The 114,096-nt window shown below is 69.9% G+C and carries 99 protein-coding genes, 11 tRNA genes, 1 other RNA gene, 1 pseudogene and 1 riboswitch (1 of these 113 only partly in view); of the genes and pseudogenes, 57 read left to right on the forward strand and 55 right to left on the reverse strand.

Annotation, left to right across the window (positions count from 1 at the left end; all coding sequences use genetic code 11):
- Positions 1-354: 354 nt before the first annotated feature.
- Positions 355-903: a MarR family transcriptional regulator gene (locus AB0O76_RS29485; RefSeq protein ID WP_365497129.1), complete on the reverse strand. Its 549-nt coding sequence runs from the start codon at positions 901-903 to the stop codon at positions 355-357.
- Between the two features lie 122 nt (positions 904-1,025).
- Between AB0O76_RS29485 and AB0O76_RS29490 the strand changes: the two genes are divergently transcribed.
- The gene (locus AB0O76_RS29490; protein WP_365497423.1) at positions 1,026-2,306 is read left to right on the forward strand and encodes an MFS transporter; all 1,281 of its coding nucleotides are present in this window, start codon (positions 1,026-1,028) and stop codon (positions 2,304-2,306) included.
- Positions 2,307-2,310: 4 nt separating this feature from the next.
- Here the strand turns inward: AB0O76_RS29490 and AB0O76_RS29495 are convergent, their stop codons facing one another.
- Positions 2,311-3,951, reverse strand: coding sequence for a SpoIIE family protein phosphatase (locus AB0O76_RS29495; protein ID WP_365497131.1), 1,641 nt, complete (start codon positions 3,949-3,951; stop codon positions 2,311-2,313).
- A 142-nt stretch (positions 3,952-4,093) separates the two neighbouring features.
- Positions 4,094-5,452 (reverse strand): NAD(P)/FAD-dependent oxidoreductase, encoded by a 1,359-nt coding sequence (locus tag AB0O76_RS29500; RefSeq protein ID WP_365497133.1) that lies wholly within the window; start codon positions 5,450-5,452, stop codon positions 4,094-4,096.
- Between the two features lie 374 nt (positions 5,453-5,826).
- On the opposite strand from AB0O76_RS29500, the gene AB0O76_RS29505 reads away from it, so the two are divergent.
- Both AB0O76_RS29505 and AB0O76_RS29510 read left to right on the forward strand, forming a co-directional pair.
- Positions 5,827-6,603 carry a helix-turn-helix domain-containing protein gene (locus tag AB0O76_RS29505; protein ID WP_365497135.1) on the forward strand — a complete coding sequence of 259 codons (777 nt, stop codon included), beginning with the start codon at positions 5,827-5,829 and terminating at the stop codon, positions 6,601-6,603.
- A gap of 214 nt (positions 6,604-6,817) precedes the next feature.
- On the forward strand, positions 6,818-8,716 hold the full coding sequence (locus tag AB0O76_RS29510; protein ID WP_365497137.1) for a sigma-70 family RNA polymerase sigma factor: 1,899 nt from the start codon (positions 6,818-6,820) through the stop codon (positions 8,714-8,716).
- 57 nt (positions 8,717-8,773) lie between these two features.
- Here the strand turns inward: AB0O76_RS29510 and AB0O76_RS29515 are convergent, their stop codons facing one another.
- Together AB0O76_RS29515 and AB0O76_RS29520 are read right to left on the reverse strand one after the other, a co-directional pair.
- Positions 8,774-11,974: a BTAD domain-containing putative transcriptional regulator gene (locus AB0O76_RS29515; RefSeq protein ID WP_365497139.1), complete on the reverse strand. Its 3,201-nt coding sequence runs from the start codon at positions 11,972-11,974 to the stop codon at positions 8,774-8,776.
- A 75-nt stretch (positions 11,975-12,049) separates the two neighbouring features.
- A complete protein-coding gene (locus tag AB0O76_RS29520; protein ID WP_365497141.1) occupies positions 12,050-14,143 on the reverse strand; it encodes an asparagine synthase-related protein in 2,094 nt (697 codons plus the stop codon).
- Between the two features lie 700 nt (positions 14,144-14,843).
- On the opposite strand from AB0O76_RS29520, the gene AB0O76_RS29525 reads away from it, so the two are divergent.
- The 4 genes from AB0O76_RS29525 (at position 14,844) to AB0O76_RS29540 (ending at position 19,980) form a co-directional block, all read left to right on the forward strand.
- Entirely contained in the window at positions 14,844-16,289 is a 1,446-nt protein-coding gene (locus AB0O76_RS29525) for an MFS transporter (RefSeq protein WP_365497143.1), read from the forward strand.
- Positions 16,290-16,463: 174 nt separating this feature from the next.
- A complete protein-coding gene (lhgO, locus tag AB0O76_RS29530; RefSeq protein ID WP_365497145.1) occupies positions 16,464-17,666 on the forward strand; it encodes an L-2-hydroxyglutarate oxidase in 1,203 nt (400 codons plus the stop codon).
- A 59-nt stretch (positions 17,667-17,725) separates the two neighbouring features.
- Positions 17,726-18,514, forward strand: a complete 789-nt coding sequence (gene trmB, locus AB0O76_RS29535) for a tRNA (guanosine(46)-N7)-methyltransferase TrmB (RefSeq protein WP_365497147.1) — start codon at positions 17,726-17,728, stop codon at positions 18,512-18,514.
- A 101-nt stretch (positions 18,515-18,615) separates the two neighbouring features.
- Positions 18,616-19,980 (forward strand): PrsW family intramembrane metalloprotease, encoded by a 1,365-nt coding sequence (locus AB0O76_RS29540; protein WP_365497425.1) that lies wholly within the window; start codon positions 18,616-18,618, stop codon positions 19,978-19,980.
- On the opposite strand, the gene AB0O76_RS29545 is transcribed toward AB0O76_RS29540, so the two are convergent.
- The 9 genes from AB0O76_RS29545 to AB0O76_RS29585 all read right to left on the reverse strand — a co-directional run bounded on the left by AB0O76_RS29545 (position 19,981) and on the right by AB0O76_RS29585 (position 29,546).
- The gene (locus AB0O76_RS29545; protein WP_365497149.1) at positions 19,981-20,925 is read right to left on the reverse strand and encodes an aldo/keto reductase; all 945 of its coding nucleotides are present in this window, start codon (positions 20,923-20,925) and stop codon (positions 19,981-19,983) included. It lies immediately after the preceding gene.
- A gap of 140 nt (positions 20,926-21,065) precedes the next feature.
- Positions 21,066-22,151, reverse strand: a complete 1,086-nt coding sequence (locus AB0O76_RS29550; protein WP_365497151.1) for a M23 family metallopeptidase — start codon at positions 22,149-22,151, stop codon at positions 21,066-21,068.
- Positions 22,152-22,162: 11 nt separating this feature from the next.
- Positions 22,163-22,309: riboswitch (cyclic di-AMP (ydaO/yuaA leader) on the reverse strand.
- A gap of 221 nt (positions 22,310-22,530) precedes the next feature.
- Positions 22,531-23,679, reverse strand: a complete 1,149-nt coding sequence (locus tag AB0O76_RS29555) for a PP2C family protein-serine/threonine phosphatase (RefSeq protein ID WP_365497153.1) — start codon at positions 23,677-23,679, stop codon at positions 22,531-22,533.
- 235 nt (positions 23,680-23,914) lie between these two features.
- A tRNA-Met gene (locus tag AB0O76_RS29560) sits at positions 23,915-23,988 on the reverse strand.
- 129 nt (positions 23,989-24,117) lie between these two features.
- Positions 24,118-24,193, reverse strand: a tRNA-Lys gene (locus AB0O76_RS29565).
- A gap of 110 nt (positions 24,194-24,303) precedes the next feature.
- Positions 24,304-25,854, reverse strand: a complete 1,551-nt coding sequence (locus AB0O76_RS29570; RefSeq protein ID WP_365497154.1) for an amino acid permease — start codon at positions 25,852-25,854, stop codon at positions 24,304-24,306.
- Positions 25,855-25,963: 109 nt separating this feature from the next.
- Positions 25,964-28,243: a DEAD/DEAH box helicase gene (locus AB0O76_RS29575; RefSeq protein WP_365497156.1), complete on the reverse strand. Its 2,280-nt coding sequence runs from the start codon at positions 28,241-28,243 to the stop codon at positions 25,964-25,966.
- Positions 28,244-28,534: 291 nt separating this feature from the next.
- Positions 28,535-29,107, reverse strand: a complete 573-nt coding sequence (locus tag AB0O76_RS29580) for a hypothetical protein (protein ID WP_365497158.1) — start codon at positions 29,105-29,107, stop codon at positions 28,535-28,537.
- 88 nt (positions 29,108-29,195) lie between these two features.
- Positions 29,196-29,546: a metallopeptidase family protein gene (locus AB0O76_RS29585; RefSeq protein ID WP_190082831.1), complete on the reverse strand. Its 351-nt coding sequence runs from the start codon at positions 29,544-29,546 to the stop codon at positions 29,196-29,198.
- 83 nt (positions 29,547-29,629) lie between these two features.
- On the opposite strand from AB0O76_RS29585, the gene AB0O76_RS29590 reads away from it, so the two are divergent.
- The 4 genes from AB0O76_RS29590 to AB0O76_RS29605 all read left to right on the forward strand — a co-directional run bounded on the left by AB0O76_RS29590 (position 29,630) and on the right by AB0O76_RS29605 (position 31,560).
- Entirely contained in the window at positions 29,630-31,198 is a 1,569-nt protein-coding gene (locus AB0O76_RS29590) for a metallophosphoesterase (RefSeq protein ID WP_365497160.1), read from the forward strand.
- 79 nt (positions 31,199-31,277) lie between these two features.
- A tRNA-Glu gene (locus AB0O76_RS29595) sits at positions 31,278-31,350 on the forward strand.
- Positions 31,351-31,389: 39 nt separating this feature from the next.
- Positions 31,390-31,464 (forward strand) — tRNA-Asp (locus tag AB0O76_RS29600).
- Between the two features lie 22 nt (positions 31,465-31,486).
- A tRNA-Phe gene (locus tag AB0O76_RS29605) sits at positions 31,487-31,560 on the forward strand.
- A gap of 79 nt (positions 31,561-31,639) precedes the next feature.
- Here AB0O76_RS29605 and AB0O76_RS29610 read toward each other — a convergent pair.
- The 3 genes from AB0O76_RS29610 to AB0O76_RS29620 are packed head-to-tail and all read right to left on the reverse strand — an operon-like array spanning position 31,640 to position 33,662.
- Positions 31,640-32,500 (reverse strand): cytochrome c biogenesis CcdA family protein, encoded by an 861-nt coding sequence (locus tag AB0O76_RS29610; RefSeq protein WP_365497162.1) that lies wholly within the window; start codon positions 32,498-32,500, stop codon positions 31,640-31,642.
- Positions 32,497-33,243 (reverse strand): DsbA family protein, encoded by a 747-nt coding sequence (locus tag AB0O76_RS29615; protein ID WP_365497164.1) that lies wholly within the window; start codon positions 33,241-33,243, stop codon positions 32,497-32,499. The genes AB0O76_RS29610 and AB0O76_RS29615 overlap by 4 nt, the downstream gene beginning before the upstream one ends.
- A gap of 56 nt (positions 33,244-33,299) precedes the next feature.
- The gene (locus AB0O76_RS29620; RefSeq protein ID WP_365497166.1) at positions 33,300-33,662 is read right to left on the reverse strand and encodes a hypothetical protein; all 363 of its coding nucleotides are present in this window, start codon (positions 33,660-33,662) and stop codon (positions 33,300-33,302) included.
- Positions 33,663-33,745: 83 nt separating this feature from the next.
- Here AB0O76_RS29620 and hrpA point away from each other — a divergent pair, with 83 nt between their 5' ends.
- The 3 genes from hrpA to AB0O76_RS29635 all read left to right on the forward strand — a co-directional run bounded on the left by hrpA (position 33,746) and on the right by AB0O76_RS29635 (position 38,234).
- Complete coding sequence (hrpA, locus tag AB0O76_RS29625; protein WP_365497168.1) at positions 33,746-37,723, forward strand: ATP-dependent RNA helicase HrpA; 3,978 nt, start codon at positions 33,746-33,748, stop codon at positions 37,721-37,723.
- Between the two features lie 111 nt (positions 37,724-37,834).
- A tRNA-Asp gene (locus tag AB0O76_RS29630) sits at positions 37,835-37,909 on the forward strand.
- A gap of 136 nt (positions 37,910-38,045) precedes the next feature.
- A complete protein-coding gene (locus AB0O76_RS29635; RefSeq protein WP_365497170.1) occupies positions 38,046-38,234 on the forward strand; it encodes a DUF6274 family protein in 189 nt (62 codons plus the stop codon).
- Between the two features lie 505 nt (positions 38,235-38,739).
- On the opposite strand, the gene bldC is transcribed toward AB0O76_RS29635, so the two are convergent.
- On the reverse strand, positions 38,740-38,946 hold the full coding sequence (gene bldC / locus AB0O76_RS29640; protein WP_003949541.1) for a developmental transcriptional regulator BldC: 207 nt from the start codon (positions 38,944-38,946) through the stop codon (positions 38,740-38,742).
- A gap of 508 nt (positions 38,947-39,454) precedes the next feature.
- Positions 39,455-40,297 carry a hypothetical protein gene (locus AB0O76_RS29645; protein WP_365497172.1) on the reverse strand — a complete coding sequence of 281 codons (843 nt, stop codon included), beginning with the start codon at positions 40,295-40,297 and terminating at the stop codon, positions 39,455-39,457.
- A gap of 210 nt (positions 40,298-40,507) precedes the next feature.
- Between AB0O76_RS29645 and AB0O76_RS29650 the strand changes: the two genes are divergently transcribed.
- Complete coding sequence (locus AB0O76_RS29650; RefSeq protein WP_365497174.1) at positions 40,508-41,590, forward strand: Glu/Leu/Phe/Val dehydrogenase dimerization domain-containing protein; 1,083 nt, start codon at positions 40,508-40,510, stop codon at positions 41,588-41,590.
- 290 nt (positions 41,591-41,880) lie between these two features.
- Positions 41,881-42,138: a DUF3073 domain-containing protein gene (locus AB0O76_RS29655; protein WP_135332081.1), complete on the forward strand. Its 258-nt coding sequence runs from the start codon at positions 41,881-41,883 to the stop codon at positions 42,136-42,138.
- 111 nt (positions 42,139-42,249) lie between these two features.
- Here AB0O76_RS29655 and purM read toward each other — a convergent pair whose 3' ends face one another.
- Positions 42,250-43,323, reverse strand: coding sequence for a phosphoribosylformylglycinamidine cyclo-ligase (gene purM / locus AB0O76_RS29660; RefSeq protein ID WP_365497176.1), 1,074 nt, complete (start codon positions 43,321-43,323; stop codon positions 42,250-42,252).
- Between the two features lie 37 nt (positions 43,324-43,360).
- Complete coding sequence (gene purF / locus AB0O76_RS29665) at positions 43,361-44,887, reverse strand: amidophosphoribosyltransferase (RefSeq protein ID WP_365497178.1); 1,527 nt, start codon at positions 44,885-44,887, stop codon at positions 43,361-43,363.
- Positions 44,888-45,048: 161 nt separating this feature from the next.
- Here purF and AB0O76_RS29670 point away from each other — a divergent pair, with 161 nt between their 5' ends.
- From AB0O76_RS29670 to AB0O76_RS29680, 3 genes are all read left to right on the forward strand, one after another.
- Entirely contained in the window at positions 45,049-45,153 is a 105-nt protein-coding gene (locus AB0O76_RS29670) for a putative leader peptide (RefSeq protein ID WP_365497180.1), read from the forward strand.
- A 61-nt stretch (positions 45,154-45,214) separates the two neighbouring features.
- Complete coding sequence (locus AB0O76_RS29675; RefSeq protein ID WP_365497182.1) at positions 45,215-46,612, forward strand: sulfatase-like hydrolase/transferase; 1,398 nt, start codon at positions 45,215-45,217, stop codon at positions 46,610-46,612.
- A 158-nt stretch (positions 46,613-46,770) separates the two neighbouring features.
- A complete protein-coding gene (locus AB0O76_RS29680; RefSeq protein WP_365497184.1) occupies positions 46,771-48,021 on the forward strand; it encodes an LPXTG cell wall anchor domain-containing protein in 1,251 nt (416 codons plus the stop codon).
- An 86-nt stretch (positions 48,022-48,107) separates the two neighbouring features.
- On the opposite strand, the gene AB0O76_RS29685 is transcribed toward AB0O76_RS29680, so the two are convergent.
- The 8 genes from AB0O76_RS29685 to purS all read right to left on the reverse strand — a co-directional run bounded on the left by AB0O76_RS29685 (position 48,108) and on the right by purS (position 55,122).
- A complete protein-coding gene (locus AB0O76_RS29685; RefSeq protein ID WP_365497186.1) occupies positions 48,108-48,923 on the reverse strand; it encodes an META domain-containing protein in 816 nt (271 codons plus the stop codon).
- A 59-nt stretch (positions 48,924-48,982) separates the two neighbouring features.
- On the reverse strand, positions 48,983-49,774 hold the full coding sequence (locus AB0O76_RS29690) for a sterol carrier family protein (RefSeq protein ID WP_365497188.1): 792 nt from the start codon (positions 49,772-49,774) through the stop codon (positions 48,983-48,985).
- A 10-nt stretch (positions 49,775-49,784) separates the two neighbouring features.
- Entirely contained in the window at positions 49,785-50,423 is a 639-nt protein-coding gene (locus tag AB0O76_RS29695) for a TetR/AcrR family transcriptional regulator (RefSeq protein ID WP_365497190.1), read from the reverse strand.
- Between the two features lie 5 nt (positions 50,424-50,428).
- Complete coding sequence (locus AB0O76_RS29700) at positions 50,429-51,268, reverse strand: M23 family metallopeptidase (protein WP_365497192.1); 840 nt, start codon at positions 51,266-51,268, stop codon at positions 50,429-50,431.
- A gap of 63 nt (positions 51,269-51,331) precedes the next feature.
- A complete protein-coding gene (locus AB0O76_RS29705; RefSeq protein WP_365497194.1) occupies positions 51,332-51,838 on the reverse strand; it encodes a helix-turn-helix domain-containing protein in 507 nt (168 codons plus the stop codon).
- A 106-nt stretch (positions 51,839-51,944) separates the two neighbouring features.
- The gene (gene purL / locus AB0O76_RS29710) at positions 51,945-54,194 is read right to left on the reverse strand and encodes a phosphoribosylformylglycinamidine synthase subunit PurL (RefSeq protein WP_365497196.1); all 2,250 of its coding nucleotides are present in this window, start codon (positions 54,192-54,194) and stop codon (positions 51,945-51,947) included.
- Positions 54,194-54,874 carry a phosphoribosylformylglycinamidine synthase subunit PurQ gene (purQ, locus tag AB0O76_RS29715; RefSeq protein ID WP_365497198.1) on the reverse strand — a complete coding sequence of 227 codons (681 nt, stop codon included), beginning with the start codon at positions 54,872-54,874 and terminating at the stop codon, positions 54,194-54,196. Before purQ ends, purL begins: the two co-directional genes overlap by 1 nt.
- Positions 54,871-55,122, reverse strand: coding sequence for a phosphoribosylformylglycinamidine synthase subunit PurS (gene purS / locus AB0O76_RS29720; RefSeq protein ID WP_135332092.1), 252 nt, complete (start codon positions 55,120-55,122; stop codon positions 54,871-54,873). The genes purQ and purS overlap by 4 nt, the downstream gene beginning before the upstream one ends.
- A gap of 344 nt (positions 55,123-55,466) precedes the next feature.
- Here purS and AB0O76_RS29725 point away from each other — a divergent pair, with 344 nt between their 5' ends.
- The 8 genes from AB0O76_RS29725 (at position 55,467) to AB0O76_RS29760 (ending at position 60,127) form a co-directional block, all read left to right on the forward strand.
- Positions 55,467-55,784 (forward strand): Lsr2 family protein, encoded by a 318-nt coding sequence (locus tag AB0O76_RS29725; protein ID WP_365497200.1) that lies wholly within the window; start codon positions 55,467-55,469, stop codon positions 55,782-55,784.
- 158 nt (positions 55,785-55,942) lie between these two features.
- Positions 55,943-56,014, forward strand: a tRNA-Gly gene (locus AB0O76_RS29730).
- Between the two features lie 79 nt (positions 56,015-56,093).
- A tRNA-Gly gene (locus AB0O76_RS29735) sits at positions 56,094-56,169 on the forward strand.
- A 150-nt stretch (positions 56,170-56,319) separates the two neighbouring features.
- Complete coding sequence (locus AB0O76_RS29740) at positions 56,320-57,297, forward strand: ABC transporter ATP-binding protein (RefSeq protein ID WP_365497202.1); 978 nt, start codon at positions 56,320-56,322, stop codon at positions 57,295-57,297.
- Complete coding sequence (locus AB0O76_RS29745; protein WP_365497204.1) at positions 57,294-58,088, forward strand: ABC transporter permease; 795 nt, start codon at positions 57,294-57,296, stop codon at positions 58,086-58,088. Before AB0O76_RS29740 ends, AB0O76_RS29745 begins: the two co-directional genes overlap by 4 nt.
- Positions 58,089-58,106: 18 nt before the next feature.
- Complete coding sequence (locus AB0O76_RS29750) at positions 58,107-59,423, forward strand: histidine kinase (protein WP_365497206.1); 1,317 nt, start codon at positions 58,107-58,109, stop codon at positions 59,421-59,423.
- The gene (locus AB0O76_RS29755; protein ID WP_365497208.1) at positions 59,420-60,028 is read left to right on the forward strand and encodes a response regulator transcription factor; all 609 of its coding nucleotides are present in this window, start codon (positions 59,420-59,422) and stop codon (positions 60,026-60,028) included. Before AB0O76_RS29750 ends, AB0O76_RS29755 begins: the two co-directional genes overlap by 4 nt.
- 23 nt (positions 60,029-60,051) lie before the next feature.
- Positions 60,052-60,127 (forward strand) — tRNA-Gly (locus tag AB0O76_RS29760).
- Between the two features lie 46 nt (positions 60,128-60,173).
- Here AB0O76_RS29760 and AB0O76_RS29765 read toward each other — a convergent pair.
- The 6 genes from AB0O76_RS29765 to ffs form a co-directional block, all read right to left on the reverse strand.
- Positions 60,174-61,070 (reverse strand): phosphoribosylaminoimidazolesuccinocarboxamide synthase, encoded by an 897-nt coding sequence (locus tag AB0O76_RS29765; RefSeq protein WP_365497210.1) that lies wholly within the window; start codon positions 61,068-61,070, stop codon positions 60,174-60,176.
- A 115-nt stretch (positions 61,071-61,185) separates the two neighbouring features.
- Positions 61,186-62,673, reverse strand: coding sequence for a N,N-dimethylformamidase beta subunit family domain-containing protein (locus tag AB0O76_RS29770; RefSeq protein WP_365497212.1), 1,488 nt, complete (start codon positions 62,671-62,673; stop codon positions 61,186-61,188).
- A gap of 211 nt (positions 62,674-62,884) precedes the next feature.
- A complete protein-coding gene (locus AB0O76_RS29775) occupies positions 62,885-64,735 on the reverse strand; it encodes a hypothetical protein (protein WP_365497214.1) in 1,851 nt (616 codons plus the stop codon).
- A 349-nt stretch (positions 64,736-65,084) separates the two neighbouring features.
- Positions 65,085-66,338, reverse strand: a complete 1,254-nt coding sequence (gene purD / locus AB0O76_RS29780; RefSeq protein WP_365497216.1) for a phosphoribosylamine--glycine ligase — start codon at positions 66,336-66,338, stop codon at positions 65,085-65,087.
- A gap of 377 nt (positions 66,339-66,715) precedes the next feature.
- Positions 66,716-68,941, reverse strand: a complete 2,226-nt coding sequence (locus AB0O76_RS29785) for a DNA polymerase III subunit gamma and tau (protein WP_365497218.1) — start codon at positions 68,939-68,941, stop codon at positions 66,716-66,718.
- Positions 68,942-68,986: 45 nt separating this feature from the next.
- An RNA gene (ffs, locus tag AB0O76_RS29790) (signal recognition particle sRNA small type) lies at positions 68,987-69,085 on the reverse strand.
- 130 nt (positions 69,086-69,215) lie between these two features.
- On the opposite strand from ffs, the gene AB0O76_RS29795 reads away from it, so the two are divergent.
- Positions 69,216-69,300 (forward strand) — tRNA-Ser (locus AB0O76_RS29795).
- Positions 69,301-69,597: 297 nt separating this feature from the next.
- On the opposite strand, the gene AB0O76_RS29800 is transcribed toward AB0O76_RS29795, so the two are convergent.
- Both AB0O76_RS29800 and AB0O76_RS29805 read right to left on the reverse strand, forming a co-directional pair.
- Positions 69,598-69,798 (reverse strand): hypothetical protein, encoded by a 201-nt coding sequence (locus AB0O76_RS29800; protein WP_365497220.1) that lies wholly within the window; start codon positions 69,796-69,798, stop codon positions 69,598-69,600.
- Between the two features lie 56 nt (positions 69,799-69,854).
- Positions 69,855-70,229: a hypothetical protein gene (locus tag AB0O76_RS29805; RefSeq protein ID WP_365497222.1), complete on the reverse strand. Its 375-nt coding sequence runs from the start codon at positions 70,227-70,229 to the stop codon at positions 69,855-69,857.
- A gap of 583 nt (positions 70,230-70,812) precedes the next feature.
- Here AB0O76_RS29805 and AB0O76_RS29810 point away from each other — a divergent pair.
- The 7 genes from AB0O76_RS29810 (at position 70,813) to AB0O76_RS29840 (ending at position 78,914) form a co-directional block, all read left to right on the forward strand.
- Entirely contained in the window at positions 70,813-71,091 is a 279-nt protein-coding gene (locus tag AB0O76_RS29810; protein ID WP_277741537.1) for a CopG family transcriptional regulator, read from the forward strand.
- A complete protein-coding gene (locus tag AB0O76_RS29815) occupies positions 71,088-71,513 on the forward strand; it encodes a PIN domain-containing protein (protein ID WP_365497224.1) in 426 nt (141 codons plus the stop codon). The genes AB0O76_RS29810 and AB0O76_RS29815 overlap by 4 nt, the downstream gene beginning before the upstream one ends.
- Positions 71,514-72,037: 524 nt before the next feature.
- Positions 72,038-72,691 carry a hypothetical protein gene (locus tag AB0O76_RS29820; protein WP_365497226.1) on the forward strand — a complete coding sequence of 218 codons (654 nt, stop codon included), beginning with the start codon at positions 72,038-72,040 and terminating at the stop codon, positions 72,689-72,691.
- 203 nt (positions 72,692-72,894) lie between these two features.
- Positions 72,895-73,767, forward strand: coding sequence for a hypothetical protein (locus tag AB0O76_RS29825; RefSeq protein ID WP_365497426.1), 873 nt, complete (start codon positions 72,895-72,897; stop codon positions 73,765-73,767).
- Between the two features lie 80 nt (positions 73,768-73,847).
- Positions 73,848-74,159: a hypothetical protein gene (locus tag AB0O76_RS29830; protein ID WP_365497228.1), complete on the forward strand. Its 312-nt coding sequence runs from the start codon at positions 73,848-73,850 to the stop codon at positions 74,157-74,159.
- Between the two features lie 7 nt (positions 74,160-74,166).
- Positions 74,167-78,528, forward strand: a complete 4,362-nt coding sequence (locus tag AB0O76_RS29835) for an RHS repeat-associated core domain-containing protein (protein WP_365497230.1) — start codon at positions 74,167-74,169, stop codon at positions 78,526-78,528.
- Positions 78,528-78,914: a hypothetical protein gene (locus tag AB0O76_RS29840; RefSeq protein WP_365497232.1), complete on the forward strand. Its 387-nt coding sequence runs from the start codon at positions 78,528-78,530 to the stop codon at positions 78,912-78,914. Before AB0O76_RS29835 ends, AB0O76_RS29840 begins: the two co-directional genes overlap by 1 nt.
- Positions 78,915-79,615: 701 nt before the next feature.
- Here the strand turns inward: AB0O76_RS29840 and AB0O76_RS29845 are convergent.
- The 3 genes from AB0O76_RS29845 to AB0O76_RS29855 form a co-directional block, all read right to left on the reverse strand.
- Entirely contained in the window at positions 79,616-79,876 is a 261-nt protein-coding gene (locus tag AB0O76_RS29845) for a hypothetical protein (RefSeq protein WP_365497234.1), read from the reverse strand.
- 475 nt (positions 79,877-80,351) lie between these two features.
- Positions 80,352-80,636, reverse strand: a complete 285-nt coding sequence (locus AB0O76_RS29850) for a hypothetical protein (protein ID WP_360777343.1) — start codon at positions 80,634-80,636, stop codon at positions 80,352-80,354.
- Positions 80,637-80,710: 74 nt separating this feature from the next.
- A complete protein-coding gene (locus AB0O76_RS29855) occupies positions 80,711-81,070 on the reverse strand; it encodes a hypothetical protein (RefSeq protein WP_365497236.1) in 360 nt (119 codons plus the stop codon).
- 823 nt (positions 81,071-81,893) lie between these two features.
- Here AB0O76_RS29855 and AB0O76_RS29860 point away from each other — a divergent pair.
- The 3 genes from AB0O76_RS29860 to AB0O76_RS29870 all read left to right on the forward strand — a co-directional run bounded on the left by AB0O76_RS29860 (position 81,894) and on the right by AB0O76_RS29870 (position 83,531).
- Positions 81,894-82,400 carry a hypothetical protein gene (locus AB0O76_RS29860; RefSeq protein WP_365497238.1) on the forward strand — a complete coding sequence of 169 codons (507 nt, stop codon included), beginning with the start codon at positions 81,894-81,896 and terminating at the stop codon, positions 82,398-82,400.
- 220 nt (positions 82,401-82,620) lie between these two features.
- The gene (locus AB0O76_RS29865) at positions 82,621-82,908 is read left to right on the forward strand and encodes a hypothetical protein (RefSeq protein WP_365497240.1); all 288 of its coding nucleotides are present in this window, start codon (positions 82,621-82,623) and stop codon (positions 82,906-82,908) included.
- Positions 82,909-83,234: 326 nt separating this feature from the next.
- Positions 83,235-83,531 carry a hypothetical protein gene (locus AB0O76_RS29870; protein ID WP_365497242.1) on the forward strand — a complete coding sequence of 99 codons (297 nt, stop codon included), beginning with the start codon at positions 83,235-83,237 and terminating at the stop codon, positions 83,529-83,531.
- A gap of 182 nt (positions 83,532-83,713) precedes the next feature.
- Here the strand turns inward: AB0O76_RS29870 and AB0O76_RS29875 are convergent, their stop codons facing one another.
- From AB0O76_RS29875 to AB0O76_RS29890, 4 genes are all read right to left on the reverse strand, one after another.
- The gene (locus AB0O76_RS29875) at positions 83,714-84,064 is read right to left on the reverse strand and encodes a hypothetical protein (protein ID WP_365497244.1); all 351 of its coding nucleotides are present in this window, start codon (positions 84,062-84,064) and stop codon (positions 83,714-83,716) included.
- Positions 84,065-84,522: 458 nt separating this feature from the next.
- Entirely contained in the window at positions 84,523-84,774 is a 252-nt protein-coding gene (locus tag AB0O76_RS29880; protein ID WP_365497246.1) for a hypothetical protein, read from the reverse strand.
- Between the two features lie 385 nt (positions 84,775-85,159).
- Positions 85,160-85,525 (reverse strand): hypothetical protein, encoded by a 366-nt coding sequence (locus AB0O76_RS29885; protein ID WP_365497248.1) that lies wholly within the window; start codon positions 85,523-85,525, stop codon positions 85,160-85,162.
- Between the two features lie 294 nt (positions 85,526-85,819).
- A complete protein-coding gene (locus AB0O76_RS29890; RefSeq protein WP_365497250.1) occupies positions 85,820-86,077 on the reverse strand; it encodes a hypothetical protein in 258 nt (85 codons plus the stop codon).
- 626 nt (positions 86,078-86,703) lie between these two features.
- Here AB0O76_RS29890 and AB0O76_RS29895 point away from each other — a divergent pair.
- Entirely contained in the window at positions 86,704-88,137 is a 1,434-nt protein-coding gene (locus tag AB0O76_RS29895) for a condensation domain-containing protein (protein ID WP_365497252.1), read from the forward strand.
- A 223-nt stretch (positions 88,138-88,360) separates the two neighbouring features.
- On the opposite strand, the gene AB0O76_RS29900 is transcribed toward AB0O76_RS29895, so the two are convergent.
- Entirely contained in the window at positions 88,361-89,740 is a 1,380-nt protein-coding gene (locus tag AB0O76_RS29900) for an FAD-binding oxidoreductase (RefSeq protein ID WP_365497254.1), read from the reverse strand.
- Between the two features lie 175 nt (positions 89,741-89,915).
- A pseudogene (locus AB0O76_RS29905) lies at positions 89,916-90,268 on the reverse strand (hypothetical protein).
- Between the two features lie 43 nt (positions 90,269-90,311).
- On the opposite strand from AB0O76_RS29905, the gene AB0O76_RS29910 reads away from it, so the two are divergent.
- Positions 90,312-91,139 (forward strand): LysR family transcriptional regulator, encoded by an 828-nt coding sequence (locus tag AB0O76_RS29910; protein WP_365497256.1) that lies wholly within the window; start codon positions 90,312-90,314, stop codon positions 91,137-91,139.
- Here the strand turns inward: AB0O76_RS29910 and AB0O76_RS29915 are convergent.
- The gene (locus AB0O76_RS29915) at positions 91,091-91,630 is read right to left on the reverse strand and encodes a GNAT family N-acetyltransferase (RefSeq protein ID WP_365497258.1); all 540 of its coding nucleotides are present in this window, start codon (positions 91,628-91,630) and stop codon (positions 91,091-91,093) included. The two genes, AB0O76_RS29910 and AB0O76_RS29915, sit on opposite strands and share 49 nt — an antisense overlap.
- Positions 91,631-91,724: 94 nt before the next feature.
- Here AB0O76_RS29915 and AB0O76_RS29920 point away from each other — a divergent pair, with 94 nt between their 5' ends.
- The 5 genes from AB0O76_RS29920 (at position 91,725) to AB0O76_RS29940 (ending at position 95,284) form a co-directional block, all read left to right on the forward strand.
- Positions 91,725-91,979: a hypothetical protein gene (locus AB0O76_RS29920; protein WP_365497428.1), complete on the forward strand. Its 255-nt coding sequence runs from the start codon at positions 91,725-91,727 to the stop codon at positions 91,977-91,979.
- Between the two features lie 13 nt (positions 91,980-91,992).
- Positions 91,993-93,192, forward strand: coding sequence for an SPFH domain-containing protein (locus AB0O76_RS29925; RefSeq protein ID WP_365497260.1), 1,200 nt, complete (start codon positions 91,993-91,995; stop codon positions 93,190-93,192).
- An 89-nt stretch (positions 93,193-93,281) separates the two neighbouring features.
- The gene (locus tag AB0O76_RS29930) at positions 93,282-93,866 is read left to right on the forward strand and encodes an HhH-GPD-type base excision DNA repair protein (protein WP_365497262.1); all 585 of its coding nucleotides are present in this window, start codon (positions 93,282-93,284) and stop codon (positions 93,864-93,866) included.
- A gap of 356 nt (positions 93,867-94,222) precedes the next feature.
- On the forward strand, positions 94,223-94,519 hold the full coding sequence (locus tag AB0O76_RS29935; RefSeq protein WP_003955420.1) for a type II toxin-antitoxin system VapB family antitoxin: 297 nt from the start codon (positions 94,223-94,225) through the stop codon (positions 94,517-94,519).
- 117 nt (positions 94,520-94,636) lie between these two features.
- Positions 94,637-95,284, forward strand: a complete 648-nt coding sequence (locus AB0O76_RS29940; RefSeq protein ID WP_365497265.1) for a LytR C-terminal domain-containing protein — start codon at positions 94,637-94,639, stop codon at positions 95,282-95,284.
- Between the two features lie 19 nt (positions 95,285-95,303).
- Here the strand turns inward: AB0O76_RS29940 and upp are convergent, their stop codons facing one another.
- Complete coding sequence (upp, locus tag AB0O76_RS29945) at positions 95,304-95,939, reverse strand: uracil phosphoribosyltransferase (RefSeq protein WP_160505979.1); 636 nt, start codon at positions 95,937-95,939, stop codon at positions 95,304-95,306.
- Positions 95,940-96,059: 120 nt separating this feature from the next.
- Between upp and AB0O76_RS29950 the strand changes: the two genes are divergently transcribed.
- From AB0O76_RS29950 to AB0O76_RS29990, 9 genes are all read left to right on the forward strand, one after another.
- Positions 96,060-96,272: a hypothetical protein gene (locus tag AB0O76_RS29950; RefSeq protein ID WP_365497267.1), complete on the forward strand. Its 213-nt coding sequence runs from the start codon at positions 96,060-96,062 to the stop codon at positions 96,270-96,272.
- Positions 96,273-96,475: 203 nt separating this feature from the next.
- Complete coding sequence (locus AB0O76_RS29955; protein WP_365497269.1) at positions 96,476-97,048, forward strand: hypothetical protein; 573 nt, start codon at positions 96,476-96,478, stop codon at positions 97,046-97,048.
- 75 nt (positions 97,049-97,123) lie between these two features.
- Positions 97,124-97,555 (forward strand): tRNA adenosine(34) deaminase TadA, encoded by a 432-nt coding sequence (tadA, locus tag AB0O76_RS29960; RefSeq protein WP_360777459.1) that lies wholly within the window; start codon positions 97,124-97,126, stop codon positions 97,553-97,555.
- 48 nt (positions 97,556-97,603) lie between these two features.
- Positions 97,604-97,688, forward strand: a tRNA-Ser gene (locus AB0O76_RS29965).
- Between the two features lie 412 nt (positions 97,689-98,100).
- Positions 98,101-98,280 (forward strand): hypothetical protein, encoded by a 180-nt coding sequence (locus AB0O76_RS29970; protein WP_135331551.1) that lies wholly within the window; start codon positions 98,101-98,103, stop codon positions 98,278-98,280.
- Positions 98,281-98,312: 32 nt separating this feature from the next.
- Positions 98,313-98,606 carry a Dabb family protein gene (locus AB0O76_RS29975; protein WP_266864697.1) on the forward strand — a complete coding sequence of 98 codons (294 nt, stop codon included), beginning with the start codon at positions 98,313-98,315 and terminating at the stop codon, positions 98,604-98,606.
- Between the two features lie 199 nt (positions 98,607-98,805).
- The gene (locus tag AB0O76_RS29980; RefSeq protein WP_365497271.1) at positions 98,806-99,651 is read left to right on the forward strand and encodes an RNA polymerase sigma factor SigF; all 846 of its coding nucleotides are present in this window, start codon (positions 98,806-98,808) and stop codon (positions 99,649-99,651) included.
- A gap of 244 nt (positions 99,652-99,895) precedes the next feature.
- Complete coding sequence (locus AB0O76_RS29985) at positions 99,896-100,756, forward strand: RNA polymerase sigma factor SigF (protein WP_365497273.1); 861 nt, start codon at positions 99,896-99,898, stop codon at positions 100,754-100,756.
- A gap of 620 nt (positions 100,757-101,376) precedes the next feature.
- On the forward strand, positions 101,377-101,619 hold the full coding sequence (locus tag AB0O76_RS29990) for a hypothetical protein (protein ID WP_365497275.1): 243 nt from the start codon (positions 101,377-101,379) through the stop codon (positions 101,617-101,619).
- 108 nt (positions 101,620-101,727) lie between these two features.
- On the opposite strand, the gene AB0O76_RS29995 is transcribed toward AB0O76_RS29990, so the two are convergent.
- On the reverse strand, positions 101,728-101,931 hold the full coding sequence (locus AB0O76_RS29995; RefSeq protein ID WP_365497277.1) for a hypothetical protein: 204 nt from the start codon (positions 101,929-101,931) through the stop codon (positions 101,728-101,730).
- Between the two features lie 173 nt (positions 101,932-102,104).
- Here AB0O76_RS29995 and AB0O76_RS30000 point away from each other — a divergent pair, with 173 nt between their 5' ends.
- The 3 genes from AB0O76_RS30000 (at position 102,105) to AB0O76_RS30010 (ending at position 106,065) form a co-directional block, all read left to right on the forward strand.
- The gene (locus AB0O76_RS30000) at positions 102,105-102,590 is read left to right on the forward strand and encodes a MarR family transcriptional regulator (protein ID WP_365497279.1); all 486 of its coding nucleotides are present in this window, start codon (positions 102,105-102,107) and stop codon (positions 102,588-102,590) included.
- Between the two features lie 14 nt (positions 102,591-102,604).
- A complete protein-coding gene (locus AB0O76_RS30005; RefSeq protein ID WP_365497280.1) occupies positions 102,605-105,076 on the forward strand; it encodes an MFS transporter in 2,472 nt (823 codons plus the stop codon).
- 164 nt (positions 105,077-105,240) lie between these two features.
- Positions 105,241-106,065: a YceI family protein gene (locus AB0O76_RS30010; protein WP_365497282.1), complete on the forward strand. Its 825-nt coding sequence runs from the start codon at positions 105,241-105,243 to the stop codon at positions 106,063-106,065.
- A 71-nt stretch (positions 106,066-106,136) separates the two neighbouring features.
- Here the strand turns inward: AB0O76_RS30010 and AB0O76_RS30015 are convergent, their stop codons facing one another.
- The 6 genes from AB0O76_RS30015 to AB0O76_RS30040 form a co-directional block, all read right to left on the reverse strand.
- Positions 106,137-106,907 carry a TetR/AcrR family transcriptional regulator gene (locus AB0O76_RS30015; protein ID WP_365497284.1) on the reverse strand — a complete coding sequence of 257 codons (771 nt, stop codon included), beginning with the start codon at positions 106,905-106,907 and terminating at the stop codon, positions 106,137-106,139.
- A gap of 93 nt (positions 106,908-107,000) precedes the next feature.
- On the reverse strand, positions 107,001-108,506 hold the full coding sequence (locus AB0O76_RS30020; RefSeq protein WP_365497286.1) for an MFS transporter: 1,506 nt from the start codon (positions 108,504-108,506) through the stop codon (positions 107,001-107,003).
- Positions 108,507-108,593: 87 nt separating this feature from the next.
- Complete coding sequence (locus AB0O76_RS30025) at positions 108,594-110,645, reverse strand: glycosyltransferase family 39 protein (RefSeq protein ID WP_365497288.1); 2,052 nt, start codon at positions 110,643-110,645, stop codon at positions 108,594-108,596.
- Entirely contained in the window at positions 110,642-111,952 is a 1,311-nt protein-coding gene (locus AB0O76_RS30030) for a bifunctional glycosyltransferase family 2/GtrA family protein (RefSeq protein ID WP_365497290.1), read from the reverse strand. Before AB0O76_RS30030 ends, AB0O76_RS30025 begins: the two co-directional genes overlap by 4 nt.
- Positions 111,953-111,978: 26 nt before the next feature.
- Positions 111,979-113,577, reverse strand: a complete 1,599-nt coding sequence (locus tag AB0O76_RS30035; protein ID WP_365497292.1) for a HAMP domain-containing sensor histidine kinase — start codon at positions 113,575-113,577, stop codon at positions 111,979-111,981.
- A 10-nt stretch (positions 113,578-113,587) separates the two neighbouring features.
- Positions 113,588-114,096, reverse strand: the 3' portion of a protein-coding gene (locus tag AB0O76_RS30040; RefSeq protein WP_365497294.1) for a response regulator transcription factor. Its footprint extends 253 nt past the window's final position; only the last 509 of its 762 coding nucleotides appear in the window; the start codon falls outside the window, past its right edge; its stop codon occupies positions 113,588-113,590.

The following is a 114,096-nucleotide window of genomic DNA, read 5'->3' on the forward strand; positions in this document are numbered from 1 at the left end:
CCTCGGTGCCTTTCAGGTTTCCGCTCCGGCCTCTCGGCCTTTCGCGTTTCCCTTTCCGGCGGTTCCGACTCTATCAGATCCTTTCGGGCCTGATTCCCAGTCAGCGGGGTTTGCCTTCCCGGCCGTTGGGCCGTTCCGACGTCTCAAACTCTAGCGGGTTTTCCCGGCGACTCATAATCGAGTCTTGGAATTGAATTCGGGCATGCCGAATTCGTTCCCGGTGGGATGTCGTGCAGGGTTTGGTTTGCCGCGTTTCAGCGGCGGAGGTGCTGTCGCAGAACCGTTACGGCTCCGTGGCAACCCGAAGAACCTTACGGATCGGCCTGGTGACTGTCAAACCCCGAGGTGGGGCGTTCAGTCCAGGTCGGTGAGGCGGCCGCCGGCATCCGGCTGGGCATCCTCGACCCGGCGCAGAAGGCGGGTCAACACCTCTCCCAGGGCGCCCCGTTCCCGAGGGGACAGGTCCTGGAGGAGGTCCTCCTCGAAGACCGTGGCAAGGCGCATCGCCTCCAGCCACTTCTCGCGGCCCTCCGCGGTGAGCTCCACGATCACGCGTACGCGGTTGGACTCGTCGCGATCCCGGGTGACCAGGCCCTCCGCCACCATCCGGTCGATCCGGTGGGTCATGGCGGCCGGAGTGAGGCCGAGGCGCTTGGCCAGTTCGCCGGGGCCCATTTGGTACGGGGCGCCGGAGAGGACGAGGGCCTTGAGGACCTCCCACTCGGCGTTGCTGATGCCGAGGGTCGCGGTCTGCCGCCCGTAGGCGACGTTCATACGGCGGTTGAGGCGGCCGAGCGCCGAGACGATCTCCTCGACCTGGGGGTCGAGGTCCTGAAACTCCCGCTGGTAGGCGGCGATCTGCTCTTCGAGAGTCGGCTCACTGGGGCCGGGAGTGTCACCCATGGCGGCAGTATCGCACGGCCTCGCTTGGCGTTGAAGTCCTTCTGTGTGTATTGTTTAGGTTCTAACTTTAGCTTCGAAGTCTTCACGTCTAACTCCTAAGGTGGGTGAAAGTGACCAGGGCGATGGGCGCAGCGATGCGTCGTATTCAGGCAGGCAGCGCGCTGAGCGCGTTCGGTGTCGGGTTCACGGTTCCGTTCCTCTACGTCTATGTGGCGCAGGTGCGGGATCTGGGGTCCGGTGCGGCGGGCATCGTGCTCGCCGCGTTCGCCATGGCCGCGCTGATCGTCCTGCCCATCACCGGCCGCGTGATCGACCGCCGCGGCCCCCTTCCCGTACTCATGGGAGCCGCGCTGACCGCGTCGGTGGGTGCTCTCGCCCTCGGGTTCGCCAGCAGCGAGGCGACCGCGATCGTCTCGGCTGCCCTCCTCGGCGCGGGCACCGCAGTGATGCAGCCCGCGCTCGCGACGATGATCGTCTGGTGCTCGACGCCCACCACGCGTACGCGTGCCTTCGCGATGCAGTTCTTCCTGCAGAACCTGGGGCTCGGTATTGGCGGCCTCATCGGCGGCCAGATCGTCGATGAGCACGACCCGGGCAGCTTCATCACTCTGTTCTCCATCGAAGCCGTGATGTTCCTGGTGCTCGCCGCGATCGTCGTCACCGTGCGGCTTCCGCACGCGCCGTCCATCCAGGACGCGATGCCCAAGGACGGGTCCGCGCCGCAGAGCGGTCTGCGGGCGCTCCTTCGGCACAAGGCGATGGTGCAGCTGTGCGTGCTGGGTTTCGTGCTGTTCTTCGCCTGCTACGGACAGTTCGAGTCGGGGCTTTCCGCGTACGGCGTGGAGGCGGCCGGGATCTCGCCGTCGACGCTCGGCATCGCGCTCGCCGCCAACACGGCCGTGATCGTCATCGCGCAGTTCGCCGTCCTGAAGTTCGTGGAGCGGCGCAAGCGGTCCCGGGTGATCGCCGCCGTCGGTCTCATCTGGGCCGTCGCGTGGATCGCGGCCGGGTACGCCGGGCTCGGGCACGGCAGCCAGGCCATGGCGACCGCCGCGTTCATCTCCACGTACGCACTCTTCGGACTCGGTGAGGCGATGCTGTCGCCGACCGTCGCGCCGCTGGTCGCCGATCTGGCGCCGGCCGGGATGGTCGGTCAGTACAACTCGGCCTTCGCCCTGGTGAAGCAGCTGGCGCTGGCCGTCGGTCCTGCCGTGGGCGGGCCGATGGGGGCCTCGCTGCACGGGCCGTACATCGTGACGTTCCTGCTGTTCTCGCTCGGCATCAGCGTGCTTGCGATCCGGCTCGGCCGACAGCTCACGCCGGTGCAGAACCAGCCGTCTCTTGCGAAGAGCCGGGTGGTCGCGCAGAGCGCCCCCGAGCCCGTACCGGCCACTTCTTCTTAAGAAGTCAGCGCGGCAAGGCGAATTCGCACCAGACCGCCTTGCCGCCGCCCGGTGTGCGCCGCGAGCCCCAGTTCGAGGCGATCGTCGCGACGATCGCGATGCCTCGGCCCGCCTCGTCCGCGGGCTCCGCGCGGCGGCGCCTGGGCAGGTGGTCGTCGCCGTCCGTGACCTCGATGATCAGGCGGCGGTCCGTGCGGCGCAGGCGAAGGCGCATGGGCGGTGTGCCGTGCTGGAGGGAGTTGGCGACCAGTTCACTGGCCGCGAGGACTCCCAGGTCGTGCAGTTCCGGCGGGAAGCGCCAGCTGGCGAGGACCCCGGTGGCGAAGGCACGCGCGCGTGGCGCCGCTTCCACGCCACCGAGCAGCTCCAGGGCGGCGTTGCGGAACTGCTCGGCGTCCAGGCCGGTGCGCGCGGGGTGCTGGAGGACCAGGACCGCCACGTCGTCGTCGTGGTCGGCCGTCACCCCCAGGGCGCGGATCAGGCGGTCGCAGACCACCTGGGGTGTGCCGGTGGCGCCCGCAAGTGCGCGCTCCAGGGCGGCGACTCCCTCGTCGATGTCCTCGCTGCGCCGCTCGACAAGGCCGTCCGTGTAGAGGACGGCGGTCGAGCCGGGGCCGAGCGGGACGGAGCCCGACGTGTGCAGCCAGCCGCCGGTGCCCAGCGGCGGGCCCGTGGGCTCCTCCGCGCGGTGGATCGTGCCCGCCTCGTCCCGTACGAGGATCGGCAGGTGCCCGGCGGACGCGTAGACGAGGCTGCCCTCGTTCGGGTCGTGCACGGCGTAGACCATCGTCGCGATCTGGCTGGCGTCGATCTCGGCGGCCAGGCCGTCCAGGAGCTGCAGGACCTCGTGCGGGGGCAGGTCCAGGCGGGCGTAGGCGCGCACGGCCGTGCGGAGCTGGCCCATGACGGCCGCCGCGCGGACACCGCGGCCCATGACGTCGCCGATGACCAGGGCGGTGCGGCCGCCGCCGAGGGTGATCACGTCGTACCAGTCGCCGCCGACCGCAGCCTCCGTGCCGCCCGGTTGGTACGTGGCGGCGATGCGCAGGTCGTCGGGCTGCTCCAACTCCTGGGGCAGGAGTGAGCGTTGGAGAGTGACCGCGGTCTCGCGCTGGGTGCGTTCGCTGGCGCGCAGCCGCTCGGCGGCCTCCGCGTGGTCGGTGACGTCTGCGGCGAAGACGAGGACGCCGCCGTCCTTCAGCGTGTCGACGGGCGTGCAGGTGAAGGTGTACGAGCGGCCGCCGGGCGCCTTGCGGGACTTCACGGTGCGTGGCTTGGAGCTGCGCAGGACCTGGTCGAGGAGGGGCAGCAGGCCGAGCTCCTCAAGCTCGGGCAGCGCCTCGCGGGCCGGTTCGCCGACGGGGCGGTCCCCGAACGCGGCGGCGTACGCGTCGTTGACGTACGCGATGCGGTGGTCGGGGCCGTGCACCAGGGCGACGAGGGCGGGGATGTGGTCGAGCACCTCGCGGGTCGGCAGTTCGTCGACGCCACCGGTGGGCGTGGGTCCCGTGCCGTCCGTGCGGCCCTCGGCGCGGGCCGCAGGGACGGAGCTTTCGCCTCGGGCCGGGGAGAGCCCCAGGTCGGTCCGCGCCGCGGCGCGGCGCTGCGTTCCGGGGAGCCGGGCGCTCCAGCGCGTGAAGTTCACTGCGGTAGGCCTCGTGATGTCGCTTCTGGATCGGGCGGGGATTTCCGGCGGTCCTGGCCCGCCCATGGTCACACGAACAGTCTGGCCGACCGGACTGACATCCGTCAGACGCCGACGGCGCACGCGGAGTTCCGGCCTCCGGTCAGGAGGACTCCTTCGGGCTTCTGCCCCCGGCCGCGAGTTCGAACTCCGCACGCGGGTGCTCGAGCGACCCCAAGGAGACGATCTCCCGTTTGAACAGGCCGGACAGGGTCCATTCGGCAAGGACCCGGGACTTGCGGTTGACGGTGGGCACCCGGCTCAGGTGGTAGACGCGGTGCATGAACCAGGCAGGGTAGCCCTTCAATTTCCGTCCGTAGACGTGTGCGACGCCTTTGTGCAGTCCCAGGGAGGCCACGGAGCCCACGTATTTGTGCGTGTACTCCGTGAGGGGCTGTCCGCGCAGCGACGCGGCGATGTTGTCGCCGAGCGTCCTGGCTTGGCGTACGGCGTGCTGGGCGTTGGGGGCGCACTCCTTGCCGGGCTCCTCGGCGGTGACATCGGGGACGGCTGCCGCGTCTCCCGCGCCCCACGCGTGCGTGGAGCCGTCCACGGTCAGCTGGGCGGTGCAGTTCAGGCGGCCGCGTTCGTTCAGCGGCAGGTCGGTCGCGGCGAGCACCGGGTGCGGTTTGACGCCCGCGGTCCACACCACCGTGCGGGTGGGGAAGCGTGCGCCGTCACTCAGTACGGCGACCCGGTCCTCGCAGGAGTCGAGGCGGGTCTCCAGGCGTACGTCGATGTTGCGGCGCCGCAGCTCACGGACGGTGTACTTGCCCATCTCCTCGCCGACCTCGGGCAGGATCCGCCCGGAGGCCTCGACGAGGATCCACTTCATGTCATCGGCCTTGACGTTGTGGTAGTACCGCGCGGCGTAGCGGGCCATGTCCTCCAGCTCGCCGAGCGCCTCCACGCCCGCGTACCCGCCTCCTACGAAGACGAAGGTGAGGGCGGCGTCGCGGACCGCGGGGTCGCGTGTCGACGAGGCGATGTCCATCTGTTCGATGACGTGGTTGCGCAGGCCGATGGCCTCTTCGACGGTCTTGAAGCCGATGCCGTGGTCGGCGAGGCCGGGGACGGGCAGGGTGCGCGATACGGAGCCGGGGGCCAGGACCAGTTCGTCGTACGTGATGTCGACGGGCCCCTCGCCCTCGTCGTCGGTGGCCAGGGTCGTGAAGGAGGCGCACCGCTTGGCGTGGTCGATCGCCTTGACCTCGCCGATGACGATCCGGCACTTGTCCAGGACGCGGCGCAGCGGAACGACGACGTGCCGCGGGGAGATGGAGCCCGCGGCGGCTTCGGGCAGGAACGGCTGATAGGTCATATACGGCTCGGGCGTCACCACCACGATCTCCGCTTCGCCCCGCTTCAGCTCCGGCTTCAGCTTCCGCTGGAGGCGCAGTGCGGTGTACATGCCGACGTAGCCGCCGCCCACAACGAGAATGCGCACAGGTTCCTTCACCATCCCATGACGCACCCAGCTCTGGCGTTTGTCCACAGGCTCGGCAATTTGTGTGACCGGCCGCGGCGTGCGACGCGCCGTCGGGGCTTTGCCGGGGCAATCGAGAGGTGTGCAGGTCAGCGGGTGGGCGAGGGGTGAGTCACAGGGGTGCAATCGGGTCGGAATCGGTGCGTACTCCGATCGGGGGGCGCTCCGTGCGGAACCCACCTCTTCTGAATTGACTCTGGCTCAACTATGTTCGTGTGTCGTCGGGGTGTCGGGGGATGCGCTCGTCGGGTCCAGCTACGGGACCCGGGAACTGGGCTCGCTCCTCACACTTCGGTAGTCAATGACGGGGAGTGTCTCCGGGGGGAGACGTCATTACCGGGGGAACGCGTATGCATATGCAGGAATCTCACTGGACTTCAACGACGGCGACGGCACCGGCCATCGCCACCAGCGGGAACGGACGCGACATGGGGGACGGACCGCGTACGACGCCGCTGCGTGTGGACGCACAGCGCAATCTCGAGCATGTCCTTCGCGCGGCGCGCGAGGTGTTCGGCGAGCTGGGGTACGGCGCCCCGATGGAGGACGTCGCGCGGCGCGCGCGGGTCGGGGTCGGCACGGTCTACCGGCGGTTCCCGAGCAAGGACGTCCTGGTCAGGCGGATAGCCGAGGAGGAGACCTCCCGGCTGACCGACCAGGCGCGTGCCGCGCTCGGACAGGAGGACGAGCCGTGGTCGGCGCTCTCGCGCTTCCTGCGGACGTCCGTCGCTTCGGGCGCGGGCCGGCTGCTCCCGCCGCAGGTGCTGCGGGTGGGTGTCGCCGACGAGGTCGCCGGTGGTGTGCGGGAGGAAGAGGCGCGGGTGCCGCAGCAGCGGCAGTCGACGCCGGGCGGTCCCGATCTGCGGCTCGTCGAGCAGCGCTCGGCGCCCGCCGAGGAGTCGTTGCCGGACGACCCGGGGGCGGTCGCGCTGCTCGACGTCGTCGGGCGTCTGGTGGAGCGGGCGCGTACGGCGGGCGAGCTGCGCGCCGATGTGACCGTCTCGGACGTGCTCCTGGTGATAGCGACGGCGGCGCCATCGCTGCCGGACGCGGCGCAGCAGGCGGCGGCCTCCTCACGGCTCCTGGACATCCTGCTCGAAGGGCTGCGGTCGCGCCCCACGGCGTGATTCACCTGAGGGAGGGCTCAACTCCGTTCAAACGCAAGGGTGTTGAGCCTTCCCAAAAGGGTGAACCGTAGTGCTCGATCGCGCGAAGTCACCTCGGACGGGTGGTTGACGGTCATCACCATCCACCGGAACGCGACCGTGTGGCACTCTTTCCGGGTGTCCGGGGCCTTCCCCCGGTGTCCAGGTCTGAGTGTGCAAGCGGGGGCTTTCCGCGATGAGTGGTGACGGGCGGGACGAGTCGTCCCCTGCCGTGGGCGAAGAGGCCGGCGGGCTGCCCCATCGGCAGGTGCCGAGTCAGGGTGGGCGCGGTGGCAGCACCACCGGTCCCGGCAGTCCCGGCGGCACGGATCCCAGCGTTCCGCCGCAGCGGGAGCCCGGCCGGGGCGAGACGCCGGCCGCGGACGGGGCGCCGTCCGACAGCGACCTCATCACCCGCATGCGGGCGGGCGACGACAGCGCGTACGAGGAGCTGTACCGCAGGCACGCCGATGCGGTCCGCCGGTACGCGCGCACGTGCTGCCGGGACGCGCACACCGCCGACGACCTCACCGCCGAGGTCTTCGCGCGGATGCTGCAGGCCGTCCGCGGCGGCAGCGGGCCCGAGCACGCCGTGCGCGCCTATCTGCTCACCACGGTGCGCCGGGTCGCCGCGGGGTGGACGAAGTCGGCAAAGCGGGAGCAACTGGTCGAGGACTTCGCGGTGTTCGCCGCACAGGCCGCGCGCAGCTCCGAGGTCTCCGACGACGACACCCTCGACCTGGGCGCGGACGTGCGCGCGATGCACGAGGCCGAGCAGTCGATGGCCATGCAGGCGTTCCGGAGCCTTCCCGAGCGCTGGCAGGCCGTGCTGTGGCACACGGAGATCGAGGACGAGTCGCCCAGCGACGTCGCCACGCTCTTCGGGCTCGACGCCAACGGCACCCGCGTGCTCGCCAAGCGCGCACGTGAGGGCCTGAAGGAGGCATACCTCCAGGCGCATGTGAGCACCACGCTCTCCCAGAACGAGGAGTGCGCGCGCTACGCCGACCGGCTCGGCGCCTACGCGCGCGGCAGCCTGCGCACCCGGGCCGAGCGCGGCCTGCGCAAGCACCTGGAGGAGTGCGCCAAGTGCCGCCTGGCCGCGGGCCAGATCAAGGAAGTCGCAAGCGGCATCCCCGGCGTCGTGCCGATCGCGGTCATCGGTTGGTTCGGTGCCGCCGGGTACGCGAAGGCGGCCGCGCTCGTCGGCGGTGGCGCCGCCGGTGCCGCGGGCGCCGGTGCGGCCGGCGCGGCGGCGGCGAGCGGTGGCTCGTCCGGTGGCGCGGCGGGCGGTGCGGCGGCCTCCGAAGGGCTCGGCGCACCCGCGAAGGCCGGTATCGCCGCGGGTGTGGCCGTCGCCGCTGCGGCCGCCGTGGCGCTCGCCCTCGCCGGGAACGACGAGAAGCCCAAGGACCTGCCGAGCGCCGAGAAGCCGCCGGCCGTGGAGCCCGTCGTGCCGAAGAAGCCGCCGCCCCCGAAGCCGAAGCCCGAGCCGCCGGCCCCCGCGCCGAAGCCTCCGCCGCCCCCGGCGGCCAAGCCGAAGCCGACGCCGACCCCCACTCCGACGCCCAAGCCGACCCCGCCGAAGCCCAAGCCCAAGCCGACGCCGACTCCCACACCGACGCCGCCGAAGCCCAAGCCACCGCCTCCGCCGCCCGCGCCGAAGGTCTACCAGTGGAGCGAGCTGCAGTACGGCGGCCTCGGTGACGGCACCAAGCCCGAGATGCGGCTCGGCGAGAGCAGCTGGGTCTGGCAGCGCTACGGCCTGTCGGTCGCGGACACGCGGTACGCCCACGGTGTGACGGTGCACGGCCAGTCCTCGGTCACCATCGACCTGAACCGGAAGTGCTCGTCGTACGACGCGCTCGTCGGTGTCGACGACATGACGATGGGCCTTGGCAAGGTGCGGTTCTCCGTCTTCGGCGACGACGCACAGCTGTGGAAGTCGCCGCTGATCAAGGGCGGGGACCCGGCGGTGCCGGTCCAGGTGGATCTGACCGGGCGCAAGACGGTCCGCCTGGTCGTCGAGCCGCACTCCCCGTTCGACACCGGAGCGCTCGCCGACTGGGCGCAGTCGCGGTTCCGCTGTACGTAGTACGTAGGCGGGGGTTCGGCTGTACGTAGACGGGGCTCGGCTGTACGTACACGGGGCTCAGCTCAGCTCGGCCAGCGCCTCGTCGGCGGTGAGGTCGGCGCCCGCGGCGCACTCGGCCTCGTACCGGCGAGGGCCGAGCGCGGCGCGCGCCGCGGCCTCGACCTGTGCGGCATCGGTCCGCTCCGGCATCGGGCGCGGATGGCCCTTGCGCAGCCGCGTGCCGAAAGCGAGCAGGCGGGCCGCGCGCCGATGGTCGCCGAGCCTGCTCACCAAGGTGGCGCCGCCGTCCACGAGCGCCGCGACGACGATCTCCGCGCACCGGCTCTCCAGGGCCACCCGCAGGCCGTCGGCGAGCACCGGCAGTGCCTGCTCCGGCGCGGACTCGGCGGCCACGATCCTGGACTCCAGGCGCTTCAGGTCCGCGTTGAACTGCGGCGGCGGCGAGCCCCGCTCGGCTTCGGCGCGGGCCCCGTCGAACAGGGCGCGGGCCTCGGCGACATCTCCGTCGTCCAGCGCCATCATCGACTGCACCATCCGCATGAACGCCCTCGAGTCCGCCACTCCGTACCGGTCGGCCTCGATCCCCGCCTCCTGGAGGGCCTTCGCCGCCAGGTCGCGGTCGCCCTGGCGGTACGCGATCTCGGCGAGCCGGACGATGAGGAAGGGCGTCTCGGCGTAGGCGCCCACTTCGTAGGCGAGCCGCAGCGCTTCGTCGTACTCGACGCGCGCCTCCTTGTGCAGGCTGCGCGCCATCGCGGCCTCGCCCGCCGCGCTGGACACCTGGGCGCGCATCCAGCGGTCGCCCGCGCGTCTGCTCAGCTCCCGCAGCTCGGCGAGGTCCTCGTCGACTCCGGAGAGATGGCCCGGGGCGTCGACGGCCTGGTGCGTACGGAACATCAGGCTGACGCCGACCTCCCAGTCACCGCCGTATCTACGGCAGTTGGCGACCACCTCGTCCATGGCGTGCGGTGCCGCGTTGCTGCCATCGAGGAAGTGGGCGGTCAACGGCCAGATGAGACCGGGGAATCGGGCCGCCGCCGGCACCGGTCGAGCGAAGGCGTCCCGCACCCGCCGGACGTACGCGTGGCTGACGTCCCCGGCCGGATCGTCCGCAGGACCGGAGTCCACCACCAGGAAGATGTGCAGCAGCCGCAGGCTCATCCAGGGCCAGTAGAGCGGGTCGTCCGCGGGGTCGGGGGCGCCGTCGGGCCCGTCGGGCGGGATCGGCGGTGCGAGGCGCAGGACGCGGTTGAGCCACTCCGTGCCCTCCGCGCGGTAGTTCCGCAGCCACCAGAACCAGCCCATGGCCAGGGCGATGGCCAGGGCGTCTTCGTCCTCCCGGGAGTCGATCGCGCGCTGCAGGGCCGCGCGGATGTTGTCAAGATCCATCTCCAGGCGCTGGATCCATGGGAGTTGGTCCGCCGAGCGGAGCAGCGGGTCTGCCTCTTCGGCCAGGGCGCGGACGTACGCGGTGTGGCGGCGGCCCGCGGCGGCGCGGAGGTCCGGCGTCCCGGCGGCCCGCTCGGACGCATACTCGTGGATCGTCTCCAGCATGCGGTAGCGCATGGCGCCATCGGCCGTGGGCTCGGCGACGATCAGGGACTTGTCCACCAGGGCGCCGATGAGGTCGGCGGCGGGCCCGGTGCAGACGTTCTCCGCGGCCGCGAGGTCCCAGCCGCCGGCGAAGACGGACACCTCGCGCAGGACAGTCCGCTCCGGCTCGTCGAGGAGGTCCCAGGACCAGTCGACGACCGCGCGCAGGGTCTGCTGGCGGGGCAGGACCGTACGGCTGCCGCTGGTCAGGAGGCGGAAGCGGTCGTCAAGGCGGTCGGCGATCTGCCGCGGGGTGAGCATCCGCAGGCGCGCGGCCGCCAGTTCGATGGCCAGGGGCAGGCCGTCGAGGCGGCGGCAGATCTCGGCGACGGCGGCCTGCTCCTGGGCCGCGTCGAAGCCGGGGCGCACCGTCAGGGCACGCTCGGTGAAGAGGCGGTGCGCCGGGTCGGGCGGGAGCGGTTCGACGGGGCGGACCAACTCGCCCGGTACGCCCAGGGGTTCGCGGCTGGTGGCGACGACGGTGAGCCCCGGGCAGCGGGTGAGGAGCGTCTCCGCGAGGTCGGCCGCGGCGCCGATGACATGTTCACAGTTGTCAAGGATCAGGAGCAGGCCGCGCGAGGCGCAGTACTCGACGAGCAGAGCGACCGGGTCGTTCTGCGTCGCCACCAACTCGCTGGTCATCAGCACGGTCTCGCGCAGACCGAGCGCGCTGACGACAGCGCCGGGCACTGCCTCCGGATGGTCGAGCGGGGCGAGCTCGGCCAGCCATGCCTGCGGATGCCCGGCGGCGGCTTCCTCGGCGAGGCGGGTCTTGCCGGAGCCGCCGGGTCCGGTGAGGGTGACCAGGCGTGCTCTCTGCATGTCCGAACGGATGGCGGCGAGTTCCGGTTCCCGGCCGACGAAAGAGGTCAGGCGGGGGCGGAGATTCCCCCTGCGCGGCGGCTTCGCGGGCGGCGTGCCAGGCGTACCCGCAGGGCCCGGCGTGCTCCGGTCAAGCAACTCCGCGTGCAGGGCCCGCAGTTCCGGACCCGGGTCGGCGCCAAGGCCCTCGGCGAGGGTGCGGCGGGCGTTCTCGTACGCGGTCAGGGCGTCGGCGCCGCGGCCCGCGTCGCGCAGGGCGCGGATGAGGAGGGCGTGCAGCGGTTCGTCGTACGGCTGGACCGTGGTGAGTTCCTTCAACTCCGGTACGACGTCGGCGGCGTGCCCCAGGAGAAGGTCCGCCTCGACCCGCGCGCGCGTGGCTTCGGCGAGCAGCGCTTCGGGGCGGGTGGCCGCGCTGCGGTCGGGGAGGTCGGCAAGGGCGGGGTGGCGCCAGAGGACGAGGGCTTCGCGGAGGGTGCGGGCGGCTGCCGCCGGGTCGTGGCGGGCCAGGGCCTGCTTCCCCTCGCGTACGAGGCGCTCGAAGCGGTGCAGGTCGATGTCTTCGGGGGTGGCCGTGAGGCGGTAGCCACCAGGGGTGGAGGCGATGGCGTCCTTGCCGATGGCTCTGCGCAGTCGGCCGACGAGGGCCTGGAGGGCGGCGGGGGCGTCGGCCGGCGGGTCGTCCGACGCCCATACCTCGGCGATGAGGGTTTCCGCGGGGACGGTGCGGTGGGGGGTGAGGGCGAGGGCCGCAAGGAGCGCACGGAGCCGCCGTCCCCCTACGGGCAGGGGTGCCCCTTGTTCGTCGTACGCCTCGGTGGCGCCCAGGATTCTGTACCGCACGGGGTCATTCTCGCCGGTGGGGTGGGTTGAGGCGCGGGGGTTTCCTTTCCCCGAGCGCGCCGCGGGCGCCCCCGGCTACCGCCCCGCCCCCAACGCCCCCCTCTGCGGCACGACGCTCCCCGTAGGCACCGCCCGCTGCCGAGCAGGCGTGCCCGTCCAGCAGGTTCCTCTCCGGGACAGCAGGCGGCGGAGCCACAGTTCTGTGGAGACCAGGTCGGCCAGGCCGTCCAGGGGGAGAGGCTCGCCCTCTGCCGCCGACCGCAGGGCCTTGCGGACCACGCGGGCCTCGACCAGGCCCGCCTGAGCGAGGAGAGGCGTGTCGAAGAGGGTGATCAGGTCGTCGACGGCCACCCGCAGGCCGGTCCGTGCCGCCGCCGCGGACGACGCGTGGGAGGGAGCCCCCCAGCCGGGCGGCAGTTCGGCGACTCCGGCGCCTTCCAGGACCGTACGGAGGATGGCGGCACGGGCCCCCGGCTGGACGCGCAGGGCCACGGGGAGCTCCCGGCAGGCGCGGACGACCTGGTTGTCCAGGAAGGGCGCGTGCAGCCGCTGGAAGCGGACCTCGGCGGCCTGTTCCAGGACGCGCAGGTCCGCCGCGTGCCGCGCGAGTGCCGCACGGGCGCGGAACTCACCGGGCCGCTGGCCGGGCCCTGCCCCGGGCCGGCCCGTCGTGTCGTGGAGGCGAACCGATACTTCAGCGAGGGCCTCACCGGTCAGCCAGCGCGCGGCGGGTCCGGGCCTGGCCCACGCGAGCGCGGCGAGCGACGCCCCCACGGCCCCGCCCGGCTCGTCGAAGCGGCGCTGCAGGAGGCGGTCGGCGAGCGAGTCGACGCCCGCGCGGTAGGGCATCCGGGCGAGCTTGCGCGCGGCGCCGTACACACGCGCGGGGACCATGACGGAGCCGTCCGCCTTGGCGAGCGCCGCGACGGGCCGCACCAGATGGCGCCGCCTGCGGTCCATCAGGAGGTCGGCGAGGCGGGCCGGATGCGCGTCCATGACCTGCCGTGCGCCGTACCCCGTGAAGTGGTCCGCGCTGCCGGATGAGAGCCGCGCGCGGTGGCGCTGGGCCGTGACGAGGGAACCGCTCGGCTCGTCCGTCAGAGGGCCGTCCAAGTCCGCGTAGGGGAGGGCCTCTTCGCCCGCGGCGACGACCACGTGGTGCAGGCGCGGGTTGGCCGCGATGGCGCCTGCCCGCTCCAGCTCGGCCTCCCGGCCGTTGATCGCGAGGTCGTTGAACGTGACGGCCAGGAGCCGCTCCCCCGCACCCGTGCCGTGGCCGAGGACCGTACCGGGCATCCCCGGGAGGCCCGCAGCGAGCAGGGCGAGGGTACCGGACGCGGGTCCTCCGGAGAGGTCGGCTCCGATGCCGGGCACCGGCATCCCGCGCGCCGCGCGCCGCTCGGCGGGGCCCATGCCGGGCACGGGCCCCGGGTCGATGTCCGGTCCGGCTCCGGGGACGTGGCGCGGGGCGCCGAGGCGGGCCCGCACGGCCTCCACGAGCGCGTCGCGCACGCCGTCCACGGCGCTGGTCGCGTCGGCCGACGGCGCCGCGACCGCGAGGGACGCCACCGGCTCGTACCCGGCGATCTCCCGCGCGCCCGCGCGCAGGATCAGCGCGTGCCCCGGCGGCACGCGGCGCACGCCCTGGTAGGGCGTCGAGTCCTGCAGCGCCTCCGGTACGTCGGGGGCGGCGAGCAGCGCCGCGAGGTGGCCGATGTCCAGGTGGGCCTCGATGAGGTCCGCGAGCGGCAGCGCTGCCGTCGCGTACGCGGTGCCGTCGGCCCAGGGCGTGTAGAAGACCGGGCGCGCTCCGGCCAGGTCTCCGGCGACCATGACGCGGCGCCCGACCTGGACGACCGCCGTGTAACTGCCGGACCAGGCGGTCAGGTGGCGCAGGGCGCCGCCGCGGGCGGCGAACAGGCCGACCCTGAGCTCCTCGTCGCTGGCCCCGCAGGTGCCGAGCACCGCGATCCGGGTCTGTTCGTCGGCCTTGACCGTGCGCACCTCGTCGGGGCGCCAGTCCCCCACCGCCCAGAGCGGATCCGGGTCGCCCCACAGGAGTTGGGAACCCACGGGATGGACGGTCTCGCCGTTCTCACCGGTGGCCCCGGCCGAACCGACCATCGAAGGCTTCGCGGCAGTGCTGCTCCACCCCACCAACCACCGCATCGCTGCCTCCACAGGCTGTGGACAACCAGTGCACCGAAGAACTGGGGTCCCATGCTGCCACGAAGGAGGCGCGCGGGAGTGGCTACGGGGCTGCTCGCGCTCCCCTCGATACGCCTGGAGGGAGCGGTACTTGAAGGGCTCAACAACGCCCTTCCTCTTGTGCGTGGGCGAATTGCCCCGGCCTACAGGGAGGCGATTTTCGGCCAAATCATCGATGGGCGCCCGCGCGGGGGACGCGTGAAACGCAACACTCAGTCCGGGAGGCGGAGTTCGCCCCCCGGACCGGTCCGCCGCCCGCGGGGATGGAGGCGGCGGTGTCCCCCAGCCCACTGACTCCAGCGCAGCGGGCCGACCCACGCACCATCCATGGAAGCGCTCCCCATATGGCCGGTGAAGAGCGCACACGCAGGCGCACGGCCACACACCCGGAGCACACCCCGGCACCCCCGCTCTTCCCTACCGGCAACAATCTCGCCATCCGGAACTGGGCCTCTTAACGCTTGGGATGCGGCGAACTACGCTGTGTGTGCTGATGTTTTCGCGGAGGCATATACCTGGGGGCTCGGCCAAATGCTCTTGCGGCCGAGGTTCCGGGCCACGGAGGTCGTCGTCACGATCGCCGCTGCCCCTGGGGGAACGCAGCACGAATGCCGCGCGGTCAAGCCATCGCACGGCAGCCGTCTGTGTCGAGGGGTGGCGCATGTCCAGGGAGCAACGCGGGCCGAACGAAAAGCTCGGCACCGTTCTCGCCCTCGCGGGAATCAGCAATGCGGGACTCGCCCGCCGGGTCAACGACCTCGGCGCACAACGCGGGTTGACGCTTCGATACGACAAGACATCGGTGGCCCGGTGGGTGTCCAAGGGCATGGTGCCGCAGGGCGCCGCGCCGCACCTGATCGCCGCCGCCATCGGCCAGAAGCTCGGCCGGCCGGTGCCGCTGCACGAGATCGGCCTCGCGGACGCCGATCCCGCGCCGGAGGTGGGCCTCGCCTTCCCGCGTGACGTGGGCGCCGCGGTGAAGTCGGCGACGGAGCTGTACCGCCTCGATCTGGCAGGCCGGCGCGCGGGCGGCGGCATCTGGCAGTCGCTCGCGGGCTCCTTCGCGGTGAGCGCGTACGCCACACCTGCGTCACGCTGGCTGATAACCCCGGCCGACAGCTCGGTCGCCCGTGACGTCACCGATGAGGCGCCCCGCGGGACGGGGCACCCCGACGACGGCGGGCCGCCGATGAAGGTCGGCCACAGCGACGTGGTGAAGCTGCGGGAGGCGGCCGAGGACGCCCGCCGCTGGGACTCCAAGTACGGGGGCGGCGACTGGCGTTCGTCGATGGTCCCGGAGTGCCTGCGGGTCGAGGCGGCACCCCTGCTGCTCGGCTCGTACTCGGACGAGGTGGGCCGCTCGCTCTTCGGTGCGTCGGCCGAACTCACCCGCCTCGCCGGGTGGATGGCCTTCGACACCGGCCAGCAGGAGGCCGCCCAGCGCTACTACATCCAGGCCCTGCGCCTGGCCCGCGCGGCCGCCGACGTCCCCTTAGGGGGATACGTCCTCGCCTCCATGTCCCTCCAGGCGACCTACCGCGGCTTCGGCGACGAGGGCGTCGACCTCGCGCAGGCCGCCCTTGAGCGCAACCGCGGTCTGGCCACCGCGCGCACCATGAGCTTCTTCCGCCTCGTCGAGGCACGCGCGCACGCGCGCGCCAGTGACGCACAGGCCGCGGGGGCGGCGCTGCGGGCCGCCGAGGGATGGCTGGAGCGGGCACGGGACGGCGACAACGACCCGTCGTGGCTCGGCTTCTACTCGTACGACCGCTTCGCGGCCGACGCCGCCGAGTGCTACCGCGACCTGAAGGCGCCCCGGCAGGTGCGCCGCTTCACCGAGCAGGCGCTCTCCAAGCCGACGGAGGAGTTCGTCCGCTCGCACGGACTGCGGCTCGTGGTGTCGGCGGTCGCCGAGCTGGAGTCCGGGAACCTGGACGCGGCGTGCGAGCAGGGCACGCGTGCCCTTGAGGTCGCCGGGCGCATCTCGTCCGCGCGGACGACGGAGTACGTGAAGGATCTGCTGCACCGCCTGGAGCCGTACGGCGACGAGCCCCGGGTCGTGGAGCTGCGGGAGCGCGCCCGGCCGCTCCTCGTGGCGCCCGCGTAGGCCGGCCTGGCTCCGCCCCGTTCCGTGCCCGCTACACACAGCCTGATCGGCAGCAGCAGTTACGCACTCCGTAACCCTCCGGTCCTCGTCGGGTTTGAGGGCGTTGTCAGTGGCGCAGTGCACTATCTGGTGTGGGAGATCCGGTTGGGCGATCTGGTTGGGAGGTGATGCGGGATGGTCCGGGACGTGGCGTACGACTGCGATGTGCTGGTGATCGGCGGCGGGATCGTCGGTCTCTCGACGGCGTATGCCATCACGCGCGCCGCCCCGGGGACACGGGTCACGGTCCTGGAGAAGGAGCCGGGCCCCGCCCGGCACCAGACGGGGCGCAACAGCGGCGTGATCCACAGCGGGATCTACTACCGCCCCGGCTCCCTGAAGGCGCGGTACGCGGTGCGGGGCGCCGCCGAGATGGTCAAGTTCTGCGCGGAGTACGGCATCGCGCACGAGGTCACCGGCAAGCTGATCGTCGCCACGGAGCGGGACGAGCTGCCCCGCCTGCACGCGCTCGTGCAGCGCGGCAGGGAGAACGGCATTCCGGTGCGGGAGCTTGGCCCTGCCCAGATCGCCGAGTACGAACCCGAGGTGCGGGGGCTCGCCGCCATCCAGGTCGGCACCACCGGGATCTGTGACTACGGTGCGGTGGCGGAGCGGCTCGCGGACGCTTCCGGGGCGGATGTGCGGTACGGCGCGGAGGTCGTCCGCATCGACCGACGGGCGGCGCTCGGGGTGGCCGTGCGGACCGCCGACGGGGCCGTGGTGCGGGGGAAGGCGCTGGTCAACTGTGCGGGGTTGCAGTGCGACCGGGTCGCGATGCTTGCCGGGGACGACCCGGAGATGCGGATCGTCCCCTTCCGGGGGGAGTACTTCGATCTTGCGCGGCCCGAGCTGGTGCGGGGCCTTGTGTATCCGGTGCCCGATCCGGCGTTCCCCTTCCTGGGGGTGCATCTGACGCGGGGCATCGGGGGCGGGGTGCATGTGGGGCCCAACGCGGTGCCGGCGCTCGCCCGCGAGGGGTACGGATGGGGTGTCGTACGACCCCTGGAGCTCGCCGGGACGCTGAGCTGGCCGGGTTCCTGGCGGATAGCGCGGCGGCACTGGCGGTACGGGGCGGGGGAGCTTCGGCGCTCCCTTTCCAAAGGGGCGTTCACCTCCGCGGTGCGGAGGCTGCTGCCCGCGGTGACCGAGTCCGACCTGATCCCTGTGGACGCGGGGGTGCGGGCGCAGGCCGTGCTGCGGGACGGGACGCTGGTCGACGACTTCCTCATCCGGGAGGGGGCGCGGACGGTGCACGTCCTGAACGCACCGTCGCCTGCCGCTACGGCTTCGCTGCCGATTGGGCGGGCTGTGGCCCGGCGGGTCCTTTCACTGTTGTGAGGGGACCCCCTCGACAGGCTGAATGTTGCGGCCGGTCTGGGGATTAAAATTGCCGCACTGTGTCTGAGTCGAACGCCGCCCCCGAGCACCCCCGCCCCCCGCGCCCCCGAGGCGAGCCCCGTTTCCCCGACGGGCCCGTGCCCGACCCCGCCGGGTCGCACCACGAGCGGCGGATCCGTAGTTTCCAGCCCCGCAGGAGCCGGGTCACGACGAGCCAGGCCGATGCCCTGCAGCGGCTGTGGCCCAAGTGGGGCCTGGACATCGACGGGCAGCGCGTCCTCGACCTCCATGAGCTGTTCGGCGGCGAGATGCCCGTCGTGCTCGAGATCGGGTTCGGCATGGGCGAGGCCACCGCGCAGATGGCCGCCGACGATCCGGACACCGGGATCCTCGCCGTCGATGTGCACACCCCGGGGCAGGGAAATCTGCTCGGGCTCGCCGACCGCAACGGCCTCAGCAATGTCCGCGTCGCCAACGGGGACGCCGTCATCCTGCTGCGCGAGATGCTCCCGGCCGCCTCCCTCGACGGCCTGCGCATCTACTTCCCCGACCCCTGGCCCAAGGCCCGCCACCACAAGCGCCGCATCATCCAGCCCGAGTTCCTCGACCTCGCGGCGCCCAGCCTCAAGCCCGGCGCGCTCCTTCACTGCGCGACCGACTGGGAGCCGTACGCCGAGCAGATGCTGGAAGTGCTCACCGCGCACCCCCTCTTCGAGAACACCCAGCCGGACGGCGGCTACGCACCCCGGCCCGCCTTCCGCCCCTTCACCCGCTTCGAAGGCCAGGGCATCGACAAGGGGCATGTGGTCCATGACCTGCTGTTCCGCCGGGTAACCGGGGAGCAGTAGCACCGCCGGGCCCGCGCACAGCCGAAACGCACCGTCGCGGGCCACCCCTGTCCCTCGTTAGGGTCAACGGCGTGGCCACCAGTTCTCCGCACGCGCACCCCATGCCCCCGGCAGGGCCCCCCGGGCTGCGCCACGCGCGCTGGTGGCAGCGGCGGGCCATCCGCGCCGCCGCGCTGGTCACCCTGCTCGCCCTCTCCGGGCTCGTCATCCTCGCCCTGGTGCGCGAACAGACCGGCACCAAGGGGTTCTTGGTCGGGCTCGGGCTCGCGACGCTGCCCGTTCCGCTGCTGATAGCCGCCTTCCGCTGGCTCGACCGCGTACAGCCCGGGCCCTGGCGGAACATCCTGTTCTCCTTCTCCTGGGGCGCCTGTGCCGCCGCCCTCATAGCGATCGTCGCGAACAGCTTCGCGACCCGCTGGATAGCGACCGCCACCGCCGACCCGAGCAGCGCGGACACCCTCGGCGCGACGGTCATAGCGCCGATCGTCGAGGAGACGGCCAAGGCAGCGGCCGTCCTGCTCGTCTTCCTCTTCCGCAGACGCGAGTTCACCGGCGTGCTCGACGGCGTGGTGATAGCCGGAGTGACCGCCACCGGCTTCGCGTTCACCGAGAACATCCTCTATCTCGGCAGCGCCTTCGGCACCGACCAGCTCAACGGCGGCACCGGGCTCGCGTCCGTGACGGCGGCGACCTTCTTCGTACGCGTCGTCATGTCGCCCTTCGCGCACCCCCTGTTCACCGTGCTCACCGGCATCGGCTTCGGCATCGCCGCGCTCGGCACCGACCGCCGACGCCTGCGCCGCGTGCTGCTTCCGCTCGCAGGACTGCTCCTCGCGATGGGCCTGCACGCCCTGTGGAACGGCTCGACGACCTTCGGCGAGTACGGCTTCTTCGCGGTGTACGCGCTCTTCATGCTGCCCGCGTTCGGGCTGCTGACCTGGCTGGCGATCTGGCTCAGGCAGCGCGGCCTGCGCGTGGTGCGGACCGAGCTGCCCGCGTACGCGATCGCCGGCTGGCTCACACCGCCCGAGCCGTACGCACTCGGCACGATGCGCGCCCGCACCATCGCCCGCGACTACGCCTCGTACACCCAGGGCAAGGCCGCGGCGCGCACGGTCGCGGAGTACGAGACGTACGCGACGTCGCTCGCCCTGCTCCGGTACCGGGGCCGCCGCGGCCGCGCGGGCGCCGACTTCGTCGTACGGGAGCGGGAGTTGCTGCACGCGCTGTGGGAGCGCCGCGAGCTGGCCAGGCCCGCGCTCGCCTACGCGGCGCGGGCGACGGCACCCGTGCTCATACCGATGCCGCCGCCGTACGGGTACCGACTTCCCTATCCGCAGGGCGCACAGGGCGCACAGGGAGCGCACGGACCACAGGGGTACAGCTACACCCAGCCGGCGACGGCCTACGCGCCCTACCCCGCCTATCCCGCGTACCAGACCCCGTACAACCCCTACCGCAGCTGATCAGGCGGAAGCCTTCGTCAGCGCGGTCACCTCGGCCTCCGTCAGTTCGAGATCGCCCACCGCGAGCAGCGCGGGCAGCTGCTCGACCGTGCGGGCCGACGCGATCGGCGCGGCCACCGTCGGCTGCGCGGCGAGCCAGGCCAGGGCCACGGTCGCGGGCTCGGCGCCGCGCGCAGCCGCGATCTCGTCCAGGGCGGCGAGCACCTTCACGCCCCGCTCGGTCTCCAGATGCTTGCCCGCGCCCTCGGCCCGCGCACTGTCGACCTTCGCGCCCGGGCGGTACTTACCGGTGAGGAAGCCGGATGCGAGCGCGTAGTACGGCACCGCCGCCAGGCCGGAGCGCGATGCGACCTCCTGGAGCGGGCCCTCGTAGGTGCCACGGGAGACGAGGTTGTAGTGCGGCTGCAGCGCCACGTACCGGGCGAGGCCCTCGCGGTCGGAGAAGTCGATGGACTCCTGGAGCCGCTCGGCGGTCAGGTTGGAGGCGGCGATCGCGCGCACCTTGCCCGACGTCACCAGATCGTCGAGCGCGGTGATGATCTCCTCGACCGGGACGGTCGGGTCGTCGAAGTGCGTGTAGTAGAGGTCGATGTAGTCGGTGCGCAGCCGGCGCAGCGACTCCTCGGCACCGGACTTGATGGTGTTGGCGGACAGGCCCTTGTAGTCGGGGTGGGCGCCGACCTTGGTGGCGATCACGACGTCGGAGCGGCGGCCGCGCGCGGCGAGCCAGTTGCCGATGACGGTCTCGGACTCGCCGCCCTTGTTGCCCGGCGCCCAGGCCGAGTAGACGTCGGCGGTGTCGACGAAGTTGCCGCCCGCCGCGGTGTAGGCGTCGAGCACGGCGAAGGACTGCGCCTCGTCGGCCGTCCAGCCGAAGACGTTGCCGCCGAGGGCGAGCGGGAAGACCTCGAGGTCGGACGGGCCGAGCTTGCGTAGAGAAGTCATACGGGGCTCAACACCCTTACGGAGCCCAGCATTCCGTACTACGGGATGTCAGTTCCGCGTTTCAAGATATGGGCATGCCGAGCCGGCAGCCCTGACGTCGGGGGGTTGCCGCCAGGACCGCCGGAGTCACAGGGGGCGCCTCAGAGCGACTGGCCCTTGTCCCGCAGCCAGGCGGCCGGGTCGACCCCGGTGGAGTCGCCGCCGGGGTGGATCTCGAGGTGGAGGTGCGGCCCGGTCACATTGCCGGTGGCGCCGACGCGGCCGATGGTGTCGCCGGTGGTGACCTTCTGGCCGACGCTGACGCCCATCGAGGACTGGTGGTTGTACCAGATCTCGGTGCCGTCCTCGAGCTCCAGGATGGTGCGGTAGCCGTACGACCCCGCCCAGCCGGCCTCCTTGATGGTGCCGGTGTGGATCGCCTTGAGGGGCGTACCCGTCGGCGCCGCGAAGTCGAGGCCGGTGTGGTAGCCGGAGGACCACATCGATCCTGCCTGGCCGAAGGTGCTGGTGAGCGTGTACGAACTGAGCGGCAGCGTGTAGCTCTTGGCGAGCTTGGCCAGGCGCTCCGCCTCGGCCTTGCGCCGGGCTTCCTCTTCCGCCTTCTTCTTCGCTGCGGCCTTCTCGGCGGCGATCTTCTTCTCGGCCGCGGACTGCTCGGCGGCGGCCTGCTCCGCGGCCTTCTTGACGGCGGCTTCTTCCGCCGCCTTCTGGACCGCGTCGTCCGCCTGGTCCTGCTGGTTCTCGGCCTGCTGCATGATGCGGGCCCGCAGTGCCTCACCGGCGTCGGTGGTTCCCTGCTCGGCATCGGCGGTGCTGACACCGGCGGCGGTGAGCGGCGCGGCGGCGGTCGTCACGCCTGCGTCGGAGGAGTCGTCTGATTCGTCGGAGCCGGATATCAGGGACCCCACGCCGGGAAGCGACTTGGCCTCCGGCAGCGAGTCCGTGACGGCCGAGATGTCCGGCATCTCGATGGAGACCGGGGGCTTGCCGCCCTGCGCGGTGGCGATGCCGCCCGCGCCGACGGCGGCGATGACGCCCACGCCGAGGACGGTGGAGCTGCGGGCGAGCCCGCCGCCGCCCTTCTTGTGGACGCGGTGCCTGCCGCGAACGGGACGGATGGACTCCTCGGTGGGATTCCACTCCTCCCAAGTCTCATCGTCATGAGCACCGAAGTCGTCGTCATTCGGTGCGTAAACGGCTTGGGGGGCAGGCCGGTTGGACGCCACTGGGGCGCGCTCCTTTCCTTCCTTCTCGCCTACCGGGTTAGCTGACGGGTTCGGAGCAGGAAGGTCTCCTACGAACATCTGGCACGGATGCACAGATGCCCGATTCACCCCAATTGGTGGTTCCCCGGCTCCCTTTCGGGATTAGGCGCGTGCGCACGGAGCCGACTCGAGTGACGGCTGGGACGACCGCGCTGCGTTATCGAACGTTAATAGACGGCAGGGCCGTATTCCAAGCCGTTCCGACTGATCGTTAACGCCGTTGGCCTGTACTTAACGGGACACCAAGGGCGGGAACGGGGCGAGTTGACCGCACTTCTTCACACACCGGACCTTCACACCGCCTTGACAGTGCGTCAGTTGCTATGCGGAGTGGTGCGATTCAGTCACGGCCCGTGACATCGGACGGGGTATCGGGGGAGGCATCGGACGGGGCATCGCCGGTGTCCGGCCGCCGCACCGCGAGCAGCGCCATGTCGTCCGTCCCTCCCCCGCCGGTGTGCCGGCGCACCTCTTCGGCCAGCGTCGCGAGCAGCGTGTCAGGGCCGTGGGGTCCGGGAAAGATCCGGCCGCCGAGCCGGGCCGCCGGGTTGTAGAACTCGCCGCGGATGTCCCGCGCCTCCGAGAGCCCGTCGGTGTAGAGCAGCAGCATCGCCCCCGGCGGGAACTCCGCCTCGTCGGCGCGGTCCGGCCAGACCCCCAGGTCGCCCATCCCGAGCGGCAGCGCGGGCTCGCTCGCGGACAGCACGCACAGCCGTCCGTCGCCGCGCAGGAGCAGCGGCTCGGGATGCCCGCGGTTGAGGATGCGGATGACTCCGTCGCCGCGCGGGATCTCCGCGAGGACAGCGGTGGTGAACCCCTCGAAGGCGTCGAGCCCCTCGCGCCGCATGCCCTCCCGCGCGAGCGCCCGCTCAAGGCGCTGCGCCACCGCCTCCAGGGTGGCCTCCTGCTCGGCCGCCTCCCGGAACGCCCCGATGACGACGGCGACGGCCGCCACCGCGCCCATCCCCTTGCCGCGTACGTCGCCGACGATGACGCGTACGCCGTGCGGGGTGTCCTGCACGGCGTACAGATCCCCGCCGATGAACGCGTCGGCTTCCGCGGCCTCGTACCGCGCCGCGATGTCGAGCCCCCCGATCCGGTGATCCGGCTGCGGCAGCACGGCGCGCTGGGCGGTCTCCGAGATGGAGCGGGCGGAGGCGAGCTGTTCGTCGCTGCGGCGTACGACGCGGTTGATGAGGACGGCGAGCACGGCGACGGTCAGCACGGTGAGCAGCTCGGTGACGGCCGCGACGTCGGTGGTGGTGCTGTTGCCGAAGTGCAGGGTGAGCACGGCGAGGCAGGAGGCGGCGCCGATGAGGCCGGTGCTGAGGAGCGAGTAGAACGGGGCGGCGATCAGCGGGGCGGCGGTGAACAGGGGCGCCGCGGTGAACTCCGAGGGGGTCGACATGTCGTACACGACGCCGATGACCAGGAGCAGCCACGGAAGGGCCCGCACGAGAGCCCGCTCGTGGGTGACGTCCGGACTCATGTCCGACCCCTCTGAGGGGTTTCTCGGACGTCCTCCTCGCTGCCCCACCGCTCGTCTCCCGCCGAAGTCCGCGCCCGGGACCAGCCCCATGACCGCACCTGTCCAGGTTTCCCTCAGCGGCGGCGGGCTGCGAGCGGTGTGGGCCGACCGGATGACATCGGACGGCATGGCGGAGGAACGCCGAAAACGCCTAAGGCCCGGATCCATGATCTGGATCCGGGCCTTAGGACTTCAGTAGCGGGGACAGGATTTGAACCTGCGACCTCTGGGTTATGAGCCCAGCGAGCTACCGAGCTGCTCCACCCCGCGCCGTTGAAATGAACAGTACGCCATGTGGCGGGGTAAAAGCGAACCGGTTGCCGGGAGGGACGAAACCGCAGGCTCGGACCCCCGGACATGCCACAGGCCCAGATCAGTGGTTCCTGACCTGGGCCTGAGTGGTAGACCGTGTGGGACTCGAACCCACAACCAATGGATTAAAAGTCCACTGCTCTGCCAATTGAGCTAACGGTCCGTGCCGACGCACCCCACGAGCATAGCGGGACGGGCCCCGTCGTCCGATCGGGTATCGCCTCTGGGCCCGTCGCGAGTTGCGCGCCGGGCCCTCGAGCGGGCGCCGAACGGTCAGAGATCGGCCTGGTGGGAGGTCCCGGCGCGGGCCGCTTCGCGGGCCAGGGTGCGCTCGTGCTCCGGGTTGAGGAACCAGTGCCTGGCCGACGCGAACCACCACGTCGCGGCGAACCCGAGGACCACGAGGACCGCGATCGGGGCGTAGTTGAAGGTCTTCCAGGTGACCGGCGAGACCTGCGGGAGCATGAAGAGGACCGTGATCGCACCGACCCAGGCCACCGCGACGATGCCGATCGGGCGCGACCAGCGGCCCAAGTGCCAGGGCCCGCGCTCGAATTGGTCGCCCTTGCGCAGCCGCAGGAGGGTCGGGACCACGTACGCGATGTAGAGCCCGATGACGGCGATCGATGTCACCGCCGCGTACGCCGTGACATTGATCAGATACGGAAGCCCGAGCACCAGCGCGCCGAGCGCGGCCAGCCAGACCGCCGCGACGGGGGTGCGCGTACGCGGGTTGACCGTGTGCCAGATGTGCGAGAACGGCAGCGCTCCGTCCCGCGAGAAGGCGTAGATCATCCGGGAGTTGGCGGTCACCGATGCCATGCCGCAGAAGAGCTGCGCGCCGATGACGACGAGCAGGAGCAGCTTGCCGGCGGTCGCACCCAGGGCGTCGAGCAGGATCTGCGCGGGCGGTGCTCCCGTGGCCGACCCCAGCGCACCCTCGTACGACTGGATGGCGAAGGTGAAGCCGAGGAGCAGCACGAAGCCCGCGATCCAGGACGTCCAGATGGCGCGGACGATGCCGCGCGGTCCTGCCGTGGACGCGTCGTGGGTCTCCTCGGTCATGTGCGCGGAGGCGTCGTACCCGGTGAAGGTGTACTGAGCCATCAGGAGGCCGATCAGGACGACGTAGAGGCCGCTGCCCCACCCCGTGTTGTTCACGAACTCCGTGAAGACGAAGGACGCCGACTGGTGCGAGTCCGGCGAGAACGCGAGCGCGCCGACGATGACCGCCACGCCGATGACGTGCCACCAGACACTGACGCTGTTGAGCAGGCCGACGATGCGTACGCCGAAGGTGTTCAGGAGGCCGTGCAGTACGAGGATGCCCGCGAAGAGCAGGATCGTGCGCTCCTCGGTGACCTGGAAGTCGAACTGGAGGTTCAGGTACGCGCCCAGGAACGACGCGGCGCCGAAGTCGATGCCCGCGGTGACGGCGACCTGGCCGAGGACGTTGAACCAGCCCGTGAACCACGCCCAGGCGGCCGCCGTGCGGGGCGGCGCGAGGCGGTGCGCCCAGAAGTAGAGCCCGGCCGACGTCGGGTACGCCGAGCAGATCTCCGCCATCGCGAGGCCGACGAAGAGGGTCATCAGGCCGACCACGACCCAGCCCCAGGTGATCAGGGCCGGGCCGCCGGTGTTCATGCCGAACAGGTACATCGTGAGGCAGCCGGAGAGGACCGAGATGATCGTGAAGGAGACCGCGTAGTTGGAGAACGCGGACATGCGGCGCGCGAGCACCTGGGTGTAGCCGAGCTGGGCCAGGCGCTCTTCGTCGGAGCCGGGTGGTGGTGGTTCGCTGCTCTTTCCGTCAGTGGTCGTCATGCAGCAGCGTTGCCCACGACAGGGACATGACACACGTCACGTTTGGCATACGGCAGCGGGCCCGCCCCCGAAGGGACGGGCCCGCTGTGCGGTTCAGCTAGGCAGACGCTCAGCCGTTGCGCTTCCAGCGCGGCTTGTCGTCGCGGCGGCCGAAGGAGCCGGTGCCGGTGCCGGAGCGGTCACGGTTGTACGCCGGGCGGTCGTGGCCACCGGAGCGGGCGCCGCCGGAGGGGCGGTCGTCGCGGCGGTCACGGTTGAACGGACGGTCACTGCCGCGGTGGCCGCCGGAGGGGCGGTCGTCACGGCGGAAGGAACCGCCACGGTCACCCGACGGACGGTCGTCGCGACGGAAGCCGCCACGGTCGCCGGAGGGGCGGTCGTCACGACGGAACCCGCCACGGTCGCCCGACGGACGGTCGTCACGACGGAAGCCACCACGGTCACCGGAAGGACGGTCATCACGACGGAAGGAGCCGCCACGGTCACCCGACGGACGGTCGTCACGACGGAAGCCACCTTCACGGCGGTCACCACCGCGGAAGCCCGAGCCGCCACGGTCGTCACGACGCTCGAAGGAACGGCCACCACGGTCGCCACCCTCACGGCGGTCGCCGCCACGGAAGCCACCTTCACGGCGGTCACCACCGCGGAAGCCGGAGCCACCGCGGTCGTCACGACGCTCGAAGGAACGGCCACCACGGTCGTCACGGCGCTCACGCTCGTAGTTGCCGCGCTCGTCGCGCTGCGGACGGCGGTTCTCGTACGAGGAGGAACGCTCCTCCCGCACCGGAGCGGACTGCTCGGGCACGGAGGCGGCGGCCTCGACGGCGGCCTCGGCAGCGGCGGCGGCCTCGGCCACCGCGGTCTCCGGGTCGTCGCCACGCTCGCGGGCGGCACGCGCGGTGAGGCGGGCGGCCTCCTCGCGCAGCTCGGTCGCGCGGCGCTGGGCGCGCTCCAGCTCCTTGGTGAGGTCCTTGACCTCACGCTCGGCCTGGGTCGCGGCGTTGCCCGCGGAGTCGGCCTGCACCTCGGTCATGGAGCGGGCGCCGGTGATGTCGGCGACCTCCGGGTCGAAGGCACCGCCGCCGTTGATGATGTGGCGCGAGGCGTCGACGCCCGCGTCCTCCATCAGGCGGAAGATCTGGCGGCGCTGGTGCGGCAGGGACAGCGAGACGACCGTGCCGGAGCGGCCCGCGCGAGCGGTACGGCCGGAGCGGTGCAGGTAGTCCTTGTGGTCGCCGGCCGGGTCCACGTTCAGGACCAGGTCGATGCCGTCGACGTGGATGCCGCGGGCGGCGACGTCGGTGGCGACGAGCGCGTTGACGTAACCGTCCTTGAAGTCCGCAAGCGTCCGCGTACGGGCGCCCTGCGTCATGCCGCCGTGCAGCGCGTCGGCCTTCACACCGGACTCGCGCAGCTGCTCGGCGATGCGGTCGGCGCCCAGCTGGGTGCGGACGAAGATGATCGTGCGGCCCTTGCGGGCGGCGATGGCGGCCGTGACGGGCGCCTTGTCGCGGGGCTTCACGATCAGGATGTGGTGCGTCATGGTCGTGACGTTGCCCTGGGCGCTGTCGACCTCGTGCGTCACCGGGTTGTTCAGGTAGCGCTTGACCAGCGTGGAGATCTCGTTCTCCATCGTGGCCGAGAAGAGCATGCGCTGGCCGCCGGCCGGGACCTGGTCGAGCAGCTCGGTGACCTCGGGCAGGAAGCCCAGGTCGGACATCTGGTCGGCCTCGTCGAGCACCGCGATCTGGGTGTTCTCGAGCGAGCAGGCGCCGCGGTTGATGATGTCGCGCAGGCGGCCCGGCGTGGCGACGAGGATGTCGACACCGCGCTCGAGGGCGTAGATCTGGTTGCCCATGGACGTACCGCCGCAGACGACCTTCATCTTCAGGCCGAGTACGTCGCCGTACGGCTGGAGGGCGTCGGCGACCTGCATCGCCAGCTCGCGGGTCGGGGTCAGGATGACGCCGCGGGGCTTCTTCTTCTCGGTGTGGCCCTCGGCCAGCTGGGCCAGCATCGGCAGACCGAAGGAGAGGGTCTTGCCGGAGCCGGTGCGGCCGCGGCCCAGGATGTCCTTGCCGGCCAGGGCGTCCGGGATGGTCGCGGCCTGGATCGGGAAGGGGGTGTGCACGCCGTTGCGGGCGAGCTTGCGGACGACACCGTCGGGCAGACCGAGGTCTCCGAAGGTGATCTCGGGCTCGGCGTCGGCGTCGGCTTCAGCCTCAACGGCATCGGCGTCGGCGTCGGCGTCGGTGGTGACCTCGGTGACGTCCTCGGCCGGAGCGATCTCGACGGTCTCGGCGACGGCCACTACGGCGTCGTTCTCGACGATCTCGACGATCTCGTTCTCGGGCAGGACGGCGTGGTCAGAACTGGAAATGGACATGCGAATTGCGAAACCTTCCGGAGTCTCGGCACGCGCCCGTCAACTCCGTGATTTCGCAATGGACCGCCTCTATGCGGTCAGCCACGGCAAGGGAGAGTACGCGCCACGCGGCGCTCTTCTGTGTCGGCGCCGGGCAAATGGGATCAAACGATCTACCACCATACGCACCCACCACCCCATAAGGCAAACCGAGCTGTCCGGAGCACCTTCGATTCAAGGCCACACGGCCTGGCTCACCTGCGACGAAGCGGGTTTCGGCCAGCGGCCGATCTGCCTCTCGTGTACGCCGGTCTACGCCGGCCCGGCCTCCGGAGAGGGCTCCCGCGAAACCGGCTCCGTCGACCGCTGCCCGAGCTGGGTGTCCTGCTTGGGCTCCTCGTGCGCCGAGGAGGAGGGCTCCGGGGTGGGCGTCGTGGGCGTCGGCGTGGGGGACGGCTTCGGCGGGGTCGGCGTCGTCGTGGCGGACGGCTTCGGCGGCTTGGGCTGACTCGGACTTGGTCCCCCGCCCTTCGTCGGCAATGCGGGGGTGGCGGTGGTCCCGGACGCGGAGGTGGAAGCCGGGGCGGCGCTGCCCGACGCGGCATCACCCGCACCGGAGTCCCGGCCCTTGTCCTTGCCCGCCCGCTTCCCCTGCCCGTCGCCCTTGCCGTCGCGGTGCCCGCCGCCGGAGCCACCGCCGGCCGAGCCGCCGCCCGAGGTAAGGCCCCCGCTGTCCGGGGCCGCCGCCCCGTCGCGCTGCCCCGCGGAGCGCGCGGGCCGGGGCTCACCGCGCCCGTCGTCGTCACCGATGCTCATACAGCCCGCGGTCGCCATGACGGCCACAGCGGCCGCGGCCCACCGGACAGGAACGTACAACTGGCGCACGGCCGAGCACCTCCGAGGCGCTGGAAATCGGGACGCCCTGCCCAACTCCCCTGCCCCGCAAGAGGACACGGACCTTGCGGCGGGGCCGTCAGCCGTACCCGAGCGCGTGCAGCCGCTCGTCGTCGATCCCGAAGTGATGAGCGACCTCATGCACCACGGTGATCTCCGTCTCCGCCACCACGTCCTCGCGCGACTCACACATCCGGAGCGTCGGCCCCCGGTAGATGGTGATGCGGTCGGGCAGCACTCCCGCGTACCACTCGCCCCGGTCGGTCAGCGGAGTTCCCTCGTAGAGCCCGAGCAGCTCGGGATCCTCGGCGGGCGGTTCGTCCTCCACGAACACCGCCACGTTGTCCATCAACCGCGTCAACTCCGGCGGAATCCGGTCGAGCGCCTCGGCGACCAGTTCCTCGAACTCTTCCCGCGTCATCTCCAGCACACCCTCATTGTCGGCCACGGTCCCGCATGGCCACCCGCCGCCGTGGGCATACGGGACCAATGACCCGCGACGTCACAGTCGTCATGCAGGGGATCAAAAGGATCAAGGGCATACGAAGGGCGCCCGCCGCCCTCGTACGCCACTACCGCGCACGCCACACGCACCCGGTCGGCGAACTCATCAGCCCTCCGCACCCGTACGGCCGCGCCATCGGCCTCGTCGCGGTCGTCGTGCTCGGCGCCTGGCTCGGACTGCTGATCGTGGGCAGCGTGCATGTGCCCGTGGGCCCGATGGACACCCGGATGACGCTGCGCCCTTCGGCGACCGGCGGCACGAAGATCGACGTGTCGCCGCTGGGCGCCCTGGAACTGCGCTCGCACGTCGCGCCCATCCGCCTCGACGTGGACGTCGACCGCCTCGACCCGGTGCGCTCACAGGCCCTGGTGGACCACCCCGAGCGGATCTCCGGACTCCAGGACGAGGTGGCGCGGGACGTCGGGCACGGAGCCCTCGATCTGGCCGTACGTTCCTGCGTGGCCGTCGTCTCGGGGGCCACGGCACTGGGCCTCGCCGTCTACCGCCGCCCGCGCCGCGCACTCGCGGCGGGCGGTCTCGCGCTGGCCCTGCTCGCGGCGTCGGGCACGGCGGCGTATGCGACGTGGAACCCCAAGTCGGTCCTTGAGCCGAAGTTCTCGGGCCTGCTGAGCAGCGCGCCTTCCGTGGTGGGCAACGCGCGCAGCATCGTCAGCGAATTCGACGTGTACCAGCGGGAGTTGGCGCGCCTGGTGACGAACGTGACGAAGCTGTACGACGTCACATCGACGCTCCCCGCGTACCAACCGGACCCGTCCACGATCCGGGTCCTGCATGTCTCGGACATCCACCTGAACCCCGCGAGCTGGAAGATCATCGCCTCGCTCGTCGAGCAGTACGACATCAACGTCATCGTCGATTCCGGCGACACGATGGACCACGGCAGCGCGGCCGAGAACGCCTTCCTGGACCCGATCGAGGACCTGGGAGCCCCCTACGTCTGGGTCCGCGGCAACCACGACTCGCGCACCACGCAGCGCTACCTGCAGCGCATGAAGAACGTCCACGTCCTCGACGAGGGCAGGGCGGTGTCGGTCGCGGGCCTGCGGTTCGCCGGGACGGGCGATCCGCAGTACACCCCGGACCGCTCCGTCGCCGCGGAGGGCAAACCGGTCGAGGTGATGGCGGGCATCCGCCTGGCCTCGTCCCTGCGCGACCAGAAGGCGGCGGGCACGCCCGTCGACGTGGCCATCGCGCACAACCCGGACGCGGCGCGCGAGACGGACGGCGAGGTGCCGCTCGTCCTGGCCGGCCATGTGCACCACCAGGAGATGGAGGTCATGGAGGGCGGCACGCGGCTGCGCATCGAGGGCTCGACGGGGGGCAGCGGGCTGCGAGCGGTGGAGGGCAAGTACCCCGACCCGGTCGAGACGTCGGTCCTCTACCTGGACCGCGACACCCGCCGCCTCCAGGCCTGGGACGAGATCAAACTGGGTGGCCTCGGGCTGACGAAGGCGGAGGTCAGCCGCCATCTGCCGAAGGAGAACCAGCCGGGGGCGACGCCCTCGCCGCCGCCTGGGGGCCGTCCCTCCGGGAGCGGCACCCCGGCCCCCCGATAACCGTTTTGGCGATAGCTCCCCGCATCCCATATGCTTCTCACGTCCCCGACGCGCTGCAAAGCGCCCAGGTGGGCCCTTAGCCCTCATCGTCTAGTGGCCCAGGACGCCGCCCTTTCAAGGCGGTAGCACGGGTTCGAATCCCGTTGGGGGCACGCAACACCTTGTGCGAGACTAGTGCTCGCACAACGCTTGGTCCTGTGGAGCAGTTTGGAGTGCTCGCCACCCTGTCAAGGTGGAGGCCGCGGGTTCAAATCCCGTCAGGACCGCTTGCGATTCTCTGAATCGCGTGGCTGGGTAGCTCAGTTGGTACGAGCGATCGCCTGAAAAGCGATAGGTCGCCGGTTCGATCCCGGCCCCAGCCACTTCCCGGAGGCCCCGTCCAGTGGACGGGGCCTTCGCCGTTCCCCGGCCCGGGGGGATGCCCCCCCGGGCGAAAGCGGCCTACCCCCGCTCGGCCTCCCCCTCCGCAGCCCCCTTCGCCGCGGCTCGCCCCCGCCAGGCCCGTGCCGCGAACACCAGGGCCAGCAGGACCACCACCCCCGCGATCAGCACGGAGTCCGGCACCGCCCTGCCCACTCCCCCGGCCCACCGCTCCACCGCGAACGAGTCGTCCACGTCGAGGAGACCCGGCAGCGCCGTGGTCCCGTCGTACGCGAGGAAGAGCGCACCGAGGCCCACGAAGAACAGGCCCGACAGGAGCGAGGTCGTGTGCAGTTCGAAGCGGCCGAGCCGGAACGTGCGCCCCCGCAGCCACCTCCGCCGCCCCAGGTCGAACCGCTCCCAGAGCAGCGCGAGCAGGAACAGCGGCACGGCCATGCCAAGGGCGTAGACGGCAAGGAGCAGCCCGCCGTAGACCGGGCTCCCGCTGACCGCCGCCACCGTCAGGACGCTGCCGAGGATCGGCCCCGCGCAGAACCCCGCGAGTCCGTAGACAGCGCCGAGGGCGTAGACGGAGAACGCGGTCGTCGGCCGGATCCGGCCCGAGAGTTCCGCCATCCTCCGCGAGGCGAACCCCATCCCCACGATCTGCAGGATCCCGAGCGCGATGATCAGCCACCCGGCGAACAGGACCAGCTGATCGCGGTGCCCGAAGAAGAACCGCCCGGCGACCGACCCCGCCGCGCCCAGCGGCACGAGCGTCGTCGCGAGCCCGGCGTAGAAGATGCCGGTGCGCGCGAGGAGACGTGACGTCGAGTCGATCGAGTACGCGAAGAAGGCGGGCAGGAGCAGCGCGCTGCACGGGCTCACCAGGGCGAGCAGACCGCCCAGAAACGCGGCGAAGTACCCCACATCGGCGGTCACTTCTTCCCCGCCTTCGCGCTCTTCGCCGCCTGCTCGATCGCCTGGTCGAAGACCTCGTCCGGCTGGGCGCCGGAAATGGGCCGCCCGTTGACCAGGAAGGACGGGGTGGAGGTGGCCCCGAGGCCGTACGCCTCCTCCTGGTCCTTCTTCACGGCGGCCGTGGCGGCGGCGCTCCCCACGTCGTCCGAGAAGCGGTCGACGTCCTTGACGCCCGCCTCCTTCGCCAGCTCCTTCAGCCGGTCGTCGCCGAAGCCCTTCTCCTTGGCCCCCTCGGCGTACGCCGCCTCGTGGAACTGCCAGAAACGCCCCTGCTTCCCCGCCGCCCACGCGCCCCGTGCGGCCCGCTCGGAGTCCTCGCCGAAGATCGGGAAGTTGCGCCACTCGATGCGCAGGGTGCCCTCGTCGACGTACTTCTTCACCAGGCCCGGCTCGGTGTCGCGGGCGAACTTCCCGCAGTAGCCGCACTTGAAGTCGGCGTACTCGATCATCACGACGGGCGCGTCCGCGCGCCCCTGTGCCAGCGGGTCCTTGGCGTCACGGCGGGCCAGCTTGGCCAGCTCCGGGTAGACCCCGGCCTGCGGGTCGGCCGAGACGTCCGCGGCGGGCTCCTCCTTGGCGGTGACCGATGAGGGCTCGTCGGGCTTGGTCGCGGTGTAGGAGGCGACGCCGAGCAGCAGGGCGGCGACGGCGACACCCGCTCCGATGGCGATGTTCTTCTTTTTGTTGTTGTTCTTCTTGGGCATCAGGGAGTTCTCTCTCGTTCCTTGTACGTCGTTGCAGGGGCCCCGGGCAGGGGCATCTACACGCGCAGGATCGAGAGATCTATCGGCGATGGCGGCGCGAGCGGCGGCGGACCACGCTCCGGGGTGAGGGACAGCACCGTCTGGTCGGCACCCCAGGCACCGGACGCGGCGTGGGCCTGGTGCAGGGCCGGAAGGAGTTCGTACGCGGAACTGGAGCGCGCCGGGGCGGCCGGGCCCTGACCGGCGTCCTGCTGACCGCCCTTGCCGCAGCCGGGGGCGCCTGCGGAGTCATTGGCCTGCACGGCCGCCACGGGCTTCGCCACCGGCTGCGCGGCCACCGCGGGTGCGCAGAACCCGCCGAGCACGACGAGCAGCACCGCCAGCAGGGGGCACCACCGTGTACGCACTCGGGACAACATCCCCGGAATCGTACGTCCCGGGGCGCCCCGCCCGATAAATCGGTTCGCCACCTCCGAGCGGCGAGTGAGATCCTGGACGCCGTATGTCTACGCAGCCTGCCCTCACCCTCGACACCCTCGCCCCGCGCCTGTCCGAGCTCTCGCTGCGCGATGAGCACCGGATCGGCCGCCGGCTCGAGGGTGCGCGCCGGATCCGCAAGCCCGAGGCCCGCGCCGCCGTCATCGCCGAGATCTCGGCCGAAGTCGACAAGGCCGCGGCGCGGATGGCCGAGCGGGGCAGCCGCCTGCCCGCGATCACTTATCCCGAAGAGCTGCCGGTCAGCCAGAAGAAGGACGACATCGCCGCGGCGATCCGCGACCACCAGGTGGTGATCGTCGCGGGCGAGACGGGCTCCGGCAAGACGACGCAGATCCCCAAAATCTGCATGGAGCTCGGCCGTGGCCTCCGCGGCATGATCGGGCACACCCAGCCCCGCCGTATCGCCGCCCGCACGGTCGCCGAGCGCGTGGCCGACGAGCTGAAGACGCCGCTCGGCGAGGCGGTCGGCTGGAAGGTCCGTTTCACGGACCAGGTCGGCGGCGACACGTACGTGAAGCTGATGACGGACGGCATCCTGCTGGCCGAGATCCAGACGGACCGCGAGCTGCGCGCGTACGACACGATCATCATCGACGAGGCCCACGAGCGCTCGCTCAACATCGACTTCCTGCTGGGCTATCTCGCCCAGCTGCTGCCCAAACGCCCGGACCTGAAGGTCGTCATCACCTCGGCGACCATCGACCCCGAGCGGTTCTCCAGACACTTCGGGGAAGCCCCGATCGTCGAGGTCAGCGGTCGTACGTATCCGGTCGAGGTCCGCTATCGCCCGCTCCTGGAGGAGGACTCGGACGACACTGACCGCGACCAGATCACCGCGATCACGGACGCCGTCGAGGAGCTCCAGTCGGAAGGCAAGGGCGACATCCTCGTCTTCCTCTCCGGAGAGCGCGAGATCCGCGACACGGCGGACGCGCTCAACAAGAAGAACTACCGCTTCACCGAAGTCCTCCCGCTCTACGCCCGGCTCTCGCACGCCGAGCAGCACCGCGTCTTCCAGCAGCACACGGGTCGCAGGATCGTTCTCGCCACGAACGTCGCCGAGACCTCCCTGACCGTCCCGGGCATCAAGTACGTCATCGACCCGGGCACGGCCCGCATCTCCCGCTACAGCCACCGTACGAAGGTGCAGCGGCTGCCCATCGAGGCGATCAGCCAGGCCAGCGCCAACCAGCGCAAGGGCCGCTGCGGCCGTACGTCGGACGGCATCTGCATCCGCCTCTACTCGGAGGACGACTTCGTCTCACGCCCCGAGTTCACGGACGCGGAGATCCTCCGTACGAACCTGGCGAGCGTCATCCTGCAGATGACCGCGGCCGGCCTCGGCGACATTGAGAAGTTCCCCTTCATCGACCCGCCGGACCACCGCAACATCCGCGACGGCGTCCAGCTCCTCCAGGAGCTCGGTGCGCTCGACCCCACGCAGAAGGACGTACGCAAGCGCCTCACCCCGCAGGGCCGCAAGCTCGCCCAGTTGCCGGTGGACCCGCGCCTCGCCCGGATGGTCCTGGAGGCCGACAAGAACGGCTGCGTACGCGAGGTCATGGTGATCGCGGCCGCGCTCTCCATCCAGGACCCGCGCGAGCGCCCCGCCGAGAAGCAGACGCAGGCGGACCAGCAGCACGCCCGCTTCAAGGACGAGACGTCGGACTTCCTCGCCTTCCTGAACCTGTGGCGGTACGTCCGCGAGCAGCAGAAGGAGCGCGGCTCGTCCTCGTTCCGCCGGATGTGCAAGTCGGAGTACCTGAACTTCCTGCGGATCCGCGAGTGGCAGGACATCTATACGCAGCTGCGTACGGTCGCCAAGCAGATGGGCATCCACCTCAACGAGGACGACGCCCCCGAACAGCAGGTCCACATCTCCCTCCTGGCCGGTCTCCTCTCCCACATCGGGATGAAGGACGTGAAGGAGTCGAAGGACAGCGATCCCAAGCAGCGCGGCGGGCGGGGCGAGTATCTGGGCGCCCGCAACGCCAAGTTCGCGGTCTTCCCGGGCTCGGCGCTCTTCAAGAAGCCGCCGCGCTTCATCATGTCGGCGGAGTTGGTGGAGACCTCCCGCCTGTGGGCCCGCGTCAACGCGCGCATCGAACCCGAGTGGGTCGAGCCGCTCGCCCAGCACCTCCTGAAGCGCACGTACAGCGAGCCGCACTGGGAGAAGGACCAGGCGGCGGTGATGGCCGTGGAGAAGGTCACGCTGTACGGCGTCCCGATCGTCACCGACCGCAAGGTGAACTACGGCCGCATCGACCCCGAGGTCTCCCGCGACCTGTTCATCCGCAATGCGCTCGTCGAGGGCGACTGGCGCACGCACCACAAGTTCTTCGCCGCCAACCGCAAGCTCCTGACCGAGGTCGAGGAGCTTGAGCACCGGGCCCGGCGCCGCGACATCCTCGTCGACGACGAGACGCTCTTCGACTTCTACGACCAGCGGGTGCCCGAAGAGGTCGTCTCCGGGGCGCACTTCGACTCCTGGTGGAAGAAGAAGCAGCGGGAAGAGCCCGAACTGCTCGACTTCGAGCGGTCGATGCTGATCAACGAGAAGGCGGGGGACGTCTCCAAGGACGACTACCCCGACTCGTGGCGGCAGGGGCAGCTCAAGTTCCGGGTGACCTACCAGTTCGAGCCGGGCGCGGACGCGGACGGCGTGACGGTCCACATCCCGCTCCAGGTCCTCAACCAGGTCACGGACGAGGGCTTCGACTGGCAGATCCCGGGCCTTCGCGAGGAGGTCGTGATCGAGCTGATCCGCTCGCTCCCGAAGCCGATCCGCCGGCACTACGTCCCCGCGCCGAACTACGCGGCGGCGTTCCTGGAGCGTGCGGTCCCCCTCCAGGAGCCGCTGCACGTCACTCTCGCCCGCGAGCTGCAGCGGATGGTGGGCGTGCCCGTCTCACCGGACGACTTCGACCTCACCCGCGTACCCGACCACTTGAAGATCACCTTCCGGATCACCGACGAGCGGCGCAAGAAGCTCGCCGAGGACAAGGACCTTGAGGCCCTCAAGCTCCAGCTCCGCCCGAAGGCCCGCAAGGCGCTCTCGCAGGCGGCCGCCGCGACGGCCGAGCGCAGTGGCGGCGCGGCCGTCGAGCGCTCCGGCCTCACGGACTGGTCGATCGGCACCCTCACACGCGTCTTCGAGACCCGGCGCGCGGGCCAGCCGGTGAAGGCGTACCCGGCGCTCGTGGACGACGGCTCCGCGGCAGGCACCGTGTCCGTACGCCTCTTCGACACGGAGGCCGAGCAGCAGCAGGCGATGTGGAAGGGCACGCGTCGTCTCATCCTGCGCAACATCCCGGTAAATCCGGCCAAGTTCGCCTCCGACAAGCTGACCAACGCCCAGAAGATCGCCCTGTCCGCGAACCCGCACGGCTCCATCCAGGCGCTCTTCGCCGACTGCGCGATGGCCGCCGCGGACAAGCTGATCGGCGACTTCGGCGGTCCCGCCTGGGACGAGGAGTCGTACCGCAAGCTGTACGAGAAGGTGCGCGCCGAGATCGTCGACGCGACGGTGCGGACGGTCGGCCAGGTCCAGCAGGTCCTCGCCGCCTGGCAGGCCTGTGAGCGCCGCCTGAAGTCCACGAAGAGCCCGACGCTGCTCGCCAACCTCACGGACGTACGTACCCAGTTGGACGCGCTGATCCGGCCGGGCTTCGTGACGGCCACGGGGCTGCGGCGCCTGCCCGACCTGATGCGCTACATGGTGGCCGCCGACCGGCGCCTCCAGCAGATGCCGACGAACGTCCAGCGGGACACCGCGCGCATGGAGAAGGTCCATGAGATGCAGGACGAGTACGCCTGGCTCCTGGAGCAGCTGCCGCAGGGCCGGCCCGTGCCCCAGGAGGTCCTGGACATCCGCTGGATGATCGAGGAACTCCGCGTCAGCTACTTCGCGCACGCGCTCGGCACCGCGTATCCGGTCTCGGACAAGCGGATCGTGAAGGCGATCGACGCGGCGGCGCCGTAGCCCCCTTCAGGCGTGACAAACCCATCGCACAGCGTGAGTTCGACCGCCGGGCCAGGGCTGCTGTAGAGTCTCTTCTCGCAGCGCAACGCAGAAACAAGCACTGCAGAACAAGGTCCTGTGGAGCAGTTTGGAGTGCTCGCCACCCTGTCAAGGTGGAGGCCGCGGGTTCAAATCCCGTCAGGACCGCAGTAAGAGATCGGGCCGTATCCCCTTGGGGATGCGGCCCGTTGTCGTGCCCGCACCTTGACTGCGTCACATTCCGCCGGTACCCAGACAACAGGGAGCGGGCGGGACGCTCCCCGTAGAGGTACGGAGGTGGCGTATGGCTATGTCCGCACAGCACGAGACGCGCGCCCTGTTGCGCGCCCATCTGGCGGCCGCGACCGGGTACCGCCATCTGACCCGGCACTGCCCGATCTGCCACCGGCTGCAGCGGCTCGCCCTGGAGGCCGCTCCCGCCCCTCAGGGCGGCTGCGAGACCGTCAAGGACGAAAGTCCCCCCAACGCATGACCAAAGCCGCCCCGCGACCCGCCTCCGTGGTGGGAGGCTGAACTCGTGGGCGCGGAACGCGAATCCGGCAGCTCCACTAGCCCAGAGGCATCATGGGCAACAAGAGTCACGGCGTGTGATGGGTGTCACCGAGGAAGTTTTCAGAACCCCGGAACTTACACCCGTCCTACAACAGGTCAATTTAATATGTGCAATTGCACGACCCGGAGAGGCCCCCGGGCAGCCTCCGCCCAGCCGACTCGTCGGTAGCGCAACGGCACCCCTCAGAGACCAACAAGCCCGCCCACAGGGCCGCTCACCAGCACCTCCAGGACACACAAAAAAGATCGCGCTGGACCCGGCGGAGTCCAGCGCGATCGAAACGACTCACCCATGAGGCTCAGGCGTGGGACCCGTTGGGGCGGGACCCGCGTCGCGTGTAGCTAAAGGTCGGACGATGCGGCCGGATTGGGGGACCCGACAGCGGTCGTGCTCTTCGTCCTGGATACTGCGGTTATGCGGTAAATCAGGCCTCGCTGCGCTGCTGCGGGATACCCGCGAGCAGTGCGCGGACCTCAGCCTCGCGGTAACGGCGATGCCCGCCGAGCGTGCGAATCGACGTGAGCTTGCCAGCCTTGGCCCAGCGCGTCACCGTCTTGGGGTCGACGCGGAACATCGTGGCGACCTCAGCCGGGGTCAGCAGCGGCTCGGCATCAGGGGTGCGAGCGGTCATGAGCGGCCTCCTCGGAGAACCGAACCTTCTCGGTTCATTCCTCTAAATTCTGCACCTTGACCCGCGTTGCCCGAAATGGCGGACGCGAGTCGAGTCGGTTATAGGACGAACGGCTTGTCCTCGGCACTACAACTACACCATCCGTCCAGCCACGTCGGCCAAACCGATGGAATTGCCCTCCCAGGTGTCTATCAGCGACGGAAGCCGATGGACCATGCCATAGCGGACAGTCACGCCACAGTGACGATCAGTCACAGAGCGATCAGGAGTCAACAGACCCCCCATAGCGTGCAATGCTGAGCATTCCGCCCATACATGGGCGGAAGGAGTCCTCCCCGGACTCCTTGTCCTATTTTGGCACGAGGGGGGGCGATGGGCGCAAGGCCCCGCTAAGTGCGGTCCGTCACGCTTGAGACAAAAGCCCGGATCGGGACCTACGTCCCGTGTAGGCGGCACGTAGGAACGACCATAAGCCTCGGCGACGTGCCAAGACCTCAGCGATTAGACCTCAGTTCGAGAACTGACGATCCCGGACCGCGCGCCACCGCTCCATGAGCCTCGCATACGCCTCGCCGGCACCCTCGCCGTCGCCGTTGCGCAGCGCCTCGATCCCCTCCGCCACATCCGCCGCGGAGTGGTCCTCGTCGAGCAGCTCCTCCGACAGGGCGTGCACAAGCCCGCCGTAGTCGAGCTCCACCAGCGAGCGCGGGTGGAACTCCTCCAGCCACCGCCCCACATCCGTGAGCCCGTCGACGAGCGGCCCCTCGTCGATCGTGTCCCGCAGTGTCCGAAGGCCACGGGCCACCCGCCGCCGCGCCTGCACCATCGGCGTCCGGTAGCGAAGCACGGGCGGGGACTCCGCCGTCCCCTTCTCGTACTGCCGCTCCTCGTCCGCGACGAGCACGAACCAGTTCAGCGGCACCTGCCACCTCGACGTACGGATCCAGGGGCGGGCATCCGGATTGCGGGCCAGCCACTGTTCGTAGTCGGCGGCCGTCTGGCGGCGCACCACCGGAGGCAGGACCGCGTCGAGGACCGGCACGGGCAGCTGCCCCGGCAGCTCGCCGAGCGCCTGCCAGCCGCGCAGCCGGGTGCGCCACGGACAGACGCACACCACCCCGTCGGCCTCCACCACGAACGCGTCGCCGCTCTCGTGCACCGGGACCGGGATCGGCGGTGTGGGCAGCAAGTCGGCCAGGGAGCCACGGAGTTCGTCCTGGTACGAGGGACGGTCCTTGCGACGCGCGTAGCGCTCCCAGTGGCCGCGCTCCGGCTCCGGGAAGGCCGCAAGGGGCTCATAGACGCGCAAGTAAGACGCGTACGGGACGATCAACGAGGACACCTTGGGCACGGCTGCTCCCTCCCCCGCACACCGGCTGGAAAACACTGCAAATCGTGCCATGGCCGAACTCCGCCGTACTCCATCCTGCGCCGGGAGAGGGTGATCCTCGGCACTGCGCGGTCCGGGGCGGTGGACAGGCTCTAGTCTCATGCCCATCGGGCCCCCGCCACCCGCACGGGAGCCCGCCCAACCGCCGCCACTCGACCGGGAGTCACCACAGTGACCGAAGCAGACAACGGCGTCCTGCACACCCTGTTCCACTCGGAGCAGGGTGGCCACGAGCAAGTCGTGCTCTGTCAGGACCGCGCCAGCGGCCTCAAGGCCGTCATCGCCATCCACTCCACCGCCCTGGGCCCGGCCCTCGGCGGCACCCGCTTCTATCCGTACGCGAGCGAGGAAGCCGCCGTCGCGGACGCGCTGAACCTCGCGCGCGGGATGTCGTACAAGAACGCCATGGCCGGGCTCGACCACGGCGGCGGCAAGGCCGTGATCATCGGCGACCCGGAGAAGATCAAAAGCGAGGAGCTGCTCCTCGCCTACGGACGCTTCGTGGCCTCGCTCGGCGGCCGCTACGTGACGGCGTGCGACGTCGGTACGTACGTCGCCGACATGGACGTCGTCGCACGCGAGTGCCGCTGGACCACCGGGCGCTCCCCCGAGAACGGCGGCGCGGGCGACTCCTCCGTGCTCACCGCCTTCGGCGTCTTCCAGGGCATGCGCGCGTCGGCGCAGCACCTGTGGGGCGACCCGTCGCTGCGCGGCCGCAAGGTCGGCGTCGCGGGCGTCGGCAAGGTCGGCCACCACCTCGTGGAGCACCTCCTGAAGGACGGCGCCGAGGTCGTGATCACCGATGTGCGCGAGGAGTCCGTACGCCGGATCACCGACAAGCACCCGTCCGTGACGGCCGTCGCCGACACCGAGGCGCTGATCCGCTTCGAGGGCCTCGACGTGTACGCCCCGTGCGCGCTGGGCGGGGCCCTGAACGACGACTCCGTGCCGGTGCTCACCGCGAAGGTGGTCTGCGGCGCCGCCAACAACCAGCTCGAGCACCCGGGCGTCGAGAAGGACCTCGCGGACCGCGGGATCCTCTACGCGCCGGACTACGTGGTGAACGCCGGCGGCGTGATCCAGGTCGCGGACGAGCTGCACGGCTTCGACTTCGACCGGTGCAAGGCGAAGGCGTCGAAGATCTTCGACACCACTCTTGCCATATTCGCTCGTGCGAAGGAAGACGGCATTCCGCCGGCCGCAGCGGCCGACAGGATCGCCGAGCAGCGGATGGCGGAGGCCCGCCGCGGCTGACCCCGCAGAGGCTTTGACAGGGCCCCGTCGACGTCCCGGCGAGACAAGACTCACCCCCGTCGGCGGGTCGCCCGACAAGAAGAGGTTAAAATCGCAGTTGACCAGCGAGGACGGGGCTCCTCGCGGGTTCTGCGCCGAGGCGCGTCCTGCGGGCGACGTACCGTATGGCCGCAGGAGCAGGTACCGTGGAAGCCCTACGGACCGGCCTCTCCACGGAGAGCCCGTTCCTGATCATGAACGCGTGTCAAGACTCTGGGGTCACCAAGCCCCATATCCGAGGGGGTCGAGCCATGGGGCGCGGCCGGGCAAAGGCCAAGCAGACGAAGGTCGCCCGCCAGCTGAAGTACAGCAGCGGCGGGACTGACCTGTCGCGTCTGGCCAATGAGCTGGGCGCTTCGACTTCGCAACAGCCGCCGAATGGCGAGCCGTTCGAGGACGACGACGAGGAAGACGACCCGTACGCCCAGTACGCGGATCTGTATAACGACGACGAGGACGACGACTCTGCCGATGAGTCCGGTCCTTCGTCGCAGCGCCGCGGCGCTTGACCTCGTTGCTTTCGCAGCACTTGCAGCATTCGCAGTTCGCATAGCAACTGCACTTCACCCGGTCCGGGGTGGTCATCACGCCGGACCGGGTTTTGTGCTGCCCTGAGGCGCTTACTTCGCGTAGTCACCGATGAGCTCAGCGCCCGTCTTGTGGTCGCCCCGCTCGGTGATCTCACCGGCGATCCAGGCGTCCACGCCACGGTCCGCGAGGGTCGTCAGGGCCGCGTCCGCCGATTCCTCGGGGACGATCGCCATCATGCCGACGCCCATGTTCAGCGTCTTCTCCAGCTCCAGGCGCTCGACCTGGCCCGCCTTGCCGACGACGTCGAAGATCGCGCCGGGCGTCCACGTCTCGCGGTCGACGACGGCGTGCAGGCCGTCCGGGATGACCCGGGCGAGGTTCGCCGCGAGGCCGCCGCCGGTGATGTGGCTGAACGCGTGGACGTCCGTCGTGCGGGTGAGCGCCAGGCAGTCCAGGGAGTAGATCTTGGTGGGCTCCAGGAGCTCCTCGCCGAGCGTGCGGCCGAACTCCTCGACCTGGCGGTCCAGGGACCATCCTGCGCGGTCGAAGACCACGTGACGGACGAGCGAGTACCCGTTCGAGTGAAGACCCGATGCCGCCATGGCGATGACCGCGTCACCCTTACGGATGCGATCGGGGCCGAGCAGCCGGTCGGCCTCCACGGCGCCCGTACCGGCGCCGGCGACGTCGAAGTCGTCCGGGCCGAGCAGGCCCGGGTGCTCCGCCGTCTCGCCGCCGACGAGCGAGCAGCCCGCGAGGACACAGCCCTCGGCGATGCCCTTCACGATGGCCGCGACGCGCTCGGGGTGGACCTTGCCGACGCAGATGTAGTCGGTCATGAAGAGCGGCTCGGCGCCGCACACGACGATGTCGTCCATGACCATCGCGACGAGGTCGTGGCCGATGGTGTCGTACACGCCGAGCTGGCGGGCGATGTCCACCTTCGTGCCGACGCCGTCGGTCGCGGAGGCGAGCAGCGGGCGCTCGAAGCGCTTGAGAGCGGAGGCGTCGAAGAGCCCGGCGAAGCCGCCGAGGCCGCCGAGGCCCGCGACCTCGGGACGCTGGGTCTTCTTGACCCATTCCTTCATGAGCTCGACGGCGCGGTCGCCCGCCTCGATGTCTACGCCTGCGGCTGCGTAGCTGGCACCAGTGGTCTCAGGCATGGTGATTGAGAGCTTTCGTGTCGTTACTACGGGTGGCTTACGGGCGACGGATCGCGTCGGCCGCTGCCGTGGACGCCGGACCGGCGGCCAGCTCCGTCTCCAGAAGCTGCTTGCCGAGCAGCTCGGGGTCGGGCAGGTCCATCGGGTACTCGCCGTCGAAGCAGGCGCGGCAGAGGTTCGGCTTGTCGATGGTCGTGGCCTCGATCATGCCGTCGATGGAGATGTACGAGAGCGAGTCGGCGCCCATGGAGGTGGCGATCTCGTCGATCGTCATGCCGTTGGCGATGAGCTCGGCGCGGGTCGCGAAGTCGATGCCGAAGAAGCAGGGCCACTTCACGGGCGGAGAGGAGATCCTGATGTGGATCTCGGCCGCTCCGGCCTCGCGGAGCATCTTGACCAGGGCGCGCTGGGTGTTGCCGCGGACGATCGAGTCGTCGACGACGACCAGACGCTTGCCCTTGATGACTTCCTTGAGGGGGTTCAGCTTGAGACGGATACCGAGCTGGCGGATCGTCTGCGAGGGCTGGATGAAGGTCCGGCCGACGTAGGCGTTCTTGACGAGACCGGCGCCGAAGGGGATGCCGGAGGCTTCCGCGTACCCGATCGCGGCGGGCGTCCCGGACTCCGGGGTCGCTATGACGAGGTCGGCCTCGACGGGAGCTTCCTTGGCGAGTTTCCGACCCATCTCGACGCGCGAGAGGTAGACGTTCCGGCCGGCGATGTCCGTGTCGGGGCGCGCCAGATAGACGTACTCGAAGACACAGCCCTTGGGCTTCGCTTCCGCGAATCGGGACGTTCGCAGTCCGTTCTCGTCGATCGCGATGAACTCACCGGGCTCGACCTCGCGGACGAAGCTGGCGCCGCAGATGTCGAGCGCCGCGGACTCCGATGCCACGACCCAGCCGCGCTCCAGGCGGCCGAGGACCAGCGGGCGGATGCCCTGCGGGTCGCGGGCCGCGTACAGCGTGTGCTCGTCCATGAAGACGAGGGAGAAGGCGCCCTGTACGTCCGGGAGGACCTTCATGGCGGCGTCTTCGATGGTCAGCGGCTTGCCGTCGTCGTCCACCTGGCCCGCGAGGAGTGCCGTCACCAGGTCGGTGTCGTTGGTCGCCGCGACCTGGGTCGAGCGGCCGTTCTCCTTGGGCAGGTCGGCGACCAGCTCGGCGAGCTGAGCCGTGTTGACGAGGTTGCCGTTGTGCCCGAGCGCGATGGAGCCGTGCGCGGTGGCACGGAACGTCGGCTGGGCGTTCTCCCACACGGAGGCGCCGGTGGTCGAGTAGCGGGCGTGACCGACCGCGATATGACCCTGGAGCGAGCTGAGAGAGGTTTCGTCGAAGACCTGGGAAACGAGCCCCATGTCCTTGAAGACGAGGATCTGGGAGCCGTTGCTGACCGCGATTCCCGCGGATTCCTGGCCCCGATGCTGGAGGGCGTAGAGCCCGAAGTACGTGAGCTTTGCGACCTCTTCGCCCGGAGCCCAGACACCGAAGACGCCACAAGCGTCCTGGGGGCCTTTCTCGCCGGGGAGCAGATCGTGATTGAGTCGACCGTCACCACGTGGCACAACACCGAGTGTAGGCGAGATCGACCACTGGTCCGAATTGGGGATACGGGCCCTCTACGGAGCGTGAACACGGTGACTGTGCGCACCTGAGTACTAAGTCCGTGTGAACAGGCGACGGGCAGCGTTGACAGGGGCCTGGGCGCCCGTGAGGCTCCTGATCCATGCCCCAGCAGCCCCTCGGTGACCACCCCACGGTCCCCCTTGTGGAGCGCCGCCACGTCGACCTGGTCCGTGTCGCGAGCGCCATCTGTCGCTGCGCCGCCTGAAGCCGCCTTTCCTTCCCTTCTTCGGGGCCCCTGTGCGGGGCCTCTCTTCAGGAGCGCAGCCATGTCTTCGTACGACCAGTCCGCTCTGTCCCGGCGCGCCTTCGGGGGCGCGGTGGGAGCCGGTGCCGCCGCGGTGGGGCTGCCCGCCGTGGCCGAGGCGCGCGAGCGGCCCTTCCGTGCGGCCAGGCGCCCCGGCGGCAAGCGGCCGAACATCCTGTTCATCCTCGGCGACGACCTCGGGTGGGCGGATCTCTCCTCCTACGGGTCGCCGCACATCAAGACGCCGAACCTGGACCGCCTCGCGCGCCAGGGCGTGCGGTTCACCGATGCCTACTCCGGGTCCGCGACCTGCTCACCGACCCGGTTCAGCCTCTACACGGGGCGCTTTCCGGGGCGTACGAAGGGTGGGCTCGCGGAGCCGATAGCGGACAAGTCCGTCGGGCTCGACCCGACGCATCCCACGCTGGCCTCGCTGCTGCGGGATGCCGGGTACGCGACGGCGCTGATCGGGAAGTGGCACTGCGGGTATCTGCCGGACTACTCGCCCACCAGGTCGGGCTGGGACGAGTTCTTCGGGAACTTCGGCGGGGCCCTGGAGTACTACTCCAAGCTGGGGCTCGGCGGTGAGTACGACCTCTACGAGGGCGATGCCGAGTACAAGGACCTGCGCTACTACACGCGGATCCTGACCGAGCGGGCGAGCGAGTACGTCCTGCGGGAGCACGGGGACAAGCCCTGGCTGCTCAATCTGAACTTCACCACCCCGCACTGGCCCTGGATCGCGGACGGGGACGAGGAGCAGAGCGCCGAGATCGTACGGAGGATCAAGGCGGGCCAGAAGGGTGCGCTCTGGCACCAGGACGGCGGGTCCGTCGAGAAGTACACGGAGATGGTGCAGGACCTGGACCGGTCGGTCGGTGAGGTGCTCAAGGCTCTGAAGAAGTCCGGGCAGGAGCGGGACACGCTCGTCTTCTTCGCCTCCGACAACGGCGGTGAGCGCTTCTCGTACAACTGGCCGCTCTCGGGCAACAAGGCCTCGCTCCAGGAGGGCGGCATCCGCGTGCCGACCATCGTGCGCTGGCCCGCGCGGCTCGACGGCGGGCAGGTCAGCCACGAGCCGGTGTTCACCCCCGACTGGACGGCCACCCTCCTCGAGATCGGCGGGGCCCGGCCGCACCCCGCGTACGAGCTGGACGGGACCAGCCTCGCGCCCTATCTCCTGAAGGGCGAGGAGCTCGCCGGGCGTGAGCTGTTCTGGCGGGTGCGTGGAGAGCGTGCGCTGCGGCGGGGGGAGTGGAAGTACTACCGGGGCAAGGGCGGCAAGGACCAGCTCTTCAACCTTGCCGCGGATCAGCGGGAGCAGGCCGACCGGGCGCCGGACGAGCCGAAGCTGCTCGCCGAGCTGAAGGCGGCGTGGGAGCGGACGGACGCGGGGCTACTGCCGTACCCCGCTGCCTGAGTCGTTCTCGTACCCCGCTGCTGCCTGAACTGAGCCTTAAGTGCGTCCTAAGAAGCCTTCCCGGGGGTTCGCTCGGGCCCATGTGATCGCTAGCGTGCCTCGCGCGCGCCCCAGTTGATCTACAGGTCCCGCGCGAACCCCCACTCGGAAGGTCCCCCATGAAGCCGTCCCCGCGCCTCTGCCTCATACCGGCCGCCGTGGCCGCCGCCCTGACCGCAGCCGCCGCCGCTCCCGCGACCGCCGCCGACGAGCCGGAGCGGCGCGTCCAGGTCGCCATGGTGAACTTCACGGACAGCCGGATCCCGGACGCGGGCAAGCTCGAAACCGCCCTGAAGGACAACTACTTCGGGGCGTCCGGCTCCCTCACCTCGTACTACAACGAAGTCACCGGCGGTGCGACCACCTTCAAGGCCGCCGAGGGCGACGGCGTCACAGGTCCCGTCGACATCGATCTCGCGGCCACCGGCTGCGACACCGGCAAGATCAACGAACTGACGCGGAAGGCCCTCGCCGCGCAGGGCGTCGCCGAGGACAGCTACGACCATCTGTCGCTCGTCTTCCCCTCGGAGAAGGCCGGCTGCGACTGGCTCGCGCTCGGCACCGTCGGCGGCGGCACCACCTGGATGCCGATCGGCGCCGACGGCAAGATGTCGATGACCGCCCTGGTCCACGAGTTCGGGCACAACTTCGGCTACAGCCACCACATGCGGCTCCGCTGCCCCGAAGGGGACATCGGGGCAGGCTGCAAGGAGGACGGCACCAGCCACAAGACCCCGATGGGCGGCGGCGGTTGGGAGGCCGGGCTCACCTCGCCCGAGCTGCTTCACAACAAGTGGCTTTCGGGTGGCGAGGTCGCCAAGGTCGGCAAGTCGGGTACGTACACGCTGCGTCCGTTGTACGGAAGCGGAAGCGGAAGCGAGGTCCGGGCGCTCGACATCCCGCTGGGCGACGACCGCCTGGTCGTGGAGCTGCGGCACGAGTCCGGCACGGTCGACGGCGAGATCCAGGGCGTGCACGCCTACCGGGTGCCGGGCGGCGACTACGCCAAGTCCGCTCTTCTGGACCCGACTTCGGATGCCGATGAGTCCACCGGCGGCGACGCGCCGGCCGACGCGGACGCGCTCGCCGCCGGCGCGAAGCTGACGGACAAGGCGCGGGACGTCGAGGTCAAGGTGGTGAAGGCGGGGGCAGAGTCGGCCACGGTGGCGGTGAGCCTGGACGGAGTGGCGCCGCCCGCCCAGGCCGAGCAAGCCGCCGAAGAACCCAACGACACCCGTCCCGAAGGAAATTCGAGCGGCCTCGCCGAGACCGGCGGCGACGCCGACACCACGCTCGCCTACTCCATCGGCGGCGCGCTGCTGCTCACGGCCGGCGGAGCGTTCCTACTGAAGTCACGCCGCCGCAGCTGAGCGCCCCGTAGGGGGCGCGGGGCTGTGACATGTTGCGGCTCCGCCGCGTGGGCGCGACAAGCCCCCACGGCGCCGCAGCCGAAAAACTAGTGCGTCTTCAGGTCAGCATTAGCACTGATGACCGTGCCGTCGGCGGCAGTGAGCGTCAGACCCCGGTGCGTCAGCTTGTAACTCACCTTGCCGTCAAAGAGCTTGAGGAGCTTCTGCTCGGTCTCGCGGGCCGGGCCCTCGCACATCATCCGGGTGCTCCGAGGCGTGCCCAGGGTGATCTCGTCGCCCCGCACATCGGCCTTGGCCGAGACGTTGTTGCAGGCGAGGTTGCCGCGGACGGTGCCGTCCTTGCCGAAGGTCAGATGGGCCTTGCCGTCCACTTCCTTCGGCAGGGAGGTCGTCACCTTGCCGTCGCCGACGGCGTTCACGGTCCACTTGGTGCCCGTCAGCGGGGCGTCGGGCTCCGAGGTGAATGCCACGCGGTCCCCCTTCTCGGTGGTGAGCGTCAGCTTGTCCCCATCGGCCTCGGCCTTCAGCTCGCCGTTGCCGAGGGTGCGCGTGAGGGTCTCCTCGAAGTCCAGTTTGTCGCAGCCCATGTCGGTCGACGTGGCATTGCCGAAGTCGACCTTGTCGCCGTCGAAGGACACGTCCGCGGAGAAGCCGTTGCAGCCGTAGTTGCCCTGGGCCTTCCCCTTGTCGTCGATCGTGACGTAGGTGCCGCCCGGGGCCCGCTGTTTCTTGCCGTCCACCGTGAGGCTCTCGACGTTCCAGTGCACTCCGGTGATGGGCAGCTCGGACGCGACGGAACCGTCGCCCTTGCCGTTACCCGATCCGGTCTCGGTGCCGCACGCGGTGAGCAGCCCCGCGGCGGCGAGAGCTATGGCGGTGGTGGTCAGTCGCTGCTTCTGCATGCCGCTGTGACGGGACAGGTGGGGGTTCTGGTTCCCGTCGCCCCGTAAGAGCGGAGCGCTCAGCTCATGACCGGCAGCAGCTCCGCCAAGTCCGCCCTCTCTCCGCTCGCACTCACCCTGGCCTCGTCCAGCGCCGACGCCCAGTGCGTACGTCCCGTCGCCAGGCGGATCCAGGTCAGCGGGTCGGTCTCGACGACGTTCGGCGGGGTGCCGCGGGTGTGCCGGGGCCCCTGCACGCACTGGACCACGGCGAACGGCGGCACCCTGACCTCGACCGCGCCGCCGGGGGCCTTCACCGCGAGGGCGTCGGCCAGCAGCCGGGTGCAGGCGGCCAGGGCCTGGCGGTCGTACGCGACGTCGAGGCCGGGCACGGCGTCGTTCAGGTCGTCGGTGTGGACGATCAGTTCGACGGTGCGGGTGACCAGGAAGTCGTCGAGGGTCATCGCGCCGAACCGGGTCGGTGTGAGACGGCCCTCCGTGACGCCGGACAGCGCTTCGTCGTACGCGGTGAGCGTGCGTGCGTACAGCTCGCCGAGGTCCTGCGCGGCGAAGGCCCGCGACGCCTCGTCGACCTGGACTGCGGCCGAGGCGGTCGCGAACGGCCAGTCGAGCAGGGCCACTTCGCGTGCCGCGGGCTCCGGCATGGCGAGGAACCGGCTGACCGCGCCGAGCGCCATGGTGATGTGCGCGGCGAGTTCGCGGACGGTCCACTCCCCGAGCCGGGTCGGCAGGGCGAGCTGCTCGGGCTCCAGCGCGGCGACCGCTTCCCGTACGTTCCCGAACTGGGCGCGCACGGCGGTGCGGATCTTGGCGGGGTCGTACGTACGCGTGCGCTTCTTGGCCGGTGGCATGGGGCCGAGCCTAATGCGGTCCCGGGTAGCCCTGGAGACCCTTTTCGACCTGGCCGAAGGCGCGCGCGGCGTTGGCGGCGCAGGCGTCGGCGATCGCGTCGAGCGGTTCGCCCTCGAGGGTGCGGCGCTGGTTCTCCATGATGAGCGCGTTGCGGGCGCCGAGCAGTTGCCCGGCGGCGACCCGCGCGAGGAACGGGTCGCCCGTCTCCTCGGCGAGTGCGTCCTCGAGGAGCTGCAGGGCGCGCATGTGGAAGAGGACCATGCGGTGCGCCAACGTCGGTGTCTCGCCGACCAGTTGGCGCACCTTGATGGCGCGCGGGTCGCTGCTGAGGCCGACCGCGGGGTCGCGCGCCGCGACCTGCTCCAGGAACGCCTCGCGCAGCGCCGTGACCGCGGAGTCGCCGGGCCTGCGCTCGCGCACCGCGCGGGCTGCGTCGCCGACGTGCTCCTCCATGGGGCTGACGATCACGCCTTCCTTGGTGCCGAAGTAGTTGAAGACGGTCATCTTCGACACCTCGGCCGCCTCGGCGATCTCCGCCACGGAGACATGGTCGAACCCGCGCTCGGAGCAGAGGTCCACCGCCGCCCGCCAGATCCGCGACGCGGTCTGCCTCTTCTTGCGCTCGCGCAGCCCGAGCTCCTCAGTCATGCAGGTCACGGTACCGGGACGGCTTCCTCCCCCACCGTGAACGTCTCGCGGTTGGCGGGCACTCCGACGCCCCGCCAGTGGAACGGGATGCCCCGCGCGGTCTCCAGGTCCGGGCCGTCCATCAGCTGGAAGTGCACATGCGGTTCGGTCGAGTTCCCGGAGTTGCCGCAGCGGGCGATGACCTGCCCGGCCGTCACCTTGTCCCCGGCGCGGACGGCGAGCGAGCCTTGCTGGACGTGGGCGTACATGGCGTACGTCCCCTCACCGAGGTCGAGCACGATGTGGTTGCCGACGATGCGGCGGGTTCCGCCGACGCTCCGGCCGACGCTCTCGATCAGCCAGAAATACAAGACCCCGACAAGGGAGCTGCGGCTGAGGTGATCGCGCTGGCCGTCCTCGGCGTGCACGACGGTGGCATCGGCCGCCGCGTGCAGCGGCATCCCGAAGGCGGGGTAGGCCTCGCCGCGCCGGGCCACGGGCCAGAACCAGACGGGGGCGGGGCGGGCAGGCCCCTCTGCCGGCTCGGCCGTGATGTCGATGGCGTAGGACTGCCCGAGGCGGTGCGTGCCGTGGCTCGGCACCTTGTCGGCAGGGCTGTTCAGCGCGGACCAGCGGCCGGTGACCGGGGCCTCGACCTCGACCGGAGCCGGCGGGGCCGTCTCGATCCGCCGGCGGGCGGAGCGGGACAGCACCACGCTGATGGCGATGGCGCCGAGCAGGGGCGACCAGCTCACCCAGTAGTTGTACGGCAGGCCCACGAAGTGCTGGACGACGAACTGGGCAAAGAAGCTCAGCCACAGCACCCGCTGGGCCACGGCGGCGAGCTTGCGTACGCCTTCGGACATAACTTCCCCCTCGTACAGAAAACTCGTACAGAAATCTCGTGAAGAAACTCGTGCAGAAAACGGTCAGGTCACAGGGCGAGCGGCCGTGAGCACCACAAGCAGCGGCACCACCCGCCCCGCAGGAACCTCGTATCGGCCGCGCCCCGTGGTGTGCAGCCAGCCCGCGCCGGTCAGTTGGCGCAGGTGGTGGTAGATCTGGCCGGTCGTGCCTGCGTCCGGGAGCGCGGCCAGCTCGGCGGCGGTGCGCAGGCCGCCGAGGATCTCCCGAAGCAGCCGCAGCCGTACGGGATTGCCGAGCGCGGCGAACGACTCGGCCGCCTCGGACCAGTCGCCCTCGAACACCGTCTCGGTGAGCAGGCCGTACTGCCACTCGTACCGATGCCCGGTCGGCACACGCACCGCTCCTGTGAATAGGACGGCGCCATCCGCGTCCTCCGTCACCGGATACCGCGCCTTCAGCGCGTCGAGGGCCCAGAAGTCGCCCTCTCCCACGGCGGGCGCGGCCGGGCCCGCGCTCTCCAGCTCCGCCATGCGCCGCTCGAGCTCGGCGACGCGCTCTTCCAGATCCATGATCTTGAGATTACGTAATTACGTAATCTCAAGCAAGCCCAGACCCCGGAAACGACGAAACCCCCGCCCGGACCAGGTCCGAACGGGGGCTTCGAGAAGCGGCGGATCAGGCGAAGAGCCCCGGCAGGGTCCCCTCGTGCGCCTCGCGCAGCTCGGCCAGGGAGAGGGTGAACTCGCCCTGTACGTCCACGGCGTCACCGTCGACCACACCGATACGCGTCACGGGCAGACCCCGCGCCCCGCACATGTCGGTGAAGCGCAGCTCCTCGCTCCGCGGCACGGAGACGACCGCGCGCCCGGCCGATTCACTGAACAGGAGGGTGAACGCGTCGAGACCGTCCGGGACGATCAGGCGCGCGCCCTTCCCGCCCCGCAGGCAGGACTCGGCGACGGCCTGTGCGAGACCGCCGTCGGACAGGTCGTGCGCGGCGTCGATCATGCCGTCGCGCGAGGCCGAGATCAGGATCTCGGCGAGCAGCCGCTCGCGCTCCAGGTCCACCTTCGGGGGCAGGCCGCCGAGGTGGTCGTGGACGACCTGCGACCAGGCCGAGCCGCCGAACTCCTCGGAGGTGTCCCCGAGCAGGTAGAGCAGCTGGCCCTCTTCGGCGAAGGCGATCGGCGTGCGCCGTGCGACGTCGTCGATCACACCGAGGACGGAGACGACCGGGGTCGGGTGGATCGCCGCCTCGCCCGTCTGGTTGTAGAGCGATACGTTGCCGCCGGTCACCGGGGTGCCCAGGATCTGGCAGGCGTCGGCGAGACCGCGGGTGGTCTCGGCGAACTGCCACATGACATCCGGGTCCTCGGGCGAACCGAAGTTCAGGCAGTCCGAGACGGCGAGCGGCCGGGCGCCGGTCGCGGCGACGTTGCGGTACGCCTCCGACAGGGCGAGCTGCGCGCCCGCGTACGGGTCGAGCTTCGAGTAGCGGCCGTTGCCGTCATTGGCGAGGGCGACACCGAGGCCGGTCTCCTCGTCGATGCGGACCATGCCGGAGTCCTCGGGCTGCGCGAGCACCGTGTTGCCCTGCACGAAACGGTCGTACTGATCCGTCACCCACGCCTTGGAGGCCTGGTTCGGCGACGCGACGACCGCGAGGACCTGCTCGCGCAGTTCGTCCGAAGTCGCTGGCCGTGCCAGCTTGTTCGCGTCGTCGGCCTGGAGGGCGTCCTGCCACTTCGGCCGTGCGTAGGGGCGCTCGTAGACCGGGCCGTCGTGGGCGACGGTGCGCGGGTCGAGGTCGACGATCTTCTCGCCGTGCCAGAAGATCTCCAGGCGGTCGCCGTCGGTCACTTCACCGACGACGGTGGCGATCACGTCCCACTTCTCGCAGATCGCGAGGAAGCGCTCGACCTTCTCCGGCTCGACGACCGCGCACATCCGTTCCTGCGACTCACTCATGAGGATCTCCTCGGGAGTGAGCGTGGAGTCGCGAAGCGGTACGTCGTCCAGCTCGACGCGCATGCCGCCGGAGCCGTTGGACGCCAACTCCGAGGTCGCGCAGGAGAGTCCGGCGGCGCCCAGGTCCTGAATACCCACGACCAGCTTCTCGGCGAAGGCCTCCAGGGTGCACTCGATGAGGAGCTTCTCCTGGAAGGGGTCGCCGACCTGCACGGCGGGACGCTTCGACGGCTTGGTGTCGTCGAAGGTTTCACTCGCCAGGATCGAGGCGCCGCCGATGCCGTCGCCGCCCGTGCGGGCCCCGTAGAGGATGACCTTGTTGCCGGGACCGGAGGCCTTCGCGAGGTGGATGTCCTCGTGCCGCATCACGCCGATCGCACCGGCATTGACCAGCGGATTGCCCTGATAGCAGGCGTCGAAGACGAGCTCGCCGCCAATGTTCGGCAGGCCCAGGCAGTTGCCGTAGCCGCCGATGCCCGCGACGACACCCGGCAGAACGCGCTTGGTGTCGGGGTGGTCGGCGGCGCCCATCCGCAGCGGGTCCACGACGGCGACCGGACGCGCGCCCATCGCGATGATGTCGCGGACGATGCCGCCGACACCGGTCGCCGCACCCTGGTAGGGCTCGACGTACGAGGGGTGGTTGTGCGACTCGACCTTGAAGGTGACCGCATAGCCGTTGCCGACGTCGACGACGCCGGCGTTCTCGCCGATACCGACGAGCATGGCGTCGTTCTCGGGGGCCTTCTCGCCGAACTGGCGCAGGTGCACCTTGCTGCTCTTGTACGAGCAGTGCTCGGACCACATGACGGAGTACATGGCGAGCTCGGCGCCGGTCGGACGGCGGCCCAGGATCTCGCGTACGCGCGCGTACTCGTCTTCCTTCAGGCCCAGTTCGGCCCAGGGCAGCTTGACCTCGGGGGTCTCGGCGGCGTGCTTGACGGTGTCCAGAGTCATCAGACGTTGACCAGCTTCTTCAGGATCGAGGTGAAGAATCCCAGGCCGTCGGTGCGGCCGGTCCCGACCAGCGGCTCGACCGCGTGCTCGGGGTGCGGCATGAGGCCCACGACGTTGCCCGCCTCGTTGGTGATGCCGGCGATGTCACGGAGCGAGCCGTTGGGGTTGCCGTCCAGATACCGGAAGGCGACGCGGCCCTCGGCCTCCAGCATGTCCAGGGTCCGCTCGTCGGCCGTGTACTGGCCGTCGATGTTCTTGAGCGGAATGTGGATCTCCTGGCCGGCCGTGTAGTCGGCGGTCCAGGCGGTCCGGTCCGTCTCCACCCGCAGCTTCTGCTCGCGGCAGATGAAGTGCAGGTGGTTGTTGCGCAGCATCGCGCCCGGCAGCAGATGGGACTCGGTGAGCACCTGGAAGCCGTTGCAGATACCGAGAACCGGCATCCCGGCCTTCGCCTGCTCGATGACCGACTCCATGACGGGCGAGAACCGTGAAATGGCCCCGGCCCGCAGATAGTCGCCGTACGAGAATCCGCCGGGAAGCACCACGGCGTCGACCTGCTTCAGGTCCTTGTCCCGGTGCCAGAGCGGCACGGCTTCGGCGCCGGCGACGCGGACGGCGCGCTGGGTGTCGCGGTCGTCGAGGGTTCCGGGGAAAGTGACGACTCCGATTCGAGCAGTCACTTCTCTTCCTCCACCTTTACGAAGAAGTCTTCGATCACGGTGTTGGCGAGGAAGGTTTCCGCCATCTCGTGGATACGGGCGAGGGCTGCGTCATCGACGGGCCCGTCCACCTCGAGTTCGAAGCGCTTTCCCTGACGTACGTCGGCGATCCCCTTGAATCCGAGGCGCGGCAGTGCACGCTGCACCGCCTGGCCCTGGGGGTCGAGGATCTCCGGCTTGAGCATGACGTCGACTACGACGCGTGCCACTGGCACTCCCGGTGTGTGGTGCTGGCTGAGCGGTCCCTTCAGACTACCTGCACAAAAATTCTACTCGCGTAGATTCGTAGAATCCTACGTGAGGACGGTCACGTTCCCACAACCATCCACGTTTCGAACGGGGCACCTTCGCGAAAAATCCTGGAAAAGATCACGCATCGCCATTGCTCCCGGACACGCGGGCGGATTTAGTCGGGCTTCACAATGCAATGCCGGGCACTGTACAAAGGAAATGGCATTAGCCGATGCTTTGCACATAACAGTGCCCCTAACAGCCGGACAGTCGGCATCACCGCACGTCAACGCGGCGAGGCCGCACGAAGGGACCGATATTCGTGGCGCAGCGTGTCGTGGTCACTCTCTCTGACGACATCGACGGCGGGGAAGCGGCGGAAACCATCGCTTTCGGTCTTGACGGCAAGTCGTACGAGATCGACCTCAATCAAACCAATGCCAAGAAACTGCGCACGGCGCTCGCCCCGTACCTGGGCGCCGCCCGCAAGCAGTCGAAGTCCGGCAAGGCGTACCGACACACCGCGGTGACCGCCGACCCGGCGGCCGTGCGCGCCTGGGCACGCTCGCACCAGATGGACGTGCCGCCGCGCGGCCGCATCCCGAAGAAGGTCTACGAGGCGTTCGAGGCGGCCAACTGAGCGGCCAACTGAGTCGTGGCCCGCGGCCGCGCCGACCTCGGCCGGCAGCCGGCCAGGAGGGCCCCTCGGCAACCGACTTGACCTGCACCCCCGCCGGTCGGCTAAAGTCTGGAGCACGCCGAGGGGCAAGGCCGAAAGGCCGAACCACACGGGGTCTTGCGGGTGTAGTTCAGTAGTAGAACATCCCCCTTCCAGGGGGAAGGCGCAGTGTGCAATTCCTGTCACCCGCTCTGCATCGCTTTCCGGTCACCCTTCTGGGTGCGGTAGGCTGGTGCTCGCACCGATCAGTGAGAGCTGGTCGGAGGCAATGCGAACGTAGCTCAGTTGGTAGAGCGCAACCTTGCCAAGGTTGAGGTCGCGAGTTCGAACCTCGTCGTTCGCTCCATTGAAGAAGGCCCCGGTCATCGCGACCGGGGCCTTCTTCGTGTCTCAGGCCTTCTTCGTGTCTCAGGGCTGCAGGGCTTCTGACATTTGTCATGCCGGCCGGTGACAGCGCGCACTGCTCCGGCGCCCGCGGCCGGGGGACGCTCTTCCCATGACCAAGACTGACCAAGTGATCGACGTGACCGATCTGCGGCGCGTGTACGGGGGCGGTTTCGAGGCGGTCCGGGGAGTGTCGTTCTCCGTCGGACAAGGTGAGCTCTTCGCGCTGCTCGGGACCAACGGGGCGGGCAAGACCTCCACCGTCGAACTCCTCGAAGGACTCGCCGCACCCGCCGGGGGGCGGGTGCGGGTGCTCGGACACGACCCCTACGCGGAGCGCGGCGCCGTACGGCACCGGATCGGCGTGATGCTCCAGGAGGGCGGCTTTCCCTCCGAGCTGACGGTCGGGGAGACCGTACGGATGTGGGCGGGGTGCACCAGTGGGGCGCGGCCGGCCGATGAGGCCCTGGAGATCGTGGGCCTCGGCAAGCGGTCCGGCGTCCGCGTGAAGATGCTGTCCGGCGGTGAGAAGCGGCGGCTCGATCTGGCGACGGCGCTCATCGGGCAGCCCGAGGTGCTCTTCCTCGACGAGCCCACGACCGGGCTCGACGCCGAAGGGCGCCGCGAGACCTGGGAGTTGGTGCGGGCCCTGCGCGACAACGGCACGACCGTACTGCTCACCACGCACTACCTCGAAGAGGCCGAGAACCTCGCCGACCGGCTCGCGATCCTGCACGAGGGGCGGATCGCGGCCGAGGGACGGGTCTCCGAGGTGGTGGCCGCGCAGCCGTCGCACGTCTCCTTCGAACTGCCCGACGGGTACTTCGTCGGGGATCTGCCGCCGCTCGGCGAGCTCGGCGTGAGCGGGCACGAGGTGACCGGCGGGCGGGTCCGGCTGCGGACGCACGAGTTGCAGCGGGCCGCCACGGGCCTGCTTGTGTGGGCGCGGGACGCCCAGGTGGAGCTGCGGGGGCTCGATGTGCGGGCGGCCTCGCTGGAGGAGGCGTTCCTGCGGATCGCGCGGGACGCCGAGAGTGGCGCGGGTGCGGCTGCCGGTGCGGGTGTGACGGAGAAGGAGACGGTGGCATGAGTGCGGTGACGGTGACGGCGGCTGCGGTGACGACGCCGGCGCGGCGGATGCGGGCGCTCGCGCGGGCCGAGCTGACGCTGCTCGGGCGCACCAAGGGGACGTTGTTCGGGGCGCTGTTCGTGCCGCTGGTGATGCCGGTCAGCCTGCACCAGGCCGCTGACGGCATGGACCTGAAGGGCACCGGTCTCTCGGTCGGGTCCGTCGTGGTGCCCGGCGCCATCGGCGTCTCCGTGCTCTTCGCCGTCTACACGGCGCTGACCACCGTCTTCGCGGCCCGCCGCGAGGAACTGGTGCTCAAGCGGCTGCGCACCGGGGAGCTGCGGGACGCGGAGATCCTCGCGGGAGCCGCGCTGCCGTCGTTCGCCATCGGCCTGACGCAGTGCGTGGTCCTGGCGGTCGGCTGTGTCGCGCTGCTCGACGCCGGGGCGCCGAGCGCGCCGCACCTCGCTGTCATCGGCGTACTGCTCGGCCTGGTGATGTTCGCCGCCCTCGCCGCGGTCACCGCCAGCCTCAGCAGGTCGGTGGAGTCGGCGCAGGTGATGTCCCTGCCGCTGGCGTTCGCGTCGATGTTCGCCTCGGGTCTCTTCATCCCCTTCGAGGTCATGCCCGACAAGCTCGCCTCGGTCTGCGAGCTGCTTCCGCTCTCGCCGGTGATCGAGCTGGTGCGGGGCGGCTGGACCGGGAACCTCTCGGCGTCCCAGGCCCTCGGCGCCGTCGCCACGGCGGTGGCCTGGACCGTGGTCTCGGTGTTTGCTGTACGACGGTGGTTCCGCTGGGAACCCCGGCGCTAGAAGAAGGAGGGGACAGGCGTGGTCGGGCGCATCCGGGGGCTGAAGCGGGGCTGGCACGAGCGGAGCAAGATCGAGAAGGTCGAGTTCCAGAGCGTGGTCATGTGGCACGCCATGCCGTGGATCTTCTTCGTCAGCTGGGGCTCGCTGCCGCTCGGCGTGAGCGTGCGGCAGCAGACCGTTCCGCTGATCCTCGGCTCGACGCTGGTCGCCGTCGCCGCCGTGCAGTGCCTGCACGTCAACCGCACGCTGCGGCGGTCCGTCGACCACTATCTGAAGCGCGCCGAGGCGCCGCGCCGCGACCTCGCCGTCTCGACCGGGCTCATGATCGCCGTGCTGGGCCTGGTGCTCGCCCTGCTGGCCGTGGACGGCGTCAAGGAGGGGATGCTCACTTTCGCCACGATGTTCGCCGTCATGCCGTACGGGGAGTCGCTGGCCTTCGCCGTACCGATCCGCACCTTCCTCATCCGGTTCGCCGTGATCGACGTCGTGATGGTGGCCGCCTCCGCCGCGGCCGGCATCCACGACGGGCGGCTCGCCGGGACCGCCGTGGTGATCGCCTTCGGCGCCCTCGTCTCGCTGCTCTCCTCGCGCTGCGGTGCCTGGACGCTCTCCGTGATGTGGGAGGCCGACCGGGCCCGTGAGGTCGAGGCACGGCTCGCGGTGGCCGAGGAGCGGCTGCGGTTCGGGCGGGACCTGCACGACGTGATGGGGCGCAATCTCGCGGTCATCGCGCTGAAGAGCGAGCTCGCCGTGCAGCTCGCGCAGCGGGGGCGGCCCGAGGCGGTCGACCAGATGGTCGAGGTGCAGCGGATCGCGCAGGAGTCGCAGCGGGAGGTACGGGAAGTGGTCCGGGGGTATCGGGAGGCCGACCTGGCGGTCGAACTCGCCGGTGCGCAGGGCGTGCTCGAGGCCGCGGGCATCGATTGCCGGGTGGTCGGATCCCCTGCGGGGTTGCCTGCCGCGGTGCAGTCCGCCTTCGGGTGGGTTGTTCGGGAGGCGGCGACGAATGTGCTCCGCCATGGTGACGCGCGGCACTGTGCGGTGACCCTGCGGGTCGGGCCTGAACGGGCGGAGCTTGTCGTTTCCAACGATGGGGTGCCGGATGTTGCCCCCTCCGGGGCAGGGTCCGGGCTCGCCGGGCTTCGAGAGCGGTTGGCTGTGGTGGGCGGGGTGCTGGACCTCGCGTCCGGCGGGGGGAAGTTTCGGCTGTCTGCGGAGGTTCCGCTGCGGACCGCCTGCCCACAGCAAGGGCGGCCGGAGCTCGGGCGACCCGAGCAGGAGCCGGGGCCGGAAGCCGCGGGGGAGCGGCAGGCAGAGCAGGCGGTTTCCCGGTGACCGTTCGCGTACTGCTCGCCGATGACGAGCACCTCATCCGCGGTGCTCTCGCCGCGCTCCTCGCGCTTGAGGACGATCTCGTCGTGGTCGCCGAGGCCGCCACCGGACCCGAGGCGCTGGCCATGGCGCGGGCGCACCGGCCCGATGTCGCCGTGCTCGATCTGCAGATGCCCGGCTCCGACGGTGTGAGTGTCGCCACATCTCTGCGGGATGAACTGCCGTACTGCCGCACCATGATCGTGACGAGTCATGGCAGACCGGGGCATCTCAAGCGGGCGCTCGCGGTGGGCGTGCGGGGCTTTGTGCCGAAGACCGTCAGCGCGCAGCGGCTCGCCGAGATCATCCGGACCGTGCACGCCGGAAACCGCTACGTGGACCCGGAGTTGGCCGCCGACGCGATCTCCGCAGGGGACTCCCCGCTCACCGCCCGCGAGGCCGAAGTGCTCGAACTCGCCGCCGACGGGGCGCCCGTCGCGGAGATCGCCGAGCGGGCCGCGCTGTCGCAGGGGACCGTACGGAACTACCTCTCGTCCGCCGCCACCAAGATCGGGGCGGAGAACCGTCATGCCGCAGTGCGTCTCGCACGCGAGCGGGGTTGGGTATAGTTGGCTTCGCGCTTCGGCGCAGTGCGGACGTAGCTCAGTTGGTAGAGCGCAACCTTGCCAAGGTTGAGGTCGCCAGTTCGAACCTGGTCGTCCGCTCCAGATGAAAGGCCCCGGTCACTCGACCGGGGCCTTCTTCGTGCGCCGACTACCAGGAGGTGCCCGTCAGACGCTCGTACGCCTCGATGTACTTGGCGCGCGTGGCGTCCACCACGTCCTGCGGGAGCGGGGGCGGCGGCTGCTCGCTCTTGCGGTCCCAGCCGGAGGCCGGCGAGGTCAGCCAGTCGCGGACGAACTGCTTGTCGAACGACGGCTGGGCGCGGCCCGGCTGCCACTCGTCCGCGGGCCAGAAGCGGGACGAGTCCGGGGTGAGGACCTCGTCCGCGATGATCAGCTTCTCGCCCTCGAAGCCGAACTCGAACTTCGTGTCCGCGAGGATGACGCCCCGCTCGCGGGCGATGTCACGGGCCCGGCCGTAGACCGCGAGGGTCGCCTGGCGGAGCTGGGCCGCCGTGTCCGCGCCCACCTGGCGCGCCACTTCCTCGTAACTCACGTTCTCGTCGTGCTCGCCGACCTCCGCCTTCGTGGCGGGCGTGAAGATCGGCGCGGGCAGCTCGGAGCCGTCGCTCAGACCGTCGGGCAGCGCGAGGCCGCAGACGGTGCGCGAGGCGTTGTACTCGACCAGGCCCGAGCCCGTCAGATAGCCGCGGGCCACGCACTCGACCGGGACCATCTCCAGGGACTTGCAGACCGTGGTGCGGCCCTCCCAGTCGGCGGGGGCGCCGGCCGGGACGTCGGTGGAGATGACGTGGTTCGGGATGAGATCGGCGAGCTGATCGAACCACCACAGGGAGAGCCGCGTGAGGACCCTGCCCTTGTCGGGGATCTCCGTGGGCAGCACCCAGTCGTAGGCGGACATGCGGTCGCTCGCGACCATCACGAGGTCGCCCGCCTCGTTCTGGTACAGCTCGCGCACCTTTCCGGTGTGCACATGCACCAGGCCCGGGACCTCGATGGGCTCGGGCTTTTCTACGAATCCGGACACGGTTCCTCCCCGTGGTTCTGGCCAAGTGCTTTCGATTCTCCCGTATGGGGCGACCGCTTTTGGCCAGGGGATGTCCTGATGGTGAGTGCGTTCGGCCTCAGTCCCGCGTTCGGCCTCAGTCCCGTTTGCAGATGCGGTCCAGGAGGTTGGCCGTGGCGCGCTGGATGCGGGTGTCCACATGGCCGGGGCGGTCGAGCGCCGGCGACCAGGCGAAGGTGCCGGAGGCGAAGACCAGGGCGCCGGACGGGGCGCGGTAGAGGGACGACTCCTGATGGCGGGTGACGCCCTCGCTGTCCTCGTACGGGGAGTGGGCCAGGAGGATGCGGCCCTGGTGCTCGGGCAGGGCGGTGCGCGGGAAGTAGCGGTCGGCCTCGCCCGCGACCAGGCCCTCGATCTCGTCGCCCTCGTGCGCGCCCGTCGCCTCCCACAGCCAGTGGTCGGCATTGCGTACGACGAGGGGGGCGGGGTCCGGGACACGGCCCGCGTACTGGATGCCCAGGAGCTCCTGCTCCGCTTTGTCCTGCTCGCGCCAGAGGGCGGGCCTCCCGGGGCCGTGGCGCTTGCGGCAGGTGAGCAGGCGGTCCTCGACGCCGGACGGGGATGGGCCCAACTCCACCTGCCAGTACATGGTGTTGGCGGAGAGGAAGACGAGGGACGTGCCGTGCTCGCGGGCCAGCTCCGTGGTGCGGCGCATGGTCGCCGACCAGTACTCGTCGTGGCCCGGGAAGACCAGGCCCCGGTAGCGGGTCGGGTCGATGCGGCCCGCGTGCAGGTCGCAAGTGTCGGCGTACGCGAGGTCGTAGCCGTACCGCTCGGCCCAGCGGATGAAGTCGTAGGCGTGACCCACGTGCAGGGGCAGGCCCGCGCCCGCGTACGGCCGGTCGAAGGAGACCGTGTGGGCGGCCTCGCTCTCGCCGAGGAGGCGGCCCTTGTCGTCCCACGCGTGATAGAGGCTCGCGCCCGTGCGGCCGTCCTCCGGATAGAGGTTGTACGCCTGCCAGGTGATGTCAGGGAGGAGGAGCAGCAGGTCGGCAGGGTGGCTGTCGCGGACCGTGAAGGGGACGTGCGAGCGGTAGCCGTCGAGGGTGGTGAGGACCGCCACGTACGCCCCGATGTTCCAGTAACTCGGGATCTGCAGACGCCAGGAGAGCCACCAGTGGTGGCAGGAGACCGTGCGGTCGGCGGTGAGCGGGGGCGGCTGGACGATGCCGGAGAGGCGCGGGCTCGTGGTGATCTTCGACGCCCCGTCCCCGCCGTAGTGCCCGATGCGGTAGATGTCGACGCTGAACTGCTGGGGCGGGTCCACCGTCACATGGAAGTCGATCGCCTCGCCGGGGGCCGCGGCGCCGGTGGAGGTGAAGCCCTTGATCTGGCCGTGTACGTCGTCGGCCGTGCGAGGGCCGTTGGTACGCGTCCGGGGTGCGGGGATGTTGCGCGCGCCGGGGGCCGGGGCGTGGTCGATGTACCAGGGGACGACCTGGCCCGTGTCGTCGAAGTAGTGCTCGGCGCCCCGGAGCCAGGGGAGTGGGCCCTGGCCGAAGGGGTCGGTCACGGCGTGCGCCAGCGCGCCCGATTCCCACCTGCGGATCTGCTCCGACCCCATGTGTGTACCCCTCCCTCACTCCCCCGAGATTGCGCTGCGCTGTGCTGTCCCTTGCCCCCGTGCGGTGTTGCCTCTGACATGTCCGGTCCGGCGGCCGGTCCCAGCACATCACATTACGCACGCACTCCGTCACCGTTCGTCGCTAATCGACGAGAACGGAAGGGATCCTTCCGGGGGTTGGGTGACTGCATCCCGCGGGCCGGGGCTCGGCTCAGACGAGTCGCACCGGCTTCTCCGGGCGGACGCCCAGGCGGGCCAGCCAGCCCTTCAGGGGGATCGGGTCGCCGTCCTCCACCAGGCTCAGGACGTGCGGCGTCAGGTCCGCCGCCCGCTCGCCGTCCACCAGGAGGGACGGGCCGTCCAGCCAGTCGAGGCCGGGTGCCGCGCCCGCCGTGTCCACGGCCGCGCAGCAGACAAGGGCCGTCACGTGGTCGGCGAGCAACTCCCGGCCCGTACGCACCGGTTGGAGCGGGAAGAGCGGCAGCATGCCGTCGTCCCACAGCGCGTCGTCCGGGCCCTGTCCCGCCGGGGCGGGGCGTGGCGGGGCTGCGGCTTCCTCACGGGCCAGCTCGGCGCTGAGCCCCGCGGCCAGGAGCCCGCCGGGGCTTTCGGGGGCCGCTTCGTCCTCGGGCGCCGCTGCGTCCTCGGGGGCGAGAGCGAGGTCGTCCGCCGGGTTGGTGGATGTGTCCGGGGCGGGCGGGTCCATGGCGGTCTTTTCCCTGGTGGCCATTTCCGTGGCGGGCTCCGTGCCCCCGGTGTCCGGCGCCGTCAGGTGGTCGAGGATGCGGCCCAGGGTGGGGCCCTTGGCGTCACGGGCTGTCGGGTCCGTGACGTGGCCCACGCCCAGGGAGTCGAGGACCCGGTGGAGCCGGGCGGCATCCGCACGCCATTTGCGGTCGACGACCTCGTCCGGATACTCCTGCCAGGCCACCGGCGCCCAGCCAGGACCCGGCTCCGCGGGCCCGCCGTGGAAGAGGCGGGCGGCAAGCAGGGACGCCGCCTCGTCCACCGAGCCAGGCTCCTCCAGGAGGTCGCAGGCGGGGCGCTCGCCCAGGCGGGACGCGAAGCCCTCGGCCAGGCGGTCCCTGCGGGACAGCTCGGTGAGGGCGGAGACCACGCCCGCGTCGAGCCGTGACGGCCAGCGGCCCATCCGCCAGGCGGGCAGCGCGACCTTGGTCAGGAGGCGGTCCCACCCGGCGTACGCCAGGCCGACCTGCTCCTGGGCGACGATCCGTACGCCGTAGTCCACGGCCTGGGCGCGCTCGGCGGCCGCTGCCGCGACGCCCCGCTCCATCTCGCCCGCGTGCCCCCGGCAGCCGCGCAGGAGCAGCCGGGCCACCCAGCCGACACCGCCGAGGACCGTGCGCGTGAGCGGGCCGCGGCCCGGTGCGGAAGTGACCGCGACCGCCGCGTCGAGCCCGCGCACGAAGCGCCGGGCCGCGGCTATGTCGGGGTGCGCCGAGGGGCCCGTGCCGGCCACGACCGGGGCGAGGACCGCGCGCAGCTCGCCGACCCGCATCCACCACAGGAACGGGGAGCCGATGACGAGCACCGGGGCCGCGGGGGGCTGGCGGCGCGGGGCGGGGCGGCCGTCCCGTACGCCATTGCCCTCTGGCGTCGGCGGGGGCGAGGCCTCCGCCGGCGGGCCGTGCGCGGGGTGGGTGCGGTCCTCCAGCCAGCTGTCGCAGTCCGGGGTGAGCGCTATGGCCGATGGCGCGGGCACGTCCAGGCGGTCGGCCAGATCCCGCACCAGGCGGTACAGATCGGGGGCCGAGCTCTCGGTGATCGGGACCGTGGGGCTGACAGCGGGCCTGGCGCGGGCGACGACGAGCGCGATGCCCGCCGCGGCGAGCAGCACGACGGCGGCGACGGCCGTCACGATGCCGCGCACCACGTCCCAACTCCCGCCGGTGACATGGCCCGTGGTCCCGCCGGCGAGCAGCACGACGGCGACGGCCGCGGGCAGCAGTGCGACGGCAAGGGCCCTGCTGCGGATGCGCAGCACGGCGAGCGCCTGGGAACGCGCGGACTGCACGCCCACTTCCACACCCGTACCTGACACGACCTACGTCACCCCCTGCTGCCTGCTCCGCCTGCTGCCCCGCCGCCGGTGGGGACCGGGGCCGAGGGCGGACGGCAGCCGCCGATGGATTTGCTCACTCCCCCACTGTGGCACCCGCCACTGACATCGCAATGCCGGTGGTCTGTTTGGCTCTGGGCACCTGAACCGCTTGCGCCGCACCCTAGTTGGGGTGCCGGGCATCGTCAGCCGGATGGGCCAGCGGTCACTCGATGGAATGGCTTTGGGTAAAGCTGGATGACGATCAGGCCCCGGATCGAGTGTCGGATCCGGGGCCTGTGAGCTGTTCGCGGGTGGCGCGTGGGCGACCTTGGTTACGCCTCCGCCTTGGTTACGCCTCCGCGGCCGCCTTCGCCGCGATGTCGGTGCGGTGCTGGGAGCCGTCGAGGCGGATGCGGGACAGCGCCGTGTACGCGCGCTCGCGCGCCTCGGTCAGGTCCGCGCCCGTGGCCGTCACGGACAGCACACGGCCGCCCGCGCTGACGACCGCGTCGCCGTCGCGCTTGGTCCCGGCGTGCAGGACGTACGCGTCCGGTGCATCCTGCGCCACGACGTCGCCCAGTCCCTCGATGGGGTCGCCGGTACGCGGCGTGTCCGGGTAGTTGTGCGAGGCAATGACCACCGTCACCGCGGCGTCGTCGCTCCAACGCAGCGGGGGCAGGTCGACAAGGGTGCCGTTGGCCGCGGCGAGCAGGACTCCGGCGAGCGGGGTCTTCAGGCGGGCGAGGACGACCTGCGTCTCGGGGTCGCCGAAGCGGGCGTTGAACTCGATGACACGTACGCCGCGGCTGGTGATAGCCAGGCCCGCGTACAGCAGCCCGGAGAAGGGGGTGCCGCGCCGCCGCAGCTCGTCGACGGTGGGCTGCAGAACACTCTGCATGACCTCGTCGACCAGCTTCGGGTCGGCCCACGGCAGGGGCGAGTACGCACCCATGCCACCCGTGTTCGGCCCTTCGTCCCCGTCAAGGGCGCGCTTGAAGTCCTGGGCGGGCTGGAGCGGGACGACGGTGACGCCGTCCGTGATGGCGAAGAGGGAGACCTCGGGGCCGTCGAGGAACTCCTCGATGACGACGCGGTCGCAGGCGAGGGCGTGCTCGCGGGCCGCCTCGATGTCGTCGGTCACGACGACGCCCTTACCGGCGGCGAGGCCGTCGTCCTTGACGACGTACGGAGCGCCGAAGGCGTCGAGGGCTTCGGCGATCTCCTCGGGGGTGGTGCAGACGTAGGAGCGTGCGGTGGGCACGCCGGCGCCCGCCATCACCTCCTTGGCGAAGGCCTTGGAGCCCTCCAGCTGGGCGGCCTCCTCGGAGGGCCCGAAGCAGGGGATTCCGGCACCGCGTACGGCATCGGCGACCCCGGCGACGAGGGGGGCCTCCGGGCCCACGACGACCAGCTCGGCGCCGAGGCGGGTGGCCAGGGCGGCCACCGCGGTGCCGTCGAGGGCGTCGACCTGGTGCAGCTCGGCCACGTCCGCGATGCCGGCGTTGCCGGGGGCGCAGTACAGGGCGGAGATGTCGGGGTCGAGGGACAGAGAGCGGCACAGGGCGTGTTCGCGGGCACCACTGCCGATGACTAGGACCTTCACGGTGGTCAGCCTAGCGGCCACGATGCCCTGCGCTTGTACGGGATGCCGAGGTCACCCTGTGGGTGAGGTTGTACGTTCCTCCAGAGCTGTGGGTGATTTGTTCCGTCCGGGGCGGCCCCGGCATCCCGCCGCTCCCCGCCGGGCCTTCCCGCCCGCCCACCCGTCTACCCCGAAGCGCAGGCCCGGGGGCTGCGGGTGTCGCCTGCCCGCGCGGGCTGTCCCGGGGGGTGGCCGGTCCTCGGGTGCGGGTCGTGTCCGGACTGAACCGCCGCTTCGCGGCGGATGTTTCCCGCCCACCCGCCCGATCGCCCCGAGTGCGGGGCGGGGAGCCTCTGGGCCGCCCGGGGCCCAGACCTCGGGTGCTCTGGGCCCGCGGCTCAAGGCTCGTTCGTGTATTCCTCGACGATTGTTGCGCCCAGTTCGCGGACGATCAGGTCGTGGCCGGAGAGGGCCGATTCGACCAGGTCGGGGTCGTCGTCGGCCGCGGTGTCGTCCTCCGGGGAGACGTGTTCCGGGGCCGAAGGGCGGGGCTGCGGGGAAGGGGCGGGGGTCGGTGCCGGTGCGGGCCGGGACGGGGGCTGCGGGGGCGCCGCCGGAGGGGGTGTCGGCTGGTTCTGGGGGGCGGGGCGCGGGGGCACGGGCGCGCTTCCCCCGAAGTTGGTCGCCGCCGGGGGCGGGGCCGAGCCGCCGGAGGGGTCGACGATCGCCTCGACCTTCCACTGCACGCCGAACTGCTCGGACAGCGCCTGTCGCAGCACGTCCTCACTGCCGCTGCTCGCGAAGTTGTCCCGCGCTCCCGCGTTGACGAAGCCGATCTGGAGCGTCGTCCCGTCGAACCCCGCCACCTGGGCGTTCTGGCTCAGCAGGATCCAGGTGAACCGGCGGCGGTTCTTCACCGCCTCCAGGATGTTCGGCCACAGGCTGCGCGGGTCGGGGCCGCCCGCGGGGGGCGCCTGGGCAGCCATGGGGGCCGGCGCGGCCGCGGGTGCCGGGGACGGCGTCGGTGCGGGGGCCTGCGGAGCCGGGGCCCCGCTTCCTGCGGGGGCCGCCGTGGGCCAGCCGCCCGGTCGCGGGGCCGCCTCTGCGGGAGCAGGAGCGGGAGCGGGAGTGGAAGCCGCCGGGGCCGCGGGACCGGTGCCCGGCGTCGAAGCCGTCGGCCAGCCCCCGGGCCGCCGCTCCCCTGCCGGAGCAGGAGCAGGGGCGGCGGGCTCAGGAGCAGCGGGAGCCGGCGGAGCAGTCGGCGGAGCCGCCGGTGCCTGGTCGCCCTGCGGCGCCCCCGGCCCCCGTACCGCCGCACGCGCGGCGGCCGGTCCGCCACCCGGAGGCACCGGCGCCACCGGCGCCCCGCCGCCCGGCTGCGGCTGCTGCATCCCCGCATGCGCCTCGGGCCCCGGAACGTACGCCATCGCGGGAGCCGCGCCCTGGCCCCCGCCCGCCATGAAGTTGCCGCCGCGCTCAAGGCGGTCGAGGCGGGCCATGACCGAACGCTCGTCGTCGTACGCCGCCGGAAGCAGCACGCGCGCGCAGATCAGCTCGAGCTGCAGCCGCGGCGAGGTCGCCCCCCGCATCTCCGTGAGCCCCTCGTTCACGAGGTCCGCGGCGCGGCTCAGTTCGGAGCCTCCGAAGACGCCCGCCTGGGCCTGCATCCGCTCGACGACGTCGGCGGGGGCGTCGATGAGCCCCTTCTCGGCGGCGTCCGGCACGGCCGCGAGGATCACCAGGTCGCGCAGCCGCTCCAGGAGGTCGGCGACGAAGCGCCGCGGGTCGTTGCCGCCCTCGATGACGCGGTCGACGACCTCGAAGGCCGCCGCCCCGTCCCCCGAGGCGAAGGCGTCCACCACGGAGTCGAGCAGCGACCCATCCGTGTACCCGAGGAGGGACGTCGCCATGGCATACGTCACACCGTCCGAGGCCGCGGAGGCGAGGAGCTGGTCCATGACGGACATCGAGTCACGCACGGAACCGGCACCGGCGCGCACGACCAGCGGAAGGACACCGTCCTCGATGGCCACCTGCTCACGGCCGCAGACCTCCGCCAGATACTCCCGCAGGGTGCCCGGGGGCACGAGGCGGAAGGGGTAGTGATGCGTACGCGACCGGATCGTGCCGATGACCTTCTCGGGCTCGGTGGTCGCAAAGATGAACTTGAGGTGCTCCGGCGGCTCCTCGACCACCTTCAGCAAGGCGTTGAAGCCCGCCGAGGTGACCATGTGCGCCTCGTCGATGATGTAGATCTTGTAGCGGCTGCTCGCCGGGCCGAAGAAGGCCTTCTCGCGCAGGTCACGGGCGTCGTCGACGCCTCCGTGGGAAGCGGCGTCGATCTCGATGACGTCGATCGACCCCGGGCCGTTCCGCGCCAGGTCGCGGCAGGACTGACACTCGCCGCAGGGCGTGGGCGTGGGACCTTGCTCACAGTTGAGGCAGCGGGCCAGGATGCGCGCGCTCGTCGTCTTGCCGCAGCCGCGCGGGCCACTGAACAGGTAGGCGTGATTGACCCGGTTGTTTCGCAGCGCCTGCTGCAGCGGGTCGGTTACATGCTCCTGCCCGATGACCTCGGCGAACGACTCCGGGCGATAACGGCGGTACAGCGCGAGAGACGACACGCATACGAGGTTATAGGCGACCACTGACAACCCGGACCGCCCCAAACGCAAAGCGCCCCCCACGCACCCGCCAGAGCCGACCTACCCTTGCTGCCTTCCGGCCCTGGGGGAGTTCAGTCAGATAGCGCCACGTGAGGGGCTGGCCCCCACAGTAGCGGATCCCCCACCCCGGAAGCGAAGCCGGTCCCGGCCGCGACCGCCCCGAGGACGATCACGGCGACGACCTCGGGATCGTGTTCGCGAGCACTCCCCAACGTCTTGTATTGTTTGCGGCGGAGGATTCGCCTAGTGGCCTAGGGCGCACGCTTGGAAAGCGTGTTGGGGGCAACCCCTCACGAGTTCGAATCTCGTATCCTCCGCAGTCGCCTGAACAGGCGAAACAAGGACCCCGGACCGCTTCAGCGGCCGGGGTCCTTGGCGTGCTTTGGTCTCAGTTACAGTCTCATTTAAATCCGACATCTACGACATTATGCGCGGAAGGGCGCCCGGGCAGAACGTTCCTGTGGGGCGCCGCCTGCCGTACCGCCGGAGGGTTCTACTTCCGCGCGATCGAACCCGCCCGTTCCCACGTCGCACGTCGCCCCAGAGGGCCGGAGGCCAGGACATCCGCGCGGCCCGGCCCTTTGACGTTGCACTCAGCCTCCGGCGACCGGTCCTCAGTCCCATCGCCTCGCGAACTCAGCTCCGGCCAGCAGGTCACCGGTCCGCACGATCGGATCATCAATCCCCATGGCCACCATCACATCGGCGGCAAAGGCTACGTACTTTCCGTTCACCTTCGTGACACGGCAGGGGAAGCGGTCCGCCCTCACCAGTCCAGACGCCTTCGATGCGTCGACCCCGAGGAGATCTGCCACCTTGCGTAGGGGCATTGGCTCGGCCAGCCACTGCGACAGTCGCCTTGCACTTGGGCTCACTCGGTTTCCTCCCGCGGTGCGTCAAGTTCGTCGGGCTCGCCCTCGGGCATCCGCCCCGAACCCGAGGCGAGGAACTCGCCCAAGATCCCGAGACGGTGCAAGGCAGCACCCATGCGTTCGCCGCTGATGCGCTCCCACAACAAAGGGTCCGTCTCGTCGACCACCTGGATGTCCGACTCCTTGCGGATGGGCGAGTAGCCGTCATCAAATCGGCTCACGCGGTCGACAAGGCTGTGCGGATCCGTCGTACGCTCGGCGGGATCAGCTCGCTCCACCGCCCAGCCAGCGGCATTGGCGGCTCGGACGACCTCGCCACGGACGTCGTCACCTTCAGCGGCCAGAGCCAGCCCGTACAACGCACCGAACACCATGGCTGACCTCACCTCCGCAACGTCAACGCAGAGCCTCCTCGACACTCTCGCAGCCGGCTTCCGCAGGTAGGGGATGAGGAAGTACAGAGCGAGCAATTGGCTGCGCTGAGCCAAGTTCGGGACGTCGCTGCGGGCATCGCGGCCCACGGATCGCCACAATGCATCCCGCAGAGCATCGTCAGCGGCTTCGCGTGCCGCCGCTTCCTTCGCTTCCGAGAGCGTGAGGTGCTCACCAACCGAACATCTCTCCCAGGGCCCGTGTGGACAGACCAACTGCCCACTGAGCAACTGGGCAACCTTTAGTTCAACCGACCTGAAGACGTCTGCCGAAGGCAACAAGGACACGGACACTCCTCCCGTCGTTTCGCCAACGGCGGGAGGATCGCCATCGCGAAGGGCAGCCATCCACATCCACCAGCGCATGCGCCGGTAAGAGTGAACGGCACGAGGCGACCGAGTGACACGGCACGACCTCGCGACCATGTGCGGGAAATGCTCATGGGTTGACCATCTGCCTCCCGGGTCTGACTGATCACAGCAATCCCTTGGTAGGGGCCTTTGCACCAAGAGTATGGTCTCCTGTATGGCAACCAAGAAAGTGACAGTGACGATCCCCGAGGATCTCCTGGACGAGATCCGCGCCGAGGCGGCTGAGCGGGGACTTTCGGCGTATGTAGCCGAAGCGCTGCGATTCAAGCGCGACCGGGACCGGCTGCTGGAACTGGTGGACTGGCTGCAGGAGGAACATGGCCCGGTCACCGGGGACGAGCGCGCGGCAGCACTCGCGGAACTGGAAGATCTCGACGCCGAGCATGAGCGCCGTCGCACCACCGGAGGACACAACGCCGGAGAGGCCGCGTGAAGAAGCGCGCCAGTGAGCACAGCCAGCAGTCACTGCGCGTCTTCGTACTCGACTGCGAGGCATTGTCCCTGGCCGTGCGCGGCGACCGGAAGATGATCGCCTGGCTCGACCTCGCGGCGCGAGGTGAGGCCGAGGTAGTGACTTCCCCGATGACGCTGGTCGAGGCGTACGACGGCAGAACCACCGAGCAGCGCTGGGTCTGGGTGCTCTCGCGACTCAAGGTCACCGACATCGGCAAGGACGAGGCCCGCCAAGCCCGCCGGCTTCTGGCCGACGCCAAGCTGCACGGCCACAAGTACGCGATCGACGCCGTGCTCGCGGTCGTCGCCCGACAGCAGAAGGGACAGGTCACCGTCTTCACCTCGGACGTGGATGACCTGGAGAGGCTGGTTCCACACTCGATCGTCGTCAAGAAGGTATGACCCAGCGCTCTGGTCTCAGTTCTGGTCTCATTCACCCCCGTCCAGCACCGTCCACCGGGCGCCCCGTGCCCCTTTCCACCGCAGGTCAGGACAGCCCCGTGCATCGCTGAACCCCCGGGCGAAGACTTGGAAGGCGTGTTGGGGGCAACCCCTCACGAGTTCAATCTCGTATCCTCCGCACTCGCCCACCTGGGCAAACGAAAGGGTCCGAACGCTGAGCGGCCGGGCCCTTCTTCGTGCGTGGTAGTAGTTGCCGTGCCCACGTCCACCACGTCCGTGACTCGTGAGCTGCACTGGGCACAGCGGGCACCACCACGGACACCGACCAGAGCACGGAGCCGGGCGGCCCCCGAGAACACACCCCATCAGGCCGCTTCTCAGCCGGGCAACGAAGCGCAAGCAGCCGCCATCAACAGGTATGCCCGGTACGTCTCAGCCAAAGCCCGACCCGCGCTCCTCGTCACCAGTCGGCCACGGATAGCGTTGCTTCGCTCGGGTAAACCCTCACCTCACCGGAGACAACAGTGACTCGCTCGACCCGGCGCGTGGTGGCCGCGCTCACGGCCTCCGCCGCCCTGCTGCTGACCGCCTGCGGCGGATCGGACGACAGCAAGGACAACGACAAGATCGCCGGCGCTGACGCGGGCAGCGGGAAGTCGGCATCGCCGTCGTCATCCGCGCCAGCGGACGGGGTCGACCGGCCGGAGATCAAGCTGCCCTCTGACGTAAAGCTCACCTTCACTCCAGAACGGGCGGGGGATTCGGTCAAGGACGCGATCCTGCGGGACAACGCGGACATGATTCGTGCGCTCAACATGGCCATCGTGGCTGGAGATCCTCAGCTGCCCGCCCTGGAGTTCTACACCGAGGGCGAGGGTGCTGTGGCCGCCCGGGACTGGGCGAAGTCGTTCAAGGATGCGGGCTGGACCGTCACCGGGACGGTGCGCTATTTCGACCGGAGCGTGAAGGTCAAGTCCAAGGACAGCGCGGCGATCGGATACTGCGCCGATGAGAGCAAGGGCTTCAGCAGAGACGTCAAGACGGACGAGATCAAGCGGACGAAGGTGACGAAGGACAGCTACGTCGCCTACAGCGCTCAGCTCAGGAAGAACAAGCAGGGAGTCTGGGAACTCATGAAGATGGCATCCACCCGCGGCGCGACGGGCTGCCAGCCGTGAGTCAGCTCCTCCGTACCGCTACGGCCGCGATCGCGATCGCGATCGCGGCCGTAGCGGGAGCGGCCTGGCTGTGCGCGGCGCCTGCCGCCGTCGCGGACCAGAAACCTCCCGGAGGAGGCGGCTCATTCGGTGGCGGGCCGGGAAGCGACGCCGCCGTCTCCGGCGATGCCAGCGGCCCCGCCCTCTCGGCGTCGGCCAAGGGGATCGTCTACGACTTCTCGAAGAACGGAAAGGGCAGCTCCGCCGGTCCCGTCACTTCGTCTTCCGCAACGTGGACTCCCCCTGCCTGCTACTACGCTCCCAAGTACACCCCGAAGTCACTTGAGGCGTACATGCGGTACCAGTGGATGGGCACATCCACCACCGAAGAGTGGAACAAGGAGACGCAGGGCCAGTACGTCGACAAGGACGGCGACTCCGACAAGGACTTCAACAAGGACAAAGCCGACAAGGGGGATTGGTGGGGTGCCTTCGTGACCGAGGGGCGAGAGGCTGACCCCGCGGCGCAGGACTGCGACAAGATCCCCTTCTGGGTCGACAAGGGGGACCTGCCTCCCGCTGACGCTCCGCAGGCCGTCACCCCGGAAATCCTCGCGCAGCTCGCCTACTCCGAGATTCGTGTTCCCGGTACGAAGGTTGAGTTGAAGCCGCAGAACAAGTCGACGGTGAACCTGCCGACGTGGGCGTGGCTGGAGAAGGCAGAGTTCAAGCCAGTGTCGGTCACCGCCTCCGTTCCCGGACTCGGGATCGAAGCAACCAGCACGGCCGAGCCCGCCGCACTCAAGATCGAACCGGGGACGCCAGATGCTGAACTGCACCCGGCCTCCGGACAGTGCCCGATTCAGGGCGGCCGCATCGGCGTGCCGTACAGCAAGGGCAACAGTGGCGACACCCCTCCGTGCGGCGTGACGTACTTGCGGGCGTCCGGCGACGACGCGTATCAGCTCAAGGCCACCGTCACCTGGAAGATCCATTGGACAGGAACCGGGATCGAGGGCGAACAGAAGCTTCCTGATGGCGTGTTCGGCACTGAACAGGCCGTCGTCGTGCAGGAGATCCAGTCCATCAACCGCTGATCCGAGGCTGTAGGCCAGCCCGGTCTGTAAACGTCAGCGCATCACACGCAGAACCATCTCAAGCCATGGGGGCGGGCAGCATGTCGGACTTGAAGAAGGATGCGGAATCGCTGCACAAGGCGGCCTCCGCGCTGGGCAAGGTGGATGACCACACCCGCAAACCGCTGCACGACTTCAAGGCCGCCTCACACGACATGTCCGCCTTCGGCGTGCTGGGCTCGCTGATGAGCGCCAAGGACGACATCCAGGACGGCATGGACACCATCGCCAAGCTCACCAAGAACCTCCACAAGGAGTGGGAGGCCGAGGCCAAGTTCCTGGGCGACGTCTCCGACGCCTTCGACCTGCTGGACATCCTGCTGAGCGCAGCGGCCCGCGCCAAGAAGGGCTGAGCCGTCCATGGGCTTCGACATCCCCGGCATCGACGCCGACGACCTCAACCCGCTGAAATGGATCAACAAGGCCAACCACGCCTTCGGCGACACCCTCGCCAGCAATCTGGAGTTCCTCGGCATCACCGACCCCGCCGTCGACCCCGACGGCATCCGCGAGATAGCCAAGCAGTGGCGGGCCCTGGCCAAGGGCCTCGACGCCGCCGCGCACGACGCCAAGTCTGCGCTCAAGGACCTGGAGTGGGAGGGCGAGGCCGCCAAGGCCCTCCACAAGCGGGCCAAGGCCACCCGCACGCAGGCCACCGACATGGCCGACTCGCTGCGCGACGGCGCCAAGGCGCTGGACGACTTCGCCGACGAGGCACACGAGCTGCTGACCGAGATCGGCGTAATCCTCGCGGAAATCGTCGAGTTCGAGATCGCGGGCCTGGCCCTGTCCGTGCTGACCGGCGGCCTCTCCGCGATCGCCGGCAGCCTTGCTGCTGGTGCACGGGCCGCGAAGGTAGTGGCGCTGATCGCCCGGATCGAGAAGTCCGGCACCCGCATGGCCTCCGTCATCCGCACCGTCATGGAGGCGATCCGCGGCCTGGAGCGGGCGCTGAAGGCCCTCGGAGAGATCAGGACGATCGCGAAGGCCGGCAAACTCGCGGGCGACGGCATGAAGTTCGCCGCTTTCGACGCTGCGCTGCAGGATCCGGGGACCTTCAAGGACCCGGGCAAACTGGCGGAGACCCTGGCCCTGGGGGCCGCCTTCGGGGTCGGTGCGGGAGGTCTGGGCAAGCTCCTCGGCAAGGGCTTGGGCAAGCTCAAGCCCAGCGAACTCGCCAAGCTCGGACAGAAGTTGGGGCTCGACGGCTCGGGCCTGTCCCGACTCAAGCTGCGCCCTTCGGAGTGGGAGAAACTGCCCGCATCCATCCGGGCCGCGCTCAAGAAGTGCGACCTGGACCCGATCGATGTCGCCACCGGCGACATGCTGCTGCCGCAGACCGACGTCGCACTGCCCGGCACCCTGCCCCTGATCCTGGAGCGCACCCACGTCTCCTCTTACCGTTGGGGCGGCTGGTTCGGCCCGTCCTGGGCCTCCACCCTCGATCAGCGTCTCCAGGCCGACGACGACGGCTTCATCTACGCCGCCTCCGACGGGGCCCGGCTGATCTACCCGCCGCTCGCTCCCGACTCCGCCGATCCCGTCTACTCGGAAGGCGGCTCGCGCCTGTCGCTCAGCTGGGACACCGAAGTCGACGCCGCCCTGCGCATCACCGACCCGGACACCGGGCACTCGTACGTCTTCCACACCCCGCAGCCCATCGACGACGACACTGCCGTGGACCTGCCCCTGCAGTACATCGAGGACCGCAATGGTCAGCGCATCACCCTTCACTACGCCGACGACGGAACCCTGACCGAGGTCACCCACTCCGGCGGCTACCGCATCGCCGTCGATCGCCATCCCACTCTTCCCCGCATCGCGGCCCTGCGCCTCCTCGACGCCGAGCACACCAAGGAACCGGGGACGTTGCTCGTCTCGTACGGCTACAACGACGACGGCCACATGAGTGAGTTGACCAACTCCTCCGGCCTGCCGATGCGGTTCACGTACGACCAGGACGGCCGGATCATTTCCTGGACCGACCGGAACGACTCTTCCTACCGCTACATCTTCGATGAGCGGGGCCGGGTCATCCGTACCGAGGGCAGCGGGGGCTTCCTCTCCGGCACCCTCATCTACGACGACGCTTCCCTCACCACCACCGTCTCCAACTCCCTTGGCCATTCCCGCCGCTACGAGCACAACGAGGCGCACCGCCTCATATGTGAGACGAATCCCCTCGGCCATACCATCCATAGGGAGTGGGACAACAGCCATCGGCTGACCGCCGTCACCGACCCGCTGGGCCACACCACCCGCTACCTATACGACGAGCACGGGCGAATAACGTCCGTCGTCCGCCCGGATGGTCATGCGACGACAGGTGAGTACAACAGCCTCGGTCTGCCCACCATGGTGATCGGCCCGGATGGTGCCACCTGGATCCAGGGATACGACGAGCGGGGCAATCGCACTTCTGTGACCGACCCCGCCGGGGCCACCACACAGTTCACGTACAACGAGTGCGGGCACCTGACGCAGGTCACTGACCACGTCGGCCGGATCACCCGTATCCGCTGTGATCACGCGGGTCTCCCACTCGAGATCACCGACCCTCTGGGCGCGGTCACCCGCAGTGAGCGGGACGTCTTCGGTCGCACTGCCGCCCTCACGGACGCGCTGGGCTCCCGCACACGGCAGGAATGGACGGTCGAGGGACATCCGGCGCGTCGTATCGCACCGGACGGCACCACGGAGTCGTGGACGTACGACGGAGAGGGCAACTGCACCAGCCACACGGATCCCGCAGGCGCGTGCACGCGTTTCGAGTACAGCCATTTCGGCCTGATGGCAGCCCGCACCGAGCATGACGGCACCCGCTACACCTTCGTCCATGACACCGAGCTACGTCCCATCCAGGTCACCAACGGGCAGGGAATGACATGGCGGTACAGCTATGACCCCGCAGGACGCCTGGTGGCCGAGACGGACTTCGACGGCCGGAGCATCGCCTACGCCTACGACCTGGCCGACCGACTCACCTCCTGTACCAACGCTCTCGGACAGACCGTCCGATACACGCGTGACGCACTTGGGCAAACCATCCACAAGAATGCTGACGGCGCCATCAGCACCTACGCCTACGACCTCGCCGGACACCTCGTCCACGCAACCGGCCCGGACGCACACCTGGCCCAAGAGCGTGATGCCGCCGGGCTGCTGCTGTCCGAATCGGTCAACGGGCGTACGGTCACCCACGCCTATGACGTTCTGGGTAACCGCATCAGCCGCACAACACCCACCGGTGCCACCAGCAGATGGAGCTACGACGCGGCGGGCCGCGTTACCCAACTCGCCGTGGGCGAGCACACGATTCGTTTCGACCACGATCCGGTAGGCCATGAGCTGGCCCGTCACATCGGTGAGTCGCTAACAGTGGCCAGCGTCTTCGACGACCTCGGCCGCCTGACCCAGCAGTCCATAACCGACAACAACAACGGCAGCAGTGTCCAGCGTCGCAGTTACACCTACAGGCACGACGGCAACCTGATCCATCTCGCCGACCAACTGAACGGGGCCCGGGACTTCGACCTGGACGTAGCCGGCCGGGTCACCGCTGTCCGCGCCTTGAACTGGGCCGAGACGTACGCCTACGACGCAGCGGGCAATCAGACCGAAGCCTCCTGGCCCAGCTCTCACCCCGGCCACGAGGCCACCGGCGCCCGCACTTACAGGGGAACGCACATCACCGGGGCTGGCGGCACCCGCTACGAGCACGATGCGGCGGGCCGCGTCACCTTGCGCCAGAAGGCACGGCTCTCGCGAAAGCCCGACACCTGGCACTACGTGTGGGATGCCGAGGACCGTCTCACGTCAGTGATCACCCCGGACGGCACCCGATGGCGGTACGCGTACGACCCGCTCGGCCGCCGTATCGCCAAACAGCGCCTTGCCGACGACGACACGGTGCTTGAGCAAACGGACTTCACATGGGACGGCGCCACTCTGTGCGAACAGACCACGACATCGGTCGCCTTGCCGGATCCCGTCACTCTCACCTGGGACTACAGAGACCTGCGCCCGATTGCTCAGACCGAACGCCTCAACGTCGCTGGAGAATCCCAGGACGCGATCGACTCACGCTTTTTCGCCATCGTGACCGACCTTGTCGGCACTCCCACCGAGCTCCTGGACGAGACCGGCTCCATCGCCTGGCGCACCCGCGCCACGCTCTGGGGCACGACCACGTGGGCGTCCGACAGCGCCGCGTACACGCCGCTCCGGTTTCCTGGACAGTACTTCGACCCGGAAACCGGGCTGCACTACAACCACTTCCGCCACTACGACCCCGAGACCGCGCGCTATCTCAGCCCCGATCCGCTCGGTCTCGCTCCGGCTCCCAACCCCGTAGCCTACGTCCACAATCCGCATAAATGGATCGACCCTCTCGGACTGGCGTGCACACAGCCGCAGCAAACGGTGATTCAAACTCCGGAAGTAGTCGCGCCCAAGCCGCTGAAACCACACCAGGTTTTGGATGAATGGCAGAAGTTCCTGGGCAACGGTCCGTACACCAACGTCCACCCGCGGACAGGAAATTCGGACCCCGATCGTCTAGTATCTGCCGATGGGCTGCGCAGCATCCGGATGGGCCCACACGAGATGAACAGCAAGCCGACCAAGTTCCATTTCCACAAAGAGACTTGGACGTTCATCGCGCCCACCAATACATGGATCGTGGATAACACCATGGTTAGAGTTCCACTGGGATTGAAGTAATGCGAATCGAAGTGCTTGAAATCCTCGACGCTGAATGCCGAGAAGTGCGATTCAGGAGCGAACTGGGTGATGCCTGGGGGGTATGGCAAGCCGACGTCGTGCCGAGAGAGGGCCCGTTCGACGTGGAGGTCGACATCCCCGAGGAGATTTCGACCTGGCTCCCGGGCGAAGGAGGCGCCGACAGGCTCGACGGCGACCCATCACGCCGACAGGCCGTGACGGTGCGGGGAACAGTTCAGACGGTTGACGAGGGCTCCGTGACGAGTCTCCGCGTCGGTCGTGACATCGTGCTCATCGAAATGGCGAATGAAACCGCGCCGCCTCAGCCCGGATCGACGATCACGTTCGACACACCGGAGATCCATCTGTATCCCTACCAGCTCTGATGCGAGATTCATGAGGGCATGCGATCGTCGCGGTGCCCGCCGTGATCGCGAGACAGCGGAAGGGGCAGGGCACCGCCTTCGCCATCGGACGTGGACGACCTGGAGCAGCTGGCCCCGGACACGATCGTCGTCTAGAAGGCATGACCCAGCGCCCTGGTCTCAATTCTGGTCTCATTCACCGGCGTACAGCACGGTTCGTAAACCCTACCCGCCCCGGCTGCGCCGCAGGTCAGAACGTTCCCGTACGCCCCAGAACCCGCGGACGAAGACTTGGAAAGCGTGTTGGGGGCAACCCCTCACGAGTTCGAATCTCGTATCCTCCGCCAGTGCCTCACCGGGCACGAATCGAAGGGCCCCACCGTTCGCGGTGGGGCCCTTCGACGATTCTCAGTGGGCGTTCTGTGAGCCAGGGCTTCGCAGAGGGCCTTGGCCCGCAGGCCCTGCTCGTCGTCCTCGAACAGGACGAGGATCTGCCGGTAGGCGGCTCGGGGCCGCCGGGGTCGCTGTCCTCGACGATCTCAGGACGGTCTGGCGGGTGATGCCCAGCCGCTCCAACCGTCTTCCACGGCGGCGGATCACGCCAGGTCGGGGTAGTCGTGCCGGGATCCGGCGAGCCATCACGTCGGTCATCGACCAGTAGATCATCGAGACCGCGCCGGCCGGCAGTGCTTCGTGGTCGCGGGCCAGGCGGCGGTGGAGCATCAGGGTGCCAAAAATCTGCTCGACCACCCACCGCTTCGGTACTGGCGCGAACCCCTTCGTCTGCGATCACGCGAGACCACCTCGACGTCGATGCCCAGCGACCGGCCGTGCTCGACGACAACGTTCTTGAACCCGGCATCCACCCAGCCCATGGTCACCGACGGGTTTGCCGCGGCTACCTTGTCCAGCAGCGTGATTCCGATCGCGTTGTCGTGGACGCTCGCGGCGACCACGATCATGGCGATGAGCAGGCCGAGCACATCGGTGGCGATGCCCCGATTGCGGCCCCGGCTCCTCTTGCCCGCCGAAGTAGTAGTACACGGCGGTGTACGGCAGGAAATCGTGCGGCAGGTAGCGCCCTATGTGGAATCGATCAGGGCTGGCCTGTCGTCATGGCCCCCCATCAGCGAAGGCGCCTTCGGGGTGGTTGGGGCAGGTGTCCGCAGACGAGTCCTAGGGGACCGTGCCCCGTTCCCGGCAAGGGGCTCTCGTCCAGGCGGCCACCTCACACCAGCCGCGTTCGAAACAGACCTGCCGCCCGCGACCGGGCCGGGCGGCAGTCGGACCTCTCACCACGTCTCCACGGCACCTCTCGGGCCCGGTGACACCACCCCAGGCCATCCGATCGGCCGGGGGAGCAGCCATATGCCGGGCCCGGAGGTCAGCGGCCCTCTCGCAGGACCGCAAAGAACATGAAGAGGGAGGGCCTTGGGGAGGAGCGTGTAGCGCGGCTGCTCAGAACGCCTGGCTGTTGCAGCCCATGTCCGAACCGAGGTGGGTGTCCTGTGCGCCCGGGTTGCCCTCGCCGTTGAGCGCGTTGGCCAGCACGCCGTTGAGGGCGCCGACGCTGCCGAGCAGGTCGATGTTCATGTCGTGCGAGCGACACTCGATGCCCTGCGTGACGTCGAAACCACCGTCGTGTGCCCCCGCCTCGCCGTGTGCGACGGCGGTGCCAGCGCCGAAGGAACCTACACCGCCGAGGACGGCGCCCACGATGACGGCCTTCTGAAGCATGCGCATTCTTTCTCCATTGGTCGAGCGGATGTGATCCGCAGCAGATCGGGTTGGGAGGGTGGACAACTGCGGGGAGGCCATCAGCCGAGTCGGGGCAGACCGAGTTGGCCCACGGGAGGCGCCGCGATCTGTCCGAGGCCGACCGGGGATACCTGCGGTGCGCCGCCGGGCGCGATCAGCGGATTGATGATCGGGTTCACCTCCGGGTTCACCTGCGGGTTCACCTGCGGGGCGACACGCGGCGTGGGCTCCGGCTGGAAGGCCTGGGGCAGGGCGACCTGCGGGGCTACCTGCGGCATGACCTGCGGCGACGTCTGCGGGTTGACCTGCGGCGCCGGCTGCGGGGCGGCCTGCGGCAGGACCGGCGCCGCCTGCTGCTGAGGGGCGGCCTGCTGCGCGGCGTACGGCGAGCCGGAGGCCTGTGCAGTGCCACTCGACACGGCCGAGGCGGAGGCGTAACCGCTCTGGTGCTGCGGGGCGGGTGCGGGAGCTGGCGCCTGGGGTGCTTGCCACTGCGGGGCGGGTGCGGGAGCCGGCGCCGGGGGCGCTTGCCACTGCGGGGCGGGTGCGGGAGCCGGCGCCGGGGGCGCTTGCCACTGCGGGGCGGGTGCGGGAGCTGCCGCCTGGGGCGCCGGGTAATCGGGAGCAGGCGCCGGAGCGCCGCTGTACCCGACGGGAGAGTCGGCATGGCTGACGCCGGCGCCGATGGCGGACAGACCGCCGGCCGCTGCTGCGACGAGCACGGCCTTGTGAAGCTTTCGCATGGAACCCTCGGCCCTTCAATACCTGTGCAGGGAAATCCGTTGTATTTGAGTGCAGCCCTGCGTGCGCCCAGCATGATGTTCGTACTGCGCCCCAACGGGGGCAGTCCTGGGCTGTCACGTGGACTTCACGCCGGAGCCGACAGAGTCTCTCTGCTGGATTCGTGATCGCTGCCCTCTCCCAGTTGGCAACGACATTTCCTCCGGCTCGGTCACGGGACCCAAAAGTCCGTCACCCGTTTGCGATCGATCGGATTAACGGCTTTGTTCCCGTCCGATGTGGCCCCGGCTGACCGGCGTTCCGCTGATGATTCACACCCTCTGCCAAATGGGTGACCACACCCCGGCTCCCGTGACTGAGCCCGTACTGTTCTCGTTCTCCACTCGGCTAGAACGATGGTCCATCACAGCCGCACAAGGCAGCAAAAACAGCAACAACTGCACTGGCTCATCAGCATTTCAGTACGTTCCAAACACAGGTCAATGAAGGGCCGAGGGTTCCATGCGCAAGTTTCAACAGGTCGCGCTCGTCGTCGCAGCTGCCAGCGGTCTGTCCGCCATCGGTGCCAGTTCCGCCATCGGCGCCACTCCCGTCGGGTACAACGGTGCTGTTCCGCCCCCCGCTACGCAGCCGGACGCCCAGGCCGCCTCGATGACCAACTCGCAGGCCAGTGTGCAGAGTTCCGGCTCATCGGCCCCGCAGCAGCAGGCGGCGCCGCAGCGGCCCGCCGAGGTCAGCCCCCAGGTCAGCCCCCAGCTGAACCCCCAGATCAGCCCGGAACTCTCCTCGCAGCCGGCAGCACAGCCGCCCCAGGCGAACGGGCACGCGCAGGCGCAGGCGCTGGGGCAGAACCAGCACAACCTCTTCCGTCCGTACCAGGAGTGCAGCCCGCAGTCCCTGCTCGATGCGAATCTCCCGGTCGCCCTGCTCGCCGCCGCCGAGACCCGGGGCGTCGACTGCACCCAGGCCAACAGCCAGGCGAACGCCGCCGCGAGCGCCCAAAGCTAGGGCAGCCGGACGGCCGGACATCAACGCCCAGCACGGGCCCTTGGGGGATCGTCCCCCAAGGGCCCGTTCGCGTGCGATGCGGCTTCAGGATGCTTCCGCGACAAGATCGCGAGATCCGGCGCGTCGCAGTCCGTTTTGCGGGTATTTCGTACTAATCTCCCAGCACTGTACGAAGTCGATCTATCACAGATCGCGTTCACCTCACTCCACCGGAGATGACATGCACAAGCTTCGCAAGGCTGCCGTCCTGGTCGCTGCCCTCAGCACCGTCGGACTTCTGAGCGCCGGCACTGCCCACGCAGGCGGGGACGGGGGCCACGGCAAGGGTGGCAAGCTCGACATCCACCAGAGCTCCAACTGCAAGTCGCACGACCTGAACCTCGACATCCTCGGCCAGGTCGGCATCCTCAACGGCCTGCTGGGCAACGCGCTCAACGGTGAGGGCAACCCGGGCGCACAGGACACCCACCTCGGTTCGAGCATGGGCTGCAACAACAGCGCCTTCTAAGCGCGTGACGGTCGCTTAGACGGCCGAGAGCGGGAAAATGGCCCCGGCACCAAGCCTCCAGGCGCGGCGCCGGGGCCTTCTTCTGTGCCTGTGTCGAAATGACCATCAGGTCGGCATTGTTGGCGGCGGCCGAGCCGACGGGGCCAGGTGCCAATGACGCAATTCGCTCACGGGGCACGATATTTCCCGACCATCGGCCAAGGCAGTGAGGATTCCCCGAATTCGGCGCGCCGCACGATGGTGTGGGGATATTTCTTATTAGTCTCCGTAATTGAACGAAGTCGATCTATCGCAGATCGCATTCACCTCACTTCACCGGAGATGACATGCACAAGCTCCGCAAGGCCGCCGTCCTGGTCGCTGGCCTCAGCGCCGTCGGACTCCTGAGCGTCGGCACCGCCCACGCCGATGGCGGGGGCGGCCTGGGCTCGGGCAAGGACGGCAATGGCGTCAAGATCAATCAGAGCACCACCTGCAGGTCGCACGACGCGAACGTCGACGTCCTCGGTGAGGTCGGCATCCTCAACGGCCTGGGCGGCAACCTGCTGAACGGCGAGGGTAACTCGGGCGCACAGGACACCCACCTCGGTTCGAGCATGGGCTGCGACAACAGCGCCTTCTAGGCAAGTAAGTCGGAACCTTCCTCGGTGTCCCGGCCACGGGCCGGGGCACCGAGGTTTCTGTATCGCCGGGAATCCCTGGCCCATATCGCCGATGGACGGGACAGTTCCGGTCGAACGTCATCCCAGAAATTCAAAATGTCGGACCGGGAGCGGATCCCGGCCCGACATTCGCCGATTGTGCCTCAGAATGCGAGGTGAGGTCGCTTGAACTTGAAGCCCTTGGGCAGATGCGCCTTGTTGGAGCATTCCAGAATCGGCCCGACGTGCTTGGATCCTTTGCTCACTGCGTGGTCGTTGGGCAACGGCGGCTGACTGACCGTCTCGCATTCTTGCGTCTGCCTGATGAAATACCTGCCGTGCTTGTCGGCGTGGACGGTCTCGCTCTTGCGAATGCAGATGGTTTCACCCTTGGCGACGTTGGTCTTGCAATCGCCTGGGCGTTCATGGGCGTACGCCTGCTCGGCGCCGACGTAGATTACGGCGAGACTTCCGAGGAGCCCCGAGACGGCTGCGAGCTTCTGCCGGCTGAACATGTGCTGCGCTCCTTACAATCGAGGCCCGGGCGCCAGGGCCGTTGATCGGCGTGCGCCCGAGCCGTGGAAAAGCTCCAATTTGATGCAGCCCGGGCGCGCACCCTGGTGGGTTTGCTGCGCCCGGGCTGCCTTGCTGTTGAGGCTGTTGTCCAGCACACCGTTGAGCTGCCCGAGCTGATCCAGGTCGTGGACATTCAGATCGTGCGACTTGCATACGGTGCCTACAGTGTTCTGGCAGACGTCGATGCGCCTGTTGTGGTACTCCGAGGCGATGCGCGACGCGATGGTCCGCGAGGCGACCGATTGCCGGGCCGACCAGCGTGCGGGCTGCGGCGCGGCACGTGCGAAACGGCTTATGGGGCCCACTGTGGCGTGGGGTACGGAGCCACTCGCCCCGCGACCGCTTCGGCTACGACCGCAGCCCGCTGCAACGTGCGCATCGAGCCCTCGGCGCTTCTTTACTGCGGCCCGCCGTGACCCTGCGGCGTGTAGCTGACACCGTTCTGCGGCGCGAACCACGGAGCCCCCTGGTGGCCGCCGTGCGGGTGACCCTGCGGGGCGCCCCAGTTGGCCACGGCGTTGGCTTGCGAGGAAGCAATCGCGGTGACCCCACCGTCGTCGCCGCCGTGAGCGAAGCTGACGCCCGCGCCGAGGGTGGAGAGCCCTGCGACCGCTGCGGCTACAACCGCGGCCCGCTGAAACTTGCGCATAGTTTGACCCTTTCTTAGCTGGGCGTGACGCCCTGGCTTGACTACTTAATGTGAGCATATACACACGCATCGTAGCCATTTGGGATCTCGGGTCCTTTTGTGTGCGTGTCGGGCTATTGCGAGGCACCCCTCCGTCCGCCCGGCCGCGGACTCGAAGGGGGGGTGAGGCGGCTGGTAAGGCTGCCGGTCGTGGGCGCACCGCTCTCCCTTGAAACGACGCTGCCTCGGGGTCGAGTCACGGGAGGTGAGGGGCAGTCACCCGTTTGCCCGCCGACGCGCGGACGCGGAAGCAGCGAATGACCGGCCCCGGTTACCCCGGTCCGGCCATCCGCTGCTTGAAAGGTGAGGAAGGTGCCTGAAGGTTCCGGAAGGATCCGCCCCGGGCTCAGCCCAGCAGGCGCACCAGTCCCGCCGGAATGTCGTCGTTGTTGTCGGGTGCCGGGTTGACGGGTGCCTCCGTCGTGTTGGGCGAGTTGGGGTTGCAGGTCACCTCGGGCCCGAGCCGCGTCTGCCCACCGCTCAGAAGGCCGACGACGGGCAACGTCAAGGGCTGCACCGGCGTGCACTTGTCCTGGCGGACGACGAACCGTTCACCGTCCGGCGTCACGATGGTCCGTTGGACGCAGGTGGTGTTGCCCTGCCTGTCGACAGGGCAGGCGCCCGCGGCAGACGCCTGGGCGCCGCCGGCAAAGGTCACGACGAGGCTGCCAAGAAGCCCCGAGGCGGCCGCGATCTGCTTCGTGCTGAACATTGATGCGTTTCCTTTGTGGGGGGTACCCCGGGCGCCCCGCGCGGCGAACCGGCCGCGCCGGGCGCTGGGGATATCGGAGGGGCGGGCTCCGGCGTCCGACCCATGTCCGGGACGTTCGGGTCCGATTCGCGCCGAGCCGATAGTCGCCGCCTGTACCTCCGTCAGTGCGGGCGGTACCGGCGCCGAGGAACGCGATGCTGCCGAGGGCGACTTCCGCGACGTCCGCCGTGCGACGCACCCCTTCAGGGGTGACCCCGCTCGCGCAGAGCGTCGTGCACGATTACGCCGCCGACCTCAGTAGTCAGAGTGCCGAGTGGTGAAGGCGTTGTTGTACTGGCCGCAGGTGGTGTCGAAGGTCTCGGCGAGACCGAGCACTGCGAGCGGGACGTTGGCCTCGCCCCCCGTCTGCGGACTGCACTCCTGGTAGGGGCGGTAGAGGTCGGACGCATTCGCATTGCCGTCGGCGTAGGCGGTGCCGGCGGCGGCGCCGATGGCGGACAGACCGCCGGCCGCTACCGCTGCGATCATGGCTGCCTGCTGAAACTTACCCATGGAACCTCGGTCCTTCATTGCCTGTACGTTGAGGCTGATTGCCTTCCGTGACCGGGCGAACACTAGCAGTAGTTATCCGGGGGATTCCATGCTGCCGGATGTCCCGTGTCCAAGCGCGGACTTGGGTGCATAACTTCGTCATGTGGATGTGGCGATCGGTGCCGTGGGACGGCCGGGTGGGGACGACCGGAGGACGCACGTGATCGACGTCAGCGACATCGGCGCCTTCCTCGGGCTGGACGTGGGCAAGGGCGAACACCACGCCACGGCAGTTGTTCCCGTCCGCCGTCCCACCTCGCTGCCTACGCCGTACTCGCCCCAGCGACCCGCAGTTCGGGCCCATCGATCCGCGGCGAACAACCATCCCGGCGCGTACCCCGCAACCCGCCCCATCAGCTTGACCAGACTCATAGGGGCACTCCCCGAGTGCCTCAACTCCGGGTTCAACGAGTTCCATTCGGACTAGAAGGAACTCCGCGCCCTCAACCAATTGGCTCACACCCGCCGATCACTTAATCCACTCAAAGGTGGGAAAGCATCATGTTCCAGGAGACTCTGTTCGCAGTCACGGCATTCCCTTGATCGGGTCCACCCGATCAGGGCTCCAACTGCGAACGGAGACGCCCGTGCGAATGACCGACATCCAGCGTTGTGAGGTCCGGCCCGGACGGCTTGTCGAGTGGGCACTCAGTCCGGCGACCGTCACGGCGGCGGCGGGCCTTCCGGAGGACCCCCGGCCGCCGGCGTACGTCCAGGAGTCGCACATCAGGACCGCCCGATCCGTGCAGGAGGACGGCCTGTTCGTGCCGACCTGGCTCGGTACGGCATTCGACATCCCGGGCAGGGTCGACCTCGACGCACTGCAGGACGCGCTGCGCAGCTGGACGCTCCGGCACGAGACGCTGCGCAGCGGCTTCCGCTGGGACGGCGACGAGATGCGCCGGTTCACGCTCGACACCGAGGCCGTGTCACTCCACCGCGAGGTGGTCGGCGACTTCCCCGACGCGGCGCAGCTCGTCCAGCACCTGCAGGACCGTTTCGACGGCGCCGCGAACGCGCTGCGCTGGCCCAACTTCCTCTACACGGCGGTCATCAGGGACGACGGCGCCAGCGTGTACATGGCCTTCGACCACAGCAACGTCGATGCCTACTCCATCCAACGCCTCCCCGCCGATATCCACGAGCTCTACGCGGCAGCCGTCGAGGGCCGCCCCGTGGAGGAGCCGCCCGTCGGCAGTTACGTCGACTTCTGCGAGATCGAGCGGGCGGAAGCGGACCGGATCGACGACACTCACGCGATCGTCGCCCGCTGGCGGGAGTTCATCCGGCGGTGCGACGGGAAGCTGCCCAACTTCCCCGTCGAACTCGGTCTGAAGCCCGGCGGGACCCTGCCCACGCAGAAGCTCATGCGCGAGATGCTCGTCGACGCGGACACCGCCGCGGAGTTCGAGGCGTACTGCCGACCCTTCGGTGGCAGCCTCGTCGGCATCCTGGCCGCCACCAGCCTCATCGTCCACGAGATCGGCGGACAGCCCGTCTACCGCGCCGTCATGCCGTTCCACACCCGGGTGAAGTCGGCGTGGTGCGACTCCGTGGGCTGGTACGTCGGTGGCGCGCCGATCGAGATCCCCATGGACCAGGCACCCGATTTCCCCTCTGCCCTGACAGCCGTGCGTGCCGAGCTGCGGGCCAACAGGTCGCTGGCACGTATGCCCCTCGCCCGAGTGCTGCGCCTGCTCGGCTCGGACTTCCGCCCGACCTCGCCCGACCTGTACTCGATCGTCTCGTACGTCGACGCGCGAGGCATCCCCGGGTCGGAGCGCTGGGACGAGCTGACGGCTTACGGACTCGTCAGGGTGTCCTACGGCGACCAGGTGTGCGTCTGGCTCAACCGACTCCAAGAAGGCCTGTGGTTCGCCTGTCGCTACCCCGAAACCGACGCCGCCTACAAGAACATGCGGCTGTATCTCGAGCGGTTGCGGGACGTCATCCTCGCAGTGGCCAGCGAGCAACGCGCTGACCGTGAACCGGCATCACACGCGGTGCACGGAATGGTCTGACGGAGCGTCACTCGCCCGGTGCGCTCCGGCGTGCCGGGCCGGCGGCTCATCGCGCTACGGGGCAACGCCTCGCTCGCCGCCGGGCGCAGAGGTCCTCAACGCCTGCCGACGGGCCACTCGCACGACGTGGTTGGTCAGCTACGGCCGACTGCCCTGAGTGGCGCGGACGCCGACCCCGCGGTGAGCAGGTCAGGACGCTCCCGTACGCCTCAGAACCCCCAGGTCACCGGTCCGGCTCGATGTTCTGGTTGGCGTGGAACAGGTTGGCCGGGTCGTAGGCGTTCTTGATGCCCGTGAGGCGGGCGTAGTGGTCGCGGTAGGTGGCCTTCACGCGGTCCTGGCCCTCGCCGTCGCCGATGAAGTTCACGTAGGAGCCGCCCATCGAGTGCGGGTGCAGCTCTTCCCAGTAGTCGACGCACCACTGCCTGACCGTCTCCGCGTTCGCCGGGTCGGGGTCGACGCCGCCGATGATTCCGGACCAGACCGCGTCGCGGTACGACCACGCGGTGTCCTCCGGGTCGACGCGGCCGGCGGCCCCGTCGACGGGATAGAGGTGCATGGTCGACAGGTCGGTGGGGAGGTTCTCGGCGTACTTGGCGTGCACGTCGACGGCGTCGTCGGTGATCCGGTCGAAGAAGTCGCCGCGCCAGTACCACTGCAGGCCGGTGGGGATCAGCTCGTCGAACATGCTCTGCAGCGCCGGGTACGGCATCGGTGCCGTGAAGTGGAAGATCGGCTTGCCCGGTTCGTGCACGGCGGCGAGGGCCGCGTCGGCGTCGTCCGGGTCGCCAAGCCAGCACCACACGATGCCGCACATCTTGTGGCCGTGGATCTCCTCCGGGAACGGCGGGCCCGGCGGGACGACGAGCGCCGCGAAGAAGCCGTTCAGGTCCTCGGGTGCCTGGGGCAGGAACTCCCGGTACCAGCGCAGCACATCGCGGGTCTGGTCGGCCGGCCAGAGGGTGACCGCCACGACCACGTCGCCCACCGGGTGCAGCCGGAAGCGGAACGACGTGACGATGCCGAAGTTCCCGCCGCCGCCGCGCAGGGCCCAGAACAGGTCGGGGTGCTGCGACTCGCTCGCGACGACGAAGCTGCCGTCGGCCAGCACGACGTCCGCGGCGATGAGGCTGTCGATCGTCAGGCCGTACTTGCGGGTGAGGTGGCCGTGGCCGCCGCCGAGGGTGAGGCCGCCGACGCCCGTCGTCGACATGATTCCGGCGGGGATGGCGAGGCCGAAGGTGTGCGCCGCGTGGTCGAGGTCGCCCAGCTGAGTGCCGCCGCCGACGCGGGCTGTCCGCGCCACGGGGTCGACGCGGGCCCAGCGCATGGGCGACAGGTCAATGGTGACGGCGTCGTCGACCTCGCAGAGCCCCGCTCCGCTGTGGCCGCCGCCCCGGACGGCGAGCTCCAGGTCCTGGTCGCGGATGAAGTCGACGGCGGCCATCACGTCCGCCGCGTCCGAGCAGCGCACGATGGCGGCCGGATACCTGTCGATCATCGCGTTGTAGATCTTGCGGGCGTCGTCGTACGCGGGATCCTGCGGGCCGATCACCGGGCCGCGCAGGGCGCTTCTCATGTCGTCGAGGGTGGTGCCGTCCATGACGGTCGCTCCTTGCCGATACGCCGATACGCGGACCGCTGCCCCTCCCGGGCTCGTACGCCGGCGTCCTGGCGCCCCCCGTCAGCCGCAGAGCTGACCTCTCCAGCATCCCGCCGGCCGGCGGGACCCGCAATTCGCGGGGCCGCACCCGGGCCGAGCAGGACAGCTCCGATTGCTAGACGAAAAAGCTGTCGTGCTTGACGAGGAATTCGCCGAACTCCTTTCCGCCCTTCTGCGCCATCTCCGCCACCTTCTCGAAGTACTCCTCGCGCGGCGCGCCCGGCGAGGAGAGCATGATCATGGAGGCGGGGTCGTCGCTGTCGTTCTTGAAGGCGTGCAGTCCGCCGACCGGCACATAGAGGAGAGCGACTTGTGGAAGTGGGTTTTCGGGCCAGGGGACTTGGGGCCCATGTCCACCTTGTAGAGGCCGAATTCGCCGCCGGTGGAGGCGTGTGTCGCGAGGTAGTGTGTGCGGTTGCCGCCGGGGCGGACGATTTCGGGTGCTGACCTTATCCAGCACCGGGGCACCGGCCTCGTTAGTTGTGCGAAATCGTTCCGGTGCAGGATTAAGATGGCCGCCCTGGAGAAGGAGGCGGGCATCGCCCGCCTGGAGCGGACAGGACGCGGGGTGCGGCCGACGGACGCGGGGCGGCTGCTCACCGAGTACGCGGTCGCCATCGGCAAGCATGTCGCCGAGGCGGAGACCGCCATCGGCGAGCTGCGGGCCGGGCGGACGGGGCGGGTCTCGATGCGGTACTTCACCACGGCGGGCACGGCCCTTGTGGCGCCCGCGATCGCCGCGCTGCGGCGCGAACAGCCCTGGGTGAAGGTCGAGTTGAAGCTGTCCGACCCGGACGACCCGATGCCGGATGTGCGGAACCGGCAGGCCGACATCGCGCTCGTGGTCCGTCCCGGCGGCCAACTCGACGTGGACGGCGTGCGGTTCATCCATCTCCTGGACGACCGGTACCACGCGGTGCTGCCCGCGGGGCACCGCCTGGCCGCCGAGCCGCTGCTCGAACTGACGGACCTCGCCGATGAGCCGTGGGTCGCCAGCGAGTCGCCGGGCCCCTGCCTCGACCCGATTCTCGAAGCCTGCGGCGCCGCCGGCTACAGCCCGGACTTCGTGGTGGAGAGCGGCGATTACGCCACGGCGCAGGGCTTCGTCGCCGCCGGTCTCGGCGTCAGCCTCGTCCCGCAACTCGGCCTGGACGCCCACCACTCCGGCGTGGTCGTACGCCCCGTCCACAACCCGGTGCCGGTCCGTTCGATCTACGCGGCGGTGCGCGGCGGAGCACCGGACAGTCCCGCCCTGCGGGGTCTTGTCGACGCGCTGCGGGACGCGGTCGCTCAGTTGGCCCCGGGCGAGTCGGCCGGTACGGAAGGCGGCGCCGCGTAACACCGCACCGTGACGGTCCGCCGCGGGCCCCAGTGCTGCTCACCCGTACCGAGAAAGCGCCAGCCCGTACGTTCGTAGAGCGCGGTCGCCGAGGTGTCGGACGCGACGACGTCCAGAACCGGGTGGAGCCCCAGCTCCCCGGCCTCCGCCACCACCCGCTCAAGGAGCCGCGCCCCGATCCCGTACCCACGGGCCTCCGGCGCGACGAAGAGCCGACTGACCACGGCAGTCGCCTCCCTGCCCTCGCTCCACAGCGCGGGCGCCACGTCGTCCGGCGCGCCGGGGCAGAGCACGATGTGCCCGACGACCTGCCCGTCGAGCTCGGCGACCCAGGCCCCGACGGGCGCGGCCGTGGCCAGCCAGTCGGCGGGCCGCTCCGGCCAGTCGGTCGGGTAGCCGTCGAGCGCGTGCACCTGGGCAAGCGCCCGTACGCAGGCGTCGAGGTCAGAGACGCGGCGGGGACGGACACGAACTACCGGGGCTCGACTCATCGACGTATGCAAGCACATGGGCCGTCGGCATGCCGGGCGCGTAAAGTCGGGACGGACAGAGCCTGCATGACACGGGGGAGGCGGCCGCGAAGTGGTGGCGCCGGATGAGGCTGTGATCGGCTGTACCGGTGAACTCGTCATCGGGACCCGCGGATCCGCGGGTCCGGGCGAGGTCCTGGTGCGGATCCGCGGGGGTTCCGAGACGTTTCTCGCCTGGTCCGACGAGCCGCTGCCGCACGGCGCCGCCGTGCTCGTGATCCAGTCACGGGGGAGCCGCCAAGTCGATGTCATCAAGTGGGCTGACCCGTTGGACGCGTTGACCGGCGACAGCGCCGGCGACGCCGGTTGAGGAGAGTCGATCCATGTTCGGTTACCGCGTTCCCGCCCCTGACCAGGCGATGTTGATCTCGGGCGGCAGGCGAGGTCTCGGGGGTGCCCCGTTCCGGGTGGTGACAGGGCATGGCAAGTTCGTACTGCCCGTCTTCCGCAAGACCCGCTTCCTGACCCTCTCCATGTGCGAGGCGGAGGTCGTCGAGAACTGCGTGACCCGGCAGGGCATCGCGCTGAGCGTGCGCGCCGTCATCGCGTTCAAGGTCGGCAACGACACGGAGAGCATCGTCAACGCGGGCCAGCGCTTCCTCTCCGACCAGGACCAGATGTCCATCCTGACCGGCCGCATCTTCGCGGGCCATCTCCGGTCCATCATCGGCTCGATGACGGTCGAGGAGATCGTCACCGAGCGGCAGAAGCTGGCCACCGAGGTCCTTGACACCTCGAAGTCCGAGATGGCGAAGATCGGCCTGCATGTGGACTCGCTGCAGATCCAGTCCATCGACGACGGCGACACGGGCTACATCGACGCCATGTCCGCCCCGCACAAGGCCGCCATCCAGCGCCAGGCGCAGATCGCCCAGGCGAAGGCCACGCAGGCCGCGGCCGAGGCCGAGCAGGAGGCGGCACGGAACCAGGCCGAGTACGCGCGGCAGACCGCGATCGTGCAGGCCGAGTACTCCGCCGAGGTCGAGCGCGCCCAGGCCAAGGCCGCCCAGGCGGGCCCCCTCGCGGAGGCGCACGCCCAGCAGGAGGTGCTCGACGCCCGGACCGAACTGGCCGAGCGGGCCGCCCAGTTGCGCCAGCAGCAGCTGGTCGCGGAGGTGGTCAAGCCCGCGGAGGCGGACGCCGAGCGCATCCGGGTGCTCGCCCTCGCCGAGGCCGAGCGGATGAAGATCCAGGCGGAGGCGGCGGCGTCGTACGACCGTGTCGCGCTCGACCGCATGCTGATCGACCAGCTGCCGCTGATCGTGAAGGAGGCGGCGACGGGCCTCTCCGGCGCCAACGTCAACGTACTGAACGGGGCGGACGGGCTCGGCGAGATCGCGGCCGGACTCGTCGGTCAGGGCCTGACGATCCTGGAGTCGGTACGGAACAACCTGGGCACACCGGCGTCCGACGGACAGGGCGGGCGCGAACCGGGTGACCTCAAGCGGTACTTGGGGGCGCCGGCTCAGCGCAAGGACGCGGACGGCGGCGGCAAGAGCGACGGCCCGGTCGAGATCGAGTAGCGCGGTGCGGGCAGCGCTTGGGCCCGCACTGGGGATTGCCCCGGATACCCGGGCGTGCGGAGCCGTTGTCCGCGGGAGATCATCGACTCATGGACGTGACCCTTCACCTTGCCCAGCAGCCGGACGCGGACGAGCTGCTCGGGCGCAGTCCGCTGGCGGCGCTCGTCGGCATGCTGCTCGACCAGCAGGTGCCCATGGAGTGGGCGTTCTCGGGCCCGTACACGATCGCGCAGCGGCTCGGTGCCGATGATCTGGACGCGCACGAGATCGCGGCGTACGACCCCGAGGCGTTCGCCGAGCTGCTCTCCGCCAAGCCTGCGGTGCATCGCTATCCCGGGTCGATGGCCAAGCGGATCCAGCAGCTGTGCCAGTACCTGGTGGATCACTACGACGGTGACGCCACCGCCGTGTGGGAGGGCGCCGCGAACGGCAAGGACCTCCTCAAGCGCCTGAACGAACTCCCCGGCTTCGGGAAGCAGAAGGCGCAGATCTTCCTGGCCCTGCTGGGCAAGCAGTTGGGTGTACGCCCTGAGGGCTGGCGGGAGGCGGCGGGCGCCTACGGCGAGGCGGACGCGTACCGCTCGGTCGCGGACATCACGGGCCCGGAGTCCCTCCAGAAGGTCCGCACCCACAAGCAGCAGCTCAAGGCCGCGGCAAAGGCCTCCGGCAAGTAACGCGGTCCGGCACCCCGCGGCTCCGCCCGCACGAACAAGCCTCTCCCGCCCACCCACCCGATTGCCCCGCAATCAGCGCCCGCAGCGTGCTGGACCCGGTTGCCCAGCTGGGCGCACCACGCACAACCCAGAGGACCGGAAGACTCAGTTCCGGACGTCACCCCCGTGACAGGCGAAGACACGTTAGAGGGGTTTGTGACCCCCGTCATGGACGGCATCCGCCGGCTGTCGCTCACTTCGGGCCCTGCTCCCGGCTTGAGTGTTCCCGGTTTGCCCCGCTTTCCTGCGTCATTTCCCAGCGTCGCACTCCGTCTCCATGGCTGCGCCCGGAGAGCCTTGACCGGTAGGCTTTCCGTGTGATCTTCAAGCGCATCGGAAACGGCCGGCCGTACCCCGACCACGGCCGGGAAAGCACCCGGCAGTGGGCGGACGTCGCACCGCGCCCGGTCCGCCTCGATCAGCTCGTGACGACCAAGGGCCAGCTGGACCTCGAGACGCTCCTCGCGGAGGACTCGACGTTCTACGGCGACCTCTTCGCGCACGTGGTGAAGTGGCAGGGCGACCTCTACCTCGAAGACGGGCTGCACCGCGCGGTCCGCGCGGCGCTCCAGCAGCGCCAGGTGCTGCACGCCCGCGTCCTCGAGCTGGGCTGAGACCGGTGCCGTCCCTCCGTCCGGGGCCCGCCGCGTATTGGCCCTTTAGGGTTGGACTGCGCCCGAGCCAATGATCATCTAGTAGGCATCACGGCGTTGCCGCACTACGCTGCGCCCATGAGCATGCTCACTCCCCCCGGCATGGGCCGAAAGTACCGCATCACGGGGGCCAAATATCCGCGTATGCGCCGGAACCGCGGCCCCCGCAGGATCGTGCTCGCGGTCATCGCGTCCGTCGTCGCCGTCGGCCTGGTCGGCTGGGGAACCCTGCAGCTCATCGACGTCTTCACGGGCGGCGACAAGGCCACAGCCGCGGGCTCGCGAGCCGGCTGCGACCCCAAGGCGGCACCCTCGGCCAAAGCGCCCGCGCCGAAGCCACTGCCCAAACCGGGCCAGATCAAGGTCAACGTCTTCAACGCCACGCCCCGCGGCGGCCTCGCCAAGAACACTGCGGCCGAGCTGAAGAAGCGCGGCTTCGCCATCGGCAAGGTGGGCAACGCGACGAAGGCGTACGACAAGAAGGTCAAGGGCACCGGGATACTGCTCGGCGCCAAGACCGCCACGGACACCGCGATCCCCGTACTCGGCACCCAGCTCGCCGGCACCGAGCAGCGCACGGACGCCCGCAAGGGCGGCGAGGTGGACCTCATCCTGGGTACGCAGTTCAAGGATTTGGCAAAGAAAGAGGACGCCGACAAGGCCCTGGCGGAACTCGCCAAGCCCAAGCCGACGCCCTCGGCGTCCAGCGGCAAGAAGAACTGCTGAGCGCTACGACTACTGAGCGCTACTCCGCGGTCCCGTACATCCGGTCCCCGGCGTCACCGAGTCCCGGCACGATGTACCCGTTCTCGTTGAGCCGCTCGTCGACCGAAGCCGTCACGACCGTCACCGGCGTGCCCGCGAGCTCGCGCTCCATGACCTCGACGCCCTCGGGCGCCGCGAGGAGCACCACGGCGGTCACATCGTCCGCGCCGCGCTTGATCAGCTCCTGGATGGCCGCGACGAGCGTGCCGCCGGTGGCCAGCATCGGGTCCAGGACATAGACCTGGCGGCCGGAGAGGTCCTCCGGCATCCGCGTCGCGTACGTCGACGCCTGGAGCGTCTCCTCGTCGCGGATCATCCCGAGGAAGCCCACCTCGGCGGTCGGGAGCAGCCGCACCATGCCGTCCAGCATGCCGAGCCCCGCGCGCAGGATCGGCACGACCAGGGGGCGCGGGTGGGACAGCTTGACGCCCGTCGTCGGCGTGACCGGGGTCTCGATGTCGACCTGCTCGGTGCGCACGTCCCTGGTGGCCTCGTACGCGAGCAGGGTGACCAGCTCGTCGGCGAGGCGCCGGAAGGTCGGGGAGTCGGTGCGCTTGTCGCGCAGCGTGGTGAGTTTGTGCGCCACCAGCGGGTGGTCGACGACGTGGATCCGCATGCCCTCAACAGTAACCGCGCCCCGGGCCACCCGGACTCCCTCGCGCTCCGACTGCCTCGCGGTGGCTTCAAACCCGCCATCCGGGGGAAAGTGGACGTACGACCTGGGGTGGTGTGGCCTATGGCGGACCAAGAGCCGGAGCGCGCAGCCGACGGGACGTCGCGCGGCGCCCATGAGAGCGACCTCGACACCGAGGCGGAGCGTCGGCGCCGCCGCGCCCAGTTCCTCCACGAACTGGCCGAGGCGCGCGAACTCCGGGACCGTGTGAGGCCGCGCCGCGCCCGGGCGGCACGGATGCGTCAGCAGATGCGTATGCGCACGTTCCGCTGGTAGCGACCACCTCTCAGGCAGGCAACGGGGAGCCGTCCGCGAAACGCGACGCGGACACAGCGGGCGGAAGACCTCTCCTCAGGCCGTGGTTTCTGCCACGATTCCGAGTGGGCGGGGCTTGAACAGCACTCCCCCGCTCCCCGAACTCGCCGGGGGGACACCCAAACCGTCAACCGGCACTGTCTATGACCAGTGGGAGAGTCACGGTGTACTTCGCCGCACTGCTCGCGCGCACCGAAGACGGGTGGGAAGCGAGCGACACGGAGCTCGACGATGTGGAGACCCTGGCGGATCTGGCCGACCTGGCCCGTGAAGCCACGGCCGAATACGACGACGACACGGTGCTCGTTTTCATCGAACAGGAAGACGCGTGGTTCGGCGTCGTCCGCGTGGACGGTGAGGAGGACCCTCGTATTTACGTCTCGGACGCGGCCGCGGCCGCCCGCAGTTCGTACGGAGAGATCCTGCTCACCGACGAGATGCTCGGCCGTGAGCCGGGCGCCGACGATCCAGGGGTCGACCTGGACGCCCTCGACCTCGACGGCACGGAGGACGGCGAACCCGCCGCGTCCGAGGCCGGCGCAGGATCCGACGGCGACGATGACGACGCCGAGGGCTCCGGTGGCGACGCCGTGCCCGCGGGGCCGCTCGGCGACACGGAGCTCCTGACCGACCTCGGCGTACCGGAGAAGGAGCTGCTCGCTCTGGAGGCCGGTGACGCGCTCAGCGAGATCGCCGAGATCCTCGGGGCGGCGGAGGTGCTGGAGACCGTCCGCTAGGTTCCCGGTGTGACCGACCAGACCGACCAGACCGACCAGACACCCGACCCCGTACGCGACCGCTGGCGGGCGCCCATGCGGCTCGCCCTGGCCGAGGCCGAACTGGCCGTCCGGGGTGGCGACGTGCCCGTCGGCGCCGTCGTGCTGTCCCCGGACGGCACGACGGTGCTCGCGGCGGGCCACAACGAACGCGAGGCGACCGGCGACCCCACGGCGCACGCGGAGGTGCTCGCCATCCGCCGGGCGGCCGAGACGCTGGGCGAGTGGCGGCTGACCGGCTGCACGCTCGTCGTGACCCTGGAGCCCTGCACCATGTGCGCGGGCGCGCTCGTGCAGTCGCGCGTCGACCGGGTCGTCTACGGAGCGCGTGACGAGAAGGCGGGCGCCGCGGGCTCGCTCTGGGACGTCGTACGCGATCGACGGCTCAACCACCGGCCCGAGGTGATCCACGGGGTCCTCGCGGAGGAGGCCGCGGGGCTTCTCACCCGCTTCTTCCGCACACGCTGAGCCAAACGGATTTCAGACCACGGGCACCTTTGGGCTAGAGTTCCTCTCGGTAGCGTGTCCGAGCGGCCGAAGGAGCTCGCCTCGAAAGCGAGTGTGGGGAAACTCACCGAGGGTTCAAATCCCTCCGCTACCGCTCTCAACACGAAGGGCCCCGTCCAGTGGACGGGGCCCTTCGTCGTTCGTGATGAATGTTCGTGATGAATGTTCGTGATGAACGTGTCGTGAAAGTCAGGCCGGGGGAAGCGGCATCGGGGGGACAAGCCGCTCCCCCCGATGAGGACTGGAACCCTCAAGTCAGCGCCGTCATCCGGGGGGAAGCCGACGGCGCGTGACCCCGCAGTGGGGCCAGTCCCGTGCCCGCGGATTCCTGCCAGATCCGCTGGGGCACATCACCCATCCTGCTCCCCCCGATACCGGGCGAAGTCCGGCAAAGGGCCTGTGCCATGGGGCCGTTGGTCCTTAAAAGCCCTGTGAGGACACGCCGGGTTAGACTCTCGCCCGTCACAGAGGTCACACGGGGCGCGCGTAAGGGGAGGCCGAAGAGCGTGGCGGTGCAGTGGAAAAAGGTCGGGCTCTTCGCGGTCGTCGTCTTCATCCTGTACGTGATCATCACCGACCCCGCCAAGGCGGCTGACTACGTACAGATAGGCTTCGAGGCGGTCTCGAGTGCCGCTCAGAGCATCGGCGACTTCATGACGTGGGTCGCCAACGGCGGCAAGGACTGAGCGGCGCGTCCCCGCCTTCCCAGGAGTTCCGCATGATCCGCCATCTGGTCCTCTTCAAGCTCAACGACGGTGTACAGCGCGACGAGCCGCGCGTCGTCGAGGGCGTCAAGGCCTTCCGCGCGCTCGGCGAGCAGATCCCGGAGCTGACGTTCTGGGAGTGCGACTGGAACATCACCGACCGGCCCATCGCGTACGACTTCGCCATCAACTCGGCGGTCGAGGACACCGATGCGCTGAAGCGGTACATCGAGCACCCGGCCCATCAGGCGGGCGTCGCCCTGTGGCGGGAGTTCGCCACGTGGGTGATCGCGGACTACGAATTCTGAGCCGTCAGCCAAAAGAGCCCCTCACCGGAACGGTGAGGGGCTTTTCTGCGTCTTAAGCCCCAACTTGCCCCTCAACACGTAGTTATCGGGTGCTTGCGCACAGTGCACATGTCTTGTGATGCTATGACCGCCTTTGACGGATAGGTTGACCGAGGTCGGCTGATCGTGACTGAGCTCGACTGGGCTTGACCGAGAAGGGGTGGCGTTGACCGTGCCGGCCAGTACTGCGCCTGAAGCACCACCCGTGACGCCCCAAGCGAGCACGCCGAGCACGCCGAGCACCCGCGGCGCCGACACCAGGGCCCTGACGCAGGTACTCTTCGCCGAGCTCAAGGAACTCGAACAGGGCAGCCCCGAGCACGGCCGGGTGCGCGGCGCCCTCATCGAGGCGAATCTGCCGCTGGTGCGGTACGCGGCGGCCCGCTTCCGCAGCCGCAACGAGCCGATGGAGGACGTCGTCCAGGTCGGCACGATCGGCCTGATCAACGCCATCGACCGCTTCGACCCCGAGCGCGGCGTGCAGTTCCCGACCTTCGCGATGCCCACCGTGGTCGGCGAGATCAAGCGGTACTTCCGCGACAACGTACGAACGATCCACGTCCCGCGCCGCCTTCACGAGCTGTGGGTGCAGGTGACCGGGGCGACCGAGGATCTCACCACGGCCTTCGGGCGCTCGCCCACGACCGGGGAGATCGCCGCACGCCTTCGGATCACCGAGGAGGAGGTCCTGGCCTGCATCGAGGCCGGACGCTCGTACCACGCAACGTCGTTGGAGGCGGCCCAGGAGGGCGACGGCCCGCCCGGTCTGCTCGACCGGCTCGGCTACGAGGACCCGGCGCTCGACGGTGTCGAACACCGCGACCTCGTCCGCCATCTCCTCGTCCAACTGCCCGAGCGCGAACAGCGGATCCTGCTCCTCCGCTACTACAGCAATCTGACACAGTCACAGATCAGCGCAGAGTTGGGCGTTTCCCAGATGCATGTGTCTCGGCTCCTCGCCAGAAGCTTCGCGCGACTACGATCCGCAAACCGGATCGAGGCGTAACCGTATCGAGTGGATCGCGCCTCGCGCGGTTCTCGACATTCCTTCGCGTCCAAATCCCCCGCACCCCCTCTCTCCTGCGGTGATGTCACCCTTCTTTGTCGACATGTAACTACAGCGTGTTGCCGACATGTGACATTCTGCTGGAACCGCGTTTGCCGCAGCCCCACGTCCGGTATTCAGGTGGAGGCTGCGTTCCTCCGACGGGAGCGTCCGCCGTGACCGTCCGCGACCTCAAGGGGGTGGCATGTCCGCAGACCAGGGCAGCTCGAAGGTGCTCACGCTCACGAAGAGCGAAATCGCGCCCGACGCGCTTCCAGCCGAAGCCGTGACCACGGCTTCTGGAGCCATCGACACCCGCACCCTGTCCCGCTCCCTTTTCCTGCGGCTCGCCGCACTCGACAAAGACAGCCCGGAGCGCGTCTATGTGCGTGACACGCTGATCGAGCTCAACCTCCCTCTCGTCCGGTACGCGGCGGCGCGCTTCCGCAGCCGCAACGAACCGATGGAGGACATCGTCCAGGTCGGCACGATCGGTCTGATCAAGGCGATCGACCGCTTCGACTGCGAACGCGGCGTGGAATTCCCGACGTTCGCGATGCCGACCGTCGTCGGTGAGATCAAGCGCTTCTTCCGCGACACGAGTTGGTCGGTGCGCGTCCCGCGCCGCCTCCAGGAGCTGCGGCTCGCGCTGACCAAGACCAGCGACGAGCTGGCCCAGCGGCTCGACCGCTCCCCGACGGTGCCGGAGCTCGCCAAGGCGCTGGGGGTGTCCGAGGAGGACGTGGTCGACGGGCTCGCGGTGGGGAACGCCTACACGGCGTCCTCGCTGGACTCGCCCGCCCCCGAGGACGACGGCGGCGAGGGCTCCCTCGCGGACCGCCTCGGCTACGAGGACAGCGCCCTGGAAGGCGTCGAGTACCGCGAGTCCCTCAAGCCGCTGCTCGCCAAGCTGCCGCCGCGCGAGCGCCGCATCATCATGCTGCGCTTCTTCGCGAACATGACGCAGTCGCAGATCGGCGAGGAGGTCGGCATCTCGCAGATGCATGTGTCCCGGCTGCTCACCCGGACTCTCTCTCAGCTTCGGGAAGGGCTGATCGCCGACTGAGTCGCCGGGTGCGTCGCCGGCTGCGTCGCCGGTGGTCAATTCGCCACGGGGTGGCCGGTGTTGCTGACGGGGTTCCTAAGTGACGGACCGTCAGCCACACTGGCGCGATGCGACGTGGCGTACGGAACGTAGCGGCTGCGCTGTGTCTGGGCGGCAGCCTGAGCGGTGGGCTTGTTGCCTGCGGCAGCGGGGGCGGCGACGGCTATGTCGCCACCGGGGCGGCGGCGGAGAACCCTGCGAAGGCTGGTCCTGGCGTGGCGCCTACCGGAGACGTGGAGCTGGTCCCGCTGGACGGCAGTGAGGCGCCGCCCGGCGGCAAGGGTGACTCCTCCCGGGCACCGGAGGGGAGTGACTCCTCAGGTGGCGGTCCTGTCGGTGAGTCGTCGCCTGGTAGTGACTCACCTGGCGGCAAGTCGTCTGACGGCGGAGCGAGTTCGGATGCTCCGGCCTCGCCCGGCGGTTCGGTCCCTGACAGTGGCGATGACGACTCCGGTCGTACAGAGGGTCCTTCGGATTCTCCGTCCGCGCCCGGCAGCAGCGCGCCGCCCCCCGCCGGGCCCGCGAAGCTCAGTGTCGGTGAACCTGAGCTGAAGCCTGCCGATGAGCGGTGGTGCGAGAAGGTGACCGTCGCCTTCCGCAACACCGGGGAATCCGCGGTGCGTTCAGGGACGGTCACCTTTGAGACGCACGTCATCGGGGCGCTTGGCGTCGACTGGGCGACGCTTGAGTCCAGCGAGAAGCTGCCTGCGCCTATCGGCGCGGGGAAGCGGGTGGAGAAGACCTGGTCTGTTTGCGTGGACCCGTGGCGGGTGCCGTTGGGCATGCACATCGAGACTCAGGACGTCTCGGTGGAGTGGAAGTAGGGGCGGTCGGCTCTCGTAGCGCGGGCTGTTTGTGGTTGCTCGCGCAGTTCCCCGCGCCCCTAAAGGGCGCCCCCGGCAGGGGCGCGTGCCCCTGCTGAAGCGGTGACGCTACTTGAGCGCCAGCCACGCCACGCCCGCCACCACCGCGATCGCCACCACGATTCCGATGATCAAGCCGATGCGCGGGCCCGAGGACGCGGACGTCTGCTGCTGGCGGCTGCCCTGCGGCTCCTCGTCCACGAAGGCGCGGAACATCTGCGTGCTGCCGGCGGGGTCGGGGTTGCCCTGGGGACCCTGGGGGTTGTGTGCCATGGGGAAGGACCCTAGCGAATCCTCCGCTCCCGGCCCAACCCCCCTCTGACCATGGACTTTACGAGGGTGGTCCCAGACCTTTGCCGACTCTTTAGGGCGTTGGTCCGGTTTTAGTTTGCCTGCGGCAACCAACTGTCTCTATCGTTGCCCTAAGCAACCACATGGGAGGTGCCGTGGCCGCGCAGCGTCAGTACGAGGAGCTGGCCCGACAGCTCAGCGCGATCGGTGCCGTGAAACGTGGCCTGGGACGTGGCCTGCCGGCCGACTGCCCGGGCGGAACCGCTGCCGTACTCGTCCTGCTCGACCGGCACGGCGAGATGCGGATGAGCAGGCTCGCCGAACTGCTCGCCGTGGACATGTCCGTGACCAGCAGGCACGTGGCCCATGTGGCGGAGAAGGAGTGGATCCACCGGGATCCCGACCCTGCCGACAAGCGCTCCCGGATCCTGCGCCTGACCCCCGCGGGCAAGGCAAAGGTCGATGAGCTGTCCGACCTGTCCATCAGGACACTCACCCATTACTTGCATGACTGGACCGACGACGAGGTCGTCCAGCTCAGCACGCTGCTCGCGCGGCTGCGCAACAGCTTCGGGGACTGCCGTGCGGCTTCGGCCCGGCTCCCCCACCCCTCTGAAGAGACCACCCGTACACCCGCGTAACGAAGAGGAAGCCCATGGCAACAACCACACCATCCGGTGTGCGGGGCAGCCACGCCAAGCACGGGGCGCATGATGACGGCGCCCCCATGACGCACCGCCAGATCATGGAGGCCCTTTCCGGCCTGCTGCTCGGCATGTTCGTCGCGATCCTGTCCTCGACGATCGTCTCCAACGCCCTGCCCGAAATCATCGGCGACCTCGGCGGCGGCCAGTCCGCCTACACCTGGGTCGTCACCGCATCGCTCCTTGCGATGACGGCGACCACCCCGCTGTGGGGCAAGCTGTCCGACCTCTTCAGTAAGAAGGCGCTCGTACAGATAGCCCTGATCATTTATGTCCTGGGATCGGTGGTCGCCGGGCTCTCGCAGAACGCGGGCATGCTCATCGCCTGCCGCGTCGTGCAGGGCATCGGTGTCGGCGGGCTCTCCGCCCTCGCGCAGATCGTGATGGCCGCGATGATCTCCCCGCGTGAGCGCGGGCGTTACTCCGGCTACCTCGGCGCGACCTTCGCCGTCGCTACCGTCGGTGGTCCGCTGCTCGGCGGTGTCATCACCGACACCGACTGGCTCGGCTGGCGCTGGTGCTTCTACGTCGGCGTGCCCTTCGCGATCATCGCCCTGATCGTCCTGCAGAAGACCCTGAAGCTCCCCGTCGTGAAGCGGGACGTCAAGGTCGACTGGGCCGGCGCCTTCTTCATCTCCGCGGCCGTCTCGCTGCTCCTGGTCTGGGTCACCTTCGCCGGTGACAAGTACGACTGGCTGTCCTGGCAGACGTACGCGATGGTCGGCGGTTCGGTCGTGCTCGGCGCGATCTTCCTCTTCGTCGAGTCCAAGGCGAGCGAGCCGATCATCCCGCTGCGGCTCTTCCGCAACCGCACCATCACGCTGGCCTCGCTCGCCTCGCTCTTCGTGGGTGTCGCGATGTTCGCGGGCACGGTGTTCTTCAGCCAGTACTTCCAGCTGGCGCGCGACAAGTCGCCGACGATGTCCGGCGTCATGACGATCCCGATGATCGGCGGCCTCTTCGTCTCCTCGACGGTCTCAGGACAGATCATCACCAAGACCGGCAAGTGGAAGGCCTGGCTGGTCGCGGGTGGCGTGCTTCTGACCGCGGGGCTCGGCCTTCTCGGCACGATGCGGTACGACACCGAGTACTGGCACATCGCGATCTTCATGGCGATCATGGGCCTCGGCGTCGGCATGATGATGCAGAACCTGGTGCTCGCCACGCAGAACCAGGTCGCCCCCGAGGACCTCGGTTCCGCGAGCTCCGTCGTCACCTTCTTCCGTTCCCTCGGTGGTGCCATGGGTGTCTCGGCGCTCGGCGCCGTGATGTCCACGCGTATCACCGACTACGTGAAGGATGGGCTTGAAGACCTCGGCCCGAAGGCTGCGGGCATGGGCCACGGCGGCACCGGTGGCGGTGGCATCCCCGACCTGGACGCCCTGCCCGCGCCGTTCCGTACGGTCATGGAGAGCGCCTACGGGCACGGCATCGCCGATGTCTTCCTGATCGCCGCGCCGATGGCCCTCATCGCCTTCCTGATCACGCTCTTCATCAAGGAGGTCCCGCTGCGTACGTCGGGTGCCCTCGCCCAGGCCGACGAGTCGTCCGAGCCGTCCGAGTCGTCCGAGCCGTCCGAGTCTCCGGCCACCGAGAAGCTCGCCGCGGTCGCCTCGTCCGCCGCCGGGGACGCCCCGGTGCAGACCACGGGCGGCGGCACTCCGGTGCGCGGCTTCGTGCGGGGCGCGGAGAGCGCTCCGGTGCCGCGGGCCGCGGTCACGCTGATCTCCCTCGGGGGACGGCAGCTGGGGCGTGCGGTGGCGCAGGGCGACGGGTCCTACGCCGTGGACGCCCCGGGCGCGGGCTCGTACGTACTGATCGCATCTGCCGACGGCTTCCAGCCGCAGGCTTCGACGATCGTCGTGGCCGACGAGGCACTCGCGTACGACATCCTGCTGAGCGGCACGAGCGGCCTCACCGGTGTGGTGCGGGCCTCCGACGGCAAGCTGCCGGTCGCGGGCGCGATGGTCATCGTGACGGACGTACGCGGCGATGTCCTGGCCACCGGACTCACCGCCGACCAGGGCGAGTTCACCTTCGCCGAGCTGGTGCCGGGACAGGTGACCATCGCGGTGAACGCCGCGGGGCACCGCCCGATGGCGCTGCCGGTCGAGGTCGGCGCGGTCGGCGTCACCCGGGTCGAGGTCGAGCTGAAGGCCGGTTCGCAGGTGCTCGGCACCGTGCGGGCCAAGGGCGGACCGCTGAACGACGCGCGGGTCACGCTGGTGGACGCGGCGGGCAACGTCGTCGCCACCGCCACCACGGGGTCGGACGGGGCGTACGCCTTCACCGACCTGGACATCGGCGAGTACACGGTCATCGCGACCGGCTACCCGCCGGTGGCGACCGGCCTGACCGTCGCCGGAGAAGGTGACCGCAATGTCGTCGACCACGACATCGAACTCGCCCACCCCGGCGAGTAATTGACCCCGGCCCGTGCGCGCGCACTCGAGCGGATGCGCGCGTACGGGCCGGTGTGGAAAGGGCCTCCGGATCGGTGGTGACGCACACGGCAGGGGACGGCCGTGTCACCACCGCCGGGGGCCGCACTCTTTTTGAAGCTTGGCTCGGCAAGGAGATAAACGGGATGGGATCGGGACTTACGGCGCGGATCCGGACGCGTGACGGCTGGGCGGTATCCCACGCCGTCGTCACCCTCACCGACATGACGGGTACGCAGGTGCTGCGGGCCGCGGCGGACGAGGAGGGCACGGTGCGCGACACCACGGCGCTGTCGGCAGGACCGTACACGGTGATTGTCACCGCGGTCGGCTACGCGCCCGTGGCCTCGACCGCGCTCGTCACCGCGAGCGGCCGCGCCGAGGTCGGCAGCGTCGTCCTCGCCCGGCAGGGCGGCACCGAGCTGCCGCCGCCGGGGCCGTGGACCATCGACCCCGCGCATTCCACCGTGGGGGCTACCGCGCAGCACCTGGGGATCACCAGCGTGCACGGCCGGTTCACGGAGTTCGGCGGGCGGATCGACATCTCCGAGGACGTCGAAAAGTCCCGGGTCGATGCGGTCATCAAGTCCTCCTCCATCGACACGGGCAACGGCATGCGGGACGGGCACCTGAAGTCCCCCGACTTCCTGGACGTCGACCAGTACCCCGAGCTCACCTATCGCTCGACCGGTCTCACGCCCGCGGGCTCCGACCGCTGGACGGTGCACGGCGAACTGACCATGCACGGTGTCGTACGCCCCGTCGACCTGGAGCTCAGCTATCTCGGTACGGGCGCGGATCCCTGGGGCGGCACGAGGGCGGCCTTCCGGGCCACCGCCGAACTGCGCCGCGAGGACTTCGCGATGAACTACAACCAGGTCGTCCAGGCGGGCATCTCCGCCATCGGAACCACCCTGCGGGTGGAGCTGGACATCCAGGCGGTGCAAGGGGATTCGCTGCCGCAGGGGTAGCGGTTCTCCGCGGCGCAGACGTGGGTGGGAGACATCCGCCGCGAAGGCACGGTCATAGGCCCAGGGGCCCGCTACAGCTTCGACTCGATCCCCGCGATCAGCAGGTCGAGGGCGACCGAGAAGTCCAGCTCCCACATCTCCTCGACCGTGCTCCCGCCCCGCGCGTCCATCATGTCGGAGGCACTGTTCAGGGTCTCCTCCAGCTCCGGATCGGACCTGACGGCGCCCATCGCCTCCTTGAAGTACTCCGCCGGAGTCATCCCCGCCGCGGCGCACCGCGCGAGGTAGTGGCCCTGCACGGTGCCGAAGCCGTACACGAACTGGAAGACCGCGGCGATCGCACCCGTCTGCTTCTCCGTCGGCAGACCGGTGCTGCGCACCACCTGCTGCACCGCGAGGGCGAACTTGATCCAGTTCGGCCCGATGTTCAGGAAGGTGCCGACCAGGGGTGACACCCAGGCGTGCCGGACCAGCAAGGCCCGGTATTCCTGGGCCAGTTCCCGCAGGGACTCGCGCCACCGGTCGGGGACGACGGACTCCGGGTCCGGCAGGTTCATCTCGCCCGCGGCCGAGTCCAGGGCCAGTTCGAGCAGGTCGTCCTTGGTGTCGACGTACCAGTACACGGACATCGCCGTGACGTTCAGCTCGGCGGCCAGGCGCCGCATGGAGAACTTGGCGAGGCCCTCCTCGTCGAGGAGACGGACCGTGGCCTCGGTGATGCGGTCACGGTCCAGGCCCGTCGGCTGATCACTCCTGCGGCCCGCGCCGTTCCTGGGGGCCTTGCCCTCCAGCCAGACGCTGGTCCGCGCGGGGCGCTTCGCGCGGTCGGCTGCCTTCACCATGGCGCACCTTCCTGGTCCTGAGCTCTTGTACCGGTGGTCCGGAGCGGGCGGCGGAACAGACCGGAATGATCCAGTCCGCCGCCCTCCTCGATGCTATGCGGACCCCGTCTTGGCAGAGTCTGCCCTTTCCGCCCGCTTCAGCAACGCGGCCGCGACAACGCCTCCGAGGAACACCGCCACGGCCCCCACCAGCTGACTGGTCTCCAGGCCCGAGGAGAACGCGTCGGCGATCCGCGTCCGCTCGCCCTCCGTACGGGCCGCGGCGAGCGCGGCGGGCAGCGAGGCCGCGGACACGGCCACGAGCGAGGCGAACTTCGAATTCAGGACCGCGCCGAGTACGGCCACGCCGAGCCCGTTGCCGAACTCCGCGAGCGTGCCGTTGACGCCCGCGCCGACGCCCGCCTTCTCCGGCGGTATCGCGCTCATGATGGCGTTGGCCATGGCGGGCATGGCCAGTGCGATGCCCGCGCCCATCACGATGAGCCCGGTCAGCATCCCGCCGTAGTTGTCGCCGCCGAGCACGGCGATCGCGACGAGCCCCGCGGAGAGGAGGGTCATGCCGATGGCGATGGTGACCGGGGTGCTCGTCTTCTTAAGAAGCCGTGCGCCGAGGCCGGTGAAGTTGAGCGCGACCACGGTGACCGCGAGCGGTGCCGTCCGCAGACCGGCCTCCAACGGCTCGTACCCCAGGACGAACTGGAGGTGCTGGGTGAGCAGGAAGAGCGAGCCGCCCATGCCGAAGGCGACCAGGATGGCGCCCGCGACGGCGCCGATGAAGCGCTGGTTGCGGAAGAAGTGCATGTCCAGCATCGGGTACGGGATGCGCAGCTCCCACCAGACGAAGACGCCGAGTACGACGACACCCACCGCGGCCGCCACCAGGACCTGCGTCGACGTCCAGCCGTGCTCGGGCCCGGAGATGATCGCGTAGACGACCGACGCCATGCCGATGGTGGAGAACACCGCGCCGAGCAGGTCGGGCCGGTCGCCCTGCGGGTTCTTGGACTCGGGGATCAGCTTCACGACGGCGACGAAGCCGAGGACCGCGACGGGGATGTTGATCAGGAAGATCGCGCCCCACCAGAAGTGGTTCAGCATGACGCCGCCGACCAGCGGGCCGATCGCGAAGCCGAGGGAGTTGACGGTCGACCAGAGGCCGATCGCCTTCATCCGCTCGCTGTCGTCGAAGATCTGCACGATGACGGCGAGCGTGGTGGTCATCAGGAGCGCGCCGCCGATGCCCATCCCGGCCCGCGCTGCGATGAGCTGCGTGGAGGACTGGGCGAGGCCCGCGACCAGCGAGCCGATGCCGAAGAGGGCGAGGCCCGCGGCGAGCATCTTCTTGCGGCCGTAGCGGTCGGCGGCGCTTCCCGCGGTGAGCAGGAGGCCGGACTGGACGAGCGAGTAGGCGTTGATCATCCACTGGATGTCGGCCGTGGACGCGTCCAGCTCCTTGGTGAGGGAGGGGATCGCGACGTTCAGGACGGTGTTGTCCAGGAGGACGGTGAGCGTGGCGAGGCAGATGACGCCGAGGATCAGCCAGCGCTGAGGGTGTGCCTGGGGGGTGGTGGGGGTCTCGGCGGTCGTCGTTGCCGTCATACCCTCTCCTTCTTCTTGTACGGCGTACGGGAGGTGAGCGATGTACACCGTAAGGCATCTCCCGTACGCCGTACAAGAGGGTTTCCGTCAGCCCTTGGGCTGCGTCAGGTCGTAGAACGTGGCGCTGCCGACGGTGACCTTCTTAAAGGAGTCCTCCACCCAGGAGGTGATCTTCGAGGAGGTGCCGCTGTCGCCGCCCATGCCGCCGCCTCCGCCCTGGCCGCCCTGGCCGCCCTGGCCGCCCGAGATGAAGTAGTGGACCTTCCCGTCGGCCACGTACTGCTTGAACTGGGCGAGGGTCGGGGACGGGTCGCTGCCGTTGAAGCCGCCGATCGCCATCACCGGGTCGCCGGTGGCGAGCTGGTAGCTCGCGGCGTTCTGCGAGCCGATGGCGGCCGCCGCCCAGGTGTAGTCCTCGGTATTCGCCTCCAGGAGCTTCTTGGCCTTGCTGCTGACCTGGGCACCGTTGAGGAGGCCGCCCATGCCGCCGCCTCCGCCCATGCCGCCGCCGTTCTGACCGCCGGTGGGGGGCTGCATCGCGCCGTTCTGCTTACCGCCCTGGCCGTTCTGGCCGTTCTGGCCTGGCGGCTGCATCCCGCCACCACCGCCACCACCGCCACCACCGCCGGGCCGGCCGCCACCGCCGGCACCGGGTCCGCCCATGCCGCCCGCCGACGCCGGGCCCGCCGTCACGATCGACCCCGTGTGCGCGCTGTTCACGGTGGAGAGCGTGTACGCAACCGGGCCCGCGACCGAGGCAGCGAAGCTCAACCCGATGGCAGCAATGGCCAGTTGGCTCCCCAGGCGTGCGGCGAGGAGCAGGCCGAGCGCGCCCGCGAGTCCGCCGATCAGGACCGCCCAGCGCAGCCACGGCACATAGTCCGGGGTCCGCCCGAGCAGGACGTACCCCCACCAGGCCGTACCCGCGACGGCCGCACCGAGCAGCGCGCCCGCCCACCACTTGGCCCGCTCCTCCCACAGGACCGTGACGCCCATGCCGATCAGCGCCGCGATGTAGGGGGCCAGGGCGATCGTGTAGTACTGGTGGAAGATGCCCGCCATGAAGCTGAAGACGGCCGCCGTCATCAGCAGCGAGCCGCCCCACGCCACGAACGCCGAGCGCGTGATGTCGGTCCTGCGGGCCTTCCAGGTGAGGATGATGCCGCCGACCAGGAGGATCAGCGCGGCGGGAAGCAGCCACGAGATCTGGCTGCCGATCTCGGAGTTGAACATCCGGCCGATGCCGGTCTCGCCCCACTGACCGCCGCCACCGCCGCCGGGGCCGCCGCCACCGCCCACGCTGCCGGTCTCCTCGCCGTTGATGCGGCCGAGTCCGTTGTAGCCGAAGGTCAGCTCAAGGAAGGAGTTGTTCTGCGAGCCTCCGATGTACGGGCGGGACGACGCGGGCCACAGCTCCACGATCGCGACCCACCAGCCGCCCGCGACGACCATAGCGAGCCCGGAGAGGGCGAGTTGACCGAAGCGCTTGCGGAGCCGGACGGGCGCGCACACCGCGTAGAGGACCGCGAGCGGCGGCAGGATCAGGAACGCCTGCAGCGTCTTCGCCAGGAAGGCGAGACCGACCGCGACACCCGCCCAGACCAGCCACTTGGTGCGGCCGTGCTCCAGGGCGCGGAGCACGCCGTACACGGTGACGGTCATCAGGAGCGCGAGCAGGGCGTCCGGGTTGTTGAAGCGGAACATCAGCGCGGCGACGGGCGTGAGCGCGAGCACGGCGCCCGCGATCAGTCCGGCCGCCGGGCTGAAGCGGCGGCGTACCGCCGCGTACAGCACGCCGACCGTCGCGACGCCCATCAGGACCTGCGGGGCAAGCACCGCCCAGGAGTTGAGCCCGAAGAGGCGTACGGAGAGTGCCATCGGCCAGAGCGATGCCGGGGGCTTGTCCACGGTGATCGCGTTGCCCGCGTCGAGCGAGCCGAAGAACATCGCCTTCCAGCTCTGGCTGCCCGCCTGGACGGCCGCGGAGTAGAAGGAGTTGGCGTAACCGGACGCGCTGAGGTTCCAGAAGTAGAGGACGGCGGTCGCGAGCAGCAGGCCGAGGAAGGCCGGGCGGGCCCAGCGGGGGTCGCGCGGCTCCGCCACGTGAAGTGGGGGAGCCACCTGGGTAGTTGTCGTCATCGTGCGTTCCTCGGTTCGTCGGCGGAGTTCATGTCGTACGCGGAGTTCGTGCGCCGCTCCGGGAACACCCAGGCCCGCAGCAGCAGGAACCGCAGGACCGTCGCCGCGAGGTTGGCCGCGATCAGGACCGCGAGCTCCGTGGAGTGGGAGGGGTCGCCGGAGGCCGCGTCGAGGGCCGCCAGCGAGCCGCTGGTCAGGGCGAGGCCGATGGCGAAGACGACCAGGCCCTGGGCCTGATGGCGCATCGCACGGTCGCGGCCGCGCACCCCGAAGGTGAGCCGCCGGTTGGCGGCGGTGTTGGCGACCGCGGAGAACAGCAGGGCAAGGGCGTTCGCCACCTGCGACCCCGTGAACGTACGGAAGCCGGAGTAGAGAAGGAGATAGAAGAGCGTGGAGAGCGCGCCCACCACGCAGAAGCCGACCAGCTGGCGGGCGAGTCCGCCGGGCACGCCGGTCAGCTGCCGGTCCCGCGGATCGTCGCCGAAGGGGCGGGCGAGCCGGTCAAGAGGCAGCGCGCCGACCGCGAGGGCGCGCCCGACCCGCCACACCCCCTTGAGGTCGTCCGTGGCCGTCTTGACCAGGTGGACCGTGGAGTTCGGGTCGTCGACCCAGTCGACCGGCACCTCGTGGATGCGGAGCCCCGCGCGCTCGGCGAGCACCAGCATCTCGGTGTCGAAGAACCACCCGGTGTCCTCGACCAGCGGAAGCAGCACGCCCGCCACATCGCCCCTGATCGCCTTGAAGCCGCACTGGGCGTCGGAGAAGCGGGCGTGCAGCGAGCCGCGCAGGATGAGGTTGTACGTACGCGAGATGAACTCGCGCTTGGGGCCGCGCACCACCCGTGAGCTGCGCGCGAGCCGGGAGCCGATCGCCAGGTCGGAGTGGCCGGAGATGAGCGGCGCGACCAGCGGGAGCAGCGCGTTGAGGTCGGTGGAGAGGTCGACGTCCATGTAGGCGAGGACGGGGGCGTCCGAAACGGACCAGACGGCGCACAACGCCCGGCCGCGGCCCTTCTGTTCGAGCCGTCGGTACTCGACCTCGGGGCTCGCGGCGGCGAGTCCCGCTGCCACCTGGGGCGTGGCGTCCGTCGACGCGTTGTCCGCGACGGTGATGCGGAAGGGGTACGGGAAAGTGCGGACGAGATGGTCGTGCAGGCGCCGCACACACGGCCCGAGGTCCTTCTCCTCGTTGTGGACGGGGATCACGATGTCCAGGACGGGCACGTCGCGCCATCCGGCGGGAAGGTGCGCCCGCGCCGGCAGTGTGACCGAGCAAGCGCCGCCCGGAGAAGAGTCGGTGGTTTGCATGCCACCGACATTCGTCAAGTGGTCTGTCAGGGCTGTGTGGTGAGCCTGTGGTCCGACTGTGAGTGCGTGACCTCGCGGTTCGCGGCGTGCGCGGCGTGCGCGGCGTGCGCGGCTGGCAACGTCACCGCGAACACCGTCCGCCCCGGCACGCTCTCCACCGCCACCGTGCCGCCGTGCGCGGCCACGATCGCGTGCACGAGGGCGAGGCCGAGCCCAGTGGACCCGGCGGTGCGGGAGCGCGACGCGTCGCCGCGGGCGAACCGTTCGAAGACGTGGGGGAGGAGGGCGGGGGCGATGCCGGGGCCGTCGTCCTGGACCTCAAGGCGTACGCCGTGCCCGGCGTCCCGCAGCACGCGGGCCTTGACCTTCGTGCCCGGCGGTGTGTGGGTGCGGGCGTTGGCGAGGAGGTTGACGACGACCTGGTGGAGGCGGGCGGCGTCGGCGAGCACCAGGGCGGGATCGTCGGGGAGTTCGAGGCTCCAGTGATGTTCGAGGCCTGCGGCGCGCGCGTCGCTGACGGCGTCGACGACCAGGGGTGAGAGATCAGTGCTCTCGTACGTGAGCGGTTGTCTCGCCCCGGCGGCACCGGGAAGCCCGCCGTCCCGCCCCTCGTCAAGGCGGGCGAGCAGCAGCAGATCCTCCACGAGCCCCGTCATCCGCTGGGCCTCGGACTCGATGCGCCCTAGGGCGTGCCGCGTGTCCGGCCCGGTGGTCTCCCGCCCCCGGCGGGTCAGTTCGGCGTACCCGCGGATCGAGGCGAGCGGCGTACGCAGCTCATGGCTGGCGTCCGCGACGAACCGCCGCACCCGCGTCTCGCTCTCCTGGCGCGCGTGCAGCGCGGAGTGCACATGGTCGAGCATCCGGTTGAGGGACGCGCCCACCTGCCCGACCTCCGTGCTCGCATCCGCGTCGGGGACGCGCTCGTGCAGCGCCACCTCGCCGGTGTGCAGGGGGAGTTCGGAGACCCGGGTCGCGGTCGCGGCGACCCGGCGCAGCGGCCGGAGCGCGACGCCGACCATGGCGGCACCGGCGAGCGAGGCCGCGACCAGGCCCGCCGCGGTGACACTGACCTCGACGATGATCAACGTACTGAGGGTGTTCTGCACCTTGGCCGTGGGGATGCCGACGAGGAAGTCGCCGTTGACGCCGGTCGCGTACTCGACGCGGTACTCGCCGAGGCCGGGGATGCCGACATTGTGCGGCTTCCCGTCGCGCGGCACGGAGCCGAGCGCGCCGGACCGGTCCGCGTCGAGCCGCTCGGTCTGCGGCGCGGGGCTTCCGCTGTCGGTGTCCGGCTCGGTGCTGACGATGGCCTCGCCGACCGAGCCGTCACCCTGGACGACGGCTCCGATCGTGCCGACCTCCTGGGGCCCCTTGGAGACGAACTGCAGCGGATCACCGTCGTCCGGCAGCCGGTGGCGCTCGGGCAGCGCGCCCGCGTCACCGGGCGGCCCGGACGCGCGCATCGCGACCGTGCCGAGCGAGCTGTCCAGCTGGTCGTAGAGATGGGAGTGCAGCGCGATCGTCGTCACCGTCGCGATCACCGCGCAGACGACGGCGATCAGCGCCACCGCCGAGACGACGAGCCGCGTCCGCAGCGAACGCGGCTGCCGCCGTCGAATCATGAGACCTGCTTCATGACGCGGCCGCGCCCTCGACCGATGGGGCGGCCTTGATCAGATACCCGGCGCCGCGCCGCGTGTGGATCATCGGCTCCCGGCCCGCGTCGATCTTCCTGCGCAGATACGAGATGTAGAGCTCGACGACGTTGGCCTGGCCCCCGAAGTCATAGCTCCACACCCGGTCGAGGATCTGGGCCTTGCTGAGCACGCGCCGCGGATTGCGCATCAGATAGCGCAGCAGCTCGAACTCGGTGGCCGTGAGGTGGATGGAGTCCCCGCCCCGCGTCACCTCGTGGCTGTCCTCGTCGAGGGTGAGATCCCCGACGGCGAGCACGGACTCGCTGCGCCGGTCGCCGGCCCCGGCCCGCCGGATGAGCCCGCGAAGCCGCGCCACGACTTCTTCGAGGCTGAAGGGCTTGGTGACATAGTCGTCGCCGCCTGCCGTGAGCCCGGCTATGCGGTCCTCGACGGCGTCCTTGGCCGTCAGGAAGAGCACCGGCACATCGGGCAGCTCACGCCGCA

The sequence above is a fragment of the Streptomyces sp. NPDC086554 genome (assembly GCF_040686095.1).
Taxonomy (GTDB): Bacteria; Actinomycetota; Actinomycetes; order Streptomycetales; family Streptomycetaceae; genus Streptomyces.

What these genes read in the sequence shown, in the direction of transcription:
- AB0O76_RS29485 (WP_365497129.1), bottom strand. Translation starts at nt 903, where the DNA reads ATGGGTGACACTCCCGGCCCCAGTGAGCCGACTCTCGAAGAGCAGATC.
- AB0O76_RS29490 (WP_365497423.1), top strand. Translation starts at nt 1,026, where the DNA reads ATGGGCGCAGCGATGCGTCGTATTCAGGCAGGCAGCGCGCTGAGCGCG.
- AB0O76_RS29500 (WP_365497133.1), bottom strand. Translation starts at nt 5,452, where the DNA reads ATGGTGAAGGAACCTGTGCGCATTCTCGTTGTGGGCGGCGGCTACGTC.
- AB0O76_RS29505 (WP_365497135.1), top strand. Translation starts at nt 5,827, where the DNA reads ATGCATATGCAGGAATCTCACTGGACTTCAACGACGGCGACGGCACCG.
- AB0O76_RS29510 (WP_365497137.1), top strand. Translation starts at nt 6,818, where the DNA reads ATGAGTGGTGACGGGCGGGACGAGTCGTCCCCTGCCGTGGGCGAAGAG.
- AB0O76_RS29520 (WP_365497141.1), bottom strand. Translation starts at nt 14,143, where the DNA reads ATGCGGTGGTTGGTGGGGTGGAGCAGCACTGCCGCGAAGCCTTCGATG.
- AB0O76_RS29525 (WP_365497143.1), top strand. Translation starts at nt 14,844, where the DNA reads ATGTCCAGGGAGCAACGCGGGCCGAACGAAAAGCTCGGCACCGTTCTC.
- lhgO (WP_365497145.1), top strand. Translation starts at nt 16,464, where the DNA reads ATGGTCCGGGACGTGGCGTACGACTGCGATGTGCTGGTGATCGGCGGC.
- AB0O76_RS29540 (WP_365497425.1), top strand. Translation starts at nt 18,616, where the DNA reads ATGCCCCCGGCAGGGCCCCCCGGGCTGCGCCACGCGCGCTGGTGGCAG.
- AB0O76_RS29545 (WP_365497149.1), bottom strand. Translation starts at nt 20,925, where the DNA reads ATGACTTCTCTACGCAAGCTCGGCCCGTCCGACCTCGAGGTCTTCCCG.
- AB0O76_RS29555 (WP_365497153.1), bottom strand. Translation starts at nt 23,679, where the DNA reads ATGAGTCCGGACGTCACCCACGAGCGGGCTCTCGTGCGGGCCCTTCCG.
- AB0O76_RS29570 (WP_365497154.1), bottom strand. Translation starts at nt 25,854, where the DNA reads ATGACGACCACTGACGGAAAGAGCAGCGAACCACCACCACCCGGCTCC.
- AB0O76_RS29575 (WP_365497156.1), bottom strand. Translation starts at nt 28,243, where the DNA reads ATGTCCATTTCCAGTTCTGACCACGCCGTCCTGCCCGAGAACGAGATC.
- AB0O76_RS29590 (WP_365497160.1), top strand. Translation starts at nt 29,630, where the DNA reads ATGCAGGGGATCAAAAGGATCAAGGGCATACGAAGGGCGCCCGCCGCC.
- AB0O76_RS29615 (WP_365497164.1), bottom strand. Translation starts at nt 33,243, where the DNA reads ATGCCCAAGAAGAACAACAACAAAAAGAAGAACATCGCCATCGGAGCG.
- AB0O76_RS29620 (WP_365497166.1), bottom strand. Translation starts at nt 33,662, where the DNA reads ATGTTGTCCCGAGTGCGTACACGGTGGTGCCCCCTGCTGGCGGTGCTG.
- hrpA (WP_365497168.1), top strand. Translation starts at nt 33,746, where the DNA reads ATGTCTACGCAGCCTGCCCTCACCCTCGACACCCTCGCCCCGCGCCTG.
- AB0O76_RS29635 (WP_365497170.1), top strand. Translation starts at nt 38,046, where the DNA reads ATGGCTATGTCCGCACAGCACGAGACGCGCGCCCTGTTGCGCGCCCAT.
- bldC (WP_003949541.1), bottom strand. Translation starts at nt 38,946, where the DNA reads ATGACCGCTCGCACCCCTGATGCCGAGCCGCTGCTGACCCCGGCTGAG.
- AB0O76_RS29655 (WP_135332081.1), top strand. Translation starts at nt 41,881, where the DNA reads ATGGGGCGCGGCCGGGCAAAGGCCAAGCAGACGAAGGTCGCCCGCCAG.
- purM (WP_365497176.1), bottom strand. Translation starts at nt 43,323, where the DNA reads ATGCCTGAGACCACTGGTGCCAGCTACGCAGCCGCAGGCGTAGACATC.
- AB0O76_RS29670 (WP_365497180.1), top strand. Translation starts at nt 45,049, where the DNA reads ATGCCCCAGCAGCCCCTCGGTGACCACCCCACGGTCCCCCTTGTGGAG.
- AB0O76_RS29675 (WP_365497182.1), top strand. Translation starts at nt 45,215, where the DNA reads ATGTCTTCGTACGACCAGTCCGCTCTGTCCCGGCGCGCCTTCGGGGGC.
- AB0O76_RS29680 (WP_365497184.1), top strand. Translation starts at nt 46,771, where the DNA reads ATGAAGCCGTCCCCGCGCCTCTGCCTCATACCGGCCGCCGTGGCCGCC.
- AB0O76_RS29685 (WP_365497186.1), bottom strand. Translation starts at nt 48,923, where the DNA reads ATGCAGAAGCAGCGACTGACCACCACCGCCATAGCTCTCGCCGCCGCG.
- AB0O76_RS29690 (WP_365497188.1), bottom strand. Translation starts at nt 49,774, where the DNA reads ATGCCACCGGCCAAGAAGCGCACGCGTACGTACGACCCCGCCAAGATC.
- AB0O76_RS29695 (WP_365497190.1), bottom strand. Translation starts at nt 50,423, where the DNA reads ATGACTGAGGAGCTCGGGCTGCGCGAGCGCAAGAAGAGGCAGACCGCG.
- AB0O76_RS29700 (WP_365497192.1), bottom strand. Translation starts at nt 51,268, where the DNA reads ATGTCCGAAGGCGTACGCAAGCTCGCCGCCGTGGCCCAGCGGGTGCTG.
- AB0O76_RS29705 (WP_365497194.1), bottom strand. Translation starts at nt 51,838, where the DNA reads ATGGATCTGGAAGAGCGCGTCGCCGAGCTCGAGCGGCGCATGGCGGAG.
- purL (WP_365497196.1), bottom strand. Translation starts at nt 54,194, where the DNA reads ATGACTCTGGACACCGTCAAGCACGCCGCCGAGACCCCCGAGGTCAAG.
- AB0O76_RS29740 (WP_365497202.1), top strand. Translation starts at nt 56,320, where the DNA reads ATGACCAAGACTGACCAAGTGATCGACGTGACCGATCTGCGGCGCGTG.
- AB0O76_RS29745 (WP_365497204.1), top strand. Translation starts at nt 57,294, where the DNA reads ATGAGTGCGGTGACGGTGACGGCGGCTGCGGTGACGACGCCGGCGCGG.
- AB0O76_RS29770 (WP_365497212.1), bottom strand. Translation starts at nt 62,673, where the DNA reads ATGGGGTCGGAGCAGATCCGCAGGTGGGAATCGGGCGCGCTGGCGCAC.
- AB0O76_RS29805 (WP_365497222.1), bottom strand. Translation starts at nt 70,229, where the DNA reads ATGGTGTTCGGTGCGTTGTACGGGCTGGCTCTGGCCGCTGAAGGTGAC.
- AB0O76_RS29810 (WP_277741537.1), top strand. Translation starts at nt 70,813, where the DNA reads ATGGCAACCAAGAAAGTGACAGTGACGATCCCCGAGGATCTCCTGGAC.
- AB0O76_RS29830 (WP_365497228.1), top strand. Translation starts at nt 73,848, where the DNA reads ATGTCGGACTTGAAGAAGGATGCGGAATCGCTGCACAAGGCGGCCTCC.
- AB0O76_RS29835 (WP_365497230.1), top strand. Translation starts at nt 74,167, where the DNA reads ATGGGCTTCGACATCCCCGGCATCGACGCCGACGACCTCAACCCGCTG.
- AB0O76_RS29840 (WP_365497232.1), top strand. Translation starts at nt 78,528, where the DNA reads ATGCGAATCGAAGTGCTTGAAATCCTCGACGCTGAATGCCGAGAAGTG.
- AB0O76_RS29850 (WP_360777343.1), bottom strand. Translation starts at nt 80,636, where the DNA reads ATGCGCATGCTTCAGAAGGCCGTCATCGTGGGCGCCGTCCTCGGCGGT.
- AB0O76_RS29860 (WP_365497238.1), top strand. Translation starts at nt 81,894, where the DNA reads ATGCGCAAGTTTCAACAGGTCGCGCTCGTCGTCGCAGCTGCCAGCGGT.
- AB0O76_RS29865 (WP_365497240.1), top strand. Translation starts at nt 82,621, where the DNA reads ATGCACAAGCTTCGCAAGGCTGCCGTCCTGGTCGCTGCCCTCAGCACC.
- AB0O76_RS29870 (WP_365497242.1), top strand. Translation starts at nt 83,235, where the DNA reads ATGCACAAGCTCCGCAAGGCCGCCGTCCTGGTCGCTGGCCTCAGCGCC.
- AB0O76_RS29875 (WP_365497244.1), bottom strand. Translation starts at nt 84,064, where the DNA reads ATGTTCAGCCGGCAGAAGCTCGCAGCCGTCTCGGGGCTCCTCGGAAGT.
- AB0O76_RS29880 (WP_365497246.1), bottom strand. Translation starts at nt 84,774, where the DNA reads ATGCGCAAGTTTCAGCGGGCCGCGGTTGTAGCCGCAGCGGTCGCAGGG.
- AB0O76_RS29885 (WP_365497248.1), bottom strand. Translation starts at nt 85,525, where the DNA reads ATGTTCAGCACGAAGCAGATCGCGGCCGCCTCGGGGCTTCTTGGCAGC.
- AB0O76_RS29890 (WP_365497250.1), bottom strand. Translation starts at nt 86,077, where the DNA reads ATGGGTAAGTTTCAGCAGGCAGCCATGATCGCAGCGGTAGCGGCCGGC.
- AB0O76_RS29900 (WP_365497254.1), bottom strand. Translation starts at nt 89,740, where the DNA reads ATGGACGGCACCACCCTCGACGACATGAGAAGCGCCCTGCGCGGCCCG.
- AB0O76_RS29910 (WP_365497256.1), top strand. Translation starts at nt 90,312, where the DNA reads ATGGCCGCCCTGGAGAAGGAGGCGGGCATCGCCCGCCTGGAGCGGACA.
- AB0O76_RS29915 (WP_365497258.1), bottom strand. Translation starts at nt 91,630, where the DNA reads ATGAGTCGAGCCCCGGTAGTTCGTGTCCGTCCCCGCCGCGTCTCTGAC.
- AB0O76_RS29925 (WP_365497260.1), top strand. Translation starts at nt 91,993, where the DNA reads ATGTTCGGTTACCGCGTTCCCGCCCCTGACCAGGCGATGTTGATCTCG.
- AB0O76_RS29930 (WP_365497262.1), top strand. Translation starts at nt 93,282, where the DNA reads ATGGACGTGACCCTTCACCTTGCCCAGCAGCCGGACGCGGACGAGCTG.
- AB0O76_RS29940 (WP_365497265.1), top strand. Translation starts at nt 94,637, where the DNA reads ATGAGCATGCTCACTCCCCCCGGCATGGGCCGAAAGTACCGCATCACG.
- upp (WP_160505979.1), bottom strand. Translation starts at nt 95,939, where the DNA reads ATGCGGATCCACGTCGTCGACCACCCGCTGGTGGCGCACAAACTCACC.
- AB0O76_RS29950 (WP_365497267.1), top strand. Translation starts at nt 96,060, where the DNA reads ATGGCGGACCAAGAGCCGGAGCGCGCAGCCGACGGGACGTCGCGCGGC.
- tadA (WP_360777459.1), top strand. Translation starts at nt 97,124, where the DNA reads ATGCGGCTCGCCCTGGCCGAGGCCGAACTGGCCGTCCGGGGTGGCGAC.
- AB0O76_RS29975 (WP_266864697.1), top strand. Translation starts at nt 98,313, where the DNA reads ATGATCCGCCATCTGGTCCTCTTCAAGCTCAACGACGGTGTACAGCGC.
- AB0O76_RS29985 (WP_365497273.1), top strand. Translation starts at nt 99,896, where the DNA reads ATGTCCGCAGACCAGGGCAGCTCGAAGGTGCTCACGCTCACGAAGAGC.
- AB0O76_RS29995 (WP_365497277.1), bottom strand. Translation starts at nt 101,931, where the DNA reads ATGGCACACAACCCCCAGGGTCCCCAGGGCAACCCCGACCCCGCCGGC.
- AB0O76_RS30005 (WP_365497280.1), top strand. Translation starts at nt 102,605, where the DNA reads ATGGCAACAACCACACCATCCGGTGTGCGGGGCAGCCACGCCAAGCAC.
- AB0O76_RS30010 (WP_365497282.1), top strand. Translation starts at nt 105,241, where the DNA reads ATGGGATCGGGACTTACGGCGCGGATCCGGACGCGTGACGGCTGGGCG.
- AB0O76_RS30015 (WP_365497284.1), bottom strand. Translation starts at nt 106,907, where the DNA reads ATGGTGAAGGCAGCCGACCGCGCGAAGCGCCCCGCGCGGACCAGCGTC.
- AB0O76_RS30020 (WP_365497286.1), bottom strand. Translation starts at nt 108,506, where the DNA reads ATGACGGCAACGACGACCGCCGAGACCCCCACCACCCCCCAGGCACAC.
- AB0O76_RS30025 (WP_365497288.1), bottom strand. Translation starts at nt 110,645, where the DNA reads ATGACGACAACTACCCAGGTGGCTCCCCCACTTCACGTGGCGGAGCCG.
- AB0O76_RS30030 (WP_365497290.1), bottom strand. Translation starts at nt 111,952, where the DNA reads ATGCAAACCACCGACTCTTCTCCGGGCGGCGCTTGCTCGGTCACACTG.
- AB0O76_RS30035 (WP_365497292.1), bottom strand. Translation starts at nt 113,577, where the DNA reads ATGATTCGACGGCGGCAGCCGCGTTCGCTGCGGACGCGGCTCGTCGTC.